The organism is Rhodococcus sp. Q1 (assembly GCF_004153645.1).
Taxonomy (GTDB): Bacteria; Actinomycetota; Actinomycetes; order Mycobacteriales; family Mycobacteriaceae; genus Rhodococcus; species Rhodococcus gordoniae.
Genome location: NZ_SDMJ01000002.1, coordinates 392,049 through 507,391, shown reverse-complemented (window position 1 = coordinate 507,391; position 115,343 = coordinate 392,049). Strand labels below are relative to the sequence as shown.

At 68.5% G+C, this 115,343-nt stretch carries 100 protein-coding genes, 5 tRNA genes, 1 other RNA gene and 1 pseudogene (1 of these 107 only partly in view); 73 read left to right on the top strand and 34 right to left on the bottom strand.

The window, feature by feature from the left end:
* Positions 1 to 88 carry the 5' portion of a histidinol-phosphatase gene (gene hisN / locus EQ874_RS07200; RefSeq protein WP_064064810.1) on the bottom strand. 698 nt of this gene lie to the left of the window's left edge, so 88 of the gene's 786 nt are visible here — the first part of the coding sequence; it begins with the start codon at positions 86 to 88; the stop codon falls past the left edge of the window.
* 107 nt (positions 89 to 195) lie between these two features.
* Here hisN and prfB point away from each other — a divergent pair, with 107 nt between their 5' ends.
* The 14 genes from prfB (at position 196) to EQ874_RS07130 (ending at position 11,315) form a co-directional block, all read left to right on the top strand.
* Positions 196 to 1,314 (top strand): peptide chain release factor 2, encoded by a 1,119-nt coding sequence (prfB, locus tag EQ874_RS07195; RefSeq protein ID WP_016933537.1) that lies wholly within the window; start codon positions 196 to 198, stop codon positions 1,312 to 1,314.
* Positions 1,315 to 1,335: 21 nt separating this feature from the next.
* Positions 1,336 to 2,223 carry a mechanosensitive ion channel family protein gene (locus tag EQ874_RS07190; RefSeq protein ID WP_026003152.1) on the top strand — a complete coding sequence of 296 codons (888 nt, stop codon included), beginning with the start codon at positions 1,336 to 1,338 and terminating at the stop codon, positions 2,221 to 2,223.
* Between the two features lie 56 nt (positions 2,224 to 2,279).
* Positions 2,280 to 2,690, top strand: coding sequence for a hypothetical protein (locus EQ874_RS07185; protein WP_242496671.1), 411 nt, complete (start codon positions 2,280 to 2,282; stop codon positions 2,688 to 2,690).
* Positions 2,691 to 2,745: 55 nt separating this feature from the next.
* On the top strand, positions 2,746 to 3,435 hold the full coding sequence (ftsE, locus tag EQ874_RS07180; RefSeq protein ID WP_129976378.1) for a cell division ATP-binding protein FtsE: 690 nt from the start codon (positions 2,746 to 2,748) through the stop codon (positions 3,433 to 3,435).
* A gap of 49 nt (positions 3,436 to 3,484) precedes the next feature.
* A complete protein-coding gene (ftsX, locus tag EQ874_RS07175; protein WP_064064808.1) occupies positions 3,485 to 4,390 on the top strand; it encodes a permease-like cell division protein FtsX in 906 nt (301 codons plus the stop codon).
* A 69-nt stretch (positions 4,391 to 4,459) separates the two neighbouring features.
* Positions 4,460 to 4,936, top strand: a complete 477-nt coding sequence (gene smpB / locus EQ874_RS07170) for an SsrA-binding protein SmpB (RefSeq protein WP_026003226.1) — start codon at positions 4,460 to 4,462, stop codon at positions 4,934 to 4,936.
* On the top strand, positions 4,933 to 5,790 hold the full coding sequence (locus EQ874_RS07165; RefSeq protein ID WP_207213511.1) for an EamA family transporter: 858 nt from the start codon (positions 4,933 to 4,935) through the stop codon (positions 5,788 to 5,790). The genes smpB and EQ874_RS07165 overlap by 4 nt, the downstream gene beginning before the upstream one ends.
* Before the next feature lie 159 nt (positions 5,791 to 5,949).
* Positions 5,950 to 6,318: a transfer-messenger RNA gene (gene ssrA / locus EQ874_RS07160) on the top strand.
* Positions 6,319 to 6,739: 421 nt separating this feature from the next.
* On the top strand, positions 6,740 to 8,368 hold the full coding sequence (pgm, locus tag EQ874_RS07155; protein ID WP_129976377.1) for a phosphoglucomutase (alpha-D-glucose-1,6-bisphosphate-dependent): 1,629 nt from the start codon (positions 6,740 to 6,742) through the stop codon (positions 8,366 to 8,368).
* A gap of 57 nt (positions 8,369 to 8,425) precedes the next feature.
* Positions 8,426 to 9,643 carry an MFS transporter gene (locus EQ874_RS07150; RefSeq protein ID WP_165369213.1) on the top strand — a complete coding sequence of 406 codons (1,218 nt, stop codon included), beginning with the start codon at positions 8,426 to 8,428 and terminating at the stop codon, positions 9,641 to 9,643.
* Positions 9,644 to 9,669: 26 nt separating this feature from the next.
* On the top strand, positions 9,670 to 10,161 hold the full coding sequence (locus EQ874_RS07145; protein WP_129976375.1) for a MauE/DoxX family redox-associated membrane protein: 492 nt from the start codon (positions 9,670 to 9,672) through the stop codon (positions 10,159 to 10,161).
* A gap of 41 nt (positions 10,162 to 10,202) precedes the next feature.
* Positions 10,203 to 10,952: a DsbA family protein gene (locus EQ874_RS07140; protein ID WP_064065064.1), complete on the top strand. Its 750-nt coding sequence runs from the start codon at positions 10,203 to 10,205 to the stop codon at positions 10,950 to 10,952.
* A gap of 144 nt (positions 10,953 to 11,096) precedes the next feature.
* Positions 11,097 to 11,169: transfer RNA gene (locus EQ874_RS07135), tRNA-Ala, on the top strand.
* Between the two features lie 73 nt (positions 11,170 to 11,242).
* Positions 11,243 to 11,315 (top strand) — tRNA-Ala (locus EQ874_RS07130).
* Positions 11,316 to 11,399: 84 nt separating this feature from the next.
* Here EQ874_RS07130 and EQ874_RS07125 read toward each other — a convergent pair.
* Together EQ874_RS07125 and EQ874_RS07120 are read right to left on the bottom strand one after the other, a co-directional pair.
* Positions 11,400 to 13,244 carry a siderophore-interacting protein gene (locus EQ874_RS07125; RefSeq protein ID WP_129976374.1) on the bottom strand — a complete coding sequence of 615 codons (1,845 nt, stop codon included), beginning with the start codon at positions 13,242 to 13,244 and terminating at the stop codon, positions 11,400 to 11,402.
* A gap of 88 nt (positions 13,245 to 13,332) precedes the next feature.
* On the bottom strand, positions 13,333 to 14,910 hold the full coding sequence (locus EQ874_RS07120; protein WP_016934287.1) for an AMP-binding protein: 1,578 nt from the start codon (positions 14,908 to 14,910) through the stop codon (positions 13,333 to 13,335).
* A 139-nt stretch (positions 14,911 to 15,049) separates the two neighbouring features.
* On the opposite strand from EQ874_RS07120, the gene EQ874_RS07115 reads away from it, so the two are divergent.
* Positions 15,050 to 16,327, top strand: coding sequence for a LuxR C-terminal-related transcriptional regulator (locus EQ874_RS07115; RefSeq protein ID WP_129976373.1), 1,278 nt, complete (start codon positions 15,050 to 15,052; stop codon positions 16,325 to 16,327).
* Between the two features lie 38 nt (positions 16,328 to 16,365).
* Here EQ874_RS07115 and EQ874_RS07110 read toward each other — a convergent pair whose 3' ends face one another.
* On the bottom strand, positions 16,366 to 18,141 hold the full coding sequence (locus tag EQ874_RS07110) for a cutinase family protein (protein ID WP_129976372.1): 1,776 nt from the start codon (positions 18,139 to 18,141) through the stop codon (positions 16,366 to 16,368).
* A gap of 330 nt (positions 18,142 to 18,471) precedes the next feature.
* Here EQ874_RS07110 and EQ874_RS07105 point away from each other — a divergent pair, with 330 nt between their 5' ends.
* The 3 genes from EQ874_RS07105 (at position 18,472) to EQ874_RS07095 (ending at position 21,284) form a co-directional block, all read left to right on the top strand.
* Entirely contained in the window at positions 18,472 to 19,557 is a 1,086-nt protein-coding gene (locus tag EQ874_RS07105; protein WP_129976371.1) for an S-(hydroxymethyl)mycothiol dehydrogenase, read from the top strand.
* Positions 19,554 to 20,189: an MBL fold metallo-hydrolase gene (locus tag EQ874_RS07100; protein ID WP_016934745.1), complete on the top strand. Its 636-nt coding sequence runs from the start codon at positions 19,554 to 19,556 to the stop codon at positions 20,187 to 20,189. The genes EQ874_RS07105 and EQ874_RS07100 overlap by 4 nt, the downstream gene beginning before the upstream one ends.
* Before the next feature lie 72 nt (positions 20,190 to 20,261).
* Entirely contained in the window at positions 20,262 to 21,284 is a 1,023-nt protein-coding gene (locus EQ874_RS07095) for a GTP-binding protein (protein WP_064065057.1), read from the top strand.
* A 15-nt stretch (positions 21,285 to 21,299) separates the two neighbouring features.
* Here EQ874_RS07095 and EQ874_RS07090 read toward each other — a convergent pair whose 3' ends face one another.
* From EQ874_RS07090 to glp, 4 genes are all read right to left on the bottom strand, one after another.
* Positions 21,300 to 22,727: a DEAD/DEAH box helicase gene (locus EQ874_RS07090; protein WP_129976370.1), complete on the bottom strand. Its 1,428-nt coding sequence runs from the start codon at positions 22,725 to 22,727 to the stop codon at positions 21,300 to 21,302.
* Positions 22,728 to 22,950: 223 nt separating this feature from the next.
* Positions 22,951 to 23,364 (bottom strand): molybdenum cofactor biosynthesis protein MoaE, encoded by a 414-nt coding sequence (locus tag EQ874_RS07085; RefSeq protein WP_064065055.1) that lies wholly within the window; start codon positions 23,362 to 23,364, stop codon positions 22,951 to 22,953.
* The gene (moaCB, locus tag EQ874_RS07080) at positions 23,357 to 24,355 is read right to left on the bottom strand and encodes a bifunctional molybdenum cofactor biosynthesis protein MoaC/MoaB (RefSeq protein WP_129976369.1); all 999 of its coding nucleotides are present in this window, start codon (positions 24,353 to 24,355) and stop codon (positions 23,357 to 23,359) included. Before moaCB ends, EQ874_RS07085 begins: the two co-directional genes overlap by 8 nt.
* A complete protein-coding gene (gene glp / locus EQ874_RS07075; protein ID WP_064065053.1) occupies positions 24,352 to 25,542 on the bottom strand; it encodes a gephyrin-like molybdotransferase Glp in 1,191 nt (396 codons plus the stop codon). The genes moaCB and glp overlap by 4 nt, the downstream gene beginning before the upstream one ends.
* A gap of 129 nt (positions 25,543 to 25,671) precedes the next feature.
* Between glp and moaA the strand changes: the two genes are divergently transcribed.
* On the top strand, positions 25,672 to 26,730 hold the full coding sequence (gene moaA / locus EQ874_RS07070) for a GTP 3',8-cyclase MoaA (RefSeq protein WP_129976368.1): 1,059 nt from the start codon (positions 25,672 to 25,674) through the stop codon (positions 26,728 to 26,730).
* Positions 26,723 to 27,001 carry a molybdenum cofactor biosynthesis protein MoaD gene (locus tag EQ874_RS07065; RefSeq protein WP_026003022.1) on the top strand — a complete coding sequence of 93 codons (279 nt, stop codon included), beginning with the start codon at positions 26,723 to 26,725 and terminating at the stop codon, positions 26,999 to 27,001. The genes moaA and EQ874_RS07065 overlap by 8 nt, the downstream gene beginning before the upstream one ends.
* On the opposite strand, the gene nadE is transcribed toward EQ874_RS07065, so the two are convergent.
* Positions 26,998 to 27,834, bottom strand: a complete 837-nt coding sequence (gene nadE / locus EQ874_RS07060; RefSeq protein WP_129976367.1) for an ammonia-dependent NAD(+) synthetase — start codon at positions 27,832 to 27,834, stop codon at positions 26,998 to 27,000. The two genes, EQ874_RS07065 and nadE, sit on opposite strands and share 4 nt — an antisense overlap.
* Before the next feature lie 65 nt (positions 27,835 to 27,899).
* On the opposite strand from nadE, the gene EQ874_RS07055 reads away from it, so the two are divergent.
* Positions 27,900 to 28,700 (top strand): fructosamine kinase family protein, encoded by an 801-nt coding sequence (locus EQ874_RS07055; protein WP_129976366.1) that lies wholly within the window; start codon positions 27,900 to 27,902, stop codon positions 28,698 to 28,700.
* The gene (locus EQ874_RS07050) at positions 28,697 to 29,245 is read left to right on the top strand and encodes a nucleosidase (protein ID WP_129976365.1); all 549 of its coding nucleotides are present in this window, start codon (positions 28,697 to 28,699) and stop codon (positions 29,243 to 29,245) included. Before EQ874_RS07055 ends, EQ874_RS07050 begins: the two co-directional genes overlap by 4 nt.
* An 8-nt stretch (positions 29,246 to 29,253) precedes the next feature.
* Here EQ874_RS07050 and EQ874_RS07045 read toward each other — a convergent pair whose 3' ends face one another.
* Genes EQ874_RS07045 through EQ874_RS07035 form a run of 3 tightly spaced genes read right to left on the bottom strand, consistent with a single transcriptional unit; the run spans position 29,254 to position 31,171 of the window.
* Positions 29,254 to 29,670, bottom strand: a complete 417-nt coding sequence (locus tag EQ874_RS07045; RefSeq protein WP_242496669.1) for an META domain-containing protein — start codon at positions 29,668 to 29,670, stop codon at positions 29,254 to 29,256.
* A 24-nt stretch (positions 29,671 to 29,694) separates the two neighbouring features.
* Entirely contained in the window at positions 29,695 to 30,483 is a 789-nt protein-coding gene (locus EQ874_RS07040) for an META domain-containing protein (RefSeq protein ID WP_129976364.1), read from the bottom strand.
* A 4-nt stretch (positions 30,484 to 30,487) separates the two neighbouring features.
* Positions 30,488 to 31,171 (bottom strand): TetR/AcrR family transcriptional regulator, encoded by a 684-nt coding sequence (locus tag EQ874_RS07035; RefSeq protein WP_064065046.1) that lies wholly within the window; start codon positions 31,169 to 31,171, stop codon positions 30,488 to 30,490.
* 89 nt (positions 31,172 to 31,260) lie between these two features.
* Between EQ874_RS07035 and EQ874_RS07030 the strand changes: the two genes are divergently transcribed.
* From EQ874_RS07030 to EQ874_RS07015, 4 genes are all read left to right on the top strand, one after another.
* Positions 31,261 to 31,818 (top strand): NAD(P)H-dependent oxidoreductase, encoded by a 558-nt coding sequence (locus EQ874_RS07030; protein WP_064065045.1) that lies wholly within the window; start codon positions 31,261 to 31,263, stop codon positions 31,816 to 31,818.
* A gap of 201 nt (positions 31,819 to 32,019) precedes the next feature.
* Positions 32,020 to 32,592, top strand: a complete 573-nt coding sequence (locus EQ874_RS07025) for a 2Fe-2S iron-sulfur cluster-binding protein (protein ID WP_064065044.1) — start codon at positions 32,020 to 32,022, stop codon at positions 32,590 to 32,592.
* On the top strand, positions 32,589 to 33,590 hold the full coding sequence (locus EQ874_RS07020) for a xanthine dehydrogenase family protein subunit M (RefSeq protein WP_064065043.1): 1,002 nt from the start codon (positions 32,589 to 32,591) through the stop codon (positions 33,588 to 33,590). Before EQ874_RS07025 ends, EQ874_RS07020 begins: the two co-directional genes overlap by 4 nt.
* A complete protein-coding gene (locus EQ874_RS07015) occupies positions 33,587 to 35,710 on the top strand; it encodes a xanthine dehydrogenase family protein molybdopterin-binding subunit (RefSeq protein WP_129976363.1) in 2,124 nt (707 codons plus the stop codon). The genes EQ874_RS07020 and EQ874_RS07015 overlap by 4 nt, the downstream gene beginning before the upstream one ends.
* Here EQ874_RS07015 and EQ874_RS07010 read toward each other — a convergent pair.
* From EQ874_RS07010 to EQ874_RS06990, 5 genes are read right to left on the bottom strand one after another with little or no spacing between them, the layout of a single operon-like run.
* Positions 35,690 to 36,157 (bottom strand): ATP-binding protein, encoded by a 468-nt coding sequence (locus EQ874_RS07010; RefSeq protein WP_207213503.1) that lies wholly within the window; start codon positions 36,155 to 36,157, stop codon positions 35,690 to 35,692. The genes EQ874_RS07015 and EQ874_RS07010 overlap by 21 nt on opposite strands.
* Positions 36,147 to 36,482, bottom strand: coding sequence for an STAS domain-containing protein (locus tag EQ874_RS07005; RefSeq protein WP_026003014.1), 336 nt, complete (start codon positions 36,480 to 36,482; stop codon positions 36,147 to 36,149). Before EQ874_RS07005 ends, EQ874_RS07010 begins: the two co-directional genes overlap by 11 nt.
* Positions 36,479 to 38,434 carry a glycosyltransferase gene (locus tag EQ874_RS07000; RefSeq protein ID WP_129976362.1) on the bottom strand — a complete coding sequence of 652 codons (1,956 nt, stop codon included), beginning with the start codon at positions 38,432 to 38,434 and terminating at the stop codon, positions 36,479 to 36,481. Before EQ874_RS07000 ends, EQ874_RS07005 begins: the two co-directional genes overlap by 4 nt.
* On the bottom strand, positions 38,431 to 39,672 hold the full coding sequence (locus EQ874_RS06995) for a SpoIIE family protein phosphatase (protein ID WP_129976361.1): 1,242 nt from the start codon (positions 39,670 to 39,672) through the stop codon (positions 38,431 to 38,433). Before EQ874_RS06995 ends, EQ874_RS07000 begins: the two co-directional genes overlap by 4 nt.
* A complete protein-coding gene (locus EQ874_RS06990) occupies positions 39,669 to 40,625 on the bottom strand; it encodes a glycosyl hydrolase (RefSeq protein ID WP_129976360.1) in 957 nt (318 codons plus the stop codon). The genes EQ874_RS06995 and EQ874_RS06990 overlap by 4 nt, the downstream gene beginning before the upstream one ends.
* 393 nt (positions 40,626 to 41,018) lie before the next feature.
* On the opposite strand from EQ874_RS06990, the gene EQ874_RS06985 reads away from it, so the two are divergent.
* From EQ874_RS06985 to EQ874_RS06965, 5 genes are all read left to right on the top strand, one after another.
* Complete coding sequence (locus tag EQ874_RS06985) at positions 41,019 to 41,249, top strand: redoxin NrdH (RefSeq protein WP_016933773.1); 231 nt, start codon at positions 41,019 to 41,021, stop codon at positions 41,247 to 41,249.
* A 106-nt stretch (positions 41,250 to 41,355) separates the two neighbouring features.
* Complete coding sequence (gene nrdI, locus EQ874_RS06980) at positions 41,356 to 41,808, top strand: class Ib ribonucleoside-diphosphate reductase assembly flavoprotein NrdI (protein ID WP_064065039.1); 453 nt, start codon at positions 41,356 to 41,358, stop codon at positions 41,806 to 41,808.
* A gap of 167 nt (positions 41,809 to 41,975) precedes the next feature.
* Positions 41,976 to 44,057: a class 1b ribonucleoside-diphosphate reductase subunit alpha gene (gene nrdE, locus EQ874_RS06975; protein WP_242496690.1), complete on the top strand. Its 2,082-nt coding sequence runs from the start codon at positions 41,976 to 41,978 to the stop codon at positions 44,055 to 44,057.
* A 52-nt stretch (positions 44,058 to 44,109) separates the two neighbouring features.
* A complete protein-coding gene (nrdF, locus tag EQ874_RS06970; RefSeq protein ID WP_129976359.1) occupies positions 44,110 to 45,111 on the top strand; it encodes a class 1b ribonucleoside-diphosphate reductase subunit beta in 1,002 nt (333 codons plus the stop codon).
* A 144-nt stretch (positions 45,112 to 45,255) separates the two neighbouring features.
* Entirely contained in the window at positions 45,256 to 48,489 is a 3,234-nt protein-coding gene (locus tag EQ874_RS06965) for an arabinosyltransferase domain-containing protein (protein ID WP_129976358.1), read from the top strand.
* Here EQ874_RS06965 and EQ874_RS06960 read toward each other — a convergent pair.
* Genes EQ874_RS06960 through EQ874_RS06950 form a run of 3 tightly spaced genes read right to left on the bottom strand, consistent with a single transcriptional unit; the run spans position 48,483 to position 51,112 of the window.
* Complete coding sequence (locus EQ874_RS06960; protein ID WP_064065035.1) at positions 48,483 to 48,956, bottom strand: NUDIX domain-containing protein; 474 nt, start codon at positions 48,954 to 48,956, stop codon at positions 48,483 to 48,485. The two genes, EQ874_RS06965 and EQ874_RS06960, sit on opposite strands and share 7 nt — an antisense overlap.
* Before the next feature lie 49 nt (positions 48,957 to 49,005).
* Complete coding sequence (locus EQ874_RS06955; protein WP_129976517.1) at positions 49,006 to 50,055, bottom strand: ABC transporter substrate-binding protein; 1,050 nt, start codon at positions 50,053 to 50,055, stop codon at positions 49,006 to 49,008.
* Between the two features lie 49 nt (positions 50,056 to 50,104).
* On the bottom strand, positions 50,105 to 51,112 hold the full coding sequence (locus tag EQ874_RS06950) for an iron-siderophore ABC transporter substrate-binding protein (protein ID WP_129976357.1): 1,008 nt from the start codon (positions 51,110 to 51,112) through the stop codon (positions 50,105 to 50,107).
* Positions 51,113 to 51,383: 271 nt separating this feature from the next.
* On the opposite strand from EQ874_RS06950, the gene ctaD reads away from it, so the two are divergent.
* From ctaD to EQ874_RS06935, 3 genes are all read left to right on the top strand, one after another.
* Positions 51,384 to 53,144, top strand: coding sequence for a cytochrome c oxidase subunit I (gene ctaD / locus EQ874_RS06945; RefSeq protein WP_084421951.1), 1,761 nt, complete (start codon positions 51,384 to 51,386; stop codon positions 53,142 to 53,144).
* A 171-nt stretch (positions 53,145 to 53,315) separates the two neighbouring features.
* A complete protein-coding gene (gene serB / locus EQ874_RS06940) occupies positions 53,316 to 54,545 on the top strand; it encodes a phosphoserine phosphatase SerB (protein ID WP_129976356.1) in 1,230 nt (409 codons plus the stop codon).
* Positions 54,546 to 54,573: 28 nt separating this feature from the next.
* Positions 54,574 to 55,371 carry a peptidyl-tRNA hydrolase gene (locus EQ874_RS06935; RefSeq protein ID WP_129976516.1) on the top strand — a complete coding sequence of 266 codons (798 nt, stop codon included), beginning with the start codon at positions 54,574 to 54,576 and terminating at the stop codon, positions 55,369 to 55,371.
* A 27-nt stretch (positions 55,372 to 55,398) separates the two neighbouring features.
* Here EQ874_RS06935 and glgX read toward each other — a convergent pair whose 3' ends face one another.
* Complete coding sequence (gene glgX / locus EQ874_RS06930) at positions 55,399 to 57,561, bottom strand: glycogen debranching protein GlgX (RefSeq protein WP_277986175.1); 2,163 nt, start codon at positions 57,559 to 57,561, stop codon at positions 55,399 to 55,401.
* A 43-nt stretch (positions 57,562 to 57,604) separates the two neighbouring features.
* Here glgX and EQ874_RS06925 point away from each other — a divergent pair, with 43 nt between their 5' ends.
* The 5 genes from EQ874_RS06925 to EQ874_RS06905 are packed head-to-tail and all read left to right on the top strand — an operon-like array spanning position 57,605 to position 62,291.
* Entirely contained in the window at positions 57,605 to 58,435 is an 831-nt protein-coding gene (locus tag EQ874_RS06925; RefSeq protein ID WP_016934626.1) for an ABC transporter ATP-binding protein, read from the top strand.
* Positions 58,436 to 58,479: 44 nt separating this feature from the next.
* On the top strand, positions 58,480 to 59,313 hold the full coding sequence (locus EQ874_RS06920; protein ID WP_064065030.1) for a hypothetical protein: 834 nt from the start codon (positions 58,480 to 58,482) through the stop codon (positions 59,311 to 59,313).
* Between the two features lie 10 nt (positions 59,314 to 59,323).
* Positions 59,324 to 60,103 carry an enoyl-CoA hydratase-related protein gene (locus EQ874_RS06915; RefSeq protein ID WP_129976355.1) on the top strand — a complete coding sequence of 260 codons (780 nt, stop codon included), beginning with the start codon at positions 59,324 to 59,326 and terminating at the stop codon, positions 60,101 to 60,103.
* A 52-nt stretch (positions 60,104 to 60,155) separates the two neighbouring features.
* A complete protein-coding gene (locus tag EQ874_RS06910; RefSeq protein WP_064065028.1) occupies positions 60,156 to 61,133 on the top strand; it encodes a class I SAM-dependent methyltransferase in 978 nt (325 codons plus the stop codon).
* Complete coding sequence (locus tag EQ874_RS06905; RefSeq protein ID WP_129976354.1) at positions 61,134 to 62,291, top strand: class I SAM-dependent methyltransferase; 1,158 nt, start codon at positions 61,134 to 61,136, stop codon at positions 62,289 to 62,291.
* A gap of 15 nt (positions 62,292 to 62,306) precedes the next feature.
* On the opposite strand, the gene EQ874_RS06900 is transcribed toward EQ874_RS06905, so the two are convergent.
* Positions 62,307 to 63,620: a PQQ-binding-like beta-propeller repeat protein gene (locus EQ874_RS06900; protein WP_129976353.1), complete on the bottom strand. Its 1,314-nt coding sequence runs from the start codon at positions 63,618 to 63,620 to the stop codon at positions 62,307 to 62,309.
* A 93-nt stretch (positions 63,621 to 63,713) separates the two neighbouring features.
* On the opposite strand from EQ874_RS06900, the gene EQ874_RS06895 reads away from it, so the two are divergent.
* Together EQ874_RS06895 and EQ874_RS06890 are read left to right on the top strand one after the other, a co-directional pair.
* Positions 63,714 to 64,472: an acyltransferase gene (locus EQ874_RS06895; RefSeq protein WP_064065025.1), complete on the top strand. Its 759-nt coding sequence runs from the start codon at positions 63,714 to 63,716 to the stop codon at positions 64,470 to 64,472.
* Between the two features lie 33 nt (positions 64,473 to 64,505).
* The gene (locus EQ874_RS06890) at positions 64,506 to 66,008 is read left to right on the top strand and encodes an amidase (RefSeq protein WP_129976352.1); all 1,503 of its coding nucleotides are present in this window, start codon (positions 64,506 to 64,508) and stop codon (positions 66,006 to 66,008) included.
* Between the two features lie 13 nt (positions 66,009 to 66,021).
* Here the strand turns inward: EQ874_RS06890 and EQ874_RS06885 are convergent, their stop codons facing one another.
* The 4 genes from EQ874_RS06885 to EQ874_RS06870 are packed head-to-tail and all read right to left on the bottom strand — an operon-like array spanning position 66,022 to position 70,149.
* Complete coding sequence (locus EQ874_RS06885; RefSeq protein ID WP_129976351.1) at positions 66,022 to 66,561, bottom strand: GNAT family N-acetyltransferase; 540 nt, start codon at positions 66,559 to 66,561, stop codon at positions 66,022 to 66,024.
* Entirely contained in the window at positions 66,558 to 67,805 is a 1,248-nt protein-coding gene (locus tag EQ874_RS06880; RefSeq protein ID WP_064065022.1) for a glycosyltransferase family 4 protein, read from the bottom strand. Before EQ874_RS06880 ends, EQ874_RS06885 begins: the two co-directional genes overlap by 4 nt.
* Positions 67,802 to 69,322: a glycoside hydrolase family 57 protein gene (locus tag EQ874_RS06875; RefSeq protein WP_129976514.1), complete on the bottom strand. Its 1,521-nt coding sequence runs from the start codon at positions 69,320 to 69,322 to the stop codon at positions 67,802 to 67,804. Before EQ874_RS06875 ends, EQ874_RS06880 begins: the two co-directional genes overlap by 4 nt.
* A 26-nt stretch (positions 69,323 to 69,348) precedes the next feature.
* Entirely contained in the window at positions 69,349 to 70,149 is an 801-nt protein-coding gene (locus EQ874_RS06870; protein WP_129976350.1) for an SAM-dependent methyltransferase, read from the bottom strand.
* A gap of 223 nt (positions 70,150 to 70,372) precedes the next feature.
* Between EQ874_RS06870 and EQ874_RS06865 the strand changes: the two genes are divergently transcribed.
* From EQ874_RS06865 to ligA, 8 genes are all read left to right on the top strand, one after another.
* Positions 70,373 to 71,158 carry an electron transfer flavoprotein subunit beta/FixA family protein gene (locus EQ874_RS06865; RefSeq protein ID WP_016935711.1) on the top strand — a complete coding sequence of 262 codons (786 nt, stop codon included), beginning with the start codon at positions 70,373 to 70,375 and terminating at the stop codon, positions 71,156 to 71,158.
* Positions 71,159 to 71,204: 46 nt separating this feature from the next.
* On the top strand, positions 71,205 to 72,161 hold the full coding sequence (locus tag EQ874_RS06860; RefSeq protein ID WP_064065019.1) for an electron transfer flavoprotein subunit alpha/FixB family protein: 957 nt from the start codon (positions 71,205 to 71,207) through the stop codon (positions 72,159 to 72,161).
* A gap of 145 nt (positions 72,162 to 72,306) precedes the next feature.
* Positions 72,307 to 73,137 (top strand): GNAT family N-acyltransferase, encoded by an 831-nt coding sequence (locus EQ874_RS06855; RefSeq protein WP_129976349.1) that lies wholly within the window; start codon positions 72,307 to 72,309, stop codon positions 73,135 to 73,137.
* Positions 73,134 to 74,024 carry a lysophospholipid acyltransferase family protein gene (locus tag EQ874_RS06850; protein ID WP_129976348.1) on the top strand — a complete coding sequence of 297 codons (891 nt, stop codon included), beginning with the start codon at positions 73,134 to 73,136 and terminating at the stop codon, positions 74,022 to 74,024. Before EQ874_RS06855 ends, EQ874_RS06850 begins: the two co-directional genes overlap by 4 nt.
* A 42-nt stretch (positions 74,025 to 74,066) precedes the next feature.
* Positions 74,067 to 75,302: a cysteine desulfurase family protein gene (locus EQ874_RS06845; protein ID WP_064065016.1), complete on the top strand. Its 1,236-nt coding sequence runs from the start codon at positions 74,067 to 74,069 to the stop codon at positions 75,300 to 75,302.
* The gene (mnmA, locus tag EQ874_RS06840; RefSeq protein WP_064065015.1) at positions 75,299 to 76,378 is read left to right on the top strand and encodes a tRNA 2-thiouridine(34) synthase MnmA; all 1,080 of its coding nucleotides are present in this window, start codon (positions 75,299 to 75,301) and stop codon (positions 76,376 to 76,378) included. Before EQ874_RS06845 ends, mnmA begins: the two co-directional genes overlap by 4 nt.
* Positions 76,375 to 77,400, top strand: coding sequence for a methionine synthase (locus EQ874_RS06835; protein ID WP_129976347.1), 1,026 nt, complete (start codon positions 76,375 to 76,377; stop codon positions 77,398 to 77,400). Before mnmA ends, EQ874_RS06835 begins: the two co-directional genes overlap by 4 nt.
* Before the next feature lie 37 nt (positions 77,401 to 77,437).
* Entirely contained in the window at positions 77,438 to 79,546 is a 2,109-nt protein-coding gene (gene ligA / locus EQ874_RS06830; RefSeq protein ID WP_129976346.1) for an NAD-dependent DNA ligase LigA, read from the top strand.
* A gap of 37 nt (positions 79,547 to 79,583) precedes the next feature.
* On the opposite strand, the gene EQ874_RS06825 is transcribed toward ligA, so the two are convergent.
* Positions 79,584 to 80,225: a hypothetical protein gene (locus EQ874_RS06825; protein WP_129976345.1), complete on the bottom strand. Its 642-nt coding sequence runs from the start codon at positions 80,223 to 80,225 to the stop codon at positions 79,584 to 79,586.
* Positions 80,226 to 80,399: 174 nt separating this feature from the next.
* Between EQ874_RS06825 and EQ874_RS06820 the strand changes: the two genes are divergently transcribed.
* The 5 genes from EQ874_RS06820 (at position 80,400) to EQ874_RS06800 (ending at position 88,759) form a co-directional block, all read left to right on the top strand.
* The gene (locus tag EQ874_RS06820; RefSeq protein WP_129976344.1) at positions 80,400 to 81,680 is read left to right on the top strand and encodes an amidohydrolase family protein; all 1,281 of its coding nucleotides are present in this window, start codon (positions 80,400 to 80,402) and stop codon (positions 81,678 to 81,680) included.
* A 58-nt stretch (positions 81,681 to 81,738) separates the two neighbouring features.
* Complete coding sequence (locus EQ874_RS06815) at positions 81,739 to 82,614, top strand: hypothetical protein (protein WP_129976343.1); 876 nt, start codon at positions 81,739 to 81,741, stop codon at positions 82,612 to 82,614.
* Positions 82,615 to 82,617: 3 nt separating this feature from the next.
* Entirely contained in the window at positions 82,618 to 84,603 is a 1,986-nt protein-coding gene (locus EQ874_RS06810) for a YhgE/Pip domain-containing protein (RefSeq protein WP_129976342.1), read from the top strand.
* Between the two features lie 66 nt (positions 84,604 to 84,669).
* Positions 84,670 to 86,049 carry a glutamate decarboxylase gene (locus tag EQ874_RS06805; protein ID WP_229565124.1) on the top strand — a complete coding sequence of 460 codons (1,380 nt, stop codon included), beginning with the start codon at positions 84,670 to 84,672 and terminating at the stop codon, positions 86,047 to 86,049.
* A 226-nt stretch (positions 86,050 to 86,275) separates the two neighbouring features.
* A complete protein-coding gene (locus tag EQ874_RS06800) occupies positions 86,276 to 88,759 on the top strand; it encodes a LuxR C-terminal-related transcriptional regulator (protein WP_242496668.1) in 2,484 nt (827 codons plus the stop codon).
* A gap of 24 nt (positions 88,760 to 88,783) precedes the next feature.
* On the opposite strand, the gene EQ874_RS06795 is transcribed toward EQ874_RS06800, so the two are convergent.
* Positions 88,784 to 89,434 (bottom strand): hypothetical protein, encoded by a 651-nt coding sequence (locus EQ874_RS06795; RefSeq protein ID WP_064065007.1) that lies wholly within the window; start codon positions 89,432 to 89,434, stop codon positions 88,784 to 88,786.
* A gap of 364 nt (positions 89,435 to 89,798) precedes the next feature.
* Between EQ874_RS06795 and gatC the strand changes: the two genes are divergently transcribed.
* Together gatC and gatA are read left to right on the top strand one after the other, a co-directional pair.
* Positions 89,799 to 90,098: an Asp-tRNA(Asn)/Glu-tRNA(Gln) amidotransferase subunit GatC gene (gene gatC / locus EQ874_RS06790; protein ID WP_016933597.1), complete on the top strand. Its 300-nt coding sequence runs from the start codon at positions 89,799 to 89,801 to the stop codon at positions 90,096 to 90,098.
* Positions 90,095 to 91,570, top strand: coding sequence for an Asp-tRNA(Asn)/Glu-tRNA(Gln) amidotransferase subunit GatA (gene gatA, locus EQ874_RS06785; protein WP_129976341.1), 1,476 nt, complete (start codon positions 90,095 to 90,097; stop codon positions 91,568 to 91,570). Before gatC ends, gatA begins: the two co-directional genes overlap by 4 nt.
* Positions 91,571 to 91,654: 84 nt before the next feature.
* Here gatA and EQ874_RS06780 read toward each other — a convergent pair whose 3' ends face one another.
* Both EQ874_RS06780 and EQ874_RS06775 read right to left on the bottom strand, forming a co-directional pair.
* On the bottom strand, positions 91,655 to 92,938 hold the full coding sequence (locus EQ874_RS06780) for an alpha/beta-hydrolase family protein (RefSeq protein WP_016691184.1): 1,284 nt from the start codon (positions 92,936 to 92,938) through the stop codon (positions 91,655 to 91,657).
* Positions 92,935 to 93,546, bottom strand: a complete 612-nt coding sequence (locus EQ874_RS06775; protein WP_016691185.1) for a hypothetical protein — start codon at positions 93,544 to 93,546, stop codon at positions 92,935 to 92,937. Before EQ874_RS06775 ends, EQ874_RS06780 begins: the two co-directional genes overlap by 4 nt.
* A 134-nt stretch (positions 93,547 to 93,680) precedes the next feature.
* On the opposite strand from EQ874_RS06775, the gene EQ874_RS06770 reads away from it, so the two are divergent.
* The 5 genes from EQ874_RS06770 (at position 93,681) to EQ874_RS06750 (ending at position 99,483) form a co-directional block, all read left to right on the top strand.
* Complete coding sequence (locus EQ874_RS06770; protein WP_088897176.1) at positions 93,681 to 94,880, top strand: histidine kinase; 1,200 nt, start codon at positions 93,681 to 93,683, stop codon at positions 94,878 to 94,880.
* Positions 94,881 to 94,891: 11 nt separating this feature from the next.
* Positions 94,892 to 95,569, top strand: a complete 678-nt coding sequence (locus EQ874_RS06765) for a response regulator transcription factor (protein WP_120279752.1) — start codon at positions 94,892 to 94,894, stop codon at positions 95,567 to 95,569.
* Positions 95,570 to 95,672: 103 nt separating this feature from the next.
* Positions 95,673 to 96,701, top strand: coding sequence for a 6-phosphofructokinase (locus tag EQ874_RS06760; protein WP_064065382.1), 1,029 nt, complete (start codon positions 95,673 to 95,675; stop codon positions 96,699 to 96,701).
* Positions 96,702 to 96,743: 42 nt separating this feature from the next.
* Positions 96,744 to 98,252: an Asp-tRNA(Asn)/Glu-tRNA(Gln) amidotransferase subunit GatB gene (gene gatB / locus EQ874_RS06755; RefSeq protein ID WP_129976340.1), complete on the top strand. Its 1,509-nt coding sequence runs from the start codon at positions 96,744 to 96,746 to the stop codon at positions 98,250 to 98,252.
* Positions 98,253 to 98,277: 25 nt separating this feature from the next.
* Complete coding sequence (locus EQ874_RS06750; RefSeq protein WP_129976339.1) at positions 98,278 to 99,483, top strand: cation:proton antiporter; 1,206 nt, start codon at positions 98,278 to 98,280, stop codon at positions 99,481 to 99,483.
* On the opposite strand, the gene EQ874_RS06745 is transcribed toward EQ874_RS06750, so the two are convergent.
* Entirely contained in the window at positions 99,484 to 100,629 is a 1,146-nt protein-coding gene (locus EQ874_RS06745) for a PQQ-dependent sugar dehydrogenase (protein ID WP_129976338.1), read from the bottom strand.
* A 77-nt stretch (positions 100,630 to 100,706) separates the two neighbouring features.
* Here EQ874_RS06745 and EQ874_RS06740 point away from each other — a divergent pair, with 77 nt between their 5' ends.
* On the top strand, positions 100,707 to 101,465 hold the full coding sequence (locus EQ874_RS06740) for a DoxX family protein (protein WP_064065378.1): 759 nt from the start codon (positions 100,707 to 100,709) through the stop codon (positions 101,463 to 101,465).
* A gap of 82 nt (positions 101,466 to 101,547) precedes the next feature.
* On the opposite strand, the gene ilvD is transcribed toward EQ874_RS06740, so the two are convergent.
* Both ilvD and EQ874_RS06730 read right to left on the bottom strand, forming a co-directional pair.
* Complete coding sequence (gene ilvD / locus EQ874_RS06735) at positions 101,548 to 103,389, bottom strand: dihydroxy-acid dehydratase (RefSeq protein WP_129976337.1); 1,842 nt, start codon at positions 103,387 to 103,389, stop codon at positions 101,548 to 101,550.
* A 141-nt stretch (positions 103,390 to 103,530) separates the two neighbouring features.
* Positions 103,531 to 104,064, bottom strand: a complete 534-nt coding sequence (locus tag EQ874_RS06730) for a PH domain-containing protein (protein WP_064065377.1) — start codon at positions 104,062 to 104,064, stop codon at positions 103,531 to 103,533.
* Positions 104,065 to 104,330: 266 nt separating this feature from the next.
* Between EQ874_RS06730 and EQ874_RS06725 the strand changes: the two genes are divergently transcribed.
* The 6 genes and pseudogenes from EQ874_RS06725 (at position 104,331) to EQ874_RS06700 (ending at position 111,104) form a co-directional block, all read left to right on the top strand.
* Complete coding sequence (locus EQ874_RS06725; protein WP_129976336.1) at positions 104,331 to 106,271, top strand: acetolactate synthase large subunit; 1,941 nt, start codon at positions 104,331 to 104,333, stop codon at positions 106,269 to 106,271.
* Positions 106,268 to 106,771, top strand: coding sequence for an acetolactate synthase small subunit (gene ilvN / locus EQ874_RS06720; RefSeq protein WP_006554535.1), 504 nt, complete (start codon positions 106,268 to 106,270; stop codon positions 106,769 to 106,771). The genes EQ874_RS06725 and ilvN overlap by 4 nt, the downstream gene beginning before the upstream one ends.
* A gap of 50 nt (positions 106,772 to 106,821) precedes the next feature.
* Positions 106,822 to 107,823, top strand: coding sequence for a ketol-acid reductoisomerase (gene ilvC / locus EQ874_RS06715; protein ID WP_016935634.1), 1,002 nt, complete (start codon positions 106,822 to 106,824; stop codon positions 107,821 to 107,823).
* Positions 107,824 to 107,964: 141 nt separating this feature from the next.
* Positions 107,965 to 108,290: pseudogene (locus EQ874_RS23425) on the top strand (SulP family inorganic anion transporter); the annotation flags it as partial.
* A gap of 128 nt (positions 108,291 to 108,418) precedes the next feature.
* Positions 108,419 to 110,011 (top strand): phosphoglycerate dehydrogenase, encoded by a 1,593-nt coding sequence (gene serA / locus EQ874_RS06705; RefSeq protein WP_129976335.1) that lies wholly within the window; start codon positions 108,419 to 108,421, stop codon positions 110,009 to 110,011.
* 82 nt (positions 110,012 to 110,093) lie between these two features.
* Positions 110,094 to 111,104, top strand: a complete 1,011-nt coding sequence (locus EQ874_RS06700; RefSeq protein ID WP_064065388.1) for a 3-isopropylmalate dehydrogenase — start codon at positions 110,094 to 110,096, stop codon at positions 111,102 to 111,104.
* 47 nt (positions 111,105 to 111,151) lie between these two features.
* On the opposite strand, the gene EQ874_RS06695 is transcribed toward EQ874_RS06700, so the two are convergent.
* On the bottom strand, positions 111,152 to 112,348 hold the full coding sequence (locus EQ874_RS06695; RefSeq protein ID WP_129976334.1) for an MFS transporter: 1,197 nt from the start codon (positions 112,346 to 112,348) through the stop codon (positions 111,152 to 111,154).
* Positions 112,349 to 112,458: 110 nt separating this feature from the next.
* On the opposite strand from EQ874_RS06695, the gene EQ874_RS06690 reads away from it, so the two are divergent.
* The 5 genes from EQ874_RS06690 to EQ874_RS06670 all read left to right on the top strand — a co-directional run bounded on the left by EQ874_RS06690 (position 112,459) and on the right by EQ874_RS06670 (position 115,339).
* The gene (locus EQ874_RS06690) at positions 112,459 to 113,235 is read left to right on the top strand and encodes a fumarylacetoacetate hydrolase family protein (RefSeq protein WP_064065373.1); all 777 of its coding nucleotides are present in this window, start codon (positions 112,459 to 112,461) and stop codon (positions 113,233 to 113,235) included.
* Between the two features lie 66 nt (positions 113,236 to 113,301).
* Complete coding sequence (gltX, locus tag EQ874_RS06685; protein ID WP_064065372.1) at positions 113,302 to 114,774, top strand: glutamate--tRNA ligase; 1,473 nt, start codon at positions 113,302 to 113,304, stop codon at positions 114,772 to 114,774.
* Positions 114,775 to 114,951: 177 nt separating this feature from the next.
* Positions 114,952 to 115,023: transfer RNA gene (locus tag EQ874_RS06680), tRNA-Gln, on the top strand.
* Between the two features lie 86 nt (positions 115,024 to 115,109).
* Positions 115,110 to 115,182, top strand: a tRNA-Glu gene (locus EQ874_RS06675).
* 84 nt (positions 115,183 to 115,266) lie between these two features.
* Positions 115,267 to 115,339, top strand: a tRNA-Glu gene (locus tag EQ874_RS06670).
* Positions 115,340 to 115,343 lie beyond the last annotated feature (4 nt).

Below are 115,343 nucleotides of genomic sequence, written 5' to 3'. Positions count from 1 at the left end.
GCGCACCGAAGCGGGCGCGGGTGATGGAGTCGGACGCGTCGGCGAGTCGGAGGGCGAGGTCCAGGTCGGCGGTGTAGTCGGTGGTCATGACGGAAACGCTAGCCGCCGCGGGTCGGGGTCGAGCAGCGTGCCGCCCCCTGCGCGTATCGATCGCCCACGTCGGACCGGTTCGTCGCTCCGGTAACCTGTTGAATCGTGCATCCCGATGTTTCCGCAGCCCTGGCCGAGCTCGACACGACCCTCCGCACCGTGGAGTCGGTCCTCGACGTCGAGGAGCTGCGACGGCGCATCGACGAACTCGAGCACCAGGCCGCCGATCCCGAGTTGTGGAACGACCAGGAGCACGCCCAGAAGGTCACCAGCGAGTTGTCGCACGCGCAGGGCGAACTGCGCCGCGTCGAGGGGTTGCGCCAGCGGCTCGAGGATCTGCCGGTGCTCTACGAGCTCGCCGAGGGTGAGGAGGGCGAGGACCGCGCCGCGGCCCTGGCCGACGCCGATGCCGAACGTGAGAGCCTGCGCGCCGACATCGAGGCGATGGAGGTGCGCACGCTGCTGTCGGGCGAGTACGACCAGCGCGACGCGCTCGTCAACATCCGTGCCGGTGCCGGTGGCGTCGACGCCGCCGACTGGGCCGAGATGCTCATGCGCATGTACATCCGCTGGGCCGACAAGCACGGCTACGGCGTCGAGGTCTACGACACCTCCTACGCCGAAGAGGCCGGCATCAAGTCGGCCACCTTCGCCGTCAAGGCGCCCTACACCTACGGCACCCTCTCGGTCGAGATGGGCACGCACCGTCTCGTCCGGATCAGCCCCTTCGACAACCAGGGCCGCCGCCAGACCTCGTTCGCGGAGGTCGAGGTGCTGCCCGTCGTCGAGACCACCGACCACATCGACATCGACGAGAACGACGTCCGCGTCGACGTCTATCGCTCGTCCGGACCGGGTGGTCAGTCGGTCAACACCACCGACTCCGCCGTGCGCCTGACGCACATCCCGACGGGCATCGTCGTCACCTGCCAGAACGAGAAGTCCCAGCTCCAGAACAAGGTTGCGGCCATGCGTGTGCTGCAGGCCAAGCTCCTCGAGCGCAAGCGTCAGGAGGAGCGTGCCGAGATGGACGCGCTCAAGGGCGACGGGGGCAGCTCGTGGGGCAACCAGATGCGGTCGTACGTGCTGCATCCGTATCAGATGGTCAAGGATCTGCGCACCGAGTACGAGGTGAACAACCCGTCGGCGGTGCTCGACGGCGATATCGACGGATTCCTCGAGTCGGGCATCCGCTGGCGTATGCGGGAAGAGCAGAAATCGTGATCGGAAACGAGAGAGGGGCCTGTGCCGTTTCTTCCCGGAGCTAGACTGCTCGACTGGTTGTCGACGAGCGGGTTGCAGATCGCGCTCACGATCCTGGGTGCGGTTCTGATCGCCCGGTTCGTCTCCTGGATCGGCAGCCGCATCACGCGGCGCATCGACGAGCGCTACATGCAGTCCGACGACCTCGTGCGCTCCGAGGCGACGAAGCATCGTCACTCGGTCGCCCAGGTGGTCACGTGGATGGCGATCTCGTTCGTGTACATCGTCGCCACCTTGAAGGTGTTCGACTACCTGCAGCTGCCCATCGGCAGCCTGGTCGCGCCGGCGACCGTGCTCGGCGCGGCGCTGGGCTTCGGTGCCCAGCGCATCGTGCAGGACATCCTGGCGGGCTTCTTCATCATCACCGAACGCCAGTACGGTTTCGGCGACACCGTCCAGATCTCCGTGACCGGTGCGTCCGAGGACGCGATCGGCACCGTCGAGGACGTCACGCTGCGCGTCACCCGGGTGCGCAGTACGGCAGGTGAGGTGATCACCGTCCCCAACGGCCAGATCAACAAGGCAGTGAACCTGTCGAAGGACTGGGCGCGTGCCGTGGTGGACGTCCCGATCCCGGTGACCGCCGATATCGCCGACGTCACCGAGATCCTGCGCGAGCTGGGTGTGGCGGCCTACAAGGAGCCCCGCCTGCGCGAACTGCTGCTCGACGAGCCGAGCGTGATGGGTGTCGAGAGTCTCGAGGTGGATCAGCTCAGCGTGCGGATGGTCGCGCGCACCCTGCCCGGCAAGCAGTTCCAGGTGGGCCGACTGTTGCGTGCGCGTATCGCGGGTGCGCTGCGTGAGCAGGGCATCACCGTCACGCCGCAGCTCGACACGGCCAGCGTCGTCGATCGTGTGGAGGCGCAGTGAACGAGGAGAGGGAGCCGCACCGCAGGCGTATTCCGTCGCACCTGCTCGGTGGGCGGATGAGGACCACGACCTTCGCGTTGTGCAGCCTGTGGGTGGGGATGTGGGTGCTCTATCTGTTCCTGAACCAGCCCGAGGACACGCCTGCGGCGCCGTCGAGCGCGGTGATCATCTCCGAGACCCCCTACGTGCCGTACGTGCCCCCGGCGGCGACCGTGCCCCCGCAGAAATCCACTCCGGAGACCACCGACACGCCCTATCCGTCGACCACCTCGTCGACGTTCCCGCCCACGACCTCGACGAGTGTTCCGGGCTCGCCACAAGGCGTCCTGCCCCCGCAGGTACCCACAACCACGGCACCCCCGACCACGACGACCAGGCAACTCCCGTTCGATCTGCCCCGGATACCCGGACTGAACGAGGAGCAGGGCCGGACGGTCCCGGAGAACACCGACTCACCGTCCCCGTAGGGTGCGGACACGCCGGTACGGCAGGTCACCGAACGGTAACGGTTAGCATGTCCACGTGATCCGGCTGGAGAATGTGTCCAAGTCCTACAAGACGTCCACGCGACCCGCACTCGAAGGGGTCTCGGTGCACGTCGAGAAGGGCGAGTTCGTCTTTCTCATCGGTCCCTCCGGATCGGGGAAGTCGACCTTCCTCCGGTTGCTCCTCCGTGAGGAGAAGCCCACGACCGGCGACATCCACGTGGCCGATTTCCACGTCAACCGGCTCCCGGCTCGTCGCGTACCGAAGTTGCGGCAGAACCTCGGGTGCGTCTTCCAGGACTTCCGGCTGCTCCAGCGCAAGACGGTCGCCGAGAACATCTCGTTCGCTCTCGAGGTGATCGGCAAGCCGCGCGGGATCGTCGACCGGACGGTGCCGGAGGTCCTCGACCTGGTGGGGCTGTCGGGCAAGGCGGACCGGCTCCCCGCCGAACTGTCGGGTGGCGAACAGCAGCGCGTGGCGATCGCGCGCGCCTTCGTCAATCGTCCGCTGGTGCTGATGGCCGACGAGCCGACCGGCAACCTCGATCCCGAGACCAGCCAGGACATCATGCTGTTGCTCGAACGCATCAACCGCACGGGCACGACGGTGCTCATGGCGACCCACGATCACCACATCGTCGACTCGATGCGGCGACGGGTCGTCGAACTCGATCTCGGACGCGTCGTGCGCGACGAGGCGCGCGGCGTCTACGGCGTCGGCCGATAGATCCCGTCACCCGAGCACTCCCACCAGGCAACCGAAGGATTCCCACCCGATGCGTGCCAGCTTCCTGTTCAGCGAGGTCACCACCGGCCTGCGCCGCAACCTCACCATGACCATCGCGATGATCCTCACCACGGCGATCTCGCTCGCGCTGTTCGGTGCGGGTCTGCTCGTGGTCCAGATGGCGGGTAAGACGGAGCGGATCTTCCTCGACCGGGTCGAGGTGCAGGTGTTCCTGACCGAGGACATCTCCTCGCTCGATCCGGACTGCGAGCAGGACCTCTGTTCCGCTCTGCGCGGCGACCTGGAGAACACCGACGACGTGGTGTCGGTCCAGTATCTGAGCCGCGACGACGCCGTCGCCGACGCCACCGAACGCGTCTTCGCCGATCAGCCCGAGCTCGCCGAACTGGTGAGTGCCGACAGCTTCCCGGCCTCGTTCAAGATCAAGATGTCCGATCCGGAGCGTTTCGCCGCGATCCAGGACGACTTCGGCACCAGACCGGGTGTCGACAGCGTCCTGAACCAGCAGGATCTCGTCGAGCGCCTCTTCGGTGTGCTCGGCGGCATCCGCAACGGTGCCTTCGCCATCGCCACCATCCAGGCCGTCGCGGCCGTGCTCCTCATCGCCAACATGGTGCAGATCGCGGCCTTCACCCGCCGCACCGAGGTCGGCATCATGCGGCTGGTCGGCGCGACCCGCTGGTACACGCAGCTGCCCTTCCTCCTCGAAGCGGTGATCGCGGCGATCGTGGGCGCCGCACTCGCCATCGGCGGACTCTTCGTCGCCAAGAGCATGTTCGTCGACGACATGCTCACCGAGGTCTACGACGCGAACATCGTCGCCCGCATCACCGACAGCGACATCCTTCTGGTCTCGCCGTTCCTGGTGCTCGTGGGTGTCGGAATGGCCGCCCTCACCTCGTATGTGACCTTGCGTCTGTACGTGCGTGAATAAGGTGTTGTGCGAGGTTCCTATGCTGGACGGTGTTCTGTTCGATCGATCGTGGACCGGAAAGGCCTGCACGTGAAGGAAAAGGGCCGGAAGGTCATCGCGACCAACCGCAAGGCGCGCCACAACTACACCATCATCGACACCTACGAGGCGGGAGTCGCGCTCGTGGGTACGGAGGTCAAGAGCCTGCGCGAGGGCAAGGCGTCCCTCGTCGACGCGTTCGCGACGGTCGACGACGGTGAAGTGTGGCTGCGCGGGCTGCACATACCCGAATACGGGCACGGCACGTGGACCAACCACGCCCCCCGTCGTACCCGCAAACTACTGCTGCACCGACGAGAGATCGACGCGCTCGTCGGCAAGACCCGTGAGGGCAACCAGACACTCGTGCCGCTGTCGATGTACTTCTCCGACGGCAAGGTCAAGGTCGAGCTCGCACTCGCCAAGGGCAAGCAGGACTACGACAAGCGCCAGGATCTCGCACGCCGGACCGCCGAACGCGAGGTGACCCGCGAGCTCGGCCGGCGGGTGAAGGGCATGAGCCGCTGATCGCGGTCGCGCTCGCGTTGCTCGCCGCGGTCGGTTACGGCCTGAGCGATTTCGCCGGCGGCGCCGCATCGCGGCGCGCGAGCGCGTTGGGTGTCGTCGCCGTCACCTACCCGGTCTCGCTCGTCGTCTCCCTCGTCGCGGCGTCCGTCGTCGGTGGCCATGTCACCGCCGCGTCGCTGGCGTGGGGTGCGGCGGCGGGCGTGGCCGGCGGGATCGCCGTCTGGTGGTTCTACCTCGCGCTGGCCGACGGGCCGATGTCGGTGGTCTCTCCGATCACTGCGGTGGTCGTGGCAGGGATCCCCGTGCTCGTCGGCATCGCGCTGGGGGATCGGCCCGGGCTGCTCGCCTGTCTCGGCATCGTCGTCGCCGTGGTGGCGGTGGGTCTGGTCGGCCGCGAATCCGACGAGACCGTCACCGGTGTCGGGCACCCGCCCTTCACCCCCACGATCGCGTGGTTGACCGTCGGATCCGGCATCGCGTTCGCGTTGTCGTTCGTCGGGCTCGGCCAGGTCGGGACCGACACGGGACTGTGGCCGCTCGCGGCGTCCCGCGCCACCGCCACGCTGGTGGTGTGGTTCGTGATCGTCTTCTCGTGGCGCACGGTGGTGTGGCCGATCCGGCCCCTCCTGCCGATCCTCATCGGGATCGGCGCGATCGACGTGATCGCGAACGGTGCCCTGCTCTTCGCCTACCAGTACGGTCTGCTGTCGCTCGTGAGCGTGATCGCCGCACTGTATCCGGCGGTGACGGTGCTGCTCGCCGTCCTCGTGCTCGGTGAGCGGGTGAGCCGGGTGAAACTGCTCGGGCTGGTCGCGGCGGGCTTCGCCGTCGCGCTCGTCGGCCTGCCGGGCTGATCCGTCCCGGGACGGGTGAGGCCGAGCCGGTGACGCCGCTGGTGAGAGGTGATGTGAGCAGGCTCATGACCCGGCTGCGAATCGTTTCGAGAAATGGGAATGACATCGTGCCTCGAGGTCGTTACAGTAGGTAGTCCTGCGACAGTCGCAGGTGCGTACGGGGCTGAACGGTTTCGACTGCGTACGTTGAGCAAGGGGAAGCGTGTCGGTGCAGGCAAGAGACCACCGTAAGCGTCGCTGCAACCAATTAAGCGCCGAGTCCACTCAGCGCGAGTACGCCCTCGCTGCCTAAGCGAGCGCGTCTCTGTCAGCCCGGGTTTGCTCTCGACCCGGATCCTGGCATCGACTAGAGAGCTCTACCGTGCGGCTCGGTCGCGGAGACGTACGGGACAGCAAACAGCGACTGGGATCGTCATCTCGTCTTGTTCGCGAGAACGGGAGATCCGAGTAGAGACATAGCGAACTGCACACGGAGAAGCCCTCGCAAGGCGGCGGAGGACCCGGGTTCGATTCCCGGCAGCTCCACCAACGGCCCGGGTAGGAGATCGACACTCGATCACCTACCCGGGTTTCGTCGTTTCGGGATCCCGGACCGGAGGTCAACGGATCGGCGCGGAGAACGGCAATGCCCGCCGCCGAGACTCGGGTGTGAGTTTCTCGGCGACGGGCACAGTCGCGCTGTCGGCCCGGAGGACATCGGAGACGATGCCGGGACAGCGGAGCGAAACGAAGGATGTCCTCCCCGGCAGGGCCTTCATTCCACTCGGTGAAAGTAGTCGATTATATCGTGAGCTAACAATATGACTCTGGGGTTGGAAACTTTGGTCTCTACGGAGTAGTGACCTTTGCGGCGACCAGCCGTGTCGACGCCCGGATCCGGGTACTCATCCCGCACATACCGCTGGACCGGCGGGCAAGATGAGGGCACCACCATCGACGAGGAGAACACATGGCGCACGAACGAGCGGGACAGCCGGCCACGGCAGCGGATCTCGAGGACCTCGCACATCTGGTCACCGCCTACTACACCGTGCAGCCCGATCCCGAGAACATCTCCCAGCAGGTGGCATTCGGCACCTCCGGTCACCGCGGCTCGAGCCTCGACGGTGCCTTCAACGAACACCACATCCTCGCGACCACCCAGGCCATCGTCGAGTACCGCGCGCAGCAGGGCACCTCGGGCCCGCTGTTCCTCGGCCGCGACACGCACGCGCTGTCCGAACCGGCCTGGGCGAGCGCACTCGAAGTGCTCGTCGCGAACGGTGTCGAGGTGGTGGTCGACTCCCGCGACCGCTACACCCCGACTCCCGCGGTCAGTCACGCGATCCTGCAGCACAACGCCGGATCCGGGGCCCGTGCCGACGGCATCGTGGTCACCCCCTCGCACAATCCGCCGCGCGACGGCGGCTTCAAGTACAACCCGCCGTCCGGTGGACCGGCCGACAGCGATGCGACCTCGACCATCGCCGCCCGCGCCAACGAACTGCTCGCCGCCGGACTCGACGGGGTGAAGCGGGTGCCGCTCTCCTCCGCCCTCGCCTCCGCCGGACGGCACGACTTCCTCGCCGCCTACATCGACGACCTGCCGAACATCGTCGACCTCGACGTCGTCCGTGCCGCAGGGGTACGGATCGGTGCGGACCCGATGGGCGGTGCGAGCGTCGACTACTGGGGCGAGATCGCCGAACGGCACGCGCTCGACCTCACCGTCGTCAATCCGCTCGTCGACGCCACCTGGCGGTTCATGACACTCGACACCGACGGCAAGATCCGGATGGACTGCTCGTCCCCGAATGCGATGGCGTCGCTGATCGGCAACCGGGAGGCCTTCGACCTCGCGACCGGCAACGACGCCGACGCCGACCGGCACGGCATCGTGACCCCCGACGCTGGTCTGCTCAACCCGAACCACTACCTCGCCGTCGCGATCGACTACCTGTTCCGCAACCGGCCGGGCTGGGCGGAGTCGAGCAAGGTGGGCAAGACGCTGGTGAGTTCGTCGATGATCGACCGGGTCGCCGCCGGAGTGGGCCGCGACCTGCTCGAGGTGCCCGTCGGCTTCAAGTGGTTCGTGCCCGGCCTGAGCGACGGTTCGCTGGGCTTCGGTGGGGAGGAGAGTGCCGGTGCCTCCTTCCTCCGGCGAGACGGCTCGGTGTGGACCACCGACAAGGACGGCATCGTACTCGCGCTGCTCGCGGCGGAGATCACCGCGGTGACGGAGAAGAGCCCGTCCCGGTACTACGCCGAACTCGTCGACCGGTACGGCGACCCCGCTTACGCGCGCGTGGACGCCCCTGCGACGCGGGAGCAGAAGGCGGTGCTGTCGAAGTTGTCGCCCGAGCAGGTCGGTGCCACCGAACTCGCCGGCGAACCGATCACCGCGACGCTCACCGCGGCACCCGGCAACGGCGCCGCGCTCGGTGGCCTGAAGGTGACCACCGAGAACGCGTGGTTCGCCGCCCGTCCCTCCGGCACCGAGGACGTGTACAAGATCTACGCCGAATCGTTCCGGGGCCCCGACCATCTCGCCGAGGTCCAGCAGGCGGCGCGCGAACTCGTCTCGTCCGTCCTGTCCTGAGCGCGGCCGCCACCGCGCCCCGGCGAGGTCGTGCGCCTCGCTAACATCGTGGGTATCATGCGGACACGTGACGCGGCGTTGCCGCGTGAAATCTGGGTTCTGGTCGTCGCGAGTTTCGTCATCGCGCTCGGCTTCGGTCTCGTGGCTCCCGCGCTGCCGCAATTCGCGCGCAGCTTCGACGTCGGTGTCACGGCGGCGACCGTCGTCGTGTCGTCGTTCGCGGCGATGCGACTGCTGTTCGCACCCGCGAGCGGTTCGCTGGTGCAGAAGCTGGGGGAGCGGCCCGTCTACATCACGGGCCTGCTCATCGTCGCCCTGTCGACGGGGGCGTGCGCGTTCGCCGCGAGTTACTGGCAGCTGCTCGTCTTCCGGGCCCTCGGCGGTATCGGGTCGACGATGTTCACCGTGTCGGCGCTCGGGCTGCTCGTGCGGATCGCGCCCGCCGACGCCCGCGGCCGTGTCTCGGGCCTGTACGCGACGAGCTTCCTCATGGGCAACATTCTCGGCCCGCTCGTCGGTGGTGCGCTGATCGGGCTGGGTCTGCGCGCACCCTTCCTGATCTACGCCGTGGCGCTGCTCGTGGCGGCCTCGGTCGTGGGGATCAGCCTGCGCTCGTCGGATCTCGCCCGTCCCGACAAGGGGGACGGCGTGCCCGTCATGCGCCTGCGCGACGCACTGCGCTCGCCGGTCTACCGCGCGGCCCTCGGGTCGAACTTCGCCAACGGCTGGGTGGTGTTCGGGGTCCGCGTCGCGATGGTGCCGCTGTTCGTCGTCGAGGCCCTCGAGGAAGGGGAGGCCTTCGCGGGTGTCGCGCTGACGGCGTTCGCAGTGGGCAACGCACTCGTCCTCATCAAGTCCGGCAAGCTGTCCGACCGGTTCGGGCGGCGCCCCTTCGTCCTGGCCGGTCTGCTGGTGTGCGGGGTCAGCACGATCGCGATGGGATTCACCGAGAGCGTCGTGTGGTTCCTCATCACCTCGTTCGTGGCGGGCATGGGCTCGGGACTGTCGAACCCCTCGCAGCAGGCCGCGGTCGCCGACGTCGTCGGCAGCAAGGCCCGGGGCGGGCCTGTGCTCGCCGCATTCCAGATGGTCGCCGACGTCGGCGCGGTGATCGGTCCGATCGCGGCCGGTTTCCTCGCGGACCGGGTGTCGTACTCGACGGCCTTCGCGGTCACGGGTGTGATCATGCTCGCGGCAACCCTGCCGTGGTTCGCAGCCGGGCGCACCCGCGTCGCCGAGCAGGCGGCACCGGTGACCGGCGACACAGCGCGGTGAGTCGACTGCCGGGTACTGTCGCCGGCATGTGGGTCGGTCTCGTCTCCACGCTCGCCCGATTCGGTCTGGCAGCGGTATGGCTCGTCTCCGGTTGGGTGAAGTTCTCGGACCCGACACAAACCGTCGTCGCGGTTCGGGCGTACCACATTCTGCCCACCGACTGGGTGCGGCCGTTCGCCGCGGTCTTTCCCGTGCTCGAACTGGTCCTCGGGCTGGTCCTGCTGGTGGGATTGGCGACCCGCCCCGCAGCGTTCCTCAGCGCACTCGGGTTGGTCGCGCTCGTCGCCGCGATCGCCTCGGCGTGGGCGCGTGGTCTGTCGATCGACTGTGGCTGTTTCGGGGGAGGGGGCGTGGTCGAGGGTGTCGACGGCCGCGACTACGCGATCGAGATCGCCCGGGATGTCGGCTTTCTGGCGATGTCGATGTGGCTGATCGTCCGACCGCGCACCTGGTTCGCGCTCGGTCCGGGTTCGCGGATGTCCCTCTCAGCGGCCACTCAGCCGTCGATGGCAGAGTGAGATCGTCCTTCCCCACCGACGAGCAGTAGAGGGCAGAATCCGTGAGCGCGAAGAAGGTCCCATCCGGCAAGTACACACCGGAGCAGACATCGAACAGGTTCACCTACATTCTCGGCGGCATCGCCATCCTGGTGATCGGTGTGCTCGTCGTCGGCGGTGTGCTGTGGTCCTCGGGTGGCAGCGGTCCCCGCAACGACGACTACGGCTCCGTGCAGAACGCCGCGGTGGAGGTGTCGATCGAGGACGACGGTGCGATCCTGCTGGGACGCCCCGACGCCCCGCGGACCGTCGACCTGTTCGAGGACCCGATGTGCCCGTACTGCGCCGAACTCGAGCACAAGCATTCGCAGGAGCTCGCCCAGGCGATCGACGACGGGCAGCTGGCGGTCCGGTACCGGATGCTCGCCTTCCTCGACCGGGCGTCGAGCAGCGGCGACTACTCGACCCGGGTGGTGGCTGCGGCGCAGTGTGTCGCCGAGAGCGGGGATGCCCGCGCGTTCTCCGCATTCCACAACGCCGTGCTGTCGCCCGACAACCAACCGGCCGAGGGTGGCAAGGGCGACATCGACAACGCGGGTCTCGCGCAGATGGCCCGCGACGCCGGTGCCTCCGAGGACGTCGCACAGTGCATCACCGACGGCACCCGGGTCGAGGAGGCCTCGGCCGACGCGGAGGCGGGACGTCAGCTGCTCGCGACGACCGGAGCGGCCGGTACCCCGGCCGTCGTGTACGAGGGAACCGTCGTCGACGCCCTCGGCAACGAGAACTGGGTGACCGAACTCGTCGGATAGATCGCACGGTGACGGGAGCGCGTCGGGTACGTGCTCCCGTCACCATCGCGCCGTCTACCAGGCGATTTGTTGGCGTCGAGCGCGATGGTGTAGTTTTCTGTCAGCGCGAAGGAGTCACCGGAGCGCAACGGTACAACCGAATACGGGGCTATGGCGCAGCTGGTAGCGCACCACACTGGCAGTGTGGGGGTCAGGGGTTCGAGTCCCCTTAGCTCCACAAGATCGCTACAGGCGAGAGTTCACGCTCTCGCCTGTAGTCTTCGGTGACGGTCCCCGTCAGGGCCGTGCAAGGGGCTATGGCGCAGCTGGTAGCGCACCACACTGGCAGTGTGGGGGTCAGGGGTTCGAGTCCCCTTAGCTCCACCCCTCGGACATTATCCTCGCAGCGGCTCTTCTTGCAGCTCTGCGGTGGCCCCGTCGATCGCGAGGCCACCGCGAAGCACGATCTCAGTGCGTCGAGCCGGCGGACGTGTACAACGTCATTCCCCATCCCACCGTCGTGCGCTCGGGTTCCGCGAGGCCGGCCGCCTCGAACAGCGCCACGTGGTCCTCGTGCGTACGACCCCCACCACCGCTGAGCGCGAAGTCGACGAGGTCGTCCTCGTAGTCGTGTTCACCGGCGTTCTCGTCGAGCACGTTGCCGAAGACGAGGATCCGGCCGCCCGGGTTCAGTCCGGCCGCCGCCTGCTGCAGCACGTGCCCGGCATCGGCGTCGGGCAGTTCGTTCAGCCGCCCGGTCAGCAGCACCGCGTCGACCGGTTCGGGTCGGGCCTCGAGCATGCTGCCCGGCGCGTACGCGACCCGCTCGTGCTCGCCGTGGACGCGGCGCAGCACCTCGATCTCCGACGGCGCGGCCACCACGGTCGCTCGTGCCGACGGGTTCGCCGTGACGAAGGCGTGGGCGTAGGAACCCGCCGCCTCACCGGCGACCACCATGGTCGAGACGTCGGTGGGCACCTTCGCGACGAGGGCGCCGGCGAAGTACGCCGCCATCTCCGCTTCCTGCTCGTACCGGTCCGCCGACAGAGCGATGTCGTCCGCGACGCGCTGCGCGAAGCTCTTCCCGAACCGCTCAGCGTCGTCCCCGTGGCCCGTACGGACGGCGGCGAGCAGCGCGAGCATGCCCGCCAGTTCCCGCTGCGCGTGCACGCCGTCGAGGCGGAGTTCCTCGATGTGGTGGTCGTCCTCGAGTTCGCGGCCGACGCCGGTGAGCCGGAACCGGCCCTCGCCGAGGTCCTCGGCCACCCCGAGGGCGACGAGATAGCGCAGCAGCCTGCCCAGGCCGGTGCGGTCCGCCCCCGTCTTGACGGCGAGTTCGTCGACGGTGCGCGGCGAGGCGTCGAAGGCTGCCGCCAGGCCGATGGTCGCCGCGACCCGCAGTGCGAAACCCGGTGCGATCTCGGCCAATTCGTCGAAGCGGTCGCGCTCGTCCTCGGTCGCCTCGAAATCGGGCAGGGAGGCGTCGGCCTCCGATACCGCGACCTCCTGGCGCCGCCAGTATCCGGTGACCTCCACCTGTTCCTTGGGAAGGCCCTTCTCGTTGCGCAGCCACCGCCGGATCGGGGTGAGCGTGAGGGCCTCACCGGCCACCCACGCGAAGACCTTCCCGTCCCACCACTCGGCGTTCGTGACGGCATCGAACAACAGCGTCGTCGTGCCCGGTTCGGCGCCGTCGCGGCCGAGCCAGGTCAGCTCCACCCCGTCGGGGACGGGCAGATCCTGACGGTGGGTGTCGTCGGCGATCTCGACGAAGACCTGACCACGTGCTCCGGCCGGCCAGTTCTCGAGCCAGCGCCCGATGGCCGGCAGCGCCGTCTCGTCGCCCGCCACGAGCGTCCAGTCCACGCCCTGCGGGTGTCCTGCCGACGACTTCGGTCCGGCGATCTGGATCGTCTCACCGGGCTCCGCGCGGTACGACCAGCTCGACGCGGGACCCACGCCGTGGCGCACGAAGTCCACGTCGATCTCGCCGGCGACCGGATCCCAGCGCCGGACGGTGTAGGTGCGCATGAGCAGCTTCGGATCGCGCGGCCAGTTCACCACGCCGTCGGCCTGGGTAGGGCCGAGGGCCTCGTCGAGGTCGGGATGCTTGAACATCAACTTGAACTCGTCGTCCACACCGTCCGACCGGAACGCGCCGACCGGATATCCGTTCGGTGCGACGTGCGCCTGCAACTGTTCGCCCCCGAGGGTCACCCGCCGCATCCCGGGGCTCACGTCCGTCACGCGGAGCACCGTCAGGTACCGCGTGGTGATCGGGAAGACCTCGATGGGGCGAAGGCTACGAGCCATGTGTGCGTTCTCCTGGACCGGGGATCGTGGACGGCGGGACGACCGGGCCTTCCGGCATGCGGCGACCAGCGCTTAGGCGAACCTTACTTCAGACGGCCTTCGGTTGCCTCGACCCGTCCTGACCCGCGCGGCGACCGTTCGCGTACAGCTCGTCGACGAGACGGGCGTACCGGGCGAGCACGCGATCGCGGATCGGGCGCCCGGCCGGGTCGAGATCGTCCGCGTCCGGAGGTGTGCTCACCGTAGTGAACCGGCGGATGCGTTCCCACGGGTCCGATCGGGCGTTGAGCTGCTCCAGCGCGGCCGCGACGACCGACTCCGGTGCCGTGGTGAACACGAGGCCGACACAGTAGGGGCGCATCTCCCCGGCCACGACGAGTTCGCTGCCGGGGCAGACCCGCCGCCAGCGGCCGGCGAGCGCGGTCGGCCCGACGTACTTGCCGGTGCTGGTCTTGAACGTGTCCTTGCGGTGGCCGGTGACGGTGACGAAGCCGTCGGCGTCGATCTCGGCGAGGTCGCCCGTGTGGAACCAGCCGTCGGCGTCGAGTGCGGCAGCGGTCTCCGCCGGATCGTCGTGGTACCCGGTCATCACCCCGGGACTACGGATGAGGAGTTCGCCGGTGTCTGCGACCCGAACCTCGGTGCCACGCAGTGGCCGGCCGACGGTGCCGGGACGGTGCGAGCCCAGCAGGTTCACACACGAGGGCCCGGACGTCTCCGTGATCCCGTACCCCTCGAGCACCGGCACACCGAGCCGTTCGAGCCGCTCGGCGATCGCATCGGACAGCCGCGCGGAACCGGAGATGACGAAGCGCAACCGGCCTCCGAGCTCGTCCCGCTCGAGCCGGGCGATCTTCTCGAGGACGTGCGGGACCGAGCCGAGGAAGGTCGGACGGACCGTTCGCAGATTCGCGGTGACCCGGTCGGCGCGGCCGTCGACGGCGGTGCTCACGCCCGCGTGCATCGCCATGAGCAGGAGCGACCGGCCGAACACGTGCGCGAGCGGAAGCCACAGCAGTTGGCGGTCGGAGGACGAGATCATCCCGGTCTGCGCGACGGCTCGGGCACCGTAGGTCGTGCTCCGATGGGTCAGGCACGCGCCTTTGGTGCGGCCGTCCTCGCACGCGGTGTAGATCAGCGCGGCCGGATCGTCCGGTGACAGCGCCGCGATCCGTCGCCCGACGGCGTCGGGCGTGGTGTGCAACAGACTGCGCCCTTCGGCGGCGAGCTCGTCGAGACGGTCGAGTCGCTGCAGGGAGGTCTCGAGCACCGGTCGATCGGCGATCGCCAGCACGGCATGTGCGCGGCGGATCTGGTCCCGCGCCTCGTCGTCGCGTGTCGCCGGATAGATCGGCACGGAGACACCGGCCGCGCACGCCACGGCGAGGTCGGCGACGACGGACCGGTAACAGGTGGTCGCGCAGATCGCGACGCGCATCCCGGGTTCGACACCGCGAGCGATCAAGCCCGCCGCGAGCTCGACGACCTCCCGTCGTACCTCCGACCATGTGGACGGGCGCCACCGTTCCCCGTCGGGACGCAGGTAGGCGACGGAATCGGGGGAGCGGGACACCCGGTCGAGCAGCAGACCCGGCACGGTCGCCGGGAACCCGTCGCGGCCGCCGACCGCGGTCGCGCTTCCCGTTGCCGCTCGGCGGTCCGCCACTGTTCGCAGCACCTCCCGCGGACGAGGATCGACGCCGCCCGGTGCCGACGGGCGCGTTGCCGGGTGTCGCACATGTTACCGCCGCTCGAACCCCGAGGGGCGCAAGTGCGCAGTACACGGGCGCCGATATCGTGGGCACGTGAGTCCCACCGCCCGTCGTCCCGAGGTCCTGATCGCCGAGTTGCGCGACGTCCTCACCGGTCCGCTCGCGGAGATCGCACAGCGCTTCTCCACCTACGTCGCCGACCTCGCTCCGCACAGCGCCATGGTGATCTTCACGAGGGAATGCACGGGCAGACCACGGAAGGTGGCCGGTGACCCGTCGATCGTCGACCGGGTGACCATCGCCGAACTCGACCGGGTGCGGAGCGAACTCACCGTGGGGGAGATCCGTCGCGGCCGCATCCGCGTCGCGGGGCGCGATCGCGAGGTGTGCGCGATCCTCGACAGTACGGACACGCTGTTGCTGTTCGTGCCGCGTGGCGCGCGGGCGACCGCCTCGGCGCTCGAACTCGTGCGAGCGGCGTTCGGCGTGGTCGCCACCGGGATCCGGCTCCAGGTGCACACCGCGAGCCCGGCATATCTTGCGGAATCGAGGGCCGCTTCGGCCGAGCGGGCCCGCACCGTCGCCGAACTCACCGAGTCGCACGCCGTGACCCTCGAGACGATCCTCGCGACCCTGCGGTCGAAGGATCTCGACGATACCCGCGCCCGGACCACGGCGCGGGAGACGGCGACCGAGGCGCTGATCGGTCTGCGGTCGGCGGTGGACCTGCACCGCGAACTCGCGGAGGAGGCGCTGACCACCGCGTTCGCCCGACTGCACGGCGAACTGCGCGAGCTGGTGCGCCACCGTCGGCTCGACCTGCAGATGGTCGCCCCGCAGGTGGGTGGACGGGGACTGCCGGGCGAGGTGGCGCATGCGGCCCGCGCGATCGCCCGGGGTGCGGTGCTGGCGATGTCGGGGCAGACCGACGTGACACGGGTCCGGGTCGCGTGGAGTTGCGACAACTCGACTCTGCTGGTGGATGTGCGCGACGACGGCACCGGCGAGATCGAGGTCGCCGAACTCGAACGTCAGCTCCGTGATCGCGTCGAAACCCTGGGCGGAAGTATCGAATCCGAATCGACTCCCGGCTGGGGGACGCGGCTCGCGGTGAGCTTCCCGCTCGACCTGCCGGTCGCTGCGACGGACGGGCAGACGCTCGATGCGCTCGCCGCCCTCGCGCCGCGCGAGATCGAGGTGCTCGAGCATCTGGTGGCGGGACGCCGCAACCGCGTCATCGCCGAACGTCTCGGCGTGAGCGAGTCGACGGTGAAATTCCACGTGGCGGGGGTACTACGAAAGCTCGGCGTCAGCACTCGCGGTGAGGCCGCGGCTCTCGGTGCAGAGGCCGGGGTCCGCGCCGCGGGCTGACGCCGAGTGCTCGGTCGTCGTCGACTACCCGAGGTGGGTCAGGCAGCCGGCCGGATCGACGTCGTCGTCGGAGCGACGGTCGTCGTCGGCGTTCCGGAGGAGGTGGTCTCCCCGGCTCCCGTGGTGGTCTCACCCGTCGCCGGGGTCGTGCTCTCCGACGGTGTCGGTGCCGGGGCCGGGGCCGTGGTGGTCACCGGGGTGGGCGTGGCTGCCGGCGCACCGGCTTCGGGTGCGAGCGGGGCCACCGGCGCGGCGGGATCGCCTGCGGGTGCCGGTACGCCGTCGACGGAGGCGGGCACGCTGCTGTCGACGACCGCCGCACCGTCGGTCTCGGTCGCGGACGGCGAGATTTCCGGTGTCGTGGACGCCTCGGCCGTCTCGGCCTTCGCCGTCTCCTCGGCGATCAGGAGGACTGCGGCCTGGTCGACCTTCTTCGGGTCGACCTTCTTGCCGTCCTTGGCCTCCTTGGCCAGGTGCTCGAGCCATGCGGCGGCGTACTCGACGGTGGACGTGCCCTTACCGTCGATGTCGTCGTCCCAGTAGTCGAAGTGGTGACCGTAGTGGTCCCGGGTCTCCTCGTTGTAGCCGAAGGTCTGGTCGTAGGGGTCGGCGAGCACCACCGCGAGGGTGTTCTGGTTGCTCCTGATGAACCCGACGACCTCCTTGACGATCTTCTCCGGCAGGTACGCGAGGTTCGACAGACGCTCCGCGGGGATCGGGGCCTCGGCACCGCTCTCGCCGGTGGCGTCGGAGGCCACAGGCGTGGTGGGGCGTGCGGTGGCGGGGTCGTAGCTGGGGTCGGAGACCTTGATCAGCACCTCGAGGAAGGTCTCGTCCGAACGCATCCAGTCCGGGTTCGCCGAGATGTCGGCGAGGGCGAGCAGCGCGACCCTGCCCATGACCTGGGCCAGGTCGGCGCCCGTCGCGGGGGTGAGACCCTCGCGCTCGAGCGCATCACCGTTGACCTGACGGCCCACGTTCGCGAGCAGTTCGATCAGCGCGATGTTCTCGGGTGCCGAACAGGTGAAGTCGCCCTCGGAGCAGAACGACGCAACCTTGCCGGCGAGCTTGCCGAAGTCGCCGCTGGTACCGGGAAGCACTCCGCGGCCGGGGACGGGATCTGCACCCGGCTGGTACGGACGGTCGAAGCCGTCGGGGTTCGTGCCGTTCTGCGAACCCGGGAAGAATCCTTCGCCTTCCTTGCGGCCGGCGTCGGAGAGGATGACGACGCCGCTGACGGCGTCGGGATCGATGATGTCCCAGGAACCGTCCTCGCCCTTCTCCTGCGCACCGATCTGCATCGCGGCGCGGCGCGCGACGTCGGCGCCCTCACTGAAGCCGACGATGGCGAACTGGGTGTCGGGGCAGGACCGCCGGATGGCCTTCATGACCTCGATGGTGTTCTCGGCGCCCTTGTCCACCGCGTTCTCGTAACTGGCGAGGTCGGCCGGGTACTCGATGTAGATGGCCGCGTAGCCCTCGCCGTTCGCGTGCTCTCCCATCGGGGCGTTGATCACCGGATCCACCCACATACTGTTGTAGGCGCCCTGCTGGCCGGCAGGAAGCCTTTTGCCGTTCTCGTCGACGAGCATCTTCGACTCGTCGCGAGGGATGTCGCCGCGACCGCCGATACCCAGGCTGACCATGTCGTGACATTCGGTGGTCTTCGCGAGGCCGGCGAGATACGGGTCGGCCACGGTGGGGGTGTCCTGCTGGGGTAGCACGATCGCGGCCGCTGCCACGACTCCGAGTGCGGTGGGAGCGAAGACGCCGGCGAGAATTCTCCGACGCGACAGCGACTTTCGAAGTGCCATGGGCCTCTACCAATCCGTTTCTCACCGAGGAATTGCCGGCCCGCCGAAGTGCGACGGGTCGTAACGGATTTCGTGAAGGCCGGTCGGAGCGTTACATGGAGACGGCTTTTCCGAGGTGGCGGCGGTGAACACTTCTGTGAGCACCGGACGCGGAATCCGAGGGAAATACACCAATCGGGCAATGGGGAAGTCGGATGGCCTCCTGGCCGTTCGGCGGGGTCGGACCCGTCGAACGATCAGGAGCAGAGCGTCGCGGGAGTGGCTAGGGTCGGAATCACCGGAAGTCGGAATCACCGGACACAGCCGGTCGCATCACGAAACGGAGACACCATGTCGCAAACAGTCCGCGGAGTCGTCGCTCGCTCGAAGGGAGCGCCTGTGGAGGTCGTGCCCATCGTGATCCCCGATCCCGGACCCGGTGAGGTCGTCGTCGCGATCGCCGCGTGCGGGGTGTGCCACACGGATCTGCACTACCGCGAGGGTGGCATCAACGACGAGTTCCCGTTCCTGCTCGGCCACGAGGCCGCCGGTGTCGTCGAGTCCGTCGGTGAGGGTGTCGACTCCGTCGCCGTGGGCGACTTCGTCGTCCTGAACTGGCGCGCGGTGTGCGGACAGTGTCGCGCGTGCAAGCGCGGTCAGCCGCAGTACTGCTTCGACACCTTCAACGCCACGCAGAAGATGACGCTCGAGGACGGCACCGAGCTCACCCCGGCGCTGGGCATCGGCGCGTTCGCCGACAAGACCCTCGTGCACGCCGGCCAGTGCACCAAGGTCGACCCGAGTGCCGATCCGGCCGTCGTGGGCCTGCTCGGTTGCGGTGTCATGGCCGGTCTCGGCGCCGCCGTCAACACCGGCGGAGTGTCGCGTGGCCAGTCCGTCGCGGTCATCGGCTGTGGCGGTGTCGGCGACGCCGCGATCATGGGGGCGCGTCTGGCGGGCGCAGGCACGATCATCGCCGTCGACCGCGACGACAAGAAGCTCGAGTGGGCCACCGATCTCGGCGCCACCCACACCGTCAACTCCACCTCGGTCGACGCGGTCGAGGCGATCAAGGAACTGACGGGCGGTTTCGGTGCCGACGTCGTCATCGAGGCCGTGGGCCGTCCGGAGACCTACAAGCAGGCCTTCTATGCCCGCGATCTCGCCGGCACCGTCGTCCTCGTGGGTGTGCCCACCCCGGACATGACCCTCGAGATGCCGCTGATCGACTTCTTCTCGCACGGCGGCTCGCTCAAGAGCTCGTGGTACGGCGACTGCCTGCCCGAGCGCGACTTCCCGACCTACGTCGACCTCTACCAGCAGGGGCGTCTGCCGCTCGAGAAGTTCGTCACCGAGCGCATCGGCATCGACGACGTCGAGAAGGCCTTCGAGACGATGCACCGCGGTGAGGTGCTGCGTTCGGTGGTGGTCCTGTGAGCACCTCTCCGATCCGCGTCGACCGCGTCGTCACCTCGGGCACCTTCGAGCTCGACGGCGGCGAATGGGAGGTCGACAACAACATCTGGCTCGTCGGCGACGACTCCGAGGTGGTCGTCATCGATGCCGCGCACACCGCGCAGCCGATCATCGACGCCGTCGGTGGGCGGAAGGTCGTGGCGATCGTATGCACGCACGCCCACAACGACCACATCACGGTGGCGCCCGAACTGTCGGAGAAGCTCGACGCGCCGATCCTGCTCAACCCGGCCGACGACATGCTGTGGGAGATGACCCATCCGGGTGTCGCACACGGCACGCTCGAGGACGGGGAGCGGATCCGGGTTGCCGGCACCGACATCCAGGCGATCGCCACACCGGGTCACTCACCGGGCTCGACCTGCCTGTACCTGCCGGAGGCGGGTGAGCTGTTCAGCGGCGACACCCTGTTCTCCGGCGGGCCGGGCGCGACGGGCCGCTCGTTCTCGGACTTCCCGACCATCATCGGGTCGATCCGCGACAAGCTCTTCGTCCTGCCCGCGGAGACCACGGTCCACACCGGTCACGGCGACGGCACCACCATCGGTACCGAGTCGCCGCATCTCGAGGAGTGGATCAAGCGCGGCAGCTGATGCCGCCGGTGCGCGGTTCCGGTAGCGGCGGCTACCGGAACCGCACACGCGCACACCGCTAGTCTCACCTTCATGGCGAAGAAGCAGATCCCGGTGATCGTGGTGGCCGGATTTCTCGGCGCGGGGAAGACGACGCTGCTCAACCACCTTCTGCGTAATACCCGCGGTGCGCGGATCGGCGTGATCGTCAACGACTTCGGCTCGGTCAACATCGATTCCATGATGGTCGCCGGGCAGGTCGACTCGATGGTTTCGCTCAGCAACGGATGCCTGTGCTGCGCAGTCGATGTCAGCGACATGGACGCGATGCTCGACAAGCTCGCCCACCGCTCGTCCGATCTCGACGTCATCGTCGTCGAGGCCAGCGGACTCGCCGAGCCCCGCAACATGATCCGGCTCGTCGCCGGCTCGGAGAACGAATACGTCACCTACGGCGGCCTCGTGCTCGTCGTCGACGCGGTGGAGTTCGCCGCGACCGCAGCGCAGCATCCCGAACTCGAACAACACGTCGCTCTCGCAGATCTGGTGCTGGTCAACAAGACCGACCGCATCGACGGTGACGCTCACGACGATCTGCTGACCCGCCTGTGCCGGCTCAATTCCCGCGCGGCGGTCGTCTCCACCGACCACGGCCGCATCGACCCGGCGCTGTTGTTCGACATCCCGGAGCGTCCGGATCCCCGGCCCGGGGAACAGCTCACCCTCGACGAACTGCTCTACGAGCAGGACGAGCACGACCACACCCATCTGCACGAGGGCTACGACGCGATCACCTTCGAGGCCGCAGATGCACTGCACCCCCGCGTGCTGGTCGATTTCCTCGAGAACCAGCCCGCAGGGGTGTTCCGTATCAAGGGATATGTGCGTGTCACCGCCGGATTGCACACCGCCGACTATCTGGTGCACACCGTGGGCGACCACATCCGGTTCGACACGGTGGGCCGACGGGACGATGTGCCCGACGGGACGCAACTCGTCGTCATCGGCGCCGATCTCGACGCCGACGACGTACGGGAGCGATTACGGCGCTGTGTGCCGACCGAACCGGTGTCCGCGGACGCGATGTACGCGATACACCGGTTCACACCCCGCTGACGCGGGCGGTCGGACTCAGCGTGCAGCGGAGGTGCGGCGCTGGGGGCGGCGGCGGCCACCGGTTGCGGCACCCTGACCGGCCGAACGCTGACCGCCGGTCGCACGCTGTCCTCCCGAGGAGCGCTGTCCATCCGCGGAACGCTGTCCGCTCGAGGAGGAGCGCTGCCCCGAACCGGAGCGCTGGGTGGAACCCTGACGGGGAGCCGACGTCCGCCGACCGCCGCCGTTGCGCTGCGGACGCGACGGCGCGGCAGCCTGCTTCGGAGCCGGCGGAACATGCGGCGCGATCTCGCCGACGAGCTCGAGCACGTGCTCGGAGTCCGCTGTCACCTTCACCGGGGTGACGTCGATCGCGGCCTTGCGCATGATGGCCGCGAGATCCTTGCGCTGGTCGGGCAGCACGACGGTCACGACGTCGCCCGTGCTGCCGGCGCGGGCGGTACGGCCCGAGCGGTGCAGGTATGCCTTGTGCTCGGCCGGAGGATCGACGTGCACGACGAGTTCGACGTCGTCGACGTGGACACCGCGCGCAGCGACATCCGTCGCGACGAGCACTCGGGCCTCACCCGACGAGAACGCGGCGAGATTGCGGTCGCGGGCGTTCTGCGAGAGGTTGCCGTGCAGGTCCACCGCCGGGATACCGGAGTCGGTGAGCTGCTTGGCGAGCTTGCGGGCCTGATGCTTGGTGCGCATGAACAGGATTCGGCGACCGGTACCCGACGCGAGGGTGCGGACGAGGTCCTTCTTCGCCTCCATGCCCGCGACATCGAAGACGTGGTGGGTCATCGCGGCGACGGGGGAGGTGGCCTCGTCGACCGAGTGCATGACCGGGTTCTTCAGGAACCGCTTGACGAGCTTGTCGACGCCGTTGTCCAGGGTGGCCGAGAACAGCAGCCGCTGACCGTCTTTCGGTGTCGCCGTCAGGATGCGGGTGACGCCCGGCAAGAATCCGAGGTCGGCCATGTGGTCGGCCTCGTCGAGCACCGTGACCTCGACGTCGTCGAGCGCGACGAACTTCTGGCGCATGAGATCTTCGAGGCGGCCCGGGCAGGCGATGACGATGTCGACACCGCGACGCAGGGCTTCGACCTGGCGCTTCTGCGACACGCCACCGAAGATCGTGGTGACCTTCAGTCCGGACGAATGCGCGAGCGGTTCGATCGCCGCGGCGATCTGGGTCGCCAATTCGCGGGTGGGTGCCAGGATCAGGCCGCGCGGCCGGCCGGCCGCCCGGGTGCTCCTGCCGGCGAGACGAGCGGCGAGCGGGATCGAGAAGGCCAGGGTCTTACCGCTGCCCGTGCGTCCGCGGCCGAGCACGTCGCGACCGGCGAGGGTGTCGGGGAGAGTGTCCACCTGGATGGGGAAGGGGCTGGTGATCCCGGCGTCGTTCAGCGTGGCGACGAGCGGGCGGGGCACCCCGAGATCGGAGAAGGATGTGGTCATGGAACAGCGCTGCCTTTCGATGCGGCGTGTGTGCACTCGACGGGCCGTGCCCGTGGTGCTGTGCGATCGCCGCAAGGAAAGCCGGTGCATCTGTGCGTACTGCATCTGTGCGTGCGGGCCGGGCACGATCCCGGGCCGCCGGTATCCCACGACGGTGGGTGTCGTCGTGACACCCGAACCATGTCACCCTACCGCATGTGCCGAGTGCCGCCCGCCGTCGTGGCTACAGGCCCACCCACTCCGACAGTCCCGCGGTGAAGTGCTGACGTTTCCAGATGGGCACCTCGGATTTGATGCGTTCCACCAGTTCGGCGCAGGTGGCGAAGGCTTCCGCGCGGTGTGGGGCGGCCACGGCCGCGACCAGCGCGAGATCGCCGATGGTGAGATCGCCCACTCGGTGCACCGCCGCGACCGGCAGTCCCGATGTCGCTGCAACGTCCTCGCAGCACCGCCGCAGGAAGGCTTCGGCATCGGGATGTGCCTGGTACTGCAGCGCGGTCACCGACTGCCCGCCGTCGTGGTTGCGGACGACGCCGGTGAAGACCACCACGGCACCGTGTTCGGCACCGGCCACCGCGGCGTCCACCGCCGCGGGATCCAGTGGCTCCGACGAGATCCGGGCCAGTAGTTCACTCATGAGCGCCGCCTCCTGCGACTTGGGCCAACAGATGGTCGAGGATCGGGTCGAGAGCGGCGAGACCGTCCTTCACCCCGCCGGGCGAGCCGGGCAGGTTCACGACGACCGTGCGGCCCACGAGACCGGCGACCCCCCGTGAGAGGACCGCGTGCGGGGTGGCCGCGAGTCCGCGCTGCCGGATCGACTCCGCGATACCGGGCAGTTCGCGATCGAGCAGCGCGAGAGTCGCTTCGGGGGTGGCGTCGGTGGGCGAAGCTCCGGTACCGCCGGTCGTGACGACGAGGGCCGGGCCCGGACGGACCGCGTCGGCGAGACCGGCGGCGATGTCGGCGTCCGCGTGGACGAGGGGGCCGCGGACAGCGAATCCCTTGTCCACGAGCCACGATCGGATGAGTGGTCCGGTGCGATCCTCGCGGGTGCCCGCGGCGACACCGGTCGATGCGACGACCACCGTGGCGGAGCGCCCCGACTGTTCCGGCAGTTGCTCTTCCGGCACCGGCTGCCCGTCCCGGTCGGCAGCGTCGTCGCGGGTCCAGTGGCCGCGCTTGCCGCCCTCCTTGGAGATCAATCGCACGCCGTCGAGAACGGCGGCCGGATCGACGGCTTTGACCATGTCGTGCAGGGTCAGGCCCGCGACGGCGACCGCGGTGAGTGCCTCCATCTCGACTCCGGTCGGACCCTTGGTCTTCGCGGTGCCCTCGATCGTGATCGAGGTGTCGGTGAAACCGAACATCACCTTCACCGACGACAGCGCCAGCTGATGACACAGGGGGATGAGTTCCCAGGTGCGTTTCGCCGCGGCGATACCCGCGATGCGCGCCGTCGCCAGGACGTCGGCCTTGGGCATGTCGTCGGCCCGGACGAGCGCGATCACCTCCGGGGTGGTGACGAGTTCGCCTGCCGCCACGGCGATTCGGGTGGTATCGGTCTTCGAGGAGACGTCCACCATGCGGGCACGTCCCTGGTCGTCCAGGTGGCTGAGATCGGTCACAGGATCCGTACTTTCACGAGGTCTCCGGCTTCGAGGGAGGTGGTGTCGGCGGGGATGTCGAGAAGCACGTCGGCGGCGGCGAGTCCGGCGACGAGATGCGACCCGTGCCCGCGGAAGGGGGTCACCCCGTTCTCGTCGAGCCGTCCCCGCAGGAACTGCCGGCGACCCGGGATCGACGTGAGATCGGTGGTGAGCGGTAGTTTCTCGCACACGACGGGCGGATAACCGGCGGCGGCCCGCAGTGCCGGTCGCGCGAACACCTCGAACGAGACGAGGGCGCTGACGGGATTGCCGGGGAAGGTCAGGATCGGGACACCGTCGACCACCGCGGTGCCCTGGGGTCCGCCCGGCTGCATCGCCACCGACACGAACTGCCCGCCCCGAGGCCCGAGCGTGTCCTTCACGACCTCGAAGTCGCCCTTCGACACCCCACCCGAGGTGAACACGACGTCGGCGACACCCACGGCGTGTCGGAGCATCGTCACGAACTCCTCGGGATCGTCGTGGCAATGGTCGATGGTCACGACGTCTGCGCCGTTGGCCGTCGCGCTCGCGGCCAGCGCAGGCCCGTTGGAATTGAAGATCTGGCCGGGGCCGAGTTCGCTCCCGGCCGTGACGAGTTCGCTGCCGGTCGAGATGATCGCGACCCGCGGCCGTGCACGGACAGGGATCGAGGTGAGACCGACGGCGGCGAGCGCGGCGATGTGACGGGCGGCGAGGACCGTGCCGGCGGGGAGCAGCAGATCGCCCTTGCGGACGTCGGTGCCCGCCTCACGCACGTAGGTTCCGGGCGTCACGCTGCGCTCGACGGTGACGGTGTCCGGGTCGGGGGAGAGGGTGTCCTCGACCGGAACGACGGCGTCGGCGCCGTCCGGGACGGGTGCGCCCGTCATGATCTTCAGCGCGTGACCCGGTTCGAGCACCGCGACGGTGTCGCCCGCGGCTACTACTCCCTGCACGGGCAGATCCGTGGGGATCGACGCGAGGTCGTGCGCGCGTACGGCGTAACCGTCCATCTGGGAGTTGCGGAAGGGCGGCAGGTCCAGCGGGGACTCGATGTCCTCCGCGAGTGTGCGGTGCAGTGCGTGGGCGAGCGGCACCCGCAGCGGGCTCTTCTCCCGCAACGGGCCGAGCAACTCCGCCACGTGCTGTTCGTGTTCCTCCACGGACCGCCTGCCGCTCGTCATGCCGCCATCCTAGGCACACGAGTGGCGTGCCCCACCGTCGACGATGCGCCGCGTGTGCCCCGTCTGTCCCGATGCGGTGTCACGACCATAGGTTGTAGGCATACTGGGCTGTATGAAAGCGATGGTCGTATGACAGCGGTGGACATGGGCATCCCGGTCGTGCGCGATCGCGCAGACGACGTGTCCGATCGGCCCGACGTGCCCGAGCTTCTCGACCGTTTCGGTCGCATCGCCCGCGACCTGCGGGTATCCCTCACCGAGAAGTGCTCGCTGCGCTGCACCTACTGCATGCCCGCCGAGGGACTTCCAGAGATCCCCCGCGACAAACTGCTCACGAGCGCCGAGATCGTGCGTCTGGTAGGCATCGCCACCGGTCGGCTCGGTGTCCACGAGGTGCGCTTCACCGGCGGGGAACCGCTCATGCGCCGCGATCTCGAGGACATCGTCGCCGGATGCGCGGAGCAGACGCCGGGCCTGCCGATCGCACTGACCACCAACGCGGTCGGTCTCCGGCATCGTGCACGGGCGCTGGCGGACGCCGGACTGACCCGGGTGAACATCTCCCTCGACACCATCGACCGCGAGCACTTCGCGCGGCTCACGCGCCGCGACCGGCTCGGTTCGGTGCTCGACGGTATCCGGGCTGCGGTGGCCGCCGGGTTCGGACGGGTGAAGGTCAACGCCGTCCTGATGCCGGAGACGCTCGAAGGCGCGGCAGACCTCTTGGCGTGGTGCCTGGACGAGGGCGTCGAGCTGCGGTTCATCGAGCAGATGCCCCTCGACGCCGATCACACCTGGGCGCGTTCGCGGATGGTGCCGGCCCAGCAGTTGCTCGACGTGCTCGGCCGACGGTTCACGCTCACCGAGACCGAACGGGAGGATCCGTCCGCGCCGGCCGAACGCTGGCTCGTCGACGGCGGCCCGGCGACCGTCGGGATCATCGCGTCGGTCACCCGTTCGTTCTGCGGCGACTGCGACCGTACGCGCCTCACGGCCGAGGGAACGGTTCGGTCCTGCCTGTTCAGCGACCGGGAGACCGACCTGCGCGCGGCCCTGCGGGGCGGCGCCACCGACGACGAACTCGCCGCGGTGTGGCGTGGGGCGATGTGGAACAAGTGGGCCGGACACGGCATGGACGCGGCGGACTTCGCGCCGCCGCAGCGGAGCATGGGAGCTATCGGTGGCTGAGGTGACGACCGGGATCGAGGTGCGGTACTTCGCCGCGGCGGCGGACGCGGCCGGACGGGAGAAGGACACGATCGACCTGCCGGTGGACGCGGATCTCGGCGCGCTGCGCGCCGTCCTCGTCGACCGCTACGGACCCGGCATGGAGCGCGTCCTGTCGGTGGCCGCCTTCCTGCTCGAGCCCGGCGACGGCGGTACGGGCGAACTCACCCGGGACCTCGGCCGCCCGGCCGGGTCCCGAGTGGACGTCCTGCCGCCCTTCGCGGGTGGTTAACCGTTGCGCCACCAGGTATCGAAGGGCGCCACGGGCATCGTGCGCTTGTGCCGCGTGTCGAGGAACTTCGCCTCGAGCCGCTCGGCGAGGTCGTCGGTGACGTCCTTGCCTTCGAGATAGTCGTCGATCTCGCTGTAGGTCATGCCGAGCGCTTCCTCGTCGGGCAGCGCGGGGCGGTCGTCCTCGAGGTCGGCGGTGGGAATCTTGACCCAGGTGCTCTCGGGCGCCTCGAGCTCGCGCAGCAGCGCCGCGCCCTGCCGCTTCGTCAGACCGGACAGGGGAGTGATGTCGGCGCCGCCGTCGCCGTACTTGGTGTAGAAGCCGGTCACCGCCTCGGCGGCGTGATCGGTGCCGACGACGATGTGGCCGAGTTCGCCGGCGATCGCGTACTGGATCATCATGCGCTCGCGCGCCTTGATGTTGCCGCGCACGAAGTCGCGCAGACGCGTCTCGGTGCCGTACAGCGCGCGGGCCGCCTCCGAGGCCGTCGCGTCGGCGCCGGGCTTGACGTCGACGCCCAGCGTGCGGTCGGCGCCGATGAATTCCAGTGCGACGAGGGCGTCGTGCTCGTCGGCCTGCTTGCCGTAGGGCAGGCGGACCGCGACGAACTCCGCGGTGTGGCCCTCGGCGCGGAGCTTCTCCGCCGCGAGCTGGGAGAGCTTGCCGGCGAGCGTGCTGTCCTGCCCGCCGCTGATGCCGAGCACGAATCCCTTCGCGGGAGTGCTTCGGAGGTAGTCGGCGAGAAACTGCACCCGCGCGTCGATCTCGGCGCGTGGGTCGATGGAGGGCTTCACCCCGAGTTCTTCGATGATCCGATCGCGAAGGTTCGTCATCTGCACGACACTAGCGTTCCCGTGTTACTGCTGCGATACAACAGCGAAGAGGGCGGAGGCGAAGAATGCGGTCGGGCAGACTCTTCGGCGTGAGCACCGGAGAGCCCTTCCGCAAACACGATCCGCACGCGCACCCGGATTTCTTCCGTGCCGAGGCGGCCGGTCTGGCGTGGCTCGCCGAGACCGGTATTCCGGTGGCGGCCGTGCGGTCGGTGGGCGAGCACCACATCGAACTGGACCGGGTCGCCGAGGCGGCTCCCTCCGCCGAGGCCGCCCGGAACTTCGGTGCGGCACTCGCCCGGATGCACGACGCCGGTGCAGCCGGCTTCGGCGCGGCACCCGACGGTTACGACGGGCAGCTGTTCATCGGGCGCCGTCCCATGAGCCGCATCGTGCACGACACCTGGGGCTCGTTCTACGTCACCGAACGGGTGCTGCCCTTCCTGCGCATCGCGGTCGACGCCGGGAGCGTCACCGGCCGGCAGTGCCGCGACATCGACGCCGCCTGCGATCTCGTCGCGGCGGGAGCCTTCGACGACGACGATCCACCCGCGCGGCTGCACGGAGACCTGTGGAACGGCAACGTGCTGTGGTCCCCGCAGGGAGTGGTCCTGATCGATCCCGCCGCGCACGGCGGCCACCGCGAAACGGATCCGGCGATGCTCGCGCTCTTCGGCTGCCCGCATCTGGGCCGGGTCGTCGAAGGCTACGACTCGGCGCATCCGCTGCGCGTCGGGTGGGAGCGGCGGGTGCCCGTGCACCAACTGCATCCACTGGCGGTCCATGCCGCGGGATACGGTGCCGGGTACGGGCGGGAGCTGCACCGGGCGGCACTCGCGACCCTCGAACTCGGAGGCAGTACGTGAACGGGATCCTCGTCGTGTCCGCAACCCGCGCCGAGGCGGCGCACGTGCCCGAGCGCTACGAGACGGTGATCACCGGGATCGGCAAGGTGGACGCGGCGGTCGCCGTCACGGCGGCGCTCGCGGCGTATCCGGCGGACGCACGTCCGCTCGTCGTGAACATCGGGACTGCCGGCGCGTTGCGCACCCACCACTCGGGACTGTTCCTCCCGTCCGCCGTGCTCAACCACGACATCAGCAGCGAGATCCTGAAGAGCCTCGGTCATCCGGTGCAGGACGTCGTCGAGATCGACGACGGCGACGGCAGCGTGCTCGCGACGGGCGATTCGTTCGTCTCGGACGCGCAGGTCCGCGACGCGCTCGCCGCCCGCGCCGATCTGGTGGACATGGAAGGTTTCGCGATCGCCTACGCTGCTCGGCGCATGGGCGCGCGGTGCCGGCTCGTCAAACACGTGAGCGATCGGGCCGACGACTCCGCGCTCGAGTGGCCGAAGCAGGTCGACCGCAGCGCGCAGGCACTCGCGCGGTGGCTGGTCGAGCGCTACTGAGGCGCGTCTCAGCGCCCGTTCGTGCGTTCGGTGAGCGTGACGGTCACCGATCCGGTGGTCAGGGTGAGGGCCTCCCCGTCGAGCGTCCATCGGGGTGTGCTCGCGAACAGCGTCCGCACCCAGTCGTCGGCGCCGTCGCGCGGGGATGGGCACGCCATCCTCGTGGACGCCAGGGTTCCGGCTCGGATCCGTCCTCCGGACAGGTCGGCGGTGCCCGTGAACCGGTTGCATCCGGCGGATGCGGCGAGCCGCTCCCGGGCGGGGAACGACAATTCCAGCGGGCCGCCCCCGGGGATCGGCCGACCCGTGACCTCGGTGGAGACGTAGCGGCGGCCGATCGGATCGGACGGCGATCCTCCGATTCCGCATCCGGACAGCACCGCCCCCAGAGCGAGGACGGCGACGATGCGGACTGCTCCCGGCATGCGTCTCACGGTACCGAGAACGGATCAGCGGGCCGTGAACTCCAGTCCGTCGGTGCCGTTCGGCGCGGCGAGCGTCATCGACGAACCCTCGATGCTGTAGGTGGTCTCACCTGCGAGCACCTCGAGGATATGTGTCTCGATGGTGGTGACCTCGGGGTCGGCACAGGCGGCGCGGGTCATGGTGAGCGGTTCGAACAGGACGACGTCGTCACCGACTTCCGCGGTGCCGCCGAACTCGTTGCAGCCCGTGTTGCCGGTGACGGTGCCGTCCTCGGAGAACACGAGCGTCGGCGCAGCGTTCTCCAGTGCCGTCGAGGTGGTCACGGCGTCGGCGGTGCGCAGCGACGTCACGACCCATTCGGTGCCGGCGATCGGACGGTCGGGGTCGACGACCTTCTCGTCCTCGAGGGAGACGGTGATGTCGTCGCCGGTCAGGGTGACGGAGTTCCCGTCGAGCGACCAGCGGGGTTCCGCTCGGAACAGGGCGGTGAGCCAGGCGTCGGCGCTCTCTCGCTCGGGTGGACAGGCCATCATCGTGCTCGCGAGGTCCGATGTCTTCACCGTGCCGTCGGACAGGTCCACGCCGCCGACGAAGCGATTGCATCCGGCGGTCGCCGAGATGCGTCCGTCCTCCGGGAACGCGACCACCAGCGGTCCGTCGCCGGGGATCTGGGTGCCCGTCACGTTCGTCGACACGAAGGTGCGACCGGTGAGGTCGTCTGCGGAGTTGCCGGCCGGATCCGGCTCGGTGCTGCACGCGGCGGCCACGGCAGCCAGGCAGACCAGCGCGCATACCCGGAATGTACGAAACATACCGTTACGGTACGGCGCTCGACCCGGATTTGCGGCTACCTCGGCCCGTGACGACGCGGTGTGCCAGTTCGGCCCAGTTGTCGGCGAGTCGGCGCAGCGGGTAGCCGAGCTCGCGCCACTGGTGGAGCACGAGCGTCGCCTCGAGCGACGCCACCAGCGAGGTCGCCAGCAATCGGGTGTCGCCGCCGACGTCGGCGGCGCGCAGCAGGGCGTCGACGTGGGCGAGCGAGACCAGGTGGGCGGGGGCGGAGTAGTGGGAATCCCCGGCGGCCTCGGCTGCGCGGAGAAGTTCGCCCTGTACCTCGACGAGCTCGATGCGGGCACGGCCGAAGGCGATCAGCCGGTCGAGGGGTTCGGCGTCCGGGCCGAGCGGCGGCGGGCCGAACAGGAAACCGTGCTGGAACTCGCGCTCGCTGTGGTCGAGCAGTGCGCGGACGAGGCCGGCGCGGGAACCGAACCTGCGGAAGACGGTGCCCTTACCGACCCCGGCACGCGCCGCGACGGCATCCATCGTCACGGCGTCGACGCCGCGTTCGGCGACGAGCAGGGTGGCGGCGTCGAGGAGGCGGGACCGGTTACGCGCAGCGTCACCCCGTTCGGAGAGTTGCTCCTCCGCCAGGGGCAGCACCCGATCGTTCGCCAGGGGCAGTGCTCGACCGTCCGCGTGCGGGAGGGGGCGGGTGTTCACAAGGTCACACACTAGCGGGGTAGGGAATAAAGCGGACCGCGGTCCGTTTAACATTGCGTAGTCAACCACTTCGACCCGAGGATGTTCCCATGACCCGAGTTCTCGCCCTCGTCGGCAGCCTGCGCGACGGCTCCGTCTCCCGACAGCTCGCCGAGACCGCCGCCGAGACCGCCGCCGAGAACGTCGAGGTGACTCTCTACGAGGGCCTCGCCGACGTTCCCTTCTACAACGAGGACCTCGACGGCGATGCGGCTCCCGCTGCTGCCGTGGCCCTGCGTGACGCTGCCGCCGACGCCGATGCGCTGCTGATCGTCACGCCCGAGTACAACGGCACCGTCTCCGCGGTGCTCAAGAACGCCGTCGACTGGCTGTCCCGTCCCTACGGGGCCGGCGCGCTGAGCGGCAAGCCCGTCGCCGTCGTCAGTCAGTCGCCCAGCCGGAACGCCGCGAAGTGGGCCCTCGAGGACACGGTCAAGACCGTCGGAATCGCCGGCGGCACGATCGTCGACGGCGGTTCGCTGTCCGTCGGTGAGACCTTCGGTAAGTTCTCCGGCGTCCACGCCAAGGAGCACGCCGAGACCGCGCAGCAGGTCGCTGCGGTCGTCGCTGCACTCGCCGACGCCACCAAGGTGCTCGCGAACGCCTGATCGGAACGTCCGCCCTCCGGTGGGCCGACCGACCCCGACACCCGCGGTGCCGGAGACTCCCGAGGTCTCCGGCACCGCGGGTGTCCGCGTCTCTGCGGGTCCGTCGCACCGCCGGAAGTTCGGCGCGTCGTGTTCTCGACGGTTCGATGCGGCCTGCAGCGGGAATGCCCCGAACACATCCCACCGTTCGGAGGTTTGCCCATGACAACCGGGGACACGAGAACCGATACCGGCCACCGACCCGATCTCGACATCGTTCTTCACGTCGACGGGGTGGAGCGTCGCGTCCCGATCGACGTCCGCACCACCGTGCTCGACGCGCTGCGCGACCGCCTCGGGATCACCTCCCCGAAGAAGGGCTGCGATCTCGGTCAGTGCGGAGCATGCACCGTGCTGATCGACGGCCGTCGCGCCCTCTCGTGCCTTGCCCTCGCCGTCTCGCACGACGGCGCCGAGATCGTCACCGCCGCCGGACTCGCCGACGGGGAACTGCACCCCCTCCAGGCACAGTTCATCGAGGACGACGCCTTCCAGTGCGGCTACTGCACTCCCGGCCAGATCTGCTCCGCTGTGGGGATGCTCGACGAATTCGCCGACGGGGCACCGAGCCACGTCACGGCGGACCTCGAGCACGCACCGGACCTCGACGACGACGAGATCCGCGAACGCATGAGCGGCAATCTGTGCCGCTGCGCCGCCTATCCCAACATCGTCGCGGCGATCCGCACCGTCGCGAGCGGAGACAGCCGAGTCGGTAGGGAGGACACACGGTGAGCTCCCTCCGGTACGAGCGACCGGCCGATCCCGCCGCTGCGGTCGCCGTCGTGCACGAGAACCCGGGCGCGGTCTTCCTCGCGGGCGGAACGAATCTGGTCGACCATCTCAAACTCGGCGTCGCGACCCCCGAGCTCCTCGTCGACGTCTCGCATCTGCCTCTCGACACCGTCGCGGAGTCGGCGGACGGAGGAATCCGGGTGGGTGCCAACGTCCGCAACAGCGACCTCGCCGCCCATCCGTTCGTGCGGCGCAACTATCCGATGCTGTCGCGCGCACTGCTGTCCGGTGCCTCGCCCCAACTCCGGAACACCGCGACCACCGGCGGCAACCTGCTCCAGCGCACGCGCTGTTCGTACTTCCGGGATGTGACCACCCCCTGCAACAAGCGCGAACCCGGCACCGGTTGCTCCGCCATCGGCGGATATACCCGCTACCACGCGATACTCGGTGCGTCGGAGCACTGTGTGGCCACCCACCCGTCCGACATGGCGGTCGCCCTGCTCGCGCTCGACGCCGAAGTCCTCGTCCTCGGCCCGGACGGTGAACGTGCGATCGCGGTGGAGGACTTCTACCGGCTTCCCGGCGGCACTCCCGAGCGCGACACCGTGCTCGAACGCGACGACCTCGTCGTCGGCGTGCGGATCCCGGCATCGCAGAGTTCGCTGTCCACCTACCGCAAGGTGCGCGACCGTGCGTCCTACGCCTTCGCGCTGGTCTCGGTGGCGGCCGAGATGACCGTGGCGGACGGGACGATCACCGGTTGCCGCCTCGCGTTCGGAGGGGTGGCGCACCGTCCGTGGCGGGCGCATCGAGCGGAAGCCGCACTTCTCGGGCAGCAGCCCTCCGGCGAGGTCTTCGCCGCCGCGGCCGAGGCCGAACTCGCCGGCGCGAGCCCCCTCGACGGCAACGCCTACAAGATCCCGTTGCTGCGCCGAACCGTGGTGGCGACCCTGCGCGAACTCGACGAACGACGGGAACGAGGTGAATCCGCATGAGCCCCGAGCCGATCCGAGCGGGCGGACGCTCCACCGCGCGAATCGACGGACCGGCGAAGGTCGCCGGGACGGCGCCGTACGCCTACGAGCACCCGGTCGACGATCCGGTCTTCCTCGTGCCGCTCACCTCCACCGTCGCCCGGGGCCGGGTCGACCGGATCGACACGGCCGCCGCCGAAGCGGTACCCGGGGTGCTGAAGGTGCTCACGTCCTGGAACGCCCCGAGGCTCACCGACGAGGCCGAAGGCGAGTACTCCGTCCTGCAGACACCCGACGTGCTGTACCGAGGGCAGATCATCGGAGCGGTCGTCGCGGAGAGTCTCGAGATCGCCCGCGAGGCATGCTCTCTGCTGGAGGTCGAATACAGCGAGGAACCACACGACGCCCTCTTCCGCGCCGACCATCCCGATGCCTACACGCCCGAGACGGTCAACGGTGGCTACGAGCCCGATTCCGAGCGGGGCCATGTCGACACTGCGTTCGCCCGTGCCGACACTGTGGTCGACCAGTGGTATTCCACACCCGAGGAGCACAACAACCCGCTCGAACCGCACACCGTCGTTGCAGTGTGGCGGAGCGACGTGGTTCCGTCGAACGGTACGGCCGATGCGTACACCCTGACCCTGTACACCTCGACGCAGCACCCGCACGGTGTTGTCGAGACCCTCGCCCCGGTGTTCGGCCTGGACGCCGACCGGATGTGGGTGGTCTGTCCGTACATCGGTGGGGGATTCGGCTCGAAGGGTGGCCCCCACGCGCACGACGTGCTCGGCGGATTGGCAGCACGGGCCCTCCCCGGGAGGGCGGTCAAGTTCGCGGTTTCCCGGCCGGACATGTTCGCCTATGTCGGCTACCGGTCGCCGACGGCGTCGCGGGTCCGGCTCGCGGCCGACCGCGACGGCAGGGTCACCGGCCTGGTGCACGAGGTGTTCGCACAGTCGTCCCGGGTCACCGAGTTCGTCGAACAGGCGGCGGTGCCGTTGCGCAATCTCTATGCCGTGGACAACGTCCGTACATCCCACCGCGCGATCACACTCGACGTCCCGGCGCCCTTCTGGATGCGCGCTCCCGGTGAGGCCCCCGGCATGTTCGCCGGTGAGGTCGCGATGGACGAACTCGCCGCCGAACTCGGCATCGACCCGATCGAACTGCGCATCCGCAACGAACCCGAGGCCGATCCCGAGACGGGGAAGCCGTGGTCGTCGCGGCGTCTCGTCGAATGTCTCCGCGAGGGGGCACAGCGATTCGGATGGAATCCGTCGGATCGCGAACCCGGCGCCCGTCGGCGAGGCACCACGCTCATCGGTACCGGCGTGGCGGTCGCGACCTATCCGCACATGGTCAATCCCGGTTCGGAGGCACACATCCGGCATCTGGGGGAGGGCCGCTACTCCGTCCGCATAGGAGCGACCGACCTCGGCACCGGTGCGTGGACGGCGCTGACGCTCATCGCCGCCGACGCCCTCGGATGCCGGCCCGAGGACGTGGACCTCGAGATCGGCGACAGCGCGCTGCCCCACGGCACCGTGGCCGGTGGCTCCTCGGGTACCTCGTCCTGGGGCACCGCGATCGTCACGGCCGCAGAGCGATTCGGCAAGCGCTTCGGTGACGATCCGCCGGTGGGCGCGGAGCTGTCCGCGTCGGCAGCCGAGAACCGCGAACTCGAGCACTACACCGCGCAGTCCTTCGGCGCGCACTTCGCCGAAGTACACGTCGACGCCGACACCGGGGAGATCCGGGTGCCGCGGATGTTCGGCCTGTTCTCCGTGGGACGGGTGATCAATCCGCGGACGGCACGTTCGCAGTTCATCGGAGGGATGTCGTTCGGGATCTCGATGGCCTTGTTCGAGGAGAGCATCCGCGACGCGCGCTTCGGGCACGTCGTCAACCACGACCTGTCCGAATACCACGTGCCGACCCACGCGGACATCCGTGGGATCGAAGCGGAGTGGCTCGACGACGAAGATCTGCACGCCACACCGATGGGTTCGCGGGGGATCGGTGAGATCGGGATCGTCGGCAGCGCCGCCGCGGTCGTCAACGCCCTGTGGCACGCGACCGGGGTGCGGGTGCGGCACCTGCCCGCCCGGCTCGACGACCTACTGGTCGGCTTGCCCTGACCCCTCGGATCGATAACAGACGAGTGTCCAGCGATTGATGCCCCCCTGACGGCGGTACCGGAGTTCGTCGAGCGCGGCGAGGGCGATGGCGAGCCCTCGGCCGCGTTCGGCGAGTGCGTCGGGGAGCTCGACCGAACGTAGATCCACCCGGGCCGGGGCGCCGTCGTCGACGAACACGGCCTCGAGACGATCCGGATGGAGTTCCAGGGTCAGCGCCACCGAGACCGCATCTCCCCGGCCGGCATGCTCGATGATGTTCGCGCCGATCTCGGCGACCGCGATCTCGAACTGCATGCGATCCGAATCGTCGAGCTCCTCGGCGGCGAACATCTCGGCGACCAGATCCATGATCCGGTCGAGGGTGCCTTCACTCGTCGTGGCGGACAGCTCCCACCGCCCCGAGGGGCCCTCGGCCGGTTGCGCTTCGGGTGACCGGTCAGTCGCCATCGAAGGCCACATCCGCGGAATCGTGTGTCGTCAGCACCCGGTCGAGCCGGGTGAGCGCGAGCACGCTCTGTACCTGGGCGGTCGGTGCGGCGATCCGCAGGTCGCCGCCGGCCTGACGGGCCGCCTTCAACCCGGAGACGAGTGCGCCGAGCCCGGAGGAGTCGATGAAATCGGTTGTGCTCAGGTCGACCACGAGCCGGTGGGATCCGTTCTCGACGAGATCGCGCAACTGCTCGCGCAGGCGCGGTGCCGCAACCATGTTCAGGCGACCGGTGGGTTGCACGACCGTGCTCGTTCCCACCTGGCGGGTTTCGTAGTGGCTCATCGAGCTCCTTCGCTTTCGGGTCCACGGTAGCGAGCTGCCTGGATCACCACCGAGAGAATGAACAGGTCGAACACGACCCAGACGAGGTTCGCGGTGACTCCCAGCACCGAGATGTCGCCGAGGAACAGCCGCACGGTGCCGATGACCGCCGCCACCACCAGCAGCGCCATGACGAGCAGCTGCTGCCGGAACAGATACCACGGGACACCTTCGCCCCCTTGGCGTGTCTTCGGCGTGACCGCGAAGTCCAGCGGCTTGTCGAAGTACACGTTGAGGAAGGCCGTCCAGCACGCCCTGATCCACACCGGGAAGAGCGCGAGGCTGTACTGCTGGCCCCGCCAGGTCGGCGTCCCGCGGCCCACGATGAAGAACAGCAACTGACTCAGGATGAGGAACGGGACCAGTCGCGAGAAGAAGTCGAGACTGAACGCCTCGACCGGCAGGATCCCGAAGACGAGATAGATCACCGGCGCCGCGAAATAGGCGAGCGCTGCGAAGCCGGAAAGATAACTCCACATCGTCGACCAGTACATCAGGCGCTGGGGTACGGTCATGCCCTTCTGAACGAGCGGGTTCTCCCGCAGCATCACCTGGATCGTGCCCTGTGCCCACCGGAGTCGCTGGGTGACCATCGTCTTCGGATCCTCCGGGGCGAGCCCGTAGGCGAGGATCTCGTGGTGGTAGACGGACTTCCAGCCGGCGCCGTGCAGGCGCATCGAGGTGGCCATGTCCTCGGTCACGGAGATCGTGGCCAACGCGAGCATCGGCTCGGCCTCCTCTGCACGGTCGACATCGACGGCGCGGATCATCGCGCGGATCGATTCGAGCGCGCCGAGCGGTGACCACTCGCGGTCGGCGAGGCGTTCGAGGACGGTGTCGTCGATCGTGAGCGCATCGGTGCCGTGCGCGTCGAGCGCTGCGATCTCCTCGAGATCGGCCCGGATGCTGCCGAAGTCGGCGTCGACGATGCTGCGCGCGGCGGCGTCGACCGTCTGCTGGAAACGGAAGGTGACGTCGGCGAGTGCCGCGCCGGTCCGGAGTTCGCCGCGTGCCGTGCGCACGGCACGGCGCACCGAGTCGAGTGCCGCGGCCACGTCCGGCTGGTCGGCGGGCACTTTCCGGCGTGCCCGGTCGACCACCCTTCCCGCGGTGCGCAGGGTGCGTTCCACACCGTCCTCGACGGCCTGGACATAGCCGGCGATGCCGAGCTGCATGAGTGCTTCACGTCGCAGGATCGCATTGGACCCGCAGAAGAAGGCCGCGTTCCAGCCGTCCTTGCCCTGCTGGATCGGCCCGTAGAACAACGGCGCCTGACTGCCGAGCGGATCGGAGTCGGGCACATTGGTGAAGTACTGCGGCGTCTGGACCAGTGCCATGCTGTCGTCGGTGAAGTATCCGAGTGTGCGGTCGAGGATCTCGGGTTCGGGAATCTGGTCGGCGTCGAGGATGAGAAGGAACTCGCCGTCGGAGTGCAGCAGGGCGTTGATGAGATTGCCGGCCTTGGCGTGACGGGGCTTGTTCGTCCAGCTCGCCGACCGCGTCATGTAGTCGACGCCGAGTTCGGCTGCGGCCGCGGCGAGTTCGGGCCGGGCTCCGTCGTCGAGGATCCACGTGCGGTGCGGATAGCGGATGCGCTGCGCGGCTGCTGCCGTGCGCAACACCAGATCGACCGGTTCGTTGTAGGTGGTGATGAAGACGTCGACCGTCATGCCGGCGGGTGCGATGGGCGGCTCGGGACGTCTCCTCAACCGCCACATCGTCAACGCGAACAGCAGCGAATCGATCAGGCTGTACGTCTCGGCGAGAACGAGCGGGACCGCGATCCACCACGCATCCCAGTTCACGGAGAACAGCCAGCGCCAGACGATGTAGTTCAACCCGACGATGACCGTGAGGACGATGAGGACGCGCAGGAAGGGGGACGGGTAGCCCTCCTTCGTGACCGCGTTCACGACGCCGTCTCCCGGCGTAGCGCGACCACCGTGACGTCGTCGAGCGGCGGATTGCTCTCGGCCAGCGCACGCGCGGCGGCCACCAGTTCTTCCGGGTCGGCCCGGTCGGCGACGAAACGGCACAGAGCCGCCGGGTCGCTCTGTTCGTCGAGCAGGTCGAGCAGGCCGTCGGAGCAGATCACAAGCATGTCGCCCGCATCGAGCCGCGCGGTCTCGGACCTCCAGGTGGTCGCGGGAAAGATCCCCAGCGGAGGACCACCACCGCTCGTCAGTGGTTCGACCGTACCGTCGGCGCGGCGGATCGCGGCCAGCCCGTGCCCGGCATCGGCGTAATCGATGTCTCCCGTGGAGAACTCGAGCGCGGCGAGGAAGGAAGTGACGAACGTCCCGGTGTGCTCGAAGTCGTCGGCGAGGTGTTCGGCGCCGACGGTCAGAGTCATCCCGGTGTCGAGGACGCCGACCGGACGAGTCCCGAAACGCTCGAGCACCCGCGCGACCCCCCGCATCGAGGAGCGCACGGCCGACGACAGGATGGCGGCGCCCAGGCCCTTGCCCATGACGTCGGCGACGGTGATCACGATCCCGTCGCGGAGCCGGTAGTGGTCGTAGAAGTCACCGCCCACCATGAAGGCGGGCAGGCAGATCGTGGCCATCTCGTAACCGGGAAGGTCCGGGAGCGGCCGGGGGAGGAGCTGGTTCTGGATCTCGGCGGCGCGGTCGAGTTCGTCGGCGCGATCGAGTTCACGTTGGGCCCACTCGGCCAGCTCGGCGAAGGTGTCGAGCTGATCCGGGTCGAGGTTCCGCTCCTCGGTGTCGTAGATGCAGAAGGTGCCCACGGGGTGACCGTTGGGTCCGTACAGGGGATAGCCCGCATAGAACCGGATTCCCCCCTTTCCGCCGATACCGGGGATGTCCGCGAAAGCAGGATCGGAGGCGGCATCCGGGAGGACGAGTGCGGGATTCTCGGGTTGCGCGTAGGCCCGGGCGATCGTGGTGCGGCACACCGTCCTCTCGCGCGGTACGTCGGAGAGCTCCAGTCCGAGGATCGATTTGAACCATTGCCGATCGCGATCCATCAGCGAGAGCGAAGCCATCGGGACACCGAACACGCGGCACGCGATGCGGGTGATCTTGTCGAACCGTTCTTCGTGGGGGGTGTCGAGCAGTTCGAGCAGTTCCACGTCACGCATGCGTTCGTTCTCGAGATGTTCGGGGAGGAGCGACGCCTCGGCTGTCATCGTGCGATGTGTCTCCTGTGCAGAGCGTCGCTCAGCGCCCCCGCGGACTCGGGCGTGCTGGTCAAGCGCCAATCGGTTTCTTTGTTGTGATGGAACCACACGAATGTTGTGACCGCCGGGTGACTGTCCAAGTAACCCACCAGATCCCGGATCCAGTCCGGCTTCGATCCACCGGCCTCCGCGCTCGCGACCTCCGTGACAGCGATGGGACGCCCCGGAGCGAGCCGGCCGAGTTCGTCCAACGTCGGTCCGAACAATTCCTCGGGGGACTGCCACCGACTCCACGGCCGGGTGGTGCCCCAGTTGTAGCCGTCCACTCCGACGACATCGACGTACTCGTCACCCGGATACAGGGGGGCGAGGGGACTGCTGCCCTCGTGCGGGACGTTGACCGTCCAGATCCAGCGCACGTTCTCGACGTTCTTCGACGCGAACAGATCGTGCACATGCCGCCACGCGGCGACATACGTCTCCGGCGGGGTCCCTGCCGCAGGGCTCCAGGGGTACCAGTCCCCGTTCGGTTCGTGGGCGAATCGTAGATAGACCTTCCCTCCCCAGGCGGCGAGCTCGTCGGCCCAGCGGTAGAGGTGGTCGTCGTGGACGCCGGCGGCGATGTCGCTCATGGTCACGGACGTCCGGTCGTAGTCGTGCTCGCGGCGTATCCAGGGTTCCCACGTGACGATCGGGTCCGCGCCCGAGGCCCGCACGATGTCGAGGGCGCCGATGGGGGGAGGGGAGGGGAAGTCGACGAACCACAACACCGCGCCCGGCGCCGTGCCGACGGCCTCGGCGACCGCGCGGTACTCGTCGACGGCCACCGGGCCCCCCGGGGTGCTGATGCCGAAGCGGGGGCACGCGGTGCTCGTCTCGTCGAGCGGGGCGGCGATCGGTTCGCATGTGCGGCGCGGGTCGCAGGCGGTGCACAGGGACAGTGCCAGGAGGGTGGCGGCCATCGCGCGAACCGGGAACACGAGGAGTCATTCTTCCTGCCCGCGGCCCTCCGCGCAGGCGGTCCGGAGAGGTTCCCGCGGTGACGGCCCGAAGTTGTCGGTGGCACCCGCCACACTTGTGCTCGAGGTCTCTCCCGGGCGCCTCGCGACGACACGCCGAGACGCGCCCGAAACGCCGTGGAGGGAGGGTTGCGACCTGGGAATATCACCTTTGTAAGTCACAACATCCTGGGTTCTGTGTATCCGGTGGGCACAAGGTGTAGTGTCTAGACCGCTGGAAGGCCACAAGTGCCGACGATCTCTCGGGGAAGCGGGATCGGACGGATTCGTGGGTTTCCGGGTAACGCACAGCAGTCAGTCGTCAGGCCGCCCACGGCCGTCGGAAAAGGGGCATTCATGAACATCACCGTCTACACCAAGCCTGCCTGCGTCCAGTGCACCGCCACCTACCGTGCCCTCGACAAGGCCGGCATCGAGTACGACGTCGTCGACATCAGCGAGAGCCCCGAGGCCCGCGACTACGTCATGGCCCTGGGTTACCTCCAGGCGCCCGTCGTCGTCGCCGGCGACGACCACTGGTCGGGCTTCCGCCCCGACCGCATCAAGGCGCTCACCGTCGCTGCCTGAGCCCGGGCCGCGTTCGCAGCGGCCCGATCGTCGTCGTCTCCGGGCGGAAATGCGCCGTGTCCGCCCGGGCCGGTCTTCGCAATCGAATGAAGAGTGGTGACTACCGATGGCTTCGCTGGTGTCGATCCAGGGAACGTCGCTGGTGTACTTCTCGAGTACATCCGAGAACACCCACCGATTCGTGCAGAAGCTCGGGATTCCGGCCAGCCGGATCCCCCTGCACGATCGGGAGGGCACTTTCGAGGTCCACGAACCGTACGTGTTGATCGTGCCGACCTACGGTGGCGGGACGACCGCCACCGGTCGCGATACCCGCTACGTTCCCCGGCAGGTCATCCGGTTCCTCAACAACGAGCACAATCGGAGCCTGATCCGCGGTGTCATCGCGGCGGGTAACACCAACTTCGGCGACTCGTACTGTTTCGCGGGCGACATCGTCGCGCGCAAGTGCAAGGTGCCGTATCTGTACCGATTCGAGTTGATGGGCACGACCGACGACGTGGAACGTGTCCGCGACGGTCTCGCCCGATTCTGGGAGTCCGTTCTCCAGAACGCCTGAGCCACATCCGTATCCGTATTCGACGCGCGTCGCGGACGTGACTGCGCGGCCGTTTCCTAACTCCGACAAGTGGGGACAGCACTGTGACCATTACCGATCCCGCTCCCGCCACGAGCGCACCCCTCGACGATTCGATCAAGGATCTCGACTACCACGCGCTCAACGCGATGTTGAATCTGTACGGCCCCAACGGCGAGATCCAGTTCGACAAGGATGTGGCCGCCGCCCGCCAGTACTTCCTGCAGCACGTCAACCAGAACACGGTCTTCTTCCACAACCTCGACGAGAAGCTCGACTACCTCGTCGAGGAGAACTACTACGAGCCCGAGGTGCTCGACAAGTACTCGCGTTCGTTCGTCAAATCGCTGTTCGACCATGCGTATTCGAAGAAGTTCCGGTTCCCGACCTTCCTCGGTGCGTTCAAGTACTACACCTCGTACACGCTCAAGACGTTCGACGGCAAGCGTTACCTCGAGCGGTTCGAGGACCGGGTGTGCATGGTCGCCCTGACTCTCGCCGACGGCGACGAGATCCTGGCCCGGCACCTCGTCGACGAGATCATCTCCGGCCGCTTCCAGCCGGCCACCCCGACCTTCCTCAACTCGGGCAAGAAGCAGCGCGGCGAGCCCGTCTCGTGCTTCCTGCTCCGTATCGAGGACAACATGGAGTCGATCGGCCGCTCCATCAACTCCGCGCTGCAGCTGTCCAAGCGTGGTGGCGGTGTCGCCTTGCTGCTCAGCAACATTCGTGAGCACGGCGCACCCATCAAGAAGATCGAGAACCAGTCCTCCGGCGTCATCCCGATCATGAAGCTGCTCGAGGACTCCTTCTCCTACGCCAACCAGCTCGGTGCCCGTCAGGGTGCCGGCGCGGTCTACCTGCACGCGCACCACCCCGACATCTACCGCTTCCTCGACACCAAGCGCGAGAACGCCGACGAGAAGATCCGTATCAAGACCCTCTCGCTGGGCGTCGTCATCCCCGACATCACGTTCGAGCTGGCGAAGAAGAACGAGGACATGTACCTGTTCTCGCCGTACGACGTCGAGCGCGTCTACGGAAAGCCCTTCGCCGACATCGACGTCACCGAGAAGTACTACGAGATGGTCGACGACAAGCGCATCCGCAAGTCGAAGATCAAGGCGCGCGAGTTCTTCCAGACCGTCGCCGAGCTGCAGTTCGAGTCGGGCTACCCCTACGTCATGTTCGAGGACACGGTGAACCGGGCCAACCCGATCGCCGGCAAGATCACGCACTCGAACCTGTGCTCGGAGATCCTGCAGGTCTCGACGCCCTCGGAGTTCAACGACGACCTGTCCTACAGCCATGTGGGCAAGGACATCTCGTGCAACCTCGGCTCGCTGAACATCGCGAAGACGATGGACTCGCCCGACTTCGCGCAGACCATCGAGGTCGCCATCCGCGGCCTGACGGCGGTCTCCGACCAGACGACGATCTCGTCCGTTCCGTCGATCGAGCGGGGCAACAACGAATCCCACGCCATCGGCCTCGGCCAGATGAACCTGCACGGCTTCCTCGCCCGCGAGCACATCTTCTACGGGTCCGAAGAAGGCGTCGACTTCACGAACATCTACTTCTACACGGTGCTGTTCCACGCCCTGCGTGCGTCGAACAAGATCGCGATCGAGCGAGGCTCGTACTTCAAGGGCTTCCCGGAGTCGAAGTATGCCTCGGGTGAGTTCTTCGACAAGTACACCGATCAGGTCTGGGAGCCGGCCACCGAGCGGGTTCGTCAGTTGTTCGCCGAGTCGGACATCGCGATCCCCACGCAGCAGGACTGGCGCGAGCTGAAGGAGTCCGTGCAGAAGCACGGCATCTACAACCAGAACCTGCAGGCGGTTCCGCCCACCGGTTCGATCTCGTACATCAACCACTCGACGAGCTCGATCCACCCGGTCGCGTCGAAGATCGAGATCCGCAAGGAGGGCAAGATCGGGCGTGTCTACTACCCGGCGCCCTACATGACGAACGAGAACCTCGAGTACTTCCAGGACGCGTACGAGATCGGCTACGAGAAGATCATCGACACCTACGCCGCCGCGACGCAGCACGTCGACCAGGGCCTGTCGCTGACGCTGTTCTTCAAGGACACCGTCACCACCCGCGACGTGAACAGGGCCCAGATCTACGCGTGGCGCAAGGGAATCAAGACCCTGTACTACATCCGTCTGCGGCAGATGGCGCTCGAGGGGACCGAGGTGGAGGGTTGCGTCTCCTGCATGCTGTGACCCGCACTTCGTGACAGTCCTTGCATCAGCACACAATTCAGGTAGGTAACCGATGACTGCAGCAGCACACTCGCCGGCCGACGGCATGCGCGTCAAACTCATCGATCGCGTCTCCGCGATCAACTGGAACCGCGTCCCCGACGACAAGGACGCCGAGGTCTGGGATCGCCTCACCGGCAACTTCTGGCTTCCGGAGAAGGTGCCCGTCTCCAACGACATCCAGTCGTGGGGCACCCTCACCGAATACGAGCAGGAACTGACGATGCGGGTCTTCACGGGCCTGACGCTCCTCGACACCATCCAGGGCACGGTCGGTGCGGTCTCGCTCATCCCCGATGCGGTCACCCCGCACGAGGAGGCGGTGCTGACGAACATCGCCTTCATGGAGTCGGTGCACGCGAAGAGCTACTCGCAGATCTTCTCGACGCTGTGCTCGAGCCGGCAGATCGACGACGCCTTCCGCTGGTCGGAGGAGAACGAGCACCTGCAGCGCAAGGCCCAGATCATCCTCGACTACTACAAGGGCGACGACCCGCTCAAGCGCAAGGCTGCCTCGACGCTGCTCGAGTCGTTCCTGTTCTACTCGGGCTTCTACCTGCCGATGTACTGGTCGTCGCGGGCCAAGCTCACCAACACCGCCGACATGATCCGCCTGATCATCCGCGACGAGGCCGTCCACGGCTACTACATCGGCTACAAGTACCAGCGCGGCCTGGAGACGATCACGCAGACCGAGCGCGACGAGCTCAAGGACTGGGTGTTCGAGCTGCTCTACGAGCTGTACGACAACGAGACCCACTACACGGCCGACCTCTACGACCAGGTCGGGCTCACCGAGGATGTCAAGAAGTTCCTGCGCTACAACGCGAACAAGGCGCTGATGAACCTCGGGTACGAGGCGCTGTTCCCCAAGGACGAGACGGACGTCAACCCGGCCATCCTGTCGGCGCTGTCGCCCAACGCCGACGAGAACCACGACTTCTTCTCGGGTTCCGGCAGTTCCTACGTGATCGGCAAGGCCGTCGTCACGGAAGACGACGACTGGGACTTCTGACCGGGCACGCTGCACGCATCGATCCCGTACACCGGCGCCGGAGCGTCCGTGTACGGGATCGCGTGTTTTTCGCGGCCCGGCCGGTCACCTATAGCATCGCTCCTCGTGACCGAGACAAGAGAAGCGTCGGGCTCGCCTCGGCCGGTGACATCGGAACGCTCGCAGTCCGGCAGACGGGTGGTCGAGCAGCGGACCCGGCTGTGGGCGGTACTCGCCGCCGTGATGGGGATCGTCGCATCGATCGCGATACCGCTCTTGCCCGTGACGCAGACCACCGCAACCCTCGAATGGCCGCAGAGTGAGAGCAAGACCGGTATCTCGGCTCCGCTGGTGTCCTACGCGCCGGTCGATCTCGACGCCACGATCGAGTGCCGGTCCGTGCGCGAAGCGCTGCCGGACGGCGGCACCGTGTTCTCCACCCTCCCGGAAGGAGCTCCCGATCGTGAGCGCTACGGGCTGATCGTCCGGGTCCGGTCCGCCGGTGACGACGGACCGGCGATGTTCGAGGTGATCTCCCGCAACACGATGCTTGCGGCGGCACCGGTGGACGAGCTGTCCGGGGACTGTGCGGTCACCCTGTCCTCGAACTCGGAACGTACCGTCGCCACGATCACCGGGTCGGCCGCGGCGGGGGAGCGGACCGTCGACCGCGACCTGCGACCTCAGCTGGTCGGCGTCTTCACCGACCTGCCCGGTCCCGCGCTCGACGGCGTCTCGGTCACCGCGACCGTCGACACCCGGTTCACGACGTCTCCGACGATGCTGAAGATCGTCGCGATGATCGTCGCGGTGGTGGCCACAGCACTGGCCTTGTGGACGCTGGCCCGGCTCGACCGCACCGACGGCCGCCGCCACCGCCGCCTGTTGCCGGCGTCGTGGTGGTCGTTCACCCGCATCGACGCGCTGGTCGTCGGAACCCTGCTTCTCTGGCACGTCATCGGGGCGAACACCGCCGACGACGGTTACCAGCTCGGGATGGCCCGCGCTGCGGGGGAGGCCGGGTACATGGCGAACTACTTCCGGTGGTTCGGTGTGCCCGAAGCACCGTTCGGCACACCCTTCTACGACGTCCTCGCCGCGATGACCCAGATCTCGACGGCGAGCCTCTGGATGCGGCTACCGGCCCTGACCGCCGGGATCCTGTGCTGGTGGGTGCTCAGCCGCGAGGTCGCTCCGCGTCTCGGCGTGGCGCTACGCCGCAACCGGCTCCCGTTGTGGACCGGGGCCCTGGTGTTCCTGGCGTTCTGGCTGCCGCTGAACAACGGATTGCGTCCGGAGCCGATCGTCGCGACCGGTGTCGTGCTGACCTGGTGCTTGCTCGAACGCGCGATCGCCACCCGGCGTCTGCTGCCGGCGGCGGCGGCGATCCTCGTCGCCGCGCTCACCGTGACCGCCGGACCGTCGGGCATCATCTGCTTCGCCGCGCTGATCGCCGGTGCCCGCCCGATCGCCCGCATCCTCCATCGACGCGCGCGCAGCCTGGGATGGCTGCCGGTTCTCGCTCCGCTGGTCGCGGCCGGACTGGTGATCCTGGTACCGGTCTTCGCCGACCAGACCCTCGCGGCAGTGCTGGAAATGCAGCACGCGCACGAGGTCGGTCCGAACGTGCCGTGGTTCCAGGAGTACCTGCGCTACCAGTACCTACTGCAGATCACCGTGGACGGCTCTCTGGCCCGCAGGTTCGCGGTCTTCACTCTGGCGCTGTGCCTGGCGGTGGCGGTCGTCGCGATGCTGCGCCGCGGTGGGCACATCCCGGGCACCGCGCAGGGTCCCTCCCGGCGCATCGTCGGCATCACCCTCGGTGCGCTGGTGCTGATGATGTTCGCGCCGACGAAGTGGACCCACCACTTCGGTATCTACGCCGGTCTCGCGGCTGCGGTGGCGATGCTCGCCGCCGTGGCCACCGGCCCCGCTGTACTGCGCTCGCGACGCAACCGGGCGTTGTTCGCCGCGGCGGTGTCGTTCGTGGTGACCATGTCGTTCATCGGCCCCAACGGCTGGTGGTACGTCTCGAGCTACGGGGTGCCGTGGTGGGACAAGCCGCCGTCGGTCGCCGGATTCGGTTTCTCCACCGTCTTCTTCGCGGTGACGGTCGCGGCCTTGCTGCTCGCCGCGTGGTGGCACATCCATCCCGTCGCCTCGACGCGCACCGACTCTCCGGCGCGCTGGTGGGCGGTGCCGCCGTTGACGGTCGCCGCCGCCGCGATGGTGGTGTTCGAGGTGCTGTCACTGGCCAAGGGTGCGATCGCGCAGTATCCGGGTTATTCGGTGGCACGATCCAATCTCGACACCCTCACCGGCAACTCGTGTGCCCTGGCGAACGACGTGCTGCTCGAAACGGATCCGAACGCCTCGGTACTCACTCCCATCGGCGCCGACGCGGCGACCTCCCTCGACGCCGGAGGAGGGGACGGGTTCACTCCGGGCGGGGTCGCGCTCGATCTCACCCCGGACGACGACTCGGCGTCTGCCGGTACCGCCAACACCGTCGACACGAACAACGATCAGAGCTCGACGGGGGGCACCGGGGGCACCGGCGGCGGCACCGGCAGCGTCGGGATCAACGGCAGCACCGTCGCAATGCCGTTCGGTCTCGACCCGGCGACCACCCCCGTGCTGGGTAGCCACGGGTCGACCCTCGGCGACGTCACGAGCGCCTGGTTCCGGCTGCCCGAGCCGGACGCGAACGGCTCCCGCGGGGATCTCGTCACCATCGCTGCGGCCGGACGGATCTTCTCGGTCGACGCCGACGGCACCGAGACCTACGGCCAGCGACTCGAACTCGAATACGGAAGCACCGGCGCCGACGGCGGTGTCATCGCGCTGGGACGGGCGTTGCCGATCGACATCGGTCCGGCGCCGTCGTGGAGGAATCTGCGGGTCCCGATGGAGACGTTGCCCGGCGAGGCCGACGCGGTGCGGATCGTCGCCTCGGACAACGATCTGGCGCCGGAGCAGTGGCTCGCGTTCACCCCGCCGCGCGTGCCGCAGACCCGGACGCTGCAGCAGGTCGTCGGGAGCGACACACCGGTCCTGCTGGACTGGGCGGTCGGTCTCAACTTCCCGTGCCAGCGTCAGATGGTGCACCGCAACGGCATCGCCGAGATTCCCGAGTACCGCATCCTGCCGGACCGGGTCGGTGCCATCTCCACCGATCTGTGGCAGGACCACCACGGTGGTGGTCCGCTCGGCTGGACCGACCAGTTGCTGCGGGCGCGCACGATCCCGTCGTATCTCGATCACGACTGGGACCGCGACTGGGGAGCGATCGAACAGTACACACCGATCGACTCGGCCACGGAGACCGCGGAACTCGACACCACCACGGTCACGCGCAGCGGGCTGTGGAGCCCGGGTCCGATCAACACCGCCTACTGACGGAACCAGGCCTCCGCACGACCGGCGAGCGCCTTCCCGAGCCGCAGGCGTGATGTCTCGGTGAGCGGTTCGGGGAGCGCGTCCGGCGCGAACCACGCCACCTCGAGGTTCTCGTCGTCGGCGACACGTGCGTCCCCGCCGGTCGCGCGGAGCAGGAAGCACACGTCGAGGTACTGCGCGACGTCGCCGTTGGGATAGGTGATGGGCGCCGTGACGTCGACGCTCGTCAACCGGACGATCTCGGCGGTGACACCCGTCTCCTCGAGTACCTCGCGGACCGCGGCGACCGCCGGTTCCTCGCCGGGTTCGAGGATGCCGGAGACCACCGCCCACATCCCGTTGTCGGCGCGGCGGGTGAGCAGGACGCGACCGTGCTCGTCCGTGACGATCGCGCTCACCCCCGGCAGCCACAGGGGAGCGGTTCCTACATGTGAGCGGAGCTGGACGACGAAATCGGGTATCGGCACGCCATCGTTTGTATACCGGCGGGCGGGCTGCCGCCGGGCGAGCCGGCGGTCAGTTCGAGTAGCCGTTGAGGGTGTAGGTCAGATCGGTGAGGATCGCCCGCGCGGCGACCGGTCCGGGGGTCGACCACACGTCGTCGCTCACGGAGAACAGACGGCCGTCGCGAACGGCCCCGAGATCCAGCCACTCGTCGCTCTGCATGTAGTCGGTGCCGGCCCCGAGTCCGTCCTCACCGGCGAAGCGGACGAAGATCACGTCGCCGTCGGCGGCAGCCGGGTCCTGCGTGTCGACGGCCTGCCAGGGCTGTCCGTCGATCACCGCGAACCGCTGGGCCGGCGGACGGGCCGCTCCCACGTCGCCGAGCACCTGCCCTGCGAACGATGCGGTGCCCTCCACCCCGGGACCGTCGGCGGTGAACCGCACGATGGACGCCTGGGTCTGGGACGAGACCAGCTCGCGGCCCAGATCGCGTGCCGCCGTCGCGTAGTCGTCGAGGACGCGACGGGCTGCCTCCGTGCGCCCGAGCGCCTCACCGACGCGCACGAACTGTTCTCTCCAGAACACCGGATCGGACCCGACCAGCACGGTGGGTGCGACAGCGCTCAGCGAGGTGTAGACGTCGGGAGCGGCGGAGGACCCGAGGATCACATCCGGCTGCGCACGCTCGATCGCCGCGACGTCCGGAGCGCCGGCAGCTCCCACGGCCGGCAACTCGCCGATCCCGGTGCCGAGATATTCCGGCCGTCCGGAGATCTCGGCGCTCGCTCCCACGACGCGCTCCCACAGACCCAGGGCGCACACCGCGTCGAGCGCCGCGGAGTCGAGAACGACGATGCGCTGCGGGTCGGCGGGCACATCCGACCGGCCTGCGGTGTGCAGGACCGGCCGGGTGCCGTTGCTGGGCTGCCCCGGATCGGGCGGGGAGGGGAGCGGGCATGCGGTCGACGTGTCCCGGTCGATACCCACGACCGACGCTCCGGCGATACGCGTGGTGGTGCGCACGATCTCGGAGGCGTCGTCGTCGGGCGGGGTGGAGCACCCGGCCAGGGCTGTCGTCACCGCAGCGACGGCTGCGACGAGCACTGCTCGTGACCGGTGCACGGAAATCACGTCGGACCACTCCTGTAGGACGCTGCTCGGATCGGACGGCTCAGGCTATCCGGTCGTGGCGGTCGACTCCGAAGGTGTCCGCAAGGTCGTCGAGGATGCGGTGGGCTCCTTGGATGCTCACCGGCATCATCCACACGCTGTCGTCCACCTCGACTTTCCGCCCCTGCAGGTTCTGCCACAGGGGATTGGTGACGAACGGCTGGGCGGCCGCCTGTGCCTTGCCGTCGCCGAGGTCGTAGGTGGTGACGAAGATGACGTCCGCCTCGGCCTCGGTGATCAGTTCGGGGCTGACAGCGTTCATGATGCTCGACGGATCCGACGGATCGGGGCCCTGGCTCGCCGGGCGGGCGAGACCGGCGTCCTCGAGTACGACGCCGCTGAACGAGCTGGTGCGGTACAGCCGGGCCGTCGGCTCACCGGCGAAGCGGACGATCGAGATCGTCGGGTTGCCTGCCGTGGCGTTGATGTCCGCACCGATGGCTGCGGCGCGTTCCTCGTACTCGGAGATCTTCTGCTCGGCGAGGTCCTCCTTGCCGATGGCCTGCGCGACGAGCCGGATGTTGTCCTTCCACGTCGGCCCGGTCGACTGGGAGAAGACGGTCGGGGCGATGGCGGACAGTTCCTCGTAGTTCTCCCCGTCACGCACCTCTGCCGAGAGGATGAGATCCGGCTCGAGCGCGGCCACCTGTTCGAGGCTCACGTCCGCGGTCTTCCCGACCGACACGGCGTCGGCCGCGTACTCACGCGAGTCGCCGAGATAGTCGGGGAAACCTTCTGTCCGGTAGTCGACGTGTCCGACGAGCGGTGCTTCGAGGAGCAGCACGGCATCCGCGTAACTCGTGTCGAGCGCGACGATGCGGGTCGGTTCGTTCTCGATCGTGGTGGAACCGCGGAAATGCTCGACGGTCCGGGGAAAGCCGGTCGCGTCGGCGCCGGCCGCAGCGGAAGACTCGTCGGCTGCGTCGGCCGCACCGCAACCGGTGACGAGGAGTCCGGTGGTCAGCAGGGCCGCAGCGAGCCGGACGGGACGGGAGGGGAGAACAAGCACGGGTCGTCCTTCTGTATTGCGAGGGGGGTAAGTGCACCCTAACTCGCGCTCTTCGCCCGTGGTGGAGTCACGTCCCCCCGTCCGGGATGTGAGGTGTGGCACAGCAGTCGAGTGTGGTTGTCGGCTCCGCTCCAGGTAGCCTCGCGAGTCGAGTACGACAGCGAGTAGGACCCGGAGGGCGACCGTTTCGGGGAGGGTCTACGATTCGATGAGCGCAAGCCAGAGACCGTTCGCCTCCAGCCCGAGGTCGAGCGCGCATTCAGGAGGATTAGTGACTGCCGTAGCGCCCCAGCCAGTCCCAGAGATAGCTGCAGCAAGGCCGTACCCGCCGCGGCAGGGACCCAAGGGTTCGTTCATCCACAAGATGATCACGACCACAGATCCCAAGATGTTGGGGATCATGTACATGGTCACCTCGTTCGCCTTCTTCCTCATCGGCGGCCTGATGGCACTGCTGATGCGCACCGAGCTCGCGGTCCCCGGCCTGCAGTTCCTGTCGAACGAGCAGTTCAACCAGCTGTTCACGATGCACGGCACGGTCATGCTGCTGATGTACGCGACGCCGGTCGTGTTCGCCTTCGCGAACTACATCCTGCCGCTGCAGATCGGCGCTCCCGACGTCGCCTTCCCGCGCCTGAACGCCTTCAGCTACTGGCTGTACCTGTTCGGCGCGACGATCGTGATGCTCGGCTTCGTCACCCCCGGCGGCGCTGCGGACTTCGGCTGGACGGCCTACACGCCGCTCACCAGTGAAATCCACTCCCCGGGTGTCGGTGCCGACTTCTGGATCCTCGGCCTCGGCGTGATGGGTCTGGGCACCATCCTCGGTGCCGTCAACTTCATCACCACCGTGGTGTGCATGCGTGCACCGGGCATGACCATGTTCCGGATGCCGATCTTCACCTGGAACATCCTGATCACCAGCCTGCTGATCCTGCTCGTGTTCCCGCTCCTGACCGCCGCCTTCATGGGCCTGTTCGTCGACCGTCACCTCGGTGGCCACATCTACGACCCCGCCACCGGCGGCGTGCTCCTGTGGCAGCACCTGTTCTGGTTCTTCGGTCACCCCGAGGTGTACGTCATCGCGCTGCCGTTCTTCGGCATCGTCTCGGAGATCTTCCCGGTCTTCTCCCGCAAGCCGATCTTCGGATACACCGGCCTGGTCTACGCCACGATGGCGATCGCGGCGCTGTCCATCGCCGTGTGGGCGCACCACATGTACGCCACCGGCGCGGTGCTGCTGCCGTACTTCTCGTTCATGACCTTCCTGATCGCTGTCCCCACCGGTGTGAAGTTCTTCAACTGGATCGGCACGATGTGGAAGGGCCAGATCACCTTCGAATCGCCGATGCTGTTCTCGGTCGGCTTCATCGTGACCTTCCTCTTCGGTGGTCTGACCGGTGTCATCCTCGCGAGCCCGCCGCTGGACTTCCACCTGCACGACTCGTACTTCGTGGTGGCGCACTTCCACTACGTGCTCTTCGGCACCATCGTGTTCGCGACCTACGCCGGCATCTACTTCTGGTTCCCGAAGATGACCGGACGCATGCTCGACGAGCAGCTCGGCCGCTGGCACTTCTGGCTGACCTTCATCGGCTTCCACACCACCTTCCTGGTGCAGCACTGGCTCGGTAACGAGGGCATGCCGCGCCGCTACGCCGACTACCTGCCGTCCGACGGGTTCACCACCTTGAACACGATCTCCACCATCGGTGCGTTCGTGCTCGGTGCGTCGACGCTGCCGTTCCTGTGGAACGTCTTCAAGAGCTACCGCTACGGCCAGGTCGTCACGGTCGACGACCCGTGGGGCTACGGCAACTCGCTCGAGTGGGCCACCAGCTGCCCGCCGCCGCGGCACAACTTCACCGAGCTGCCGCGGATCCGCTCGGAGCGCCCTGCTTTCGAGCTGCACTACCCGCACATGGTCGAGAAGATGCGCGCCGAGGCGCACGTCGGCCCGGGCAGCGACAAGCACAACGTCAATGTCCTCGAGGGTGCCGACCGTACCCCCGGCGACCATCCGCGCGCCTGAGCGCAGAGCGACGATCGACCGAAGCCCCATCCGTGCACCGGGTGGGGCTTCGGCCTTTCGGTGGGCCGGACCCGCGAACGGGAGGGACGGTTCGACCTGCAACAATGGACGTGCGAGCCGGTACGCGCGTGCGTCCGCGTGTACCTCGACAGACAAGCGATCGGAGACGTAGTGGCGTCTGACAGCACGGTGCTGGTGACCGTGACCGGACCTGACCATCCCGGCGTGACCTCGGTGCTCTTCGCAGCGCTGACGCGGCACGACGTCGACCTGCTCGATGTGGAACAGGTCGTGATCCGCGGGCGGCTCACCCTCGGGGTCCTCCTCGTCTGCCCGAACGATGTCGAAGCACTGCAGGACGAGGTCGAGTCCGCGATGGCCACGATCGGCATGCACGCCGACGTCCAGATCGGCGCCGAGCGCGGTGCACGCACCGTCTCGACCCACGCCGTCGTCGTCCTGGGCAGCCCGGTCAGTGCCCGGGCACTGCGATCGGTGGGCCGCACGCTCGCGTCCCAGGGCGCGAACATCGATTCGATCCGCGGTATCGCCGACTATCCGCTCACCGGCCTCGAGTTGATGATCACCGCCGCCGATACCGGCGCCGACGCCGACGCCGCTCTGCGGCACGCTCTCGTCGAACTCGCCGCGGGTCTCGACGTCGACATCGCGGTGGAGCGTGGCGGCCTCGCCCGTCGTTCCAAGCGCCTGATCGTCTTCGACGTCGACTCCACACTCATCCAGGGCGAGGTCATCGAGATGCTCGCCGCACACGCGGGTGTCGAGGACAAGGTCCGCGAGGTCACCGAAGCCGCCATGCGTGGCGAGATCGACTTCGCGCAGTCCCTCGAGCAACGCGTCGCGACCCTCGCCGGTCTGCCCGCGACCGTCATCGACGAGGTCGCGGAGCAACTCGAGCTCACTCCCGGTGCCCGCACCACGATCCGGACGCTGCGGCGCCTCGGATTCCGCTGCGGTGTCGTCTCGGGCGGCTTCCGTCAGGTCATCGACCCGCTCGCACACGAACTCGAACTGGACTTCGTCCGCGCCAACACGCTCGAGATCGTCGACGGCACACTCACCGGGCGAGTGGTCGGCGACATCGTCGACCGCGCCGCCAAGGCACGTGCCCTGCGGGAGTTCGCCGACGAGGCCGGCGTGGCTGTCGAACAGACCGTCGCGGTCGGGGACGGCGCCAACGACATCGACATGCTCGCGGCGGCGGGGCTGGGCGTGGCGTTCAACGCCAAGCCGGCTCTGCGTGAGGTCGCCGACACGGCGCTGTCGTATCCCTACCTCGATGCGGTGCTGTTCGTCCTCGGTGTCACGCGCGACGAGATCGAGGCGGCCGACCGCGTCGACGGAACCCTGCGGCGCGTCCCGATCGACGGCAGTGTCTGAGCGGAGCCCCGAGCGGCTGCACGCCGACGTGGTGGACACGGCACCCGAGCCGGTCTTCGACCCGGCGTCGGATCCGGGTTTCGCCGACCGGCACGGCGTCCTCACCCGCGGTTACGGGCACCGGCCCGATCCGGACGACCCGGGGAAGGTGCAGGCGATGCCGATCGTGCTGCACCTCCCGAAGGTCGATCCTCCCGCCCGTAGCGCGGTGCTCGAGGCGGCCGCGATGGCCACCGTGGCACTGTGTTTCGACCCGCGGGTGGGCGCCGGTCCGGAGGGTGAACCCGGTCCGTGGCAGGAGCCCTTCCTCGCGTGGAACGACGCGCGGATCCGGAAGGTCGCCCGCCGCGCCCGTGGAGCGCACTGGCATGCCGCGCAGGACGTCGACGGGGTCACCGTCGACCACGCCGGTGCCCAGGCCCGGGCATTCGTGCCCGGTCCGGTGGGGGAGCTCGACCCGCGCATCTCCCGCCTGCAGATCGGCGGCACCGACCTGCCCCACGACGATCCGCCCCCACCGACGGACGGCGTGCCCGTCTTCTGGGTGCAGAAGGACCTCGAAATGACCGTCGGTAAGGCGGCCGCGCAGGTCGGTCACGCCGCGATGCTGTTCGCGGGAGCACTGGACGTCGACACCGCACGTGCCTGGGCATCCGACGGATTCCCGTGCGCCGTCCGCGACGCCGACGAGACCACCTGGCGCGGACTGCTCGCCCGGGTGGAAGCGGGCACCGCCGTCGCGGTCCGCGATGCGGGCTTCACCGAGGTGGCGCCGGGTTCGATCACGGTCGTCGCGGTGCCGGGCACGGTCAGCGCACGAGTCTGACCTCCACCGGCGTCGTGCCGCCGTGGATCATCCTTGCTCGACCTCTTCGTCGTCCGTGATCCGGAAGATCAGCACCGTCGGTCCGTCGACCGGGTACGAACTTCCCACCCGCATCGGTGAGGTGTCCGCGGGCCGGCCGTCGGGGGCGCTCGAATCGAACACGCACGCGATGTCGCCGCGATACCACTCGGGTCCGGCCAGTGTCACCGTGGCGGCATTCCCCGAATGCAGAACGAACAGGCCGCTGCTGTCCTCGAGAGTGACGCCGGTGCGGGTGACCGTGCCGAGTTGCGAGCCGTCGACCCAGCCCTGCAGCGTGCGGCGGCTGTCGTCGTGCCAGGCCTCGTCGTCGAGTTCGACCCCCTCGATGCCGAACCACACCAGGTCGGGATACCCCACGGACCGGGCGCGTCCCTCGAAGAAGCGTCGCTGCCGCAGCACAGGGACGCGTGTGCGCAGGCGGAGCAGTTCGCGCACGTAATCCGTTCGCGCACGGTCGGCGTGCTCCCAGTCCAACGGCCACGCGTCGCGGACCGCGACGTCCTCGGGAACGCAGTAGGCGTTGTTGTTGCCGTGCTGTGTGTGGCCGAACTCGTCACCGGCGAGCAGCATCGGGGTGCCCGTCGACAGCAGGAGCGTCGCCAGCACGGCCCGGACGTGACGGTCGCGGGCGGCGAGGACATCGGGATCGTCGGTCGGACCCTCGACACCGTGGTTCACCGACTCGTTGTTGTTCGACCCGTCGCGACCCTCTTCACCGTTCTCGTCGTTGTGCTTGCGCTCGTACGACACGGCATCGGCGAGGGTGAAACCGTCGTGGGCGGTGACGAAGTTGATCGACATCCACGGTTGCCGGATGTTCCTGTCGTAGAGGTCCTCCGAACCGGTGAGCCGCGACGCGACCTCGCGGATGCCGGAACGTCCGGCCCAGTAGCGGCGCACCGTGTCGCGGTACCGGTCGTTCCATTCCGCCCACTGAGCCCCGAAGTTCCCGAGCTGATAACCGTGCGCGGTGGCGTCCCACGGCTCGGCGACGAGCTTGACGTCGCTGAGGACGGGATCGGTGACGATCGCGGTGAGCAGTGCCGCTCGCGGATCGAACGCCCCGCCGCGCGGGCGCGCGAGCGCACTCGCGAGATCGAAGCGGAAGCCGTCCACACCCATCACGTCCGCCCAGTACCGGAGGCTGTCGCACACCATTCGCACCACGATCGGGGAGGACGCGTCGACGGTGTTGCCGCATCCGGTCAGATCCACGTCCCGCCCGTGCGTGTCGAGCAGGTAGTAGCCGGGAGCGTCGAGACCGCGCCAGGACAGGCTCGGGCCGTCCACCGACGCTTCGCAGGTGTGGTTGTAGACGACGTCGAGGATCACCTCCAGCCCGGCACTGTGGAAGGCGTCGACCATCGTGCGGAACTCGGCGATCTCGTTGCCCGGCGTCACGGCGTAGGCGGGGTGCGGCGCGAAGTACGAGGCGGTCGAGTAGCCCCAGTGGTTGCGCATCCCCCGCGCACGGACCGACGGCTCGGTCACGAAGGCCTGCACGGGAAGCAGCTCGACGGTGGTTGCTCCCAGGCCCACCAGATGGTCGATCACCGATGGATGTGCGAGTCCGAGATAGGTGCCGCGCAGTTCCGGCGGCACGAGCGGATGGCGGGCCGTGTACGAGCCGACGTGCAGTTCGTAGACGACGGTGTTCTCCCACGGCACCCGGGGTTTGTCGTGCATCGGTGTCAGGACGGGGGTCACCACCGACAGAGGCGTGTGACCGAGGGAGTCGACGGTCGACATCGCCCCGAAGGGATCGCCCTGATGGGGGAGCAGGCGGCCGGGGTCGCCGACGTCCCCGACGATCCGCCGTGCCCACGGATCGAGCAGGATCTTGTGCGGATTCGTGCGCAGCCCCCATCGGGGTTGCCACGGCCCGTGGGCGCGGTAGCCGTACCGCTGCCCGGCGCCGACGCCGGGAACGACCCCGTGCCAGACCCCGTAGGTGCGGTCCGGCAGGTCCACGCGATGCTCGTCCCCGTCGTCGTCGACGAGGCAGACCTGGACGCGGTCGCTGTGCGGGGCGTGGACGGCGAAGCGTGTCCCGCCGTCCACCGGTGTGGGCCCGAGCGGGAAGGCGGCCCGGTCGGGGAGCGCGACCGAGTCGGACACGACGGCAGGTTCGGATGCGGAGGACGACACGGGAACCGATCCTGCCGCGTTTCGGGCTCGGGCGTAAGAGAAGATGGTCGTCGTGGCACAACCTGATCCCGATTTGCTCATCGAATTCGACGACGTAGTGGTCCGACGCGGCGGGAACGTCCTCGTCGGTCCCGTGACCTGGAAGGTGGAACTCGACGAACGCTGGGTGGTTCTCGGACCCAACGGGGCGGGAAAGACTTCGCTGCTGCGGGTCGCGGCGGCCGAGACGTTCCCCACCTCCGGTACCGCGCACGTCCTCGCGGAGACGTTCGGCCGGACCGATCTGTCCGAGCTGCGACCCCGGATCGGATTGTCCTCCGCGGCGCTGGCCAACCGCGTGCCCAACGACGAGAAGGTCACCGATCTGGTGCTCTCCGCGGGTTACGGCGTGCTGGGCCGGTGGCGTGAGCGGTACGACGACATCGACACGAGCCGGGCGGTGGAGATGCTCGAGAGCCTCGGAGCGGAGCATCTCGCCGATCGTCTGTACGGGACGTTGTCGGAGGGCGAACGCAAGCGCGCGCTCATCGCCCGGGCGTTGATGACCGACCCGGAGCTGCTGCTGCTCGACGAGCCGGCAGCGGGTCTGGATCTGGGTGGTCGTGAGGAACTCGTGGCCCGGCTCGGAGCCCTCGCGGCCGATCCGGACGCGCCTGCGATCGTGCTCGTCACCCATCACGTCGAGGAGATCCCGCCCGGCTTCACACACGCGATGCTCCTGAAGGAGGGCGGTGTCGTCGCTCAGGGTCTGCTGGACGACGTGATCACCGCCGAGAACCTCAGTGCGGCGTTCAGCCAGTCGATCTCGCTCGACAAGGTCGACGACCGCTTCTTCGCCCGCCGCACCCGCCGGCCGGGCCGGCACCGCAGGTAACTCCGGGTCGGGTGGTGCCGGGGCCGATCGGTTAGGTTGAGGCCATGGCTATCGATCGCTCGGCATCCACCTTCGATCCCACCGCGGTGCCCATCCGCGACGCGTCCACCGTGATGCTCGTGCGCGACTCCGCGCGCGGTGTCGAGGTGTTCCTGCAGCGCCGCGTCGTCGGTATGGACTTCGCCGGCGGCATGACCGTCTTTCCCGGCGGTGGTGTCGACCCCTCGGACACCGACGCCGAGGTGTGCTGGACCGGCCCGGACGTGGCGTGGTGGGCCGAGAAGTTCGGTATCGACGAAGCGCAGGCCCGCGCGCTGGTGCTCGCGGCCGTGCGGGAGACCTTCGAGGAATGCGGCGTGCTGCTCGCCGGCCCGACCCCGGATTCCGTGGTGGCCGACACGACCGACTACGCCGAGGCGCGGCGCCTGCTCGAGGCGCGCGAGTTGTCGTTCGGCGACTTCCTGGAGAAGGAGCGACTCGTGCTGCGCGCCGACCTGCTGCGTCCGCAGGCGAACTGGATCACCCCGCTGGGGGAGCGGCGCCGCTACGACACGCGTTTCTTCGTCGCCGCGGTGCCGGAAGGACAGCGGGCGGACGGGAACACCACCGAGACCGATCTGGTGCAGTGGCAAACGGTGGAGGAAGCCCTCGCCGACTGGCGTTCGGGCCGGTGCCTCCTGCTTCCGCCCACGTGGAGCCAGTTGTCGATCCTGTCGGGCTTCACCACGGTCGCCGACCTCATGGCAGCCGATCCGGTCATCGAGCCGATCCTGCCCGTCATGAGCCGCCGCGACGGCGCGGTCCACATCACGTTCGACGGGGAGGAGGCCTACTACGAGGCCGGTACTCATCCGTGGGCCCGGCGCTCCGACATCTAGGCTGAACGGCATGGCTGAATTCGTGACCCTCGACGTCTCCGACGGGATCGGCACCATCCGTCTCGATCGACCCCCGATGAACGCCCTGAATCGTCAGCTCCAGGAGGAGATCCGGGAGGCTGCGCGGCAGGCGACCGTGCGTTCCGACGTGAAGTCGGTGATCGTGTACGGCGGCGAGAAGGTGTTCGCGGCCGGCGCCGACATCAAGGAACTGGCCGACCTGAACTTCGTGCAGATGAGCGAGATCGTCGGCGACCTGCAGTCGGCCCTCGGCTCGATCGCCGACATCCCCAAGCCCACCGTCGCCGCGATCACCGGTTACGCCCTCGGTGGCGGCCTCGAACTCGCGCTCGGTGCCGACCGTCGCATCGTCGGCGACAACGTCAAGCTCGGTACGCCCGAGATCCTGCTGGGGATCATCCCCGGTGGCGGCGGCACCCAGCGACTGGCCCGGCTCGTCGGTCCGGCGAAGGCCAAGGACATCGTCTTCACGGGTCGCTTCGTCGGTGCCGACGAAGCCCTGTCGATCGGTCTCGTCGACGAGGTCGTCGCACCCGACGACATCTACGAGGCGGCGCGTCGCTGGGCCGGGCAGTTCACCGGCGCGGCCTCGCGCGCGCTCGCCGCTGCGAAGGCCGCGATCGACCAGGGGCTCGACACCGATCTGGACACGGGTCTGAAGATCGAGCAGCACGTCTTCGCTGCCCTGTTCGCCACGAAGGATCGCACGATCGGCCTCGAATCGTTCGTCGAGAACGGGCCGGGCAAGGCGCAGTTCGTCGGCGAATGACGCGACCGGCACGCACACTTGTCCACAGCTTACCGACGAGTAGGATCACCGCATGACTGCCAGCAGGACCGACGGGGCCGACCCCGCGCCGAATCCGTACGCCACGGCCGAAGAGGTCGCAGCGGCCCTCGAGGACACCAAGCTCGCCCAGGTGCTCTACCACGACTGGGAAGCCGAGACGTACGACGAGAAGTGGTCCATCTCGTACGACGAGCGCTGCATCGACTACGCCAAGGGCCGGTTCGTCGCCGCTGCGGGCGACCAGCCCCTGCCCTACGAGCGTGCTCTCGAACTCGGTTGCGGCACCGGCTTCTTCCTCCTCAACCTCATGCAGGGCGGGGTCGCGAAGAGCGGGTCGGTCACCGATCTGTCGCCCGGCATGGTGAAGGTCGCGCTGCGCAACGCCGAGAATCTCGGTCTCGACGTCGACGGCCGCGTCGCCGACGCCGAGACCATTCCCTACGAGGACGACACTTTCGACCTCGTGGTCGGACATGCTGTGCTGCACCACATCCCGGACGTCGAGCAGTCTCTCCGCGAGGTGCTGCGCGTGCTGAAGCCCGGTGGCCGGTTCGTCTTCGCCGGTGAACCCAGCACGATCGGCAACGCCTATGCGCGCCTGCTCGGCCGGGTCACCTGGGAGGCCACCACCAGTATCACCCGGCTGCCCTTCCTGCGCGACTGGCGTCGTCCGCAGACCGAACTCGACGAGTCCTCCCGGGCGGCCGCTCTCGAGGCCGTCGTCGACCTGCACACCTTCGACCCCTCGGATCTCGAGAAGCTGGCCTCGTCGGCCGGTGCCGTCGAGGTGAAAGCGTCGAGTGAGGAATTCGCCGCGGCACTGCTCGGCTGGCCGGTGCGTACCTTCGAGGCCGCGGTGCCGCAGGAGAAGCTCGGCTGGAACTGGGCGAAGTTCGCCTTCGGCGGATGGAAGGCGTTGAGCTGGGTCGACGAGAACGTGCTCAAGCACGTCGTTCCCCGCAGCTTCTTCTACAACGTCATGATCACCGGTGTGAAGCCCGGCAAGTAGTTGGGCTACGACTTCACCCTCGCCGACGTCGCGTATCTGACGTCGGGAGACGGCCGCGACGCTCTCGCACGTGTCGCCGGCCGCGAACTGTCGACGCGTACGCGCCTCGCCGACATCGGCTGGGCGCGTACGCATTTCGGTGATCGCGCCGGCATGCTCGTCGAAACCGTCATGTTGCGACGCAAGGCGGAGACGAAGATCGCCGGTGGCACCGAGTGGGTTCTCACCGACGACGCCCTGCAGCAGTCCACGCCGACCCGCGTCGCGGCACACCGTGCCCGGCGGTTGCGCGGCCGCACCGTGCACGACGTGACGTGTTCGATCGGCGCCGAACTCACCGAACTCGTCGGGGTCGCCGAGACCGTGATCGGCAGCGACCTCGACGACGTGCGCCTGGCGATGGCCGCGCACAACGTCCCCGGGGCGTATCTGGTACGCGCCGACGCCCTGCGTCCGGTCACCAAAGGCACCACCGTCGTCGCCGATCCCGCACGCCGGTCGGGCGGCCGGCGCACCCACGATCCGGCGGCGCTGCAACCACCGCTACCCGATCTCCTCGACGCCTACGCGGGCCGCGATCTCGCCGTGAAGTGCGCGCCGGGACTGGATTTCGACTCACTCGGCTGGGCCGGCGAGGTCGAGGTCGTCTCGCTCGACGGCGGAGTCCGCGAGGCATGCCTGTACTCGCCGGGCCTGAGCGCACCGGGCGTGCGGCGCCGTGCTGCTGTACTGCGTTCCGACGGAACCGGTTTCGAGATCACCGACGACGCGGACGACGACATCCCCGAGCGCGAGCCGGGGGAGTGGATCGTCGACCCGGACGGTGCCGTCGTGCGTGCCGGTCTCGTGCGCCACTACGCCGCCGCGCACGGGCTGTGGCAACTCGACCCGCGGATCGCCTATCTCACCGGCGACCGTCTGCCCGACGGCGTGCGGGGCTTCCGGATCGTCGAACGTCTCAAGTACAGCGAGAAGACGCTCCGTCAGGCACTCGCCCGCCACGACTGCGGTGCGGTCGAGATCCTCGTGCGCGGTGTCGACGTCGACCCGGCGGTCCTGCGTCCGCGGCTGAAGCTACGCGGGTCGGCCTCGCTCAGCGTGGTCCTCACCCGCATCGGCCGGACGCCCGAAGCGTTCGTCTGCACCCCCTCACGCTGAACGGCCGGCACACCCTCACACCGACTGCGGGGCGCGCAGCACCACCACGTCGCCGTCGACGGTCGTGATCACGAACTCCCCGTCAGGGCCGATGCCGGTGCCGACCGGCAGTCCGGTGGTGGGCTCGAGGGGTTCCTTCTCGGTGGTCGCGCCGTCCGCGAGATCGAGCACCGCGGCAGCGAGACCCCGGTCGCCGTCGACCACCACGTAGGCCCGGCCGTCGGCGGTCACCGCCGGCGCACCGTAGGGCTTCACATCCGTCCGCTCCCACTCGAGGTCGGCACCGTCGCCGTTGTCGCGCAACGCCGTCAGCGGCGCGCTGCCGTCGGCCGACGCGAGGAGCAACAGCCCGTCCTCGGTGACGGCGGGACCGAGTGCCGTGGGACGACCGGTCTCGTGGCTCCACCGCGCCTCGCCGGTCTCGGTGTCGAGCGCCCACAGGGTGCCGTCCCCGTCATGGACGTAGACCGTGGAACCGTCCGCGGACAGCACCGGACTCGTCACCGCACCCCCGGGAAGATCGGGCGCCGACCACTCCTCGGTCACTGCGGCGTCGTCGCCGCCCGTGTAGCGCAGCGCCACGAGCGCGGACCGGTCGGCGCCCGGCCGCCACACGGTGACGAAGACGCGATCGGTGGCGGTGTCGACGGCCGGAGTGGTGGCCACCGGGCAGTCCTCCGAGCCGCCGAAGCATGCCGGCAGACCGTGATCGCTCGCGAGTCGCGGCAGATTCTGCCCGTCCGCGACGGTCGGCACCGGCACGAGATCGAACAAGGGCGCCTCGAGGTGGCCCGTCTGGGGATCGACGACATTCACCTGACCGAAGTGGGTGACCACCAGCAGACTTCCGTCGGACGTGAACTGCGCACTGCGCGGGCTGCCGCTCACAGGAAGGCGCCAGCGACGCTGACCGTGCTCGTTGAACGACAGCACCCCGCCGTCCTCCCCGACGTAGATGTTGGCGACCGCGTCGGAGACCGGTGTGATCGTCGTGACGGCCGGTGCGAGACGCGTGCACCAGCGCTTGCGACCGGAATCCATCTGGAAGGAGAACAGATTGCATCCGGCCGCCGTCGCGGCGGTCACCGAGACCTGACCGTTGGCGGCGATGCCGGCGGGCGAGCCGACCGCTCCACCCAGCGGGCGGGTCCAGCCGGCCGTGAGATCGTCGACACCGTCGGCGGTCGCGGTGTTGCTGTTGCGGGCATCGGAGTGACGGCCCGGCCAGCCACCCGTGGACAACACGTCGTCGGTGCCGCCACCACCGCACGCGCTCAGCGCGAAGACCACAGTCAGCGCCGGGACCGCGGTCCGCAGGACACCCCGCATCACTCAACTCCTCCACAGGCGAACGATTCGACGTGTCAGCGTATCGGGCCGGGGGTCGTGTGCCGCGAACGAGGCGGACCGTAGGCTGCCCCTATGACGAGCATGTGGGGTGCACCTCTGACGGCGAGGTGGCGCGGGTCCCGTCGCAGGGATCCCGAACAGGCACGATTCCTGACGCTGTCTTCTCTGAAGTGGGTGCTGGACAACAAGGCGTACACGCCCTGGTACCTGGTCCGGTACTACCGCCTGGCGAAGTTCCGACTGGCCAATCCACACGTGGTGCTGCGCGGCATGGTGTTCCTGGGCAAGAACGTCGAGATCCACGCGACGCCGGAACTCTCGCGTCTCGAGATCGGCAGATGGGTCCACATCGGGGACGGCAACGCGATCCGTTGCCACGAGGGCTCGCTCCGGATCGGCGACAAGGTCGTCTTCGGCAAGGACAACGTGGTCAACACCTATCTCGACATCGAGATCGGCGCGTCGACGCTGGTCGCGGACTGGTGCTACATCTGCGACTTCGACCATCGCACCGAGGACATCACCTATCCGATCAAGGACCAGGGCATCGTGAAGAGCCCCGTCCGGATCGGCCCGGACACCTGGATCGCCGCGAAGGTCACCGTGCTCCGGGGTACCCGCGTCGGCCGTGGTTCGGTGCTCGGAGCGCACGCGGTCGTCAAGGGCGACATCCCCGATTTCGCTATCGCGGTGGGTTCGCCCGCCAAGGTGGTCAAGAACCGTAAGGTGGCATGGGAGAGCGCCGCCGCCGAACGTGCTGCCAGGGAAGCGGCGCTCGCCGACATCGCACGGAAGAAGTCGGGAGACACGCCCGCGGACGTGCACCGGTAGCGACGCGGGCCGGACCACAGGTGGGGGACAGCCATGGAGTACTCGGAGTATCGCAGTCGCGACGCGATCGGCCTCGCCGAACTCGTCGCAACGGGCCAGGTGTCGGCGAGTGAGCTGCTCGAGACCGCGATCGCGCGGCTCGACACTGTCGAACCGACACTGAACACCGTCGTCCGCAGGCTCGACGACCGGGCCCGCGCCCGCGCCCGCGAACCACTCGCCGGCCCGTTCGCGGGGGTGCCGTTCCTGCTCAAGGATCTGGGGCAGGATCTGGCCGGTGAGCCGACCTCGAGTGGTTCCCGCGTTCTCGCGAACCTGCCGGTGGACGAGAACTCGGTGATCGTGGACCGGTGGCTCGGTGCGGGGCTGGTCCCGTTCGGGAAGACGAACACTCCCGAGTTCGGGGCGAAGGGCATCACCGAGCCCGAGGCCTTCGGTGCCGGCCGCAATCCGTGGAATCCGGCGGTGACGCCGGGCGGGTCGTCGGGCGGATCCGCCGCCGCGGTCGCGGCGGGCGTCGTTCCGGTCGCCGGAGCGAGCGACGGCGGCGGCTCGATCCGGATTCCCGCCGCGTGTTGCGGTCTCCTCGGACTCAAACCCGGACGTGGGCTCGTGCCCACCGGTCCGCGCGGCGGGGAACCTCTGCACGGGGCCGCCGTCAACGGGGTGATCTGCCGGACGGTTCGCGATGCCGCGGCCTTCCTCGACGTCATGGCCGGGTCGTATGCGGGTGGCCCCTATCTCGCCGAGCGGGCGCAGTCGTACGCGGAGGCCGCGCGCTCGGTCCCGAAGCGGCTGCGGATCGGATACGAGACCGCGTCACCGATCGGGACGCCGGTCGACCCGGAGGCGGTGGCCGCGGTGGACGGTGCCGTCGCGGTGCTCGAGGAACTCGGTCATCACGTCGAACCCGCCTCGACGGGTATCGACGAACGACGTCTGGCGGAGGACTTCCTCACGATGTGGTTCGCCACGGCCGCCGCGGAGGTCGCCGACGCTCGTCGCCGGACCGGGGCACGGGCGGAGGACTTCGAATTCGACACCCGCATCATGGCCGCCATGGGGGCCGCGACGTCGGCATCGGACTACATTGCGGCCCATACCCGTTGGGCCGAGTATGCGAGCGGTCTCGCGCAGTTCCACGAGCGCTACGATCTGCTGCTCACGCCGACTCTGGCTTTCCCACCGTCGCGCATCGGCGAACTCGACACGCCGCGCTGGATGCGGCGCGCCGGCGAGGCCCTCCTGCGGACCCGGACGGCGTGGCTCGCGGGGCGTGCCGGTTTCGTCGACCGGATGGTGGACGACAACCTGGGCCGTACCCCGTACACGCAGCTGGCCAATATCACCGGGCGACCGGCGATGTCGGTCCCGCTGCACTGGACGGCCTCCGGTCTGCCGCTGGGGGTGCAGTTCGTCGCGCCGCTCGGCGGGGAAGGTGTGCTCCTCGCGCTCGCCGGCGAACTCGAACAGGCCCGGCCGTGGTTCGAGCGGCAGCCGCCGCTCGCTCCGGCCGAGTTGTCCGCCGCCTCCTGAGCCGGAAGTCGACTCAGAACGCCAAGGACTTCCGGTACACGACCGTCTCGCACGGAACTGCAAGGGCAGGAACGAGTTCCGGATGTCGAGTATCGAGCGGTGCCGGTTCGTCCGGCACGTACCCGAGCCGGGTGTAGAGCCGGTCGAGGAACACCTTCGACTCGTGCGAGGTTCCGCCCGGCCGGATCACCTCGAGTTGCACCGTCTCGAAACCCCGCTCCGCGCACTCTGCCTCGACGGCATCGATCAGGAGACGGCCGACGCCCGTTCCGCGGACCTCCGGGTCGGACGCGAACATCCCGAACTCGGCCGTCGTCCCGTCCACCGGGGTCACGCGGATGCATCCGACCACCCGGCCGTGCGACCGGGCGATCCGGATACTGCCTTCCCGTGCGTACCGGGTGATCTCGTCCGTGTCGGTCCGCGTGGTGCCCGGCACCCACATGCCGTCCTCGGCCACCGCGTAGACGGCATTGAGCAGGCCGGTGACGGCGACGACGTCGGATCGGTGCGGTTCGAGGCATTCGATCCCGGCGGTGTGCTGCCCGCTCATCCGCGATCCGGGAGTGGGCGTTGCGGGATCGTGGGACGTGCCAGCGGGTGTCGTACCCGCCGTTTCGCCGACGAGTAGACCTGCACGGTCTCCTCGGCGACGCGGCGCCAGTCGAAGTCGTCGGTCAGCCGCGCCCGGGCGGCCCGCGCACGCACCTGTGCGTCCTCGGGGTCGTCGAGGGTCTCCCGCACGGCCGAGACGAGGCCCGCCACGTCGCCGGGCCGGAACGACAGTCCGGTCACGCCGTCGACCACCGCTTCGCCCAGGCCACCGGCGGTGGACGCGATCAGCGGGGTGCCCGCGGCCGCCGCCTCGAGGGCGATGATGCCGAACGGTTCGTAGCGGCTCGGCAGCACGATCGCGTCGGCGCCGTGCAGCCAGCCGAGCAGTTCGGTGTGGTCGAGGTTGCCGAGGAAACTCACCGAGCGTGCGACGCGGTGCACCCGTGCCTGTTCACGGAGCCATTCGAACTGGGTGCCTTCGCCGGCGATCACGAGGGTCGTGCCGGGATGCGATCGGCGGATGCGGGGGAGGGCGGCGATCGCGTCCTGCACACCCTTCTCGTATTCGAGGCGGCCGACGTACAGCAGCCGGGCCGGCCCGGGACGCGGTTCGCGGTCCCGGTACGACCAGGTGGTGATGTCGATGCCGTTGCGGATCACCGAGATCTCCGGCAGGTCCGGGCCGTACAGCTCCGTCACCTCGTCGTGCATCGACACCGAACACGTGATGAGCCGGTCGGATTCGTTGGCGAGCCACCATTCGACGGAATGCACCTGCCGATTGATCCGGCCGGACAGCCAGCCGCTGTGGCGACCCGCCTCCGTCGCATGCAGGGTCGACACGAGCGGCACATCGAAGAACTCGGCCAGCGCGATCGCGGGGTGGGCGACGAGCCAGTCGTGGGCGTGGACGACATCGGGATACCAGCCTTCGCCGATACCGCCGCGGCTCAGTCCGATCCCGGCGCGGACCATCGCGTGGCCCATCGCGAGGGTCCAGGCGATCATGTCCTCGCCGAAGTCGAAGTGAGGTGCGTCCTCCGCGACGGCCACCACGAGCACGCCGTCGGCGATATGACCGACCGTGGGATGGGTCGACGCATCGGTGCCGGTCGGACGACGCGACAGCACCACCACTTCGTGGCCGGCCGCGGCGAGTTCGGTAGCGAGATGGTGGACGTGTCTGCCCAGGCCGCCGACGACGACGGGTGGGTACTCCCATGACACGAGCAGGATCTTCATCGCGGGCCTCCGTGGCGTCCGGGCAGTCGCCGGGCGTCGAGTCCCGGGAAGAGATTGTCGGCGCGGCTCCATCCGTCGGCCAGACGTCGCGCCGTCTCGGTGCGTCCGGAGCCGACGGCCTCGGCGATCTCACGCAGTGCGTGGGCGTGCTTGTGCGCGCGGTCGCGGGCGTAGGCGGCAGCGGTGTCCTTGCTGACCATGAACGCCCAGTCGCTGGACACCGTGAGCAGCGCTTCGCGCAGCATCTGGTCGTGCACGCGGTTGCGGAGCGCGACCGGCGAGACGTTCTGTTCGCGGGCCTTGTCGATGCTGTCGAGGGTCGTGCGCACCACCTCGTCGTTCAGTCGCACGAGGTCGGCGACCTGATCGCCGGCCCAGACCCGCCAGTCCTTGCCCGAGCCCCACGACGAATCCTCGAGATCGACGCAGGCGCCGACGTAGCCGCGGTCGCGGGCATCGGCGAGGGTTCCCACCTCGATACCGGCCTCGGGAAGAGCGCGCAACAGCCGCTCGAGGAAGATCGGGCCCTCGAACCACCAGTGCCCGAACAGTTCGGTGTCGAATGCCGCGACGACGAGCGCGTCCCGGCCGATGCGGTCGGACTCGCTGCGCAGCCGCTTCCGGACGGTCTCGACGAAGTCGGCGACGTCCCGGTCGACGGCCTGCGAGGCGAGTTCAGGGTCGTAGGGAGCCTTCTCGTGCGAGGGCACCGTGCGGCCCGTGACCCGGGAGGGCTTGAGTCCGGTGTCGTGGCAGTAGGTGTGGAAGTCGCGGTAGGCGGAGTGGCCCGGGTAGCCGGATTTCGGCGACCACACCCGGTACGAGACCTGCAGGTCGCGGCCGAAGCACACCACGTCCGAGTCGCGGACCGTGCGACCGAGCGAGGTGTCGCCGCGCAGTGCGGGGCCATCGACCATGAAGTGCTCGACACCCGCTGCGGCGTAACCCTTCTCCATGCCCGGCGTGTAACCGCATTCCGGACCCCAGATGCCGCGCGGCCGATGGTTCCAGCGGGCGTGGGCGTCGGCGAGGCCCTCCGACAGGGAGAAGGCGCGCAGTCGCGGGTCGAGGAGGGGCTGGAAGGGATGGGCCAGAGGTCCGCCGAGGAGTTCGATCGCGTCGGCGTCGATCAGCTGCCGGACGACGGGGGAACCTCCGTGGCGCCAATGGGTTTCGAAATCCTCGAGTGCGGTCGAGGCGGCACGGTGCTCGCGGGCGCCGAGCGCGCGGTAGGACTCCTCCCGCATCCCGGCGGCCTCGTGCGCGCGGAGTTGCCAGTTGCCGAGCCAGTGGTGCATCCCGGCGAGGCAGTGCGGATCGTCGAGTTGCGCGGCGAGCACCGGGGTGACCCCGAGCGTGAGCATCCGGGTCCGACCTTCGGCGGCGAGCCGTCTGAGGACGTCGGTGACGGGCAGATAGGTCGCGGCCCACGACTGGTAGAGCCATTCCTCGCCGACGGGCCACCGGCCGTGATGGGCGAGCCACGGGAGGTGGGAATGGAGGACGAGCGCGAACATACCCGGCTCGCGAGGTGATGCGGCACTCACGGCGCAGTGTCCTTCGCTGCAGGATCCTTCACGGCGATGGCGACGAGATCGAGGCTCGCGTCGATGTTCTCGGGAACGATGGCGAAGTCGTCGACGGAGACCATGGCGACATCGGCGGTGAGGTCGTCCGGCCACGGCTCGCCGGCGAGCGCCCGCTCGATCTGAGCGTCGATGAACGATCCGCCGTGCTTGGCGTCGAGAGCGCGCAGGGCGGGTCCGTGGTGCACGCCCGTCATGAGTTCGACGCGGAAGCCGGCGTCCTCGAGCAGTTGCGTCAGTTCGGCGGCGTTCAGCTCACGGGTGTGGAAGGGATTGAGCGGGGTGTCGCGGCCGGGGGAGAAGGTGATGCGGTTGGGCGTGCTGATCAGCAGCTCACCGCCGGGAGTGAGAATGCGGTGACATTCGCGTAGGAACTGTGTCTGATCCCACAGATGCTCGATCACCTGGAAGTTCACGACCGTATCGACCGATTCGTCCTCGAGGGGAAGTTCGGCGAGATTGCCGTGCCGCATGTCCACGCGGGGGTAGCGCGCGCGGATGTGGGCGACGGCGCTCTCGTCGTAGTCGAGACCGATCACCCGGGTGGCGACGTCGGCGATCATGGCGGCCCCGTAGCCTTCGCCGGCGCCGGCCTCGAGCACGGTCCGTTTCGCGCACCGGGGAAGAAAATGCTGGTAGACGACCTCGTGACGTCGGAACCAGTAGTTCTCCTGGGCGATGCCCGGGACCGTCCGTTCGCCGGTGAGGGGAAGGGTGTGCGCATCGTCGGCGCGGGCGGGGGTATCGCTCACCGCCACGACATTAGCCCCCTTCCCGGAGGGGAGGTCTCCGGTGTTCCGGATCACAGCTTCGGTCGTCCTTCCGTGCGGTTATGGTGAATCGGGAATTCCGTCAAGTTACCGGCTGGTAACTTAGCGGCTGATAATCTATCGCACACGCCGTGCGAAAGACACGAGTGCTCGGTTCAGGCAGCGCCTTGCCGACCAAAGGCAGCTACACACAGGAGGTCGACGCAGACCCATGACGAACATCGTCGTTTTGATCAAGCAGGTCCCCGACACGTGGTCCGAGCGCAAGCTCAGCGACGGCGACTACACGCTCGACCGTGAGGCCGCCGACGCCGTGCTCGACGAGATCAACGAGCGCGCCGTCGAGGAAGCTCTGCTCATCAAGGAGCGCGACGGCGGCGAGGTCACCGTTCTGACCGCCGGTCCCGACCGCGCGACCGACGCCATCCGTAAGGCGCTGTCCATGGGCGCCGACAAGGCGATCCACCTCAACGACCCGGCCCTGCACGGCTCGGACTCCATCCAGACCGCGTACGCGCTCGCCGCGGCGCTCGGTCAGATCGAAGGTGTCGAGCTCGTCATCGCCGGCAACGAGGCCACCGACGGCCGTGTGGGTGCCGTTCCCGCGATCATCGCCGAGTACCTCGGCCTGCCGCACCTGACGCACCTGCGCAAGCTCACCATCGCGGACGGCAAGGCCTCCGGCGAGCGTGAGACCGACGAGGGTGTCTTCGGCATCGAAGCTCCGCTCCCCGCCATCATCTCGGTCACCGAGAAGATCAACGAGCCTCGCTTCCCCTCCTTCAAGGGCATCATGGCCGCCAAGAAGAAGGAAGTTCAGACCCTCACCCTCGCCGACATCGGCCTCGATCCCGAGATCTTCGGCGTCGCCAATGCGGCCTCGACCGTCACCGGTGTGACCCCGAAGCCGCCGCGCACCGCAGGTGAGCGCGTCGCCGACGAGGGCGACGGCGGCACCAAGATCGCCCAGTACCTGGTCGGTCAGAAGATCATCTGATCGCGCCCCCGCGACAACATCTGACATATCTAGGAGAGAAGTAGTAATGGCAGAAGTACTCGTGCTCGTCGAGCATGCCGAGGGCGCGCTCAAGAAGGTCAGCACCGAATTGATCACCGCCGCGCGTGCGCTCGGCGAACCCGCCGCCGTCGTCGCCGGTGCTCCCGGCACCGCCGACGCGCTGCAGGACGCCCTCGCCGCCGCCGGTGCGGTCAAGGTCTACGCCGCCGAGTCCGACGACGTCGACAAGTACCTGGTCACCCCCAAGGTCGACATCCTGGCGTCGCTCGTCGAGTCCACCAGCCCCGCCGCCGTCATCACCGCCGCGTCCGTCGAGGGCAAGGAGGTGTCGGGCCGTCTCGCCGCCCGCATCGGTTCCGGTCTGCTCGTCGACGTCGTCGACGTCAAGGCCGACGGCTCGGCCGTGCACTCGATCTTCGGTGGTGCGTACACCGTCGATGCCAAGACCAACGGTGAGGTCCCCGTGATCTCCGTCCGTCCGGGTGCCGTCGAGGCCAAGCCCGAAGCCGCTGCCGCCGAGCGCGTGGCCGTCGAGGTTCCGGCTCAGGAAGAGAACGCCGTGAAGATCGTCTCGCGCGATCCGATCGTCGGCGGCGACCGTCCGGAGCTCACCGAGGCGTCGATCGTCGTCTCCGGCGGCCGCGGTGTCGGTTCGGCCGACAAGTTCTCCGTCGTCGAAGAACTCGCCGACTCGCTTGGTGCCGCCGTCGGTGCGTCCCGCGCCGCTGTCGACTCCGGCTACTACCCGGGCCAGTTCCAGGTCGGTCAGACCGGCAAGACGGTCTCGCCGCAGCTGTACGTCGCACTCGGCATCTCCGGTGCGATCCAGCACCGCGCCGGCATGCAGACCTCGAAGACCATCGTCGCCGTCAACAAGGACGAAGAGGCCCCGATCTTCGAGATCGCGGACTACGGCGTCGTCGGCGACCTGTTCAACGTCGCTCCGCAGCTGACCGACGAGGTCAAGAAGCACAAGGGCTGATCTGCTCGGGCAGACCGATCCCTGGGTGGCCCCGTTCCTTTCGAGGAGCGGGGCCACATCTGTTCGGCGGAGTGTTCATCGGCGATGCATCACCGCGACATCCCGGCGCCGCCGGCACGCCTCCCGCACTCGTTACACCTTCGGCATGACCACATCGTCGGTGCTGTACCGCCCGAGTCATTTCACCGCCCCGATCCTGTCCGGCCCCCGTTATTCTCTCGTCGTCTCGACCGAACCGTCCGTTCGCACGGTTGCGCAACGTCTGCGCCATCGGGTCTTCGCGAACGAACCGGGCTTCCGGCTCCCTCATTCCGGGACCGGTCTCGACACGGACCGGTTCGACGAGTTCTGCGACCACATACTCGTGCACGACCGGGTCACCGACGATGTCGTCGGCTGCTACCGGATGCTGCTGCCCGAGGCCGCGCGCGAGGCGGGTGGGTACTACACCGCCACCGAATTCGATCTCACCGCCCTCGACCCCCACGGACGCGGTCTCGTCGAAATGGGTCGGGCCTGCGTCGATCCGGCCCACCGCTCCGGGTCCGTGCTCACCCTCATGTGGGCCGGGATCCTGCTCTATCTCGAGACGACCGGACACCACGAGGTCGTCGGATGCGTGTCGGTGCCCCTGCGCACGACGCCCGACGAACCCGAGGCGTCGAACGTGCGGGGTGTGCGCGACCTTCTGCTCGACCGACACGCGATCGAGCCCGCATCACGGGTACGCCCGTTGAACCCCGTCGTGGTCGACGGCCATCCTCTCGATGAGATCGCGCCGCCACCGCGCCCCGTGGTGCCGCCGCTGCTGCGCGGATATCTCCGGCTCGGTGCCCGGATCTGTGGTGAACCGGCCCACGACCCGGACTTCGGCGTCGCCGACTTCGTCGCGATACTCGCCGTGGACCGGGCGAACGCACGGTATCTCGCCCGCTTGCGGGCCGTCGCGGAGCGCAACGAGGGTGGTACGCGATGACGCGGTTGCACGGGTGGATGCCGTCGAGCCCGTGCGGCGTGCGGTGTCTGGCGGACGACGCGGACCGTGTGGGTCTGCCGACGGTGGGGCTGCGCATCGCGCTCGTGGCGCTCGTGCTGACGGTGGTACCACTCCTGTCGGCCGGACGGATGATTCCTGCGACGCGCCGGGAACACACGTTGCGTCGCAGCGCGCGCGTGTTGCTGTGGTGCGTGGGCATTCACCCGACGGTCGACGACAGACGTGACCGGCGGGCGCACGCAGGGGGCGTGCTCGTCGTTGCACCGCACGTCTCGTGGACCGACGTGCTGGTCCTCACCGCGGTCGCTCCCGCTGTCTTCGTGGCACGGGCGGACCTGCTCGACTGGGGTGTGCTGGGCACACTCGCACGCCGGATGCGTGTCATCGCCATCGACCGGGAACGGCTGCGTCTGCTGCCCGACGTGATCGATCGGATACGTACCCGCCTGCTCGCAGGCGAACGTGTCGCGGTCTTCCCCGAGGGCACGACATGGTGCGGTCGGGCCTACGGCGGTTTCCGTCCCGCACTGCTCCAGGCGGCGGTGGACGTACAGTGCCTTGTCCAGCCGGTCGGACTGCGTTACCGCCAGCGCACGGGCGAGTCCACTGCGGTGCCCGCCTTCGTCGGTGACGAGACGATCGGGTCGTCGCTCCGGCGGATGATCCGGAACCGTGGTGTCGTCGCCGAAGTCGTCCTGGCGCCGCTCGAACGGCCGGGACAGGACCGGCGTGATCTCGCGGCCCGATGCGACCGCGCGGTCCGCGCCGATCGTGTGGCCGATGCCATATCCTCCGTGCCGGTCGACCGCTCACCGGTTGCCCGTGCGGCGCACCGGGCGGACGCCGCCCGCCCGCGGACCCCCTGAGCGCGGCGGGCACCCGTGCCCACCCGCTATCCTGGATCGGTCATGACCTCGCCCGCCTCCGGTCCCTCCGGTACCTCCACGACCGTCTACCTCGATCACGCCGCGACGACGCCGATGCTTCCTGCGGCCGTCGAGGCGATGACGTCGGTCCTCACCACCGTCGGAAACGCGTCGTCCCTGCACGGTTCGGGGCGCGCAGCGCGCCGCCGCATCGAAGAGTCGCGAGAGTCGATCGCAGCCGCCCTCGGCGCCCGGCCCTCCGAGGTGATCTTCGTCTCCGGTGGTACCGAGGGCGACAACCTGGCGATCAAGGGCATCTACTGGGGCCGCCGCGCCCAGGATTCCCGTCGTCGCAGGATCCTGGCGAGCGCGGTCGAGCACCATGCTGTGCTCGACGCCGTCGAATGGCTCGTCGAGCACGAGGACGCAGTGGTGACGTGGCTTCCGGTCGACCGGTCCGGGCGCGTCGATCCCGGCACGCTCCGCGACGAACTCTCGCGCTACGCCGACGAGGTCGCCCTCGTGTCCGTCATGTGGGCGAACAACGAGGTCGGCACCGTCATGCCGATCGTCGAACTCGCCGCCGTCGCCGCCGAGTTCGACGTCCCGATGCACAGCGACGCCGTGCAGGCGGTCGCTCATCTCCCCGTCGACTTCACCGCGAGCGGCCTGTCGGCGCTGACCCTGGCCGCCCACAAGTTCGGGGGGCCGCAAGGGGTGGGCGCGTTGCTGCTCGGCAGGCAGGTGCCGTGCGTGCCGCTCGCCCACGGCGGCGGTCACGAACGCGACGTGCGTTCGGGTACACAGGACACCGCGTCCGTCGTGGCGATGGCTACGGCGCTGCGCGAGGTCACCTCGGATCTGCCCGGACGTAACGCCGAACTGGCACGCCTGCGCGATCTTCTCGTCGCAGGTGTCGAGTCGGTGATTCCCGACGCGATCCTCAACGGCCCCCGCGGGGCGGGACGACTGCCCAACAACGCACACTTCACATTCCCCGGGTGCGAAGGGGATTCGCTGCTGATGCTGCTCGACGCAGCCGGTATCGAATGCTCGACCGGCTCGGCGTGCACGGCCGGGGTCGCGCGTGCGAGCCACGTGCTCGTCGCGATGGGATCGGACCCCGTCACGGCGCGTGGATCGCTCCGATTCTCGTTGGGACACACGACGACCCGTGGCGACATCGAGAAGCTGATCGAAACTCTCCCTTCCGTGGTGGACAGGGCTCGCGCCGCCGGACTGGCGAGCGCCGGTGGACGAGGAGGTGACCGGAGATGAGGATTCTTGCGGCAATGAGCGGCGGTGTGGACTCGGCGGTCGCCGCCGCCCGCATGGTCGAGGCCGGACACGACGTCGTCGGAGTACACCTCGCGTTGTCGAGCGCGCCGGGCACGCTGCGCACCGGCTCGCGGGGATGCTGTTCGAAGGAGGACGCCGGCGACGCCCGCCGCGCCGCCGACGTGCTCGGAATCCCGTTCTACGTGTGGGATTTCGCAGACCGCTTCAAGGAGGACGTGATCGACGACTTCGTCGCGTCCTACGCGGCCGGTGAGACCCCGAATCCGTGTCTGCGCTGCAACGAGAAGATCAAGTTCTCGGCGCTGGCCGACCGCGCCGTGGCCCTCGGCTTCGACGCCGTCGCCACCGGTCACTACGCGCAGTTGGACGGCGGGGTGCTGCGCCGCGCCGTCGACGCCGACAAGGACCAGTCGTACGTGCTGGCCGTGCTCACCGCGCAGCAGTTGTCGCGCGCGGTTTTTCCTGTCGGCGACACCCCCAAGAGCCGGATCCGCGAGGAGGCGGCCGAACGCGGACTTGCGGTGGCGAACAAGCCCGACAGCCACGACATCTGTTTCATCCCCTCGGGCGACACGCGAGCCTTCCTCGGTGCCCGGATCGGCGTGCGCCCGGGCGCCGTCGTGGACGACCGTTCCGGTGAGGTGCTCGCGCAGCACGACGGCGTACACGGCTTCACCGTGGGCCAGCGCAAGGGGCTCGGCATCGCCGGACCCGGACCCGACGGACGTCCCCGCTACGTCACGGCGATCGAGCCGGGGAGCGGCACCGTGCGGGTCGGCAGCGCCGAACAGCTGAAGGTCGGGTCGATCCGGGCCGAGCGCGCCGTGTGGACCTCGGGCACGGCTCCCGTCGGCCCGATCGAGTGCGTCGTTCAGGTCCGCGCACATGGTGGACTGGCCCCGGCCGTCGCCGAAGCGGTGGGCACGGGTATCGAGATCACGCTGCGCGAACCGCTCACCGGTGTCGCCGCCGGTCAGGCCGCCGTGCTGTACCGCCCCGATGCAGCGGGCGACATCGTTCTCGGCAGCGGCACCATTACGGCAGGGGAGCGGTGACGGCACCTGCCCCCGGCCGCGAGGTGTGGTCCGGTGCCGCGACAGGCATCGGTTCGTGGCCCGGAACGGACCCGCGCGAGGCCGCTACGGTCGTCGTCGGCGAACTCACCGATCTGCCGCATCTCGTCGAGTTACCGGCGCGTGGGCTCGGTGCCGATATCATCGGGCGCGTCAGTGCGCTGCTCGTCGACATGTATCTCGACACCTCGACCACCGGATATCGCCTGGTGTCGCGGCGCGGCACCGTGGCCGCCCGGGCGCGCGATCTGCTCGCGCAGGATCTCGACGCGCTCGAGGAGGCCTGGGAACGCGCCGGCTCGGACGTCACCCGCCCGGTGAAGGTGCAGTCCGCCGGACCGCTCACCCTGGCCGCCCACGTCGAACTCGCCACCGGGCGACGGGTGCTCACCGACCGCGGTGCCGTCCGCGAGCTGGCCGAATCGCTCGCGGAAGGGCTGGCCCGGCACGCGGCCGAGATCACCCGCCGGATCGGTGTGCCGGTCGTCGCGCAACTCGACGAACCGTCGCTTCCCGACGTGCTCGCCGGAACGCTGAAGGGCCGGACCATTCTCGAGACCGTGCCCGCGGTCCCGGATCCGGAAGCGCTGGACGTGCTCGACACGACGATCCGGGGCACCGGACTGTCCGTCGCGGTGCACTGCTGCGCGGACACCTTCCCGGCCGATTTCCTGCGGCGCAGCGCTGCCGAGGCGGTCGCTTTCGACGTCGGTCGTGTGCGACGCTCCGACCTCGACGGACTCGGGGAACTCTTCGACTCCGGCACGGTCCCGATCCTGGGGCTCGTGCCTGCCACCGCTCCGGCGTCGACGGGCTGGCGCGAGTACGCGGCACCGGCCGTCGACCTGATCGACCGGCTCGGTTTCCCCCGGAAGGTGCTGCACTCGGTGGCGGTGAGTCCGGTCTGTGGGCTGGCCTCGGCGTCCACGGACGGGGCGCGGGCCGCCCTGCGTTCCGTGCGCGACGTCGCCTCGGCGTTCGCCGAGGAAGCCGACACACTCTGAGCGTTCCTGTCGGCTCCCTCGACTAGGCTTGCAGGCTGTGAGTGAACCGACGGACGCACCCATCACCGCTCCTCCGGAGGCGCGTGAGCGCTGGCAGGATCTCGCCGAACAGGTGCGCGAGCATCAGTTCCGCTACTACGTGCGCGACGCCCCCGTCATCTCCGACGGAGAGTTCGATGCGCTCCTCGGCGAACTGCAGGCGCTCGAGGAGCAGTACACCGAACTCCGCACGCCGGATTCGCCCACTCAGCTGGTCGGTGGCGGATTCGCCACCGAGTTCGGCGCCGTCGAACATCTCGAACGCATGCTCAGCCTCGACAACGTCTTCACAGAGGACGAATTGCGTGCGTGGCTTTCGCGCGCCGAGGCCGAGACCGGCACACACCCCGACTATCTGTGCGAGGTGAAGATCGATGGTGTCGCGCTGAGTCTGGTCTACGAGAACGGCAAACTCGTCCGCGCCGCCACCCGCGGCGACGGCCGCACCGGCGAGGACGTCACCCTCAACGCCCGCACCATCGACGACGTTCCCGAAAAACTCACCGGCAGTGACGAATACCCGATTCCCTCGTTGCTCGAGGTTCGCGGGGAGGTGTTCTTCCGGCTCGAGGACTTCCAGACCCTCAACGCGGGCCTGGTTGCCGAGGGCAAACCGCCCTTCGCCAATCCGCGCAACTCGGCCGCCGGGTCCCTGCGGCAGAAGAATCCTGCCGTCACCGCGCGGCGGCACCTGCGTATGTACTGCCACGGCTACGGCCGAATGGAAGGCTTCGAACCCCGTTCGCAGTCCGACGCCTACGCGGCCTTCGCCGCCTGGGGGCTGCCGGTCTCCCCGCACACCGCGCGCGTGCAGGGTGCCGAGGCGGTCGTCGAGCGGATGCGTTACTGGGGTGAGCACCGGCACGACGTCGAGCACGAGATCGACGGTCTCGTGGTCAAGATCGACGACATGGGACTGCACCGCCGCCTCGGCGCCACGTCCCGGGCTCCTCGCTGGGCGATCGCCTACAAGTATCCGCCGGAGGAGGTCACCACCAAGCTCCTCGACATCCGTGTCAGCGTCGGGCGCACCGGGCGCGTGACCCCGTTCGCCTACATGGAACCGGTCACCGTCGCCGGGTCCACGGTCTCGCTCGCGACGCTGCACAACGCGTCCGAGGTGGAGCGCAAGGGCGTGCTGATCGGCGACACCGTGGTCATCCGCAAGGCCGGCGACGTGATCCCCGAAGTGCTCGGCCCCGTCGTCGACCTGCGCGACGGCACCGAGTACCACTTCGAGATGCCCTCGCAGTGCCCCGAGTGCGGCACACCTCTGGCTCCCGCGAAGGAGGGCGACGTCGATCTGCGCTGCCCCAATTCACGGTCGTGCCCGGCGCAGTTGCGCGAACGAGTCTTCCACGTCGCGGGTCGGGGAGCGTTCGACATCGAAGCGCTCGGTTACGAGGCGGGCACGGCGCTCCTCGAGGGAAACGTCATCGCCGACGAGGGCGATCTGTTCTCACTCACGGCAGAAGACCTCGAACGCATCCCGTTCTTCCGTACCACCAAGGGTGTGCTGTCGAAGAACGGCGAACGCCTACTGCAGAATCTCGACAAGGCGAAGGAGCAACCGCTCTGGCGCGTGCTGGTCGCCCTGTCGATCCGGCATGTCGGACCCACTGCGGCGCGCGCCCTGGCCACCGAGTTCGGCAGCCTCGACCGGATCCGGTCCGCGTCCGTCGAGGAACTCGCGGCCGTCGAGGGCGTCGGACCGACGATCGCCGCCGCGGTGACCGACTGGTTCACCGTCGACTGGCACGTCGCGATCGTCGACAAATGGGCGGCAGCGGGCGTGCGGATGGCCGACGAGCGCGACGAATCCATTGTGAGGACGCTCGAAGGACTGTCGATCGTGGTCACGGGCACGCTCGCGGGATTCTCCCGCGACCAGGCCAAGGAGGCCGTCGTCGCGCGTGGCGGCAAGGCGGCCGGATCGGTCTCGAAGAAGACCGCCTTCGTCGTGATCGGCGACAATCCGGGGTCGAAGGCCGACAAGGCGGCCGATCTCGGGGTGCCTGTGCTCGACGAGGACGGTTTCCGGATTTTGCTCGACGAGGGGCCCGATGCTGCTCGCGCCTACCTGGAAGGGCGCGAAGGAGAGAACTGAGACGCCTCCCGCCGGCAGGTGTCCTGTCGACGGATTATCAAGGAGCCGTAGCGGACTCGTGTTCCTCGGCGCTTCGCCTACCGAGGAACACCGCCGCGGCCAGGAGGAAACAGATCGCGCCGACGAACGTGCCGGCGTTGGCCAGGCTCGGGTCGAGAGTATTTCCGTCGTCGAGGATGAACGAACCGACCGCGGAGACCCCGAAAGCGATCGACCCGAGCATGTTCAGCCATCCGCTGATCCAGTCCTTCGAGCGCGGCGTCCAATGCGAGCCGGACCGCCAGAGGATCGCGCACGCGATGGCGCTCGACGCCAGGAAGCACAGGGAACCTTCGAGATTGGGGTTCCATACCAGGTGCATCTCACCCTTGACGGTGTGGGCGTGCAGTGCTGCTCCCGTGCTGACGTTGAACAGCAACGTACCGATGAACTGGGTGAGCGAGGCCAGCCAGTCGGCGCGGATCGCCGGGCTGCCCTTGTCGGAGACGGTCGCCGGTCCACTCCGCATCAATTGGACGAATGCCGCACCCGTGAAGAACCAGGAACCCACGAAGAACGAAGTATTTGCACCTGCGGTGCCGAGAATCGTCGCAATTCCGGGTGCCGAACCCAATGCGAACAGGACGGCCCCGATGACGAATCCCCAGGACTGCATGCGCAATGTCGGGTGAATCAGCATTGGCGCAGTATAAGTCCGAGATTGGAAATTTGTGCGTTTTCGGAAGAAACTGTCCGATCAGATAGGTGCAGGTCAGAGTATATTTCATAAAAAGGGTGAATGGCCGGGGTGAATTGGACCGGAAACTTGTCGGTTGGTAAGAAACCGTGTTCGATGCGCGTTAGCGTCCCAGCCATGACGGAGACCGGTAAGTCCACACATCGCCTCCTTTTTCGTAATGTGCGAGTTTTCGACGGAATTTCCGGAGAACTCGTCACCGGCGACGTACTGATCGACGGAGACCGCATCCTGGCCGTGTCCGCATCGCCGATCGGCGACGAACCCGGCCGCGAAACCGACGTGATCGACGGTGGCGGGCGGGTTCTCATGCCCGGCATGTCCGACGCGCACGTCCACCTCGTCGGCAACGCGAACTCCTATATCGACATGGTGATGGGCAGCGAAGCGCACATTGCGCTCAACGGCCTCGCGGAGGCCCGCAACATGCTGCTGCGCGGTTTCACCGCCGTCCGCGACATGGCCGGCGACACCGGCAGCATCAAGTCGGTGATCGACCGAGGACTGTTCGACGGACCCCGGATCTACCCGTCCCAGGCCGCGATCTCGCAGACGGCCGGGCACGGCGACTTCGGCTTCGTCTACGAATGCCCCACGGCCCTCGGCGGCGACCAGGCGCGCGCCGAACAGATCGGCTTCATGCGGGTCGCCGACGGTGAGGACCGGGTCCTCGCAGCCGTGCGCGAGCAGCTCAAGAAGGGCGCATCGCAGATCAAGCTGATGGTCGGCGGCGGGGCGGCGTCCATGTACGACCCGCTGTACACCGTCCAGTTCATCGACAAGGAACTGCGGGCCGCGGTCCAGGCGGCGTCCGACTACGGCACCTACGTGGCCACCCACGTCTACAACGTCACCGGGATCCGCCGCGCGGTCGCGGCCGGAGTGAAGTCGATCGAGCACGGCCACCTCGCGGACGAGGAGACCGTCGCGTTGCTGGCGGAGAAGGAGGTGTGGTTGTCGATGCAGCCCTTCGCGCTCGGTGATCACCACTATCCCGATCCGGATCGTGCGGAGAAGGACAAGCAGATCTGCACCGGCACCGACCACGTCTACGAGTGGGCGCAGAAGCACGGCGTGAACACCGCATGGGGAACCGATCTGCTGCTCGAGCCGCAGATCGCGCCGCGCCAGAGCGAGATGGCCGCGCGGCTCGGCGACCACTACAGCAACCTCGATGCGCTGCGGATGCTCACCTCCGGCAACGCCGAACTGTTCCGGCTCGCCGGCGAGCGCGATCCGTACCGGCAGGCCCGATGGGGCGTGATCGACAAGGGTGCCTGGGCGGACGTGCTCCTCGTCGACGGAAACCCGCTCGAGGACCTGAGTCTGATCGCCGATCCGGCCAAGAACCTGTCGGTCATCGTGAAGAACGGCCACGTCGTCAAGAACAGCCTGTGATCGTGGACGCGTATCGGACACGACACCACGCCCCACTCGTTCGGCGCAAGGACGGTCGGTGACCCACTACGGACAGCACAGCGACGCAGGGGCATGGGACGAGTTGTCGGACGAACAACTCGAGGATCCCTTCGTCGCGGATGGAAACTACGGCGGAACATCGGCGGGCACAGCCGGACCGGACGATCTCGAGACCTCTCCGTACGGAGCTCCGGCCGTGCAGCAGGCGGTTGCCCGCCAGACCCCGGGCACGCTCGTGTCTGCGCGCGGGATCGAACTCCACGGACCGTGGGGTCACGTCTTCGGCCCCCTCGACCTGGACCTCGACGCCGGGGGCGTGACGGTTCTGGCCGCACAGGCAGGTGCCGCACGGACCGCGCTGCTCATGGCCCTGTGCGGTCGCATGCGATTGACCCGGGGATCGTTGACGGTTCTCGGTGAGGACCGGCCGCAGAAGATCATCGCGCGGTCGGCGATCGCGTGCATGAACGAACTCGACGAGGTGCGCCCGTCGGTCACCGTGCGCGATCTCGTCACCGAGCAGAAGCGGTGGGATTCCCCGTGGTACAAGTTCGTTCCGCGGGTCCGTGAGGACGGTATCGCCGAGATGTGCGAGGAGATCTTCGGCGACGTACCGCTGCCACCGCTCGAGGCGTTCGTCGACGACCTCCCCGAACTCCAGCAACTGCTCCTGCGGATCTCGGTGGCGAACACCCGGCGTCCGCCACTGCTGGTGGTGGGCCGGATCGATCGGATCGCCGACGACGTCGAACGTGCCACCCTGCTCGGCCGGCTCGTCGCGCTCGGTGAGAACCAGGCGGTGATCATCGGCGACGTGAACCCCGTCGACCCCGATAGCGGGGTACGGGCCGTGGTGGACATGCACGATCTGCTCGGACCCGGTGACATCGGCGTCCTGACGAAGAGGAAGTGACGAGTGCTCGCAGGCGTCTCTCTCGGTAGCGACTCGAAGCGATACTTCCGCGGCACGATGCCGCGCATCGCGATCGCGACGATCATTCTCATGCCGTTGCTGTACGGGGCCATGTACCTGTGGGCCTTCTGGAATCCGTTCGGTGCGGTGAACAAGATTCCCGCGGCGATCGTCAACAACGACACCGGTCGTTCGTCGACGGGGGAACAGGTCGACGCCGGCGATCAGGTCGTGAAGTCCCTCATCGCATCCGGTCAGCTCGATCTGGCGGAGGTCTCGGAAGAGGACGCCGTCGCGGGTCTGGCCGACGGAAAGTACTACTACACCATCACGATTCCGGAGAATTTCACCGAAGCGGTCGAATCCCCCAACGGCGACAACCCGGAGAAGGCGAATCTGGTCTTCACTTTCAACGACGCGAACAACTATCTCGCGACGATCATCGGGCAGGACGCGTCCGAACAGGTGATCGGGCAGGTGAACTCCACGATCGGTGCCCAAGGTGTCGGGACCGTGCTCACCGGTCTCGAGAGCGCCGGCTCGGGTCTGAAGCAGGCCGCCGACGGTGCCGGGCAGCTCGCCGACGGCATCGACACGGCCAAGAGCGGCGCGGACCAGCTCGCTTCGGGATCGCAGGAGCTCGCGACGAACATGGTCACGGCGCGAGACGGGTCGGCGCAGCTCGCTGCCGGCGCGAACGAACTCGCCACCGCGATCGACGGCGTGACGGGTCCGCTGCTCAGCGCGCTCGACAGCGGTGCCCTCTCGGGTGTCGCCGGGCAGGCGGCGGAGCTGCGGGCCTCGCTCGACGCCCTCGAATCGCGGGTACCGCAGACCACGCAGTCGACGGTGAACCAGGCCGTACAGCAGGTGGTCGACATCTTGAACCGGAGCTCCGATCCGGTCGTGCAGCAGGCGATCACCGCGTTGACACCGCTGACGGCGCAACAGGCGGCCTCCGATGCCGACGCCCTACGCGCTGAGATCATGCGTCTGCAGGCAGGCGCCGAACAACTCGAATATCAACTCGGCAATCCGAACAGTCCGCTTCAGGGCGCCCTGGCGACGTTGTCGAGCGGGGGTCTGGCGGCGGAGGTGAACCAACTCCGCAGCGGTGTCGACGAGCTGAGCTCCGGTGCCGCCACGCTGAACTCCGGTCTCGTCCAACTCACCGACGGCAGTGTCCGGCTCGCCGACGGAGCGGGAGAACTGTCTTCGGGGATGGTCGAGCTGCAGTCGGGTTCGCAGGAACTCGCGCAGGCCTTGAGTCAGGGCGCCGCCCAGGTGCCGAGCTGGACGGACGAACAACGCACCTCCACTGCCGAGACGTTGTCGACTCCTGTTGCACTGCAACAGAACTACACGAACGAGGCACCCACCTTCGGTACCGGTTTCGCGCCGTTCTTCCTGTCGCTCGCCCTGTTCGTCGGAGGCATCATCACCTGGATGCTGCTCACTCCGTTGCAGTCGCGGCCCACCGTCGCGGGACTCGGCGCCTACCGCACGGTTCTCGCGTCGTACTGGCCGGCGCTGCTGGTGGGCATCCTGCAGGTGGTCGTGATGTACACGGTCGTCCATTTCGGTGTCGGACTGGACGTGAAGCACGTCGTGGGGACGATCCTGTTCCTGATGTTGATCTCCGCGACGTATCTGGCCATGATCCAGGCGTTCAACGCGATCTTCGGGGTCGCCGTCGGCCGTGTGGTGACATTGGCCTTCCTGATGCTGCAACTCGTCTCGGCCGGCGGTATCTACCCTGTGCCGACCACCGCGAAGCCGTTCCAGTACATCCACCCGTTCGACCCGATGACCTACACCGTCAACGGTCTGCGACAGCTCACCGTCGCCGAGAACATCGATTCGCGATTGTGGATCGCAATCGCCGTTCTCGTCGGAATTCTGCTCGTATCGTTGACCCTGAGTGCCCTGTCGGTCCGGCGCAACCGCCGCTACACGATGGAGAGGCTGTACCCGCCGATCGAGGTGTGAGAACCGCCCCGTATGTCCCGATGTCACCGGATCGACGAGTGTTCGATGCGGGAAATGGAGGAAACCATGTCAGAGTCCGACGCTCCAGGCGAGACACTCGCACCTGCCTTCACCGGCAGGCTCGGTACCGAACCGATTCCTGCTCTGCGGCTTCCCAAGTCGGAGACCGATCCGGAGGCGACCTACCAGTTCATCCACGACGAGCTGATGCTCGACGGCAGCTCGCGGCTCAACCTGGCGACCTTCGTCACCACGTGGATGGATCCGCAGGCGGGCCGAATCATGGCCGAGACATTCGACAAGAACATGATCGACAAGGACGAGTACCCCGCCACGGCGGAGATCGAGACCCGCTGCGTCAACATGGTCGCCGACCTGTTCAACGCGGACGACCTCGATCCGGCCGATCCGTCCTCGGCCACCGGTGTCTCGACGATCGGTTCGTCCGAGGCCGTCATGCTCGGTGGGCTCGCGCTCAAGTGGCGCTGGCGTGAGGCCCGCAAGGCCGCCGGCAAGGACGCGTCGAAGCCGAACCTGGTGCTCGGCAGCAACGTGCAGGTGGTGTGGGAGAAGTTCTGCCGCTACTTCGACGTCGAGCCGAAGTACCTGCCGATGGAGCCCGGCCGTTACGTCATCACCCCCGAGCAGGTCCGTGACGCGGTCGACGAGAACACCATCGGCGTCGTCGCGATCCTCGGCACCACCTTCACCGGTGAACTCGAGCCGGTGGCGGAGATCGCCGCCGCGCTCGACGAGCTCGCGGCCTCCGGCGGTCCCGACGTCCCGTTGCACGTCGACGCCGCCTCCGGTGGCTTCGTGGTGCCCTTCCTCCATCCGGACCTCGAATGGGACTTCCGTGTGCCGCGGGTCGTGTCCATCAACGTCAGTGGTCACAAGTACGGCATGACCTATCCGGGTATCGGTTTCGTCGTCTGGCGCTCGAAGGAACATCTGCCCGAGGACCTGGTCTTCCGGGTCAACTACCTCGGTGGCGACATGCCGACGTTCACGCTCAACTTCTCGCGTCCTGGTAACCAGGTCATCGGCCAGTACTACAACTTCATCCGGCTCGGTGTCGCCGGCTACACGCAGATCATGGAGACCCTGCGCGACACCGCACTCATGCTGTCGAAGCAGATCTCCGAGATCGAGAACATGGCGATCATCACGGACGGCTCCGCCATCCCGGTCATCTCCTTCGAGGTGACGGGCGACCCCGGCTTCACGGTGTTCGACATCTCCCACGAATTGCGGGCCCGCGGATTCCAGGTTCCGGCCTACACGATGCCGGCCGACGCGGAGGACGTCGCGGTCCTGCGAATCGTGCTTCGCGAGGGCTTCAGTCGGGACATCGCCCACAAGCTCGGTGAAGACATCGCCGATGTAGTCGGATATCTCCGCGAGGGTGTCGGTCGCGGCCACACCGACCAGGCATTCGCACACTGAACGAAGTCGCAGCGGGGGAGAAGCTCACCGAGTTTCTCCCCCGCCGACGTGAGATCCGTTCGTGGACCGTGTGAATGGAGGTACGGGACTACTTCGATGTGATTCCTGGCGCGCGATCGGAATCCCGGCGAAATCCGTCATTTCCCCCGCCGGCTGCTAATATTTGCACATACTTGTGAGTCCGTTTCGAGGGCGATGCTGCCCGGATGCGAAAGGGATAGTGGACGTGCCGAGAACACTGCCTTTGTCCCGTCGCCGATTGTTCTCCGTTCTGTCCGCGCATTCCGAACTCGCCGTGATCCTCGGTGGCCCCTTCTCCGGCAAGACGACCCTCGTCGACACGTGGCTGGCGACCGACCCGTGTCCCGAGTGGGCGCCGGTGGTGATTCCCGAACCCGCGCACGACGTCACACCCGAGACCTACTGGGCGACGGTGGCATCGTCGCTGTGCACCTCCCTCGGAATCGACGAACCCGTTGCAACGGAAGGCTCCTTCGACTCGTTGTGTTCGATACTGGTCCGGCACCCCCGGCCCGTGATGTTCGTGCTCGACGGTGTCCGGTCGGTCGAAGCGATCGAAGACCGGGTCGGGCAGTTGCTGCGGCTCGGGCCGCAGGTGCGGATGGTGGTCACCAGCAGGGCCGCAGGCTCGTGGGCCGAACTTGTCGACGGACACCCGCACAGGACTATCGTCGGCGACGACGACCTGGCGTTCACCGTGGACGAGACCGCTGCACTGTGCCGGCTCTTCGGACTTGCGCGGGACCAACGCACCATCGAGTGGATCACCCGCCGCACCGAAGGATTCGCCGCATTCGTCGCGGCGGTGTGTGCGACGCTGCGCGCCGAGAAGCCGGATCGGGTCTACGGCACCGACGCCCTCGACGTACTCGTCGACTCGGCCGTCGATCTCGTCGTCATGCATGCGCTGGCGGCGGATTCCTCACCGGCACTGCCCTCCCGCTCGGTCCTCGTCTCCGCCGCACCGAACACGGTGACACGGTCGTCGATCTCGGCCCTGCCGCACATCGACGACGGCGACGTCTTCCTCGCCGCACTGACCGATTCGGGACTGATCGAGACCTGTTCGACGGACGCGGACCCCGCGAGCGGCCGGACCACCCGGTGCTATCCCGAGGTCGTCAGAAGATCACTCCTGCGGGTGGGCGGCGCGGAATACCCGGAGGAATTGGGGGATGCGCGGTCGGCTCTCATCGACTACTGGTTGCAGCGCTCACGTCCGGACATCGCCCTCCAACACGCCGTGGAGCGGCGCGACCGGCGATGCGCGATCGACATCGTCGAGAAGAACTGGGTGGCGCTGTACGGGAGCGGATCGCTCCGCTCCCTGGGGATCGTGCTGCTCGAGTTGCTTCCCGACGGCATGGCGACCGACGATCGCACCGTCGCGTCGCTGCGGACGATCACCCGTGCACGGAACGGCCCGGAAGAGCCGAGGGAGTGGACATTCCCGCAATCCTTCGAAGCGGTCCTCCGCCTCGGAAGTCTCCGGATGCAGGGTTCCTACGAGGAGGCGATGGAGGTGTGCGATGGCCTGGCCACCGAACCCGTGCCGGATTTCGAGACGCTCGACACCACGGCCCGGCACGCTCACGGACTGAAATACCTCAACTTCGGCACCGTCTACCTCCTCGGCGGCCGCACCACCGAGGCCGGCACGATGCTGCGCCACGCCCACACGGCGGGGCGAGGGGTGTTCGTCGAGCGGGAGGCCGCAGGCAAACTCGCGCTGCTCGAAGCGCTCCGGGGCCGGACCCACGAGGCCACCCGGTGGATCGAGGAGGAACGGCGGCATCCGCCGATCCTGGGAGAAGCCGAGGCACTCGTCCGTACGGCAGGTCTGGCCGCCACCGCGCTCGTGGCACTCGACCGGCTCGACACCGGCACGGCCTTCCGCGCACTCTCCGAGCTCGGCACACTCCGCCACACGGAGGAGTTGTGGGCGGCCGTCATGTACGCGCGCGGTCGATTGGCGTTGCTGAGTGGTGTGCCCGCCGACGGCCTGCTGTACATCGATTCGGAGTTGCAGCACTTCTCCCATCGCCTCACCGGTATCTCCGCGGTGTTGGTCGATGCCGCGCGCGCCGATCTGCACCTCGCTCTCGGTGAGCCCGGTGCGGCGCGCGAGCTGCTCGACGGGTCGACACACCCCCTCACCGTTCCGGCCCGGGCGCGATCGAGTCTGCTCGCCGGCGATCCCGGAGGCGCCGAGGTGATCGTGCATCGCGGGGATGCCGCCCGTGAGCACTGTCCGGCCGTCGGTGCGGAACTCGCCCTGATCGGATCGGTGGCGGCGCTGCGACTCGGTCGCCGCACCGATGCGCGACGACGGCTCCAGCGGGCAGTGGTGCTGGCGGAACATGCCGGGGTGACGCGGCCGTTCGTCGGTGTCCCACCGTCGGCAGTGCGCGACATCCTGTCCCTGGGTGTCGACCTGCCGATCGATCTCGACTCGGCGATGGCCGAGTACGGCATCTTCCGTGAGATCCGTGTCGCCGTACGGCTGACCCCACGCGAGCGCGCGGTCCTCGACGCGTTGCTCGCCGGCGGCACGGCGGGCACGATCGCCAAAGAACAGTTCGTCACCCTCAACACCGTCAAGACCCAGTTGCGTTCCCTCTACAGGAAACTGGGTGTGCATTCGCGTGAGGAAGCGATCGCGCAGGCACACAGACTCGTCGTCGGCTGAGGCCTGTCCCCGAACCTCGGGCGACTACCGGAGGACGGTGCCGACGATGCCCGCGAAGTAACCGATGCGCGCGATCTCGGACGGCCGGAACTCGGGTCCGCCGGGACGCCCGAGGACGAGGACGCGCTCGGATGAGCCGAGAGGAGCGGCCGCGAGCATCGTGTCCATGTCGCGCCAGAGTTGCGGCACCCAGTCGCCCTCGTGGTCGAGCAGGGTGGCTTCGGCGAGCGGCATCCAGGGGACGCCGCTGAGACGGGTCTCCGGCGAACCCGGGCTCCCCGCGATGCGGAAGATGCCGTTCGGCCCGACCCCGAGGACGGTCGCCCAGCCGACGCGCAGCACCCGAGGCGCGCCGTCGACGAGGATCTGGATCCGATCGTCGCGCGCGGCGGCGACGTGATCGATCAGCTCGAGTTCGCGGTGTGTGTCGAGGATCCCGGCGTAGGGGCGGATCGAGTCGACCGTGACGCCGGGCAGGGCCTCGGCCGCGGTGAGGAGCGTGTCGGGGAGCTTGCCCGGTTCGACGTCGACGACGAGATCGTCGATCGCGAAGTCACTGCCGCGTTCGACCACGTCGAGCGACAGGATGTCGGCGCCGACCGAACCGAGCGCCAGGGCGAGCGAGCCGAGACTACCGGGACGATCGGGGAGCCTGACACGCAGGAGGTACGACACGTGAGTCCTTCCTCAGTCGTTTCGTGCCGTCGGCGAACGCCACAGCGACGGCATGTGGTGCGCCGGCATCCGCATGCCGGCGCCAAGGGCCGTATCGGCCTCTGGCAGACCACATCCTTGCACCTCGTCGACGGCGTCAGGGAGGGTGCGGAATCGAAAATGGGCCGAGCCCACCGAAAATCCCCGGTCGCGACCGGGGATTTCACACGAATGCAACACAGCGTTGCGGAGCCCGCAACATCGGACCGCGGAAGCGGCACCGCGCGGGCGGCGAGTGACGTCGTCGAACCGCGTGCGCCGCCGCTTCCAGGACGCATTACCCTGGACAGGACGTTCACTCTCCATCGGAAAGGGGCCATTCACGGTGCCTGCCATCTCCCGTGACGAGGTCGCGCATCTCGCCCGGTTGTCCCGGCTTGCGCTGACCGATGACGAACTCGACGAGTTCGCCGGTCAGTTGGATTCGATCCTCAACCACGTCAAGGCGGTGTCGGAGGTGGCCGCGGACGATGTGGCTCCCATGGCGAACCCGAACGCCGTCACCAACGTGACCCGACCCGACGTCGTCGTTCCCGGGCTCACGCCCGAGCAGGCGCTCTCCGGTGCGCCGGCCGTCGAGGAGGACCGCTTCTCGGTCCCGCAGATCCTGGGAGAGGGCGAATGAGCGCCGATACGACCCGGCTCGACGCCGCGACCCTGGCGTCGAAGATCCACGCCGGCGAACTGTCGTCGGTGGAGGTCACCCAGGCCCACCTCGATCGCATCGCCGAGGTGGACGGGGAGTACAACGCCTTCCTGCACGTCGCGTCCGAGCAGGCGCTCGCCGCCGCGGCCGAGGTCGACCGCGCCGTCGCCGCGGGCGAGAAGCCGGCTTCGGCGCTCGCCGGTGTGCCGCTCGCGCTCAAGGACGTGTTCACCACCACGGACATGCCCACCACGTGCGGTTCGAAGATCCTCGAGGGTTGGGTCTCGCCCTACGACGCGACGCTCACCACGAAGCTGCGCGAGGCCGGCATCCCCATCCTCGGCAAGACCAACATGGACGAGTTCGCGATGGGGTCGTCCACCGAGAACTCGGCATACGGCCCCACCCGCAACCCGTGGGACACCAGCCGCATCCCGGGTGGCTCCGGTGGCGGTTCCGCTGCGGCGCTCGCGTCGTACCAGGCACCGCTCGCGATCGGCACCGATACCGGTGGCTCGATCCGCCAGCCCGCCGCCGTCACCGCCACCGTCGGCACCAAGCCCACCTACGGCACGGTCTCGCGGTACGGCCTGGTCGCCTGCGCGTCGTCGCTCGACCAGGGTGGCCCCTGCGGCCGCACCGTCCTCGACACGGCACTGCTGCACGAGGTCATCGCCGGGCACGACCCGCGCGACTCGACGTCGGTGAACGCCGCCGTGCGTCCCGTCGTGGAGGCGGCGCGCCAGGGTGCGGCCGGCGACCTGAAGGGCCTGAAGGTCGGCGTCGTCAAGGAGCTGCACTCCGACAGCTACCAGCCCGGCGTGCTCTCGTCGTTCGATGCCGCCGTCGAGACGCTCACGAAGCTCGGCGCGGAGGTCGTCGAGGTCTCGTGCCCGCACTTCGAATACGCACTCGCCTCGTACTATCTGATCCTGCCGTCGGAGGTCTCCTCCAACCTGGCCCGCTTCGACGCGATGCGGTACGGCATGCGCGTCGACGACGGCACGATGAGCGCCGAGCAGGTCATGGCCGCGACCCGCGCCGCCGGTTTCGGCAAGGAGGTCAAGCGCCGCATCATGATCGGCACCTACGCGCTGTCCTCCGGCTACTACGAGGCCTACTACGGTCAGGCCCTCAAGGTCCGGACCCTCATCGCGCAGGACTTCGACAAGGCCTACGAGCAGGTCGACGTGCTCGTCTCGCCCACGAGCCCGTTCACGCCGTGGAAGCTCGGCGAGAAGGTCGACGATCCGCTCGCGATGTACCTGTCCGATCTGTGCACGCTCCCGACCAACCTCGCGGGGCACTGCGCGATGTCCGTGCCGTCCGGCCTCTCGGCGGACGACGGTCTCCCCGTCGGCCTGCAGATCATGGCCCCGGCTCTCGCCGACGAGCGTCTGTACCGGGTGGGTGCGGCCTTCGAGGCGGCACGAGGACCCATCGTCGCCTGATCCCTTCCCACACCGCGACCCGTCGTGCCGTTCGTCGGCCGGCGGGTCGCGGTGTATCCGGGCGCCGATCCGTGTGGGCGCGATCTACCCGTCGGCGGAGGTGCACCGCGCCTGGTCGTCGCCGTAGCGATGGCCGTGACCGGGTGCCGCCTCGAGCGAGGTGAGCAGGTCGACCGTCGTGTTCACGAACGACACCAGCGGCAGCCACGGTGGGGTGGGGGCATCGGCGCGCGCATGCGACAGATCCGGTGGCGACCACAGCAGCGACGGCTGCCACCACACGACAGGGTCGGAGGTGTTCGCCCGGACACTCGCACCGTCGGTGCGGACCCCCGCGGGTGGCCCCGCGAGGAACAGTGCACACGGCTCCGGTTCGTCGTCGAAGACGGCGCTCGCGCCGGTCGCGCCCAGGGACTGCCCGTAGACGTGCAGAGCGGGGCGTCGCTCGTCGGGCAGCGTGGACAGGTGCGCTCGCAGTGCGGTGACCAGGGCGCGGGCCTCCTCCTCCGCGGCACCGCGGTCGAGGACGAAGGTCGCCCAGCTCGGCATGTCCGAGTACTGCTGGGCGACGATGGCGACGTCGTCACCCCACCGGTTCTCGAAACCGCGGACCGCAGCGGCATCGACCCAGCCCGAACCGGTCGGCACGGCCACCACGAGATGCGGTCGATCGAAGGCTCTCGCCCGGCGGAGTTCGTCCACCGCGAACTCGGCGCGCGCAGACGGATCCGGTGCGGCCGACAACGGCACGTAGATCCGGATCGGTGACCCCTCGGCAGGCAGGGACACGAACTTCTGCCCCTCGCGGCCCAACCGGTTCCACGCCACCGCCGATCCCGCGCCCCCCGACAATCCCGCCGAGAGCGCGGTGGGGGAGGCGACCGTGTCGATCGTTCCTCCGGGTGAGGAGGCCACCGTGGCGGTGCCGATCCCGACCGTGACGCCGATCCCCAGCGTCGCGGCGACGGCCATTGCTACCCCGCGTCGCGACAGGAGATGCACGAGGCGCGGAACGGCGAGCAGCGCCGCGACCACCACGATCGCGACCGCCAGTGCCTCGAGCCACCAGCGCACATCCACAGCGGGGACCGACATCGCCTCCCGCAGACCGTTCTGCCACCGATGTGCACCGGCCGCCGCGATCAGCACGACGGACCCGCCGACGAGCGCGACCGGCACACGCAGTTCCGGCCTCGCGGGCCGTGGAGGTCGCCCGGTCCGCCGTCGCGCGACCACGACGAGACGGAGCACCGTCAGCGCGATCACGACGAACAAACCTGTGACGACACCCTGCACGACCGACTGCCGCGGCAGCAGGGGAGGGGCGAGGGAGATCACCGTCGCGAGAACCACCATGAGGACCGTCATCGCCGCACCTTTCGTGCCGTGAAACCCAGGGCTACCGACCCCGCAGCGACGGCCAAGGCCCACGGCGATTCCGCGACAGGCGTCCGGTGACCCTGTCGCCACGAGTTGAATTGCACTGCTGCAGAAGAGATCCCTGCGACCGGCGTGCACGACGTGATCTCGGGTTCGGAACGGCAGACGGTGTCGAGATGTCGCGCGAACAACCCGTCGAGGTCGCGCCGGGCATCGGTGCCCAGCTCGCCGCCGGTGGTGTGGGCGTACCGCAGGAGGTCGTACCCGAGATCGTGCACCCGGCATGCCGATTCGAACGCTGCCGGCAGCGGCACCGGGGTGGAGCAGTCGCCCTCCGGATCGGCGAGGACGGTCGTCCCGTCCGCCCACTGCTCGACGATCGGCGCGTACCCCATCACGGCGGCGAAATCGGCCGGCAGGGACGACAGCGCTCGCTCAGGGTCGTCGGCGACGAGCGCCGTCACCGTCGCCGCGGCCGCGGCGTCCTCCGTCGTGGTCGAGGCGGAACGGGCGAGCGCCCCCGGCACAGCGGCATATGCTGCGGTGGCGAGGAAGACGACCGACGCGACTCGGACCGCTGCGGATTTCACTGTCATGCCGGCGACGCTAGGAACGCACAGCCCTGCACCGGACCCCGCGACGGAGCGATCTCGCGGAGGCCGACACCACCTGCAGAGCCAGGCGGATCTCACCCTCAGGTATGAGGACAGTCGAGACCGGGGCTCCTAGCGTGGGTGAGGTGAAAGAGCTTGCGAAGTCCGGCGTGAGAACCGCGGGACGCCTGGGACGGGGACGGTGGAGCGTCGTCACCGTGGTCACCGTGACGTTGATCCTCTATGCGATCGCGTGGCCGACGCTGCCCCTGACCCACGACATCTCCCCGCCGCTGTTGCCGCTGATCTCGGGGATGGCGGTGTTCCCGTTCCTTTTCGTGCTCGTCCGGCCGGCTCTCGGGTGGGCGGTGGCCGCGGCGGCCGGACTCGTCATCCCGATAGCGTTCGACCTCGTTCCCGGCTACGACTATCCGTGGCAGGTCGTGCACATCCTGGTGATGCTCGCGCTGGTGTTCGCCGTTGCGATCCGCGAGGAGATCCGCCTCGTGCTGGTCGTGTGGATCGCGACCGTCCTGTTGTTCGCGGCATTCGTTCCCGGCCGCAACGGCTGGGGATGGGGCATCGGCATCACCGCCGTCGTCGTCTTCGGGTTGCTGGTGCGCTGGCTGCTGATCTCCCGACGGCAACTCGCCCAGGAGGAGGAGGTCAGCGAGCTCGAACGTGCGCGTCGCGCCATCCTCGAGGAGAAGGCGCACATCGCACGCGACCTGCACGACATCGTCGCCCACCACATGTCGATGATCGTCGTCCAGGCGCAGAGCGCTCCCTATCGGCTTCCGGACGTGAACGACGACGTGCGCGCCGAATTCGACGCCCTCGGTGCGACCGCACGGGAAGCGCTGAACGAGGTCCGCACCCTGCTCGGCGTGCTCCGCAGCGACGGGCAACTCCCCGAACACGAACCGCAGCCCGGCATCGACCGCATCGGCGAACTGTTCGAGTCGTCCCGCCGAGCCGGTATGACGCTCGAGACGGAGACGGTCGGCGTCCCCACACCTGTCTCCGACGGTGTCGGACTCACCGTCTACCGGATCCTGCAGGAGTCCCTGGCGAACGCGGCCCGGCACGCACCCGGTGCCCGCGTGTGCGCACGGCTGCAGTGGGAGCCGGCGAGCGTCACGGTGGAGGTGACCAACGGGCCGGCCTCGGCCGGTCAGGTCGACACCACCGTTCGGCCGTCGGACCGCAGCGGCGGCAACGGAATCCTCGGCATGGTCGAACGCGCGTCCGTCGTGGGCGGGCAGCTCGTCGCCCATCCCCGCCCCGGCGGCGGTTTCGAGGTCCGAGCGGTTCTCCCGGTGCTGACCGGGGCCTAAGGTGGGTGCCGATGACCGAACCGCACCCTCCCATCACCGTGTTCATCGCCGACGACCAGGCCATGGTCCGGCAAGGCTTCGGAGCGCTGCTCGGAGCCCAGCCCGACATCAGCGTCGTCGGCGATGCCCCCGACGGTCGAGCGGCCGTCTCGGAGGTCGCGCGACTGCGGCCCGACGTCGTCCTCATGGACGTGCGCATGCCCGAGATGAACGGCCTCGACGCGGCGCGGCACATCCTTGCCGACACCCGTGAGCCGCGGTCGAAGGTGCTCATGCTCACCACCTTCGACCTCGACGACTACGTCTACGAAGCGCTCGGGATGGGAGCGAGCGGGTTTCTGCTCAAGGACGCCCCCGCCGACGAACTCGTGCGAGCCGTGAGGGTGGTCGCCGATGGTCAGGCACTGCTCGCGCCGACCGTCACCCGCCGCCTGATCGCCGACGTCACCAGCCGACGCCGGCCGGCAAGAGGGCGCGACCGCGTCCTCGATCCGCTCACCCCACGCGAACTCGAGGTGCTCGAACTGATCGCGCACGGCCTGTCGAACACCGAGATCGCAGAACGATTGTTCGTCGCCGAGCAGACCGTGAAGACCCACGTCGGAAAGGTGCTCGGGAAGCTGCATCTGCGCGACCGCGCGCAGGCAGTGGTGCTCGCCTACGAATCCGGTCTCGTCACACCCGGCTGAATCGGGCTGCCGTCGCGCCGGTGAACGGGCAGGATGGCAATGCAGCAGCGGTCCGGGCGGTACCGGTCCGGGCGGTACGGATCCATGCGACGGGAGGTAGTGCGTGACGAGGATCGGAATTCTCACCAGCGGCGGGGACTGCCCCGGTCTCAACGCGGTCATCCGCGGTGCGGTGCTCAAGGGGACCGAGGTGCACGGGCAGGAGTTCGTCGGATTCCTCGACGGCTGGCGCGGTCTCGTCGAGGGCGATGTGATCCCGTTGGACCGCAGCCGTGTTCGCGGTCTCGCCCAGCAGGGCGGCACGATCCTCGGTACGAGCCGGTTCGGCCCGTACCAGGGGCCCGACGGTGGAGCGCAGAACATCCAGAAGACGCTCGACCGCCTCGGTGTCGACGCCGTGATCGCCATCGGGGGAGAGGGCACCGCCGCCGCCTCGAAGCGGCTGTTCGGTGAGGGAATCCGCATCGTCGGTGTGCCCAAGACGATCGACAACGACCTCGGTCACACCGACTACACCTTCGGTTTCGACACGGCCGTCGAGATCGCGACCGTGGCGATCGACCGTCTCCGCACCACGGGCAACTCCCACAAACGGTGCATGGTGCTCGAGGTCATGGGCCGGCACGCCGGGTGGATCGCGTTGCATGCGGGCACCGCCGGTGGTGCGCACGCCATCCTCATCCCCGAACACCCCGAGAGCCTCGAACAGATCTGCGAGTGGGTGACCAGCGTCCGCGACCGCGGACGGGCGCCGATGGTCGTCGTCGCGGAGGGCTTCACGCTCCCCGAGATGGAGGAGGCGTACTCCATCAAGGGACTCGACGGTTTCGACCGGCCACGCCTCGGCGGTATCGCGGAGGTGCTCGCCCCGCTCATCGAGGAACACACCGGTATCGAAACCCGCGCGACGGTGCTCGGGCACATCCAGAGAGGCGGTGTCCCCACGGCATTCGACCGGGTGCTCGCGACCCGCCTCGGCATGGCGGTGACCGACCTCGTCGCCGAGGAGGACTGGGGGCACATGGTCGCGCTGCACGGCACCGACATCGCCCGGGTCGATTTCGACGAGCTCGCCGAGCCGAAGTACGTGCCCGACGAGCGCTACCAGGAGATGCGGATCCTGTTCGGGTGAGGCCGCGCGGCGGCACTCGTGGCGCCGTCTAAAATCGACATCATGACTGCCTCCGTGTCCGCTGACCTGCTCGCCTACGACGACGTGCTCGCGAAGTTCGAGCCCGTGATGGGCATGGAGGTGCACGTCGAGCTGCACACCGCCACCAAGATGTTCTGCGGATGCCCGACCGCCTTCGGCGCCGAGCCGAACACTCAGGTGTGCCCGGTCTGCCTCGGCCTGCCGGGGGCGCTGCCCGTCGTCAACCAGGCCGCGGTCGAGTCCGCGATCCGGATCGGGCTCGCGCTGAACTGCTCGATCACCCCGTGGGGTCGCTTCGCGCGGAAGAACTACTTCTACCCGGATCAGCCGAAGAACTACCAGATCTCGCAGTACGACGAGCCGATCGCCACCGACGGCTACCTCGATGTCGTGCTCGACGACGGCACCACCTGGCGGGTCGACATCGAACGCGCGCACATGGAGGAGGACACCGGCAAGTCGCTGCACGTCGGTGGCGCCACCGGCCGCATCCACGGCGCGAGCCACTCGCTGCTCGACTACAACCGTGCCGGTGTGCCGCTCGTCGAGATCGTCACCAAGCCGATCGTCGGTGCCGGCGAGCGCGCCCCCGAGGTCGCGCGTGCCTACGTCACCGCCCTGCGCGACCTGCTCGAGGCCCTCGACGTCTCCGACGTCCGCATGGATCAGGGTTCGATGCGCTGCGACGCGAACATCTCCCTCATGCCGATCGGCGCGAAGGAATTCGGTACCCGCACCGAGACGAAGAACGTCAACTCCCTCAAGTCCGTCGAGGTGGCCGTGCGCTACGAGATGCGCCGGCAGGCTGCGGTGCTCGTGTCCGGCGGAGAGGTGATCCAGGAGACGCGGCACTTCCAGGAGGCCGACGGCACCACCTCGCCCGGTCGTCGCAAGGAGACCGCCGAGGACTACCGCTACTTCCCGGAGCCCGATCTCGAGCCCATCGCTCCCGACGCCGCCTGGGTCGAGGAACTGCGCGCCACCCTGCCCGAGCTGCCGTGGCTGCGCCGGGCCCGCATCCAGGCCGACTGGGGCGTGTCCGACGAGGAGATGCGCGACCTGGTGAACGCCGGCGCGCTCGATCTCGTCATCGCGACCACCGAGGCCGGTGCCCCCGCCTCGGAGGCCCGCTCGTGGTGGGTTGCGTACCTGGCCCAGCAGGCCAACACCCGCGGCGTCGAACTCGCCGAGCTGCCCATCACGCCCGAGCAGCTCGCCCGGGTCATCGCGCTGGTGGCCGAGGGCAAGCTGACGAACAAGCTCGCCCGTCAGGTCGTCGACGGTGTGCTCGCCGGTGAGGGCGAACCCGACGAGGTGGTGGCCGCTCGCGGTCTCGAGGTCGTGCGCGACGATTCGGCGCTGCAGGCCGCGGTCGACGCCGCCCTCGCCGCCAACCCGGACATCGCCGACAAGATCCGTTCGGGCAAGGTCCAGGCGGCCGGCAAGATCGTCGGCGACGTCATGAAGGCCACTCGCGGACAAGCCGATCCGGCGCGCGTGAAGGAACTCGTGATCGCCGCGTGCAGTTGATCTTGCGCCGCTAGAGTAGCGGCGCATGGACGCCGCAGTTGCCACCTCGCTGTTCTGGATCGTCGTCGCAGCGGTGCTCGCACCGCTGATCGCCGGCCTCGTTCCGCGTCGGCTGATCCCCGAGGTCGTGCTGCTGCTGGTCGCCGGTGTCCTCATCGGCCCCTACGCGCTCGATCTCGCGGAGACCGGTAGCGAGATCGGCATCCTGCGCGAGCTCGGGCTGGGAATGCTGTTCCTGCTCGCCGGATACGAGATCGACCCGGCCGAGCTGCGCGGGCGAGGCGGACGTCGCGCGATGGTCACCTGGTGCGTGTGCATGCTGTCGGCGCTCGGTACCGTCGCCCTCCTCGGAACAACGGGTCAGGTGCACGCCGAGATCGCAGTGGCGATCGCCCTGACGTCCACGGCACTCGGGACGCTCCTGCCGATCCTCGCCGACCGCGGACTCGTCGCCACCCCGATCGGGCGGTCGGTGCTCAACCACGGTGCGTTCGGGGAGTTGCTGCCGGTCGTCGCCATGGCGATCCTGCTCGGGGCGCGCGGCGCACTCGGGTCGCTGATCGTGTTGCTGGCCTTCGCGGTGGTGGCCGTCCTCGTCGCCGTGCTGCCCACCTGGATCCTGCGGGAGGGCACGCGGTTCTCGCAGTTCGTCCGGCTCGGCTCCGACACCACCGCCCAGATCCCGGTGCGCCTGACGATGCTGCTGCTCGTCGGGCTCATCGCGGTGGCCGCGGTCTTCGATCTCGACATCATCCTCGGCGCGTTCGCGGCCGGTTTCATCCTGCGCCGCACGATCCCGGCCGGCGACGAACGGCTCGAGAAGAAGCTCGACGGTCTGGGATACGGCTTTCTCATCCCCATCTTCTTCGTCACCTCGGGCATGGCGATCGACGTCGGTGCCGTCGTGGGCGCCCCAGGGATCCTGCTGGCCTTCCTCGGACTGCTGATCCTCGTACGGGGTGTGCCGGTGTTCGTCGCGTCGCGCCTCGAACGCGACGCGACCGGGAGCCGGATGTTCGGAACCGCGGAACAACTGCAGATCGCGCTGTACTCGACGACCGGCCTCCCGCTGATCGTCGCGGTCACGGGGGTCGCGGTGGCCGCCGGGCAGATGTCGAACGCGAGCGCGTCGATCCTCGTGGCGGCCGGCGCCGTCACCGTCCTGGTGCTCCCGATGCTCGCGGGACTGCTCCACCGCCCCGCGCCGGCGGAGACACCGGAGCGGGCCTGATCAGTCGAATCCGCCGCCGCCGGCCGGGAACTGGATGCGGACGACGCGGTCGTCGTTCGGTCCCGGTTCGGCGCCCGACTTGTTGACCGTGGACACCCACAGCAGGCCGTCGGGCGACGAGGCCGCACCGCGCAGCATGCCGTAGCGGTCCTCCGCCGCGAGGACGGGCGCCGCCGTGACCGCCCCGGTTCCCGGGTCGGTGGTGACGACCGCGACGGCTTTCGCGTCGGTGAGCGAGATCGCGATCCCGTCGGGGGCCGCCGCACAACCGGCGACGCCGGGCCGCTCGGGCCACGTCCAGGCCGGGCCGGTGCCGGTCGAGCCGTCCACCCCGACCCGCTGGAGCCGGTCCTCGAGGGGCGTGCGGTCGGTGACCCACAGGTTGCCGTTCGGATCGCGGCACACGTCGCCCGCGGTACCGATACCCGACAGCATCACCGACGGTGCCGGCGCCGCTCCGGGCGCCGGGAGCGGTAATTTCAGGAGCTTGCCGGACAGGACGTTCGGATCGTTTGCGGCGGAAGCATTTCCGGCGTCACCGGTGAGGACGGCGATCTCGGTGGGCGAGACGAACTCGAGGGCGCCGGCATTGCCGGTGGCGCCGCGGGGTATCCCCGTCAGCACGTCCTTGGGGGTGTCGCCCGCGGCGATCCGGACCACGCGATTGTCGGAGGCCGTGGTGATGTAGGCGTAGAACAACCGGTCCTCGGCGAAGGTGGGGGAGAGCGCCACGTCCAGCAGCCCGCCGTCTCCGGACCCGTCGACGGGGATCGTCGCGACCTCGACCGGCTCGGTGTCCGGCGCGACCTGCAGTATCCGACCCGTTCGGCGTTCGGTGACGAGCGCGGAGTTGCCGTCGGGCATCGTCACCAGCCCACCGGTGACGTCGAGGCAGGTCGCGATCACCGCCGGGTCGGGATCGACACACGGCCCCGGCAGCTTGGGGGAGGCGCTCGGCGTCGTCGTCTCGGTGGGATCCTGCGGGCCTACACCCGGACCGGGATCGAAGGTGGGTTCGGGGGTGAACGGGCTCGATGCGGAGTCGTCGAAGCGGGCACACGACGGGACGGCGAGGACTCCGACGGCCAGCGCCGCCGCTGCCGCGCGTACGCCCCACGAACCGGTCCACCGCGTACCCCGTGTCATGCCGCAAACGTTACCGGCACGACGCGCGCACCCGCGGATGCCGGGTGCGGGTGCGGAGGCGGGCCTAGGCTGAGGACGTGGCCGACAACAAGAACGGTGGCGTACCGGACGCGGGTTCGAGTCCCTACGGCACTCAGCCCGACGAACGCACACTCGAGATGCGCCGACCACGCGAGTCGTATCTCGGGTCCGACGACGACTTCGATGCCGGAACTCCGCTGGGCAACGACGCCTACGCCGCTCCCACCGAGCAGATGTACCGGCCGGAACCGGTCTACGGTGCGGAGACGGGCGGCGCGGTGGCCGCCGGGGAGCGGACTCCGGTGAAGGTCCGCCGGGGCACCCTGGACCTCGGTCTGTTCGTCCTGCGGGCAGCGGTCGGGGCGATCCTCGTCGCCCACGGACTGCAGAAGCTGGTGGGGCTGTGGAACGGCCCCGGGCTGGACGGTTTCGAAGCGTTGCTGCGCGATGCGGGATACCGGGAGCCGGCGGTGCTCGCGATCGTCGGCGCGGTCGGTGAGATCGCCGCCGGTGCGCTGCTCGTGCTCGGTCTGCTCACCCCGTTCGCGGCGGCTGCGATCGTCGCGATCATGATCAACGCGGTGCTGTTCGAACACGAACTCGAACCGGGCGTCCAGTTCTTCGCCGCCGAATCGTCGGGCTTCGAATTCGAGGCCCTCCTCGTCGCCTGCGCGGTGGCGATCACCCTCACCGGGCCGGGCCGCATCGCGGTCGACGGACGACGCGGCTGGGCGACACGCCCCTTCGTGGGTTCGTTCACCGTACTGCTGCTGGGTGTGGCGGCAGGCGTGTGCCTGTGGATCTTCGGACGCTGACCCACGAACAACCGGGATACGACAAGGGCGAAGGCTCCGCGATCGGATGATCGCGGAGCCTTCGCCCTCGTGTGGTGAGGGGTTACGGCACGCGCCGGACGGCACCCTTGTCGGCGGAGGTCGCCAGCGCAGCGTATGCGCGCAGTGCCTTCGAGACCGTGCGCTCGCGATCGACCGGCTGCCAGGGCCGCTCGGAGGCCTCCATCTTCGCGCGTCGCTCGGCGAGCACGTCGTCGTCGACGAGTACCTCGAGGGTGCGGGTCGCGACGTCGATGCGGATCCGGTCGCCCTGCTCGATCAGGCCGATCACACCGCCCGAGGCGGCCTCGGGGGAGACGTGCCCGATGGACAGACCGGACGTGCCGCCGGAGAACCGGCCGTCGGTGATCAGGGCGCACACCTTGCCCAGACCGATTCCCTTGAGGAACGAGGTGGGATGCAGCATCTCCTGCATGCCGGGGCCGCCGGCCGGGCCCTCGTAACGCACGACCACCACGTCCCCGGCCTTGATCTTCTTGCCGAGGATGACCGAGACGGCCTCCTCCTGCGACTCGACGACGTAGGCCGGGCCCTCGAAGTGGAACAGATCCTCGTCGATGCCGGCGGTCTTGAGGATCGCGCCGTCCGGTGCGAGGTTGCCGCGCAGCACGCACAACCCGCCTTCGACGGTGTAGGCGTGCTCGATGTCGCGGATACAGCCGCCCGCGGCGTCGGTGTCGAGCGACGACCAGCGGTTGTCCGTCGAGAACGGTTCGGTGGTGCGCACACCGCCCGGGGCGGCGTGGAACAGCTCGAGGGCCGTCTCGGACGCCTTGCCGGACCGGATGTCCCAGGTGTCGAGCCACTCGTCGAAGCTCTTCGTGTGGACCGTGGAGACGTCGGTCTCGAGCAGGCCACCGCGACGCAGTTCGCCGAGGAGGGCAGGGATTCCGCCGGCGCGGTGCACGTCCTCCATGTGGTAGTCGGAGTTCGGGGAGACCTTCGCCAGGCACGGCACCCGACGGCTGATCTCGTCGATGGTGGACAGGTCGAAGTCGACCTCGCCCTCCTGCGCGGCGGCGAGGGTGTGCAGCACGGTGTTCGTGGAACCACCCATCGCGACGTCGAGCGCCATCGCGTTACGGAAGGCGGCCGGGGTCGCGATGTTTCGCGGCAGCACCGACTCGTCGTCGTCGCGGTAGTAACGCAGGGCTGCCTCGACGATCGTCGTTCCGGCGGTCTCGAACAGTGCGCGTCGCGCCTCGTGGGTGGCGAGGGTCGAACCGTTGCCGGGCAGCGCGAGACCGAGGGCCTCGGTGAGGCAGTTCATCGAGTTGGCGGTGAACATGCCCGAGCACGAACCGCAGGTGGGGCACGCGCTGCGCTCGACCTCGTCGAGGCCTGCGTCGTCGACGTCCTCGCTGGCGGAGGCGGAGATGGCGGTGATGAGGTCGGTAGGGGCGTGCGCGACACCGTTGACGACGACGGCCTTGCCGGCCTCCATCGGGCCGCCGGAGACGAAGATCGTCGGGATGTTCAGGCGCATCGCGGCGTTGAGCATGCCCGGCGTGATCTTGTCGCAGTTGGAGATGCACACGAGCGCGTCGGCGGTGTGCGCGTTGACCATGTATTCGACCGAGTCGGCGATGATCTCGCGGCTCGGGAGCGAGTAGAGCATGCCTCCGTGGCCCATCGCGATGCCGTCGTCGACGGCGATCGTGTGGAACTCGCGTGCCACGCCGCCCGCTTCGCGCACGGCCTTCGCGACGATCTCACCGACGTCCTTGAGATGGACGTGACCGGGTACGAACTGCGTGTAGGAGTTCGCGATCGCGACGATCGGCTTGCCGAAGTCGGAATCGGTCAGGCCGGTGGCGCGCCACAGGGAGCGCGCTCCTGCAGCGTTTCGTCCGACGGTGGTGGTGCGTGACCTCAACGGGGGCATGGGCTGACTTCCTTGACGGTGGCTGTGTGCGCAATCGGCCGGGCCGCATCCGGTCGCCGGGCTGGGGCGGGTTCGGGCAGCGGCACCGACGAATCTACTCGTGTGTCTCCGGGTGCATCTATCCGCACCCGGTCGCGGGACTCAGGAGGAGCGGTGGTCCTTCTTCTCGACGGTGCCTGCGTCGTCGGCGGTTTCGGCACCGGATACCGATTCGGATCCGGATTCGGATGCCGCCTCGGCGCGGTGGGACTCCTCCTCGGCGCGGCGTGCGGCCGCGTACGGATCGGGGATGCGGCCGGCGCTGGCTTCCGACAGCTGCGGCAGGCGGCCGAAGGTGACGACCGGCAGTGCGACCTCACTGCCATCGGTGAGCCGTGCGCGGGCCCAGCCCCGCTTCGGGAACCGGAGGCCGTCGAGGGAATCCCAGTCCAGAGTCGTGGTGGAAAAGGTCGCCCGCGCGACGATGCCCTCGGGGCCGACGACGGTGCGTACACGCACGATCCATGCGGCGACGAGAAACGGGATGATCAGCGTCCATGCGAAGGCCGCCGGCCACGCCAGCGCGGGGGAGGCGAGGGCGAGGAACAGCAGGGCGCACGCCAGGAACGACAGTCGCGAGATCTGGATGACCTGCGTCGTCGAATCGGGCGTGTGGGATGATGGAGTAGGTGGCACGGGCTGCTGGGAAGATGACACCTCTACATCTTCGCACTGCAGCCGCGGCATCTCACATTCTGGGACAGTCGACCGCATCAAGTTGACTGTCTGGACACCATGCGCCTACCGTCGAGCGCGTGAATCAGAATGGGTTGCTCGTAATCGGCCGGCGCGTCGTCGCCTGAGCCGCATTCCGCAACTCGCCCACGACGCGCCACCCTCGTACAGCAGACTTGCTGACGAGGGTTTTTTGTTGCCCGGAGCCAGAATCAGAGGAACTCGCAGTGAGCGCACCAACCGCACGGCCTCAACCCTCGCCGCGAAAGCCGGGGTCCACCACCCCGACTCCCGCAGCTGCAGCAGCGCAGCCCGCCAACCGTCGCCAGGTCGCCCCCGAGCGGGTCACCGGCGCGCAGTCGGTGGTCCGCGCACTCGAGGAACTCGAGGTCGACACGGTATTCGGCATTCCCGGCGGCGCGATCCTGCCCGTCTACGACCCGCTCTTCGACTCGCGACGCGTGCGTCACGTGCTCGTCCGTCACGAGCAGGGCGCCGGACACGCTGCCACCGGTTACGCCCAGGCGACCGGCAAGGTCGGCGTGTGCATGGCCACCTCCGGTCCGGGCGCGACGAACCTCGTCACCCCTCTCGCCGACGCGCAGATGGACTCCGTGCCCGTCGTCGCGATCACCGGCCAGGTCGGTCGTCCGCTCATCGGCACCGACGCCTTCCAGGAAGCCGACATCTCCGGCATCACCATGCCGATCACGAAGCACAACTTCCTGGTCACCGACGGCGCCGACATCCCGCGCATCCTGGCCGAGGCGTTCTACCTCGCCTCCTCGGGCCGGCCGGGTGCCGTCCTCGTCGACATCCCCAAGGACATCCTCCAGGCGCAGACCACCTTCAGCTGGCCGCCGGAGATGCACCTGCCCGGCTACCGCCCCGTGACGAAGCCGCACGGCAAGCAGGTCCGCGAGGCCGCGCGGCTGATCGCCGACGCGACGAACCCGGTGCTGTACGTCGGTGGCGGTGTCATCAAGGCCGACGCGTCGCCCGAGCTGCTCGAACTCGCCGAGCTGACCGGCATTCCGGTCGTCACGACGCTCATGGCCCGTGGCGCGTTCCCCGACAGTCACAACCTGCACTGCGGCATGCCCGGCATGCACGGCAACGTCGCTGCGGTCGCCGCGCTGCAGAGGAGTGATCTGCTCATCACCCTCGGTGCCCGTTTCGACGACCGGGTGACCGGCCAACTCGACTCGTTCGCGCCCGACGCCAAGGTCATCCACGCAGACATCGATCCTGCGGAGATCGGCAAGAACCGGCACGCAGACGTGCCGATCGTCGGTGATTGCAAGGAGGTCATCGTCGAGCTGCTCGAGGCCATCCGCGCCGACCTGGCGACCGGCACGAAGCTCGACTACGCGGCCTGGTGGGCCTATCTCGACGACATCCGTCGCACCTACCCGCTGAGCTACGACCGCCCCACCGACGACACCCTGTCGCCGCAGTACGTCATCCAGGCCGTCGGCAAGCTCGCCGGTCCCGACGCGATCTACTGCGCAGGCGTCGGTCAGCACCAGATGTGGGCGGCGCAGTTCGTCGACTACGAGAAGCCGCGCACCTGGCTCAACTCCGGTGGTCTCGGCACCATGGGCTATGCGGTGCCCGCCGCGATGGGCGCCAAGATGGGCCGCCCCGACACCGAGGTGTGGGCCATCGACGGCGACGGCTGCTTCCAGATGACCAACCAGGAACTCGCGACGTGCGCCGTCGAGGGTGTGCCGATCAAGGTCGCGCTCATCAACAACGGCAATCTCGGCATGGTCCGGCAGTGGCAGACCCTCTTCTACGAGGAGCGGTACTCGAACACCGACCTGGCGACGCACTCGCTACGCATCCCCGACTTCGTCAAGCTCGCCGAGGCCCTCGGCTGCGTGGGCATCCGCGTCGAGCGCGAGGAGGACGTCGAGCCGGCGATCCGCCGGGCGCAGGAGATCGACGATCGTCCCGTCGTGATCGACTTCATCGTCGGCAAGGACGCGCAGGTGTGGCCGATGGTCGCCGCCGGCACGAGCAACGACGAGATCATGGCCGCGCGCGACATCCGGCCGTTGTTCGACGACGACGCCGCCGCCGACGATCCCGCCGTCATCCACGAGACCATCGACGCGCTCGAAGCCCGCAGCGAGAACGCGGCGGCCCAGGAGGAGACCAAGTGAGCACGAGCCACACTCTCAGTGTTCTCGTCGAGGACAAGCCGGGCGTGCTCGCCCGAGTCGCATCGCTGTTCTCGCGACGCGGGTTCAACATCGAATCCCTTGCCGTCGGTGGTACGGAAGTGCCCGACATCTCGCGGATGACGATCGTGGTGACCGTCGACGAGTTCCCGCTCGAGCAGGTCACCAAGCAGCTCAACAAACTCGTCAACGTCATCAAGATCGTCGAGCAGGAGGACGAGGCGTCCGTCGCCCGCGAACTCGTGCTCATCAAGGTGCGGGCGGACGCCAGCGTGCGCACCCAGGTCATCGAGACGGTGAATCTGTTCCGCGCCAAGGTGATCGACGTCTCGCCCGAGTCGCTGACCATCGAGGCCACCGGTACGCGGTCCAAGCTCGATGCGCTGCTGCGCATGCTCGAACCGTACGGAATCCGCGAGATCGTCCAGTCCGGTGTCGTCGCGGTCGGACGCGGTCCGAAGTCCATCACGGCTACCCGTTAGCCTTAACACACCCATACTTTCTGAAAGAGGTAATCACTGTGGCAGTCGAGATGTTCTACGACGACGATGCCGACCTGTCGATCATCCAGGGTCGTAAGGTCGCCGTCATCGGCTACGGCAGTCAGGGACACGCGCACTCGCTGAGCCTGCGCGACTCGGGCGTCGACGTTCGCATCGGTCTGAAGGAGGGCTCGAAGTCGCGGGCCAAGGCCGAGGAGGCCGGCCTCACCGTCGGTACGCCCGCCGAGGTCTCGGAGTGGGCCGACGTCATCATGGTCCTCGCCCCCGATACCGCACAGGCGTCGATCTTCACCAACGACATCGAGCCCAACCTGAAGGACGGCGATGCGCTGTTCTTCGGCCACGGCCTCAACATCCACTTCGGTCTCATCACCGCTCCCGAGAACGTGACCGTCGCGATGGTCGCCCCCAAGGGCCCCGGCCACCTCGTGCGTCGCCAGTTCGTCGACGGCAAGGGCGTTCCGGCGCTCATCGCCGTCCACCAGGACCCCAAGGGGGAGGGCCAGGCGCTCGCGCTGTCCTACGCCAAGGGCATCGGCGGCACCCGCGCCGGCGTCATCAAGACCACCTTCAAGGAAGAGACCGAGACCGACCTCTTCGGTGAGCAGGCCGTGCTCTGCGGTGGCACCGAGGAACTGGTCAAGACCGGTTTCGACGTCATGGTCGAGGCGGGCTACGCCCCCGAGATGGCCTACTTCGAGGTCCTCCACGAGCTCAAGCTCATCGTCGACCTCATGTACGAGGGTGGCATCGCCCGCATGAACTACTCGGTGTCCGACACCGCCGAGTTCGGTGGCTACCTCTCCGGACCGCGCGTCATCGACGCCGGCACCAAGGAGCGGATGAAGGAGATCCTGAAGGACATCCAGGACGGAACCTTCGTCAAGCGCCTCGTCGCCAACGTCGAGGGCGGCAACAAGGAACTCGAGGGCCTCCGCAAGGAGAACGCCGAGCACGGCATCGAGGTCGTCGGCAAGCAGCTGCGCGACCTGATGAGCTGGGTCGATCGCCCCATCACCGAGACGGCGTAAGACCTCCCGATCCGGTCACGGCGGCCCGGTACCCCTGCGGGGGTGCCGGGCCGCCGTCGTCCGTGCGATCGTGAGCAGGTGATGTCGTGAGCGATGCCGCCCCACGGGCGAAGGCGGCGGAGGACACTCGGCCGATGTGGCTCCGAGATGCGCGCTCTCGGTGTGGTGAACATCGCAGCCGGTGGCACAGGGTGATTCCCGATCCGCGCCGGTGGCAGCCGGACGCCGATGCTCGAACAGGCCGGAGCGCGTACCCAGCTCGCCGCGATCGTGTCGTCGCCGGCGGTCGTCGTCGTGCGTGCCCGGCGATCCCACCGGACCGAACCGGTCGAACTCGAGGACGTCGCCGGATATCACGACCGGCCTTTCGCCACCGCAACCGACCCGGTATCGAGCGCAGTCTGCTCGTCGCGTCTCCGCGGCACGTCGTGCTGCCGCCACGGAAGGATCCGCCCGCGCCACCGTGATCCCCATCCCGGTGGCGCCGTGGCCGGGGTCGGGGCACTAAACTGTGGGCGGTCGCGGGTGCCCGTGCATGCTGTCGGGCGCGAGCGCCGTCGACCACTCACACATCCACGACACAGGGAGTCCGCACGTGAGCCAGAATGGCCGTCCAGTAGTCCTGATCGCCGACAAGCTTGCGCAGTCGACCGTCGACGCGCTCGGTGACGGTGTCGAGGTGCGCTGGGTGGACGGCCCCGACCGCCCCGCCCTGCTCGCGGCCGTGCCCGAGGCCCAGGCGTTGCTGGTCCGCTCCGCGACCACAGTCGACGCCGAGGTGCTCGCGGCGGCACCCAACCTCAAGATCGTCGGTCGTGCCGGTGTCGGCCTCGACAACGTCGACATCGCCGCTGCCACCGAGCGCGGCGTGATGGTCGTCAACGCGCCCACCTCCAACATCCACTCCGCCGCCGAGCACGCGGTCGCCCTGCTCATGTCCGCGGCCCGCCAGGTCCCGGCCGCCGACCGCACCCTGCGTGAGCGCACCTGGAAGCGATCGAGCTTCAACGGCACCGAGATCCTCGGCAAGACGGTCGGCGTCGTCGGTCTCGGCCGTATCGGCCAGCTGTTCGCCCAGCGTCTCGCGGCCTTCGAGACCCATGTCATCGCGTACGACCCGTACCTGCCGGCCGCTCGTGCCGCACAGCTCGGCATCGAGCTCGTCGACATCGACGAACTCGTCGCCCGCGCCGACTTCATCTCCGTGCACCTGCCCAAGACCAAGGAGACCGCCGGCCTGATCAACGCCGAGCGCTTGACCAAGGCCAAGGACGGCGTGATCATCGTCAACGCCGCTCGTGGTGGCCTGATCGACGAGGACGCCCTGTACGACGCGCTCGTCGGCGGCAAGGTGCGAGCTGCCGGCCTCGACGTCTTCGAGACCGAACCGTGCACCGATTCGAAGCTGTTCGATCTCGACAACGTCGTCGTCACTCCGCACCTGGGCGCCTCCACCGCCGAGGCCCAGGACCGCGCCGGTACCGACGTCGCGAAGAGCGTGCTGCTCGCCCTCGCCGGCGAGTTCGTGCCCGATGCCGTCAACGTCTCCGGTGGCCCCGTGGGCGAGGAGGTCGCGCCGTGGCTCGAACTCGTCCGCAAGCTCGGCCTGCTCGCCGGTACCCTCTCGCCCGAGGCAGTGCAGAACGTCCAGGTCGTCGTCAGCGGTGAGCTCTCCGCCGAGAACGTCGACATCCTCGGTCTGGCGGCCCTCCGCGGCCTGTTCTCGGCGAGCAGCGACGAGCCGGTCACCTTCGTCAACGCCCCCAAGCTCGCCGAGCAGCGGGGCGTGACCGTCGAGGTCGACAAGGTCAGCGAGGCCACCACGCACCGCAGCGCCGTCGAGGTCCGCGCCGTGGCGCCGGACGGACACGTCACCTCCGTGGCGGGTGCCCTCACCGGCCTGCAGCAGGTCGAGAAGATCGTCAACATCAACAGCCGCAGCTTCGATCTCCGCGCCGAGGGCCACAACCTGATCGTCCACTACCAGGACCGCCCGGGTGTCCTCGGAACGCTCGGCACCGTGCTCGGCAACGCGAGCATCGACATTCAGGCCGCGGCTCTGAGCCAGGACGCGGAGGGCCCCGGCGCGACCGTGATCCTGCGCGTCGATCGCCCCGTCGGCGACGCCGAGGTCGAGCAGGTCACCCAGGCGCTCGAGGCGCGGGTCGCCCAGGTCGACCTGTCCTGATCGTTTCGTTCTCCATCATCCGGTGGCCGCGACCGTGTCTGCACGGTCGCGGCCACCGTCGCACAGGAAGTGAGTAGTGCTCATGAAACTTGCGGTCATCCCCGGTGACGGCATCGGTGTCGAGGTCACGGCGGAAGCGCTGAAGGTGCTCCGCGCGCTCGTCCCGGACCTCGCGACGACCGAGTACGACCTCGGCGCCCGCCGGTACAACACGACGGGTGAACTGCTGCCCGATGCCGATCTCGCCGCGATTCGCGAGCACGACGCGATCCTTCTCGGGGCCATCGGTGATCCGTCGGTCACCCCCGGTGTCCTCGAACGCGGTCTCCTCCTGAACATGCGGTTCGCGCTCGACCACCACGTCAATCTCCGTCCGGCACGGCTGTACCCGGGCGCGACGTCGCCGCTCGCCGCCGACCACGAGATCGATTTCGTCGTCGTCCGTGAAGGCACCGAGGGGCCGTACACCGGCAACGGGGGAGCGATCCGGGTGGGAACGCCGCACGAGATCGCCACCGAGGTGTCGGTGAACACCTGGTTCGGAGCCGAGCGTGTGGTGCGGTACGCCTTCGAGCTCGCGCAGACCCGCCGGAAGCACCTGACGCTGATCCACAAGACCAACGTCCTGTCCAACGCCGGTGCGATCTGGACACGGGCCATCGAGACGGTGGGGAAGGAGTTCCCCGACGTCACGACCGCCTACTGCCATATCGATGCGGCGACGATCTACATGGTCGACGACCCGTCGCGGTTCGACGTCATCGTCACCGACAATCTGTTCGGCGACATCGTCACCGACCTCGCCGGTGCGGTGACCGGTGGCATCGGTCTGGCCGCGAGCGGCAACATCGATGCTTCCGGCACCAACCCGTCGATGTTCGAGCCCGTCCACGGTTCGGCTCCGGACATCGCCGGCAAGGGCATCGCCGATCCCACCGCGGCGATCCTGTCCACCGCACTGCTGCTGCGCCATCTCGGACGCGAGCAGGACGCCGCCCGCGTCGAGCGAGCCGTCGAGGCCGATCTCTCGACCCGTGGCACCGGTCCGATCGTGACCACCGAGATCGGCGACCGCATCACCGCCGCGCTCTGACGTTCCCGTGTGGCTCCGTCGGGTACCTGCCGGAGCCACACGGTCCGTCAGTCTTTCGGCACCACCGGAACCGCCGCCGCCGGAGCCACTGCGGCCAGCGCGAAGGCGATCGGAAATCCGGCCGCGGCGATGAGGCCGCCGAACACGGGCCCGACCGCCGCGGCGAACACGAACTGTCCCGTGTTCTGGATCCCGAGTGCGCGACCTCCCCAGAACGGTCCGGCGATCTCGGCCACGGCGGTGAACGCCAACCCGTTCGGGGCCGACGTCAGGATCGACGCGACGAGCAGGGCACCCACGGCGATGGGCGAGTTCGTCCACGCCGTGACGGAGAGCGCGATCATCGCCAGGACGACCGATACGGCGACGAGGCGCATCGGGGCAAGCCTGCTCCCGACGCGGTCGGACCACGCTCCGGTGAGGACACGGCCGATCGCGCCGAGGATCTGGGCTGCCGTGATGACGAGACCGGCACCGACCTCGTCCCATCCGCGATCGGTGATCAACCACACCAGGGCATAGGTCCACACGACGTACTGCGGGATCACGAGCAGTATCGACGCGAGATGGATCCGCGTGAGGGACATCGAAGTTCGATACGGATTCGCAAGAACACCCGCGCGTTCGGCTTCGGTCCGGCCGGGGCGTGGCGGATCGGTCACGCCGACGGCGCAGGCGACGGCCGCCCCACCGCACGCGAGCGCGGGAAACGCGAGAGCCCAGGCGATTCCGTGATCGCCCGCCAGCGTCGGAATGACGAGGGCGCCCGCGGCGACGCCCAGCGGCACCGACATCTGCCGGATCCCCATCGCGAGGCCGCGCCGGTGCGGAGGGAACCATCCGACGACGACCCGGCCGCTCGCCGAGTTGGCGCTCACGGCGCCGGCTCCCGCGCACATCAGCAGCACACCGAGCAGAGCCGCGGAGGTCGTGCGGGAGAGTTCCACGGATGTCGTCGCGCTCGCGGCACCCATCGCGGTACCGGCGATTCCCAGTCCGGCGGTGAGCGCGAGACGCTCACCGAAGCGATCCGCGATCGCACCCCACACGACGAGGGTGAACACGCCACCGAGCAGTGGTGCCCCGGCGAGTGTCCCGGCCTGGGCGAGGGTGAGGCCGGTGTCCTCGTCGAGGGTCGGGATGAGGAAGGCGACGCCGTTGATCACCGTGGCCTGCGCGGCCTGGGCGAAGACGCCGAGCGCGAGGATGAGCCACCGCCGCCGGCCGATGTCCGGACTATCCATTTCTCTCACTATCTGAGATGTCTGTTCCGTTATGTGGAATTCGATCCGGACTCTACCTCCCGGCCACCCGGCAGTCGATCGCCGTGCGCGCACCCCGTTAGACTCCGGACATGCGCCTTGGTCGAATTGCCAGCCCGGATGGAGTCGCGTTCGTGAGCGTGGAGGGGGAGGGGGAGTCCGCAAGGGTGAAGGAGATCGCCGAGCATCCCTTCGGCAATCCCACCTTCACGGGCCGGAGCTGGCCCCTCGCCGACGTGCGGATTCTCGCCCCGATCCTCGCCACCAAGGTGATCGCGGTGGGCCGCAACTACGCCGCGCACGCGGCCGAGTTCGGCAGCGATGTCCCCGACGAGCCCATGATCTTCCTCAAGCCCAACACCTCGATCGTGGGGCCGGGAGCGCCCATCGTGATTCCACCCTCCACCTCGCTCGTCCATCACGAGGCGGAACTTGCGGTGGTCATCGGCCGCCCCTGCAAGGACGTTCCCGCCGCGAAGGCGCGGGAGGCGATCCTCGGGTACACGATCGCCAACGACGTGTCCGCTCGCGACCATCAGCGCACGGACGGCCAGTGGGGTCGCGCCAAGGGGTACGACACCTTCTGTCCTCTCGGGCCGTGGATCGAGACCGACATCGATGCCTCCGATCTCGAGATCTCGTCCGAGGTCGACGGGCAGATCCGGCAGCGCAGCCGGACGTCGAAGATGGTGCACGACATCCCGAAGCTCGTCGAGTGGATCTCCGGTGTCATGACGCTGCTCCCGGGCGACATCATCCTCACCGGTACGCCCGAGGGGGTGGGGCCCATCGAGCCGGGGAACACGGTCTCGATCACAGTCGAGGGCATCGGTACGCTCACCAACCCGGTCGTCGCGAAGGGATCCTGACAGGAACTCGCGGCAGGGCGGATAGCCTGGGATGGTCTCCCGTCGATCCTCAACCCTGAGCGAGTCATGACCACCAGCGAAGTACGCGTACGTTTCTGCCCGTCACCGACCGGAACCCCGCACGTGGGTCTGGTGCGCACCGCCCTGTTCAACTGGGCTTTCGCGCGTCATCACGGCGGCACCTTCGTGTTCCGCATCGAAGACACCGACGCCGCACGCGACACCGAGGAGTCGTACCAGGCGATCCTCGACGCGCTCCGGTGGCTGGGTCTCGAATGGGACGAGGGCCCGGAGGTCGGCGGACCGTACGAGCCGTACCGGCAGTCGCAGCGGCGCGACCTGCATCTCGAGATCGTGCAGAAGCTCGTCGACGCCGGCGAGGCCTACGAGTCGTTCTCGACGCCGGAAGAGGTCGAGGAGCGGCACAAGGCCGCCGGTCGCGACCCGAAGCTCGGCTACGACAACTTCGACCGCGACCTCACCCCGGAGCAGCGGCAGGCCTTCCTCGACGAGGGCCGGAAGCCGGTCGTGCGACTGCGCATGCCCGACGAGGACCTCACCTGGAACGACCTCGTCCGCGGCGAGACCACCTTCAAGGCGGGTTCGGTGCCCGACTTCGCGCTCACCCGGGGCAACGGCATCCCGCTCTACACGCTCGTCAATCCCGTCGACGACGCGCTGATGAAGATCACGCACGTCCTGCGCGGTGAGGACCTGCTGTCGTCGACCCCGCGTCAGCTCGCGCTGTATGCGGCGCTGCAGCGCATCGGCGTCACCGATTTCACACCCGAGTTCGGCCACCTGCCGTTCGTGATGGGGCAGGGCAACAAGAAGCTCTCCAAGCGCGACCCGGAGTCCAACCTCTTCCTGCACCGCGATCGCGGGTTCATCCCCGAGGGCCTGCTCAACTACCTCGCCCTGCTCGGCTGGGGTCTCGCCGACGACCGCGACGTGTTCTCCCTCGACGAGATGGTGGCGGCCTTCGAGATCTCCAAGGTCAACTCGAACCCGGCCCGGTTCGACCAGAAGAAGGCCGACGCGATCAATGCCGAGCACATCCGCCTGCTCGAACCGGCGGAGTTCGCCGCGCGCCTGAAGACCTATCTCGTGGAGCACGGCAGGATCGGGGCCGAGGTCGACGACGCGCTCTTCCGCACGGCCGCCGATCTCGTGCAGACCCGCATCGTGGTGCTCGGCGACGCCTGGGATCTGCTGAAGTTCCTGTTCGTCGACGAGGCCGACTTCACGCTCGACGAGGCATCCGCGGCGAAGAACCTCAAAGAGGATGCCGCGCCGGTGCTCGACGCCTCCCTCACGGCCCTCGAGGGCCTGGCCGACTGGACCACCCCGGCGATCGAGGAGGCGTTGAAGAGCGCGCTGATCGAGGGCCTGGAACTCAAGCCGAGGAAGGCCTTCGCGCCCGTGCGGGTCGCGGTGACCGGATCGCACGTCAGCCCTCCGCTCTACGAGTCGATGGAGTTGCTCGGCCGGGAGCGCACGCTCGCCCGGCTGCGCGCCGGCCGCACTCGTATCGCCTGACGAGTCCGTCCTCTCGGCCCGCCGCCTGCTCCCGGCGACGGGCCGAGATGGTGTCCGGGCTCGATTTCGGTGCTCTGACCAGCCGATTTGTAGTTCATGGCGGGGTTGGTGCTAATCTTCTTCTCGGTTCGGAACGGAGACCGCAGCGCGAGAGCGCGGGCCGACGGAACAGACCATTGGGGTATGGTGTAATTGGCAACACAGCTGATTCTGGTTCAGCCATTCTAGGTTCGAGTCCTGGTACCCCAGCTGAGGCGCGGTGGTTTGCCCGCAGCGCCTCGGCCAGCTATGCTGGCTGAGCTTCCTTCGGGGAGCGAAGAGAAGAAGTTCCATAGGCCCCCGTCGTCTAGCGGCCTAGGACGCCGCCCTCTCACGGCGGTAGCGTGGGTTCGAATCCCATCGGGGGTACAACGGACTCCCACCGATCTGCGGTTCGGTGGGTGTTTCTTCTCTCCGAAGGCACCGATCGGTCGGTGCCGAGGAAAGTTCCAGGCCCCCGTCGTCTAGCGGCCTAGGACGCCGCCCTCTCACGGCGGTAGCGTGGGTTCGAATCCCATCGGGGGTACAAC

Excerpts from the sequence above, each read along its gene's own strand:
- EQ874_RS07185 (WP_242496671.1), top strand. The coding sequence starts at position 2,280 with ATGAGGACCACGACCTTCGCGTTGTGCAGCCTGTGGGTGGGGATGTGG.
- ftsX (WP_064064808.1), top strand. The coding sequence starts at position 3,485 with ATGCGTGCCAGCTTCCTGTTCAGCGAGGTCACCACCGGCCTGCGCCGC.
- pgm (WP_129976377.1), top strand. The coding sequence starts at position 6,740 with ATGGCGCACGAACGAGCGGGACAGCCGGCCACGGCAGCGGATCTCGAG.
- EQ874_RS07150 (WP_165369213.1), top strand. The coding sequence starts at position 8,426 with ATGCGGACACGTGACGCGGCGTTGCCGCGTGAAATCTGGGTTCTGGTC.
- EQ874_RS07145 (WP_129976375.1), top strand. The coding sequence starts at position 9,670 with ATGTGGGTCGGTCTCGTCTCCACGCTCGCCCGATTCGGTCTGGCAGCG.
- EQ874_RS07125 (WP_129976374.1), bottom strand. The coding sequence starts at position 13,244 with ATGGCTCGTAGCCTTCGCCCCATCGAGGTCTTCCCGATCACCACGCGG.
- EQ874_RS07110 (WP_129976372.1), bottom strand. The coding sequence starts at position 18,141 with ATGGCACTTCGAAAGTCGCTGTCGCGTCGGAGAATTCTCGCCGGCGTC.
- EQ874_RS07105 (WP_129976371.1), top strand. The coding sequence starts at position 18,472 with ATGTCGCAAACAGTCCGCGGAGTCGTCGCTCGCTCGAAGGGAGCGCCT.
- EQ874_RS07095 (WP_064065057.1), top strand. The coding sequence starts at position 20,262 with ATGGCGAAGAAGCAGATCCCGGTGATCGTGGTGGCCGGATTTCTCGGC.
- EQ874_RS07090 (WP_129976370.1), bottom strand. The coding sequence starts at position 22,727 with ATGACCACATCCTTCTCCGATCTCGGGGTGCCCCGCCCGCTCGTCGCC.
- EQ874_RS07085 (WP_064065055.1), bottom strand. The coding sequence starts at position 23,364 with ATGAGTGAACTACTGGCCCGGATCTCGTCGGAGCCACTGGATCCCGCG.
- glp (WP_064065053.1), bottom strand. The coding sequence starts at position 25,542 with ATGACGAGCGGCAGGCGGTCCGTGGAGGAACACGAACAGCACGTGGCG.
- moaA (WP_129976368.1), top strand. The coding sequence starts at position 25,672 with ATGACAGCGGTGGACATGGGCATCCCGGTCGTGCGCGATCGCGCAGAC.
- nadE (WP_129976367.1), bottom strand. The coding sequence starts at position 27,834 with ATGACGAACCTTCGCGATCGGATCATCGAAGAACTCGGGGTGAAGCCC.
- EQ874_RS07055 (WP_129976366.1), top strand. The coding sequence starts at position 27,900 with ATGCGGTCGGGCAGACTCTTCGGCGTGAGCACCGGAGAGCCCTTCCGC.
- EQ874_RS07045 (WP_242496669.1), bottom strand. The coding sequence starts at position 29,670 with ATGCCGGGAGCAGTCCGCATCGTCGCCGTCCTCGCTCTGGGGGCGGTG.
- EQ874_RS07040 (WP_129976364.1), bottom strand. The coding sequence starts at position 30,483 with ATGTTTCGTACATTCCGGGTATGCGCGCTGGTCTGCCTGGCTGCCGTG.
- EQ874_RS07030 (WP_064065045.1), top strand. The coding sequence starts at position 31,261 with ATGACCCGAGTTCTCGCCCTCGTCGGCAGCCTGCGCGACGGCTCCGTC.
- EQ874_RS07025 (WP_064065044.1), top strand. The coding sequence starts at position 32,020 with ATGACAACCGGGGACACGAGAACCGATACCGGCCACCGACCCGATCTC.
- EQ874_RS07015 (WP_129976363.1), top strand. The coding sequence starts at position 33,587 with ATGAGCCCCGAGCCGATCCGAGCGGGCGGACGCTCCACCGCGCGAATC.
- EQ874_RS07010 (WP_207213503.1), bottom strand. The coding sequence starts at position 36,157 with ATGGCGACTGACCGGTCACCCGAAGCGCAACCGGCCGAGGGCCCCTCG.
- EQ874_RS07005 (WP_026003014.1), bottom strand. The coding sequence starts at position 36,482 with ATGAGCCACTACGAAACCCGCCAGGTGGGAACGAGCACGGTCGTGCAA.
- EQ874_RS06995 (WP_129976361.1), bottom strand. The coding sequence starts at position 39,672 with ATGACAGCCGAGGCGTCGCTCCTCCCCGAACATCTCGAGAACGAACGC.
- EQ874_RS06990 (WP_129976360.1), bottom strand. The coding sequence starts at position 40,625 with ATGGCCGCCACCCTCCTGGCACTGTCCCTGTGCACCGCCTGCGACCCG.
- EQ874_RS06985 (WP_016933773.1), top strand. The coding sequence starts at position 41,019 with ATGAACATCACCGTCTACACCAAGCCTGCCTGCGTCCAGTGCACCGCC.
- nrdI (WP_064065039.1), top strand. The coding sequence starts at position 41,356 with ATGGCTTCGCTGGTGTCGATCCAGGGAACGTCGCTGGTGTACTTCTCG.
- nrdE (WP_242496690.1), top strand. The coding sequence starts at position 41,976 with ATGTTGAATCTGTACGGCCCCAACGGCGAGATCCAGTTCGACAAGGAT.
- nrdF (WP_129976359.1), top strand. The coding sequence starts at position 44,110 with ATGACTGCAGCAGCACACTCGCCGGCCGACGGCATGCGCGTCAAACTC.
- EQ874_RS06925 (WP_016934626.1), top strand. The coding sequence starts at position 57,605 with ATGGTCGTCGTGGCACAACCTGATCCCGATTTGCTCATCGAATTCGAC.
- EQ874_RS06920 (WP_064065030.1), top strand. The coding sequence starts at position 58,480 with ATGGCTATCGATCGCTCGGCATCCACCTTCGATCCCACCGCGGTGCCC.
- EQ874_RS06915 (WP_129976355.1), top strand. The coding sequence starts at position 59,324 with ATGGCTGAATTCGTGACCCTCGACGTCTCCGACGGGATCGGCACCATC.
- EQ874_RS06910 (WP_064065028.1), top strand. The coding sequence starts at position 60,156 with ATGACTGCCAGCAGGACCGACGGGGCCGACCCCGCGCCGAATCCGTAC.
- EQ874_RS06900 (WP_129976353.1), bottom strand. The coding sequence starts at position 63,620 with ATGCGGGGTGTCCTGCGGACCGCGGTCCCGGCGCTGACTGTGGTCTTC.
- EQ874_RS06895 (WP_064065025.1), top strand. The coding sequence starts at position 63,714 with ATGACGAGCATGTGGGGTGCACCTCTGACGGCGAGGTGGCGCGGGTCC.
- EQ874_RS06890 (WP_129976352.1), top strand. The coding sequence starts at position 64,506 with ATGGAGTACTCGGAGTATCGCAGTCGCGACGCGATCGGCCTCGCCGAA.
- EQ874_RS06885 (WP_129976351.1), bottom strand. The coding sequence starts at position 66,561 with ATGAGCGGGCAGCACACCGCCGGGATCGAATGCCTCGAACCGCACCGA.
- EQ874_RS06880 (WP_064065022.1), bottom strand. The coding sequence starts at position 67,805 with ATGAAGATCCTGCTCGTGTCATGGGAGTACCCACCCGTCGTCGTCGGC.
- EQ874_RS06875 (WP_129976514.1), bottom strand. The coding sequence starts at position 69,322 with ATGTTCGCGCTCGTCCTCCATTCCCACCTCCCGTGGCTCGCCCATCAC.
- EQ874_RS06865 (WP_016935711.1), top strand. The coding sequence starts at position 70,373 with ATGACGAACATCGTCGTTTTGATCAAGCAGGTCCCCGACACGTGGTCC.
- EQ874_RS06860 (WP_064065019.1), top strand. The coding sequence starts at position 71,205 with ATGGCAGAAGTACTCGTGCTCGTCGAGCATGCCGAGGGCGCGCTCAAG.
- EQ874_RS06855 (WP_129976349.1), top strand. The coding sequence starts at position 72,307 with ATGACCACATCGTCGGTGCTGTACCGCCCGAGTCATTTCACCGCCCCG.
- EQ874_RS06850 (WP_129976348.1), top strand. The coding sequence starts at position 73,134 with ATGACGCGGTTGCACGGGTGGATGCCGTCGAGCCCGTGCGGCGTGCGG.
- EQ874_RS06845 (WP_064065016.1), top strand. The coding sequence starts at position 74,067 with ATGACCTCGCCCGCCTCCGGTCCCTCCGGTACCTCCACGACCGTCTAC.
- mnmA (WP_064065015.1), top strand. The coding sequence starts at position 75,299 with ATGAGGATTCTTGCGGCAATGAGCGGCGGTGTGGACTCGGCGGTCGCC.
- EQ874_RS06825 (WP_129976345.1), bottom strand. The coding sequence starts at position 80,225 with ATGCTGATTCACCCGACATTGCGCATGCAGTCCTGGGGATTCGTCATC.
- EQ874_RS06820 (WP_129976344.1), top strand. The coding sequence starts at position 80,400 with ATGACGGAGACCGGTAAGTCCACACATCGCCTCCTTTTTCGTAATGTG.
- EQ874_RS06805 (WP_229565124.1), top strand. The coding sequence starts at position 84,670 with ATGTCAGAGTCCGACGCTCCAGGCGAGACACTCGCACCTGCCTTCACC.
- gatA (WP_129976341.1), top strand. The coding sequence starts at position 90,095 with ATGAGCGCCGATACGACCCGGCTCGACGCCGCGACCCTGGCGTCGAAG.
- EQ874_RS06780 (WP_016691184.1), bottom strand. The coding sequence starts at position 92,938 with ATGACGGTCCTCATGGTGGTTCTCGCGACGGTGATCTCCCTCGCCCCT.
- EQ874_RS06775 (WP_016691185.1), bottom strand. The coding sequence starts at position 93,546 with ATGACAGTGAAATCCGCAGCGGTCCGAGTCGCGTCGGTCGTCTTCCTC.
- EQ874_RS06765 (WP_120279752.1), top strand. The coding sequence starts at position 94,892 with ATGACCGAACCGCACCCTCCCATCACCGTGTTCATCGCCGACGACCAG.
- gatB (WP_129976340.1), top strand. The coding sequence starts at position 96,744 with ATGACTGCCTCCGTGTCCGCTGACCTGCTCGCCTACGACGACGTGCTC.
- EQ874_RS06750 (WP_129976339.1), top strand. The coding sequence starts at position 98,278 with ATGGACGCCGCAGTTGCCACCTCGCTGTTCTGGATCGTCGTCGCAGCG.
- EQ874_RS06745 (WP_129976338.1), bottom strand. The coding sequence starts at position 100,629 with ATGACACGGGGTACGCGGTGGACCGGTTCGTGGGGCGTACGCGCGGCA.
- ilvD (WP_129976337.1), bottom strand. The coding sequence starts at position 103,389 with ATGCCCCCGTTGAGGTCACGCACCACCACCGTCGGACGAAACGCTGCA.
- ilvC (WP_016935634.1), top strand. The coding sequence starts at position 106,822 with ATGTTCTACGACGACGATGCCGACCTGTCGATCATCCAGGGTCGTAAG.
- EQ874_RS06700 (WP_064065388.1), top strand. The coding sequence starts at position 110,094 with ATGAAACTTGCGGTCATCCCCGGTGACGGCATCGGTGTCGAGGTCACG.
- EQ874_RS06695 (WP_129976334.1), bottom strand. The coding sequence starts at position 112,348 with ATGGATAGTCCGGACATCGGCCGGCGGCGGTGGCTCATCCTCGCGCTC.
- EQ874_RS06690 (WP_064065373.1), top strand. The coding sequence starts at position 112,459 with ATGCGCCTTGGTCGAATTGCCAGCCCGGATGGAGTCGCGTTCGTGAGC.
- gltX (WP_064065372.1), top strand. The coding sequence starts at position 113,302 with ATGACCACCAGCGAAGTACGCGTACGTTTCTGCCCGTCACCGACCGGA.